This is a genomic window from Hamadaea sp. NPDC051192, from assembly GCF_040682475.1.
GTDB lineage: Bacteria > Actinomycetota > Actinomycetes > Mycobacteriales > Micromonosporaceae > Hamadaea > Hamadaea flava.
Genome location: NZ_JBFBAZ010000020.1, coordinates 1 through 89,731, shown reverse-complemented (window position 1 = coordinate 89,731; position 89,731 = coordinate 1). Strand labels below are relative to the sequence as shown.

The 89,731-nt window shown below is 69.5% G+C and carries 89 protein-coding genes, 4 tRNA genes and 2 pseudogenes; 47 read left to right on the top strand and 48 right to left on the bottom strand.

Annotated features, from left to right (window positions below; translation table 11 throughout):
* Positions 1–397 precede the first annotated feature (397 nt).
* Complete coding sequence (locus AB0M47_RS11780) at positions 398–736, top strand: hypothetical protein (RefSeq protein WP_363411948.1); 339 nt, start codon at positions 398–400, stop codon at positions 734–736.
* A gap of 67 nt (positions 737–803) precedes the next feature.
* Here AB0M47_RS11780 and AB0M47_RS11775 read toward each other — a convergent pair whose 3' ends face one another.
* From AB0M47_RS11775 to AB0M47_RS11765, 3 genes are read right to left on the bottom strand one after another with little or no spacing between them, the layout of a single operon-like run.
* Positions 804–1,118, bottom strand: coding sequence for a hypothetical protein (locus AB0M47_RS11775; RefSeq protein WP_363411946.1), 315 nt, complete (start codon positions 1,116–1,118; stop codon positions 804–806).
* Positions 1,119–1,158: 40 nt separating this feature from the next.
* The gene (locus tag AB0M47_RS11770; protein WP_363411944.1) at positions 1,159–1,566 is read right to left on the bottom strand and encodes a hypothetical protein; all 408 of its coding nucleotides are present in this window, start codon (positions 1,564–1,566) and stop codon (positions 1,159–1,161) included.
* Between the two features lie 31 nt (positions 1,567–1,597).
* A complete protein-coding gene (locus AB0M47_RS11765) occupies positions 1,598–1,792 on the bottom strand; it encodes a hypothetical protein (RefSeq protein WP_363411942.1) in 195 nt (64 codons plus the stop codon).
* Positions 1,793–2,067: 275 nt separating this feature from the next.
* Between AB0M47_RS11765 and AB0M47_RS11760 the strand changes: the two genes are divergently transcribed.
* Positions 2,068–2,328: a hypothetical protein gene (locus AB0M47_RS11760; protein WP_363411940.1), complete on the top strand. Its 261-nt coding sequence runs from the start codon at positions 2,068–2,070 to the stop codon at positions 2,326–2,328.
* 365 nt (positions 2,329–2,693) lie between these two features.
* Positions 2,694–2,822, top strand: a tRNA-OTHER gene (locus AB0M47_RS11755).
* Positions 2,823–2,845: 23 nt separating this feature from the next.
* Here the strand turns inward: AB0M47_RS11755 and AB0M47_RS11750 are convergent.
* Both AB0M47_RS11750 and AB0M47_RS11745 read right to left on the bottom strand, forming a co-directional pair.
* Positions 2,846–3,772, bottom strand: a complete 927-nt coding sequence (locus AB0M47_RS11750) for an aminoglycoside phosphotransferase family protein (protein ID WP_363411938.1) — start codon at positions 3,770–3,772, stop codon at positions 2,846–2,848.
* A 46-nt stretch (positions 3,773–3,818) separates the two neighbouring features.
* Positions 3,819–4,190, bottom strand: coding sequence for a HEAT repeat domain-containing protein (locus AB0M47_RS11745; protein ID WP_363411936.1), 372 nt, complete (start codon positions 4,188–4,190; stop codon positions 3,819–3,821).
* Between the two features lie 137 nt (positions 4,191–4,327).
* Here AB0M47_RS11745 and AB0M47_RS11740 point away from each other — a divergent pair, with 137 nt between their 5' ends.
* A complete protein-coding gene (locus tag AB0M47_RS11740) occupies positions 4,328–6,022 on the top strand; it encodes a DUF222 domain-containing protein (protein WP_363411934.1) in 1,695 nt (564 codons plus the stop codon).
* A gap of 20 nt (positions 6,023–6,042) precedes the next feature.
* On the opposite strand, the gene AB0M47_RS11735 is transcribed toward AB0M47_RS11740, so the two are convergent.
* Complete coding sequence (locus AB0M47_RS11735; protein ID WP_363411932.1) at positions 6,043–6,195, bottom strand: hypothetical protein; 153 nt, start codon at positions 6,193–6,195, stop codon at positions 6,043–6,045.
* A gap of 28 nt (positions 6,196–6,223) precedes the next feature.
* Here AB0M47_RS11735 and AB0M47_RS11730 point away from each other — a divergent pair, with 28 nt between their 5' ends.
* Complete coding sequence (locus AB0M47_RS11730; protein WP_363411930.1) at positions 6,224–6,559, top strand: DUF952 domain-containing protein; 336 nt, start codon at positions 6,224–6,226, stop codon at positions 6,557–6,559.
* Here the strand turns inward: AB0M47_RS11730 and AB0M47_RS11725 are convergent.
* Entirely contained in the window at positions 6,556–7,026 is a 471-nt protein-coding gene (locus AB0M47_RS11725; protein ID WP_363411929.1) for a hypothetical protein, read from the bottom strand. The genes AB0M47_RS11730 and AB0M47_RS11725 overlap by 4 nt on opposite strands.
* 601 nt (positions 7,027–7,627) lie before the next feature.
* Here AB0M47_RS11725 and AB0M47_RS11720 point away from each other — a divergent pair.
* On the top strand, positions 7,628–7,786 hold the full coding sequence (locus AB0M47_RS11720; protein WP_363411952.1) for a pentapeptide repeat-containing protein: 159 nt from the start codon (positions 7,628–7,630) through the stop codon (positions 7,784–7,786).
* A 67-nt stretch (positions 7,787–7,853) separates the two neighbouring features.
* On the opposite strand, the gene AB0M47_RS11715 is transcribed toward AB0M47_RS11720, so the two are convergent.
* Positions 7,854–8,381, bottom strand: a complete 528-nt coding sequence (locus AB0M47_RS11715) for a hypothetical protein (protein ID WP_363411928.1) — start codon at positions 8,379–8,381, stop codon at positions 7,854–7,856.
* Between the two features lie 70 nt (positions 8,382–8,451).
* On the opposite strand from AB0M47_RS11715, the pseudogene AB0M47_RS11710 reads away from it, so the two are divergent.
* Positions 8,452–9,030 (top strand): annotated as a pseudogene (locus AB0M47_RS11710) (MFS transporter); the annotation flags it as partial.
* 519 nt (positions 9,031–9,549) lie between these two features.
* Here AB0M47_RS11710 and AB0M47_RS11705 read toward each other — a convergent pair.
* The gene (locus AB0M47_RS11705) at positions 9,550–10,659 is read right to left on the bottom strand and encodes a hypothetical protein (RefSeq protein ID WP_363411927.1); all 1,110 of its coding nucleotides are present in this window, start codon (positions 10,657–10,659) and stop codon (positions 9,550–9,552) included.
* A gap of 207 nt (positions 10,660–10,866) precedes the next feature.
* Between AB0M47_RS11705 and AB0M47_RS11700 the strand changes: the two genes are divergently transcribed.
* A complete protein-coding gene (locus AB0M47_RS11700) occupies positions 10,867–11,532 on the top strand; it encodes a hypothetical protein (protein WP_253761836.1) in 666 nt (221 codons plus the stop codon).
* Between the two features lie 76 nt (positions 11,533–11,608).
* A complete protein-coding gene (locus tag AB0M47_RS11695; RefSeq protein WP_363411925.1) occupies positions 11,609–12,112 on the top strand; it encodes a universal stress protein in 504 nt (167 codons plus the stop codon).
* Between the two features lie 9 nt (positions 12,113–12,121).
* On the opposite strand, the gene AB0M47_RS11690 is transcribed toward AB0M47_RS11695, so the two are convergent.
* The gene (locus AB0M47_RS11690; RefSeq protein WP_363411923.1) at positions 12,122–14,035 is read right to left on the bottom strand and encodes a M3 family metallopeptidase; all 1,914 of its coding nucleotides are present in this window, start codon (positions 14,033–14,035) and stop codon (positions 12,122–12,124) included.
* A 65-nt stretch (positions 14,036–14,100) separates the two neighbouring features.
* Here AB0M47_RS11690 and AB0M47_RS11685 point away from each other — a divergent pair, with 65 nt between their 5' ends.
* The 8 genes from AB0M47_RS11685 to AB0M47_RS11650 all read left to right on the top strand — a co-directional run bounded on the left by AB0M47_RS11685 (position 14,101) and on the right by AB0M47_RS11650 (position 21,918).
* Positions 14,101–14,700, top strand: coding sequence for a sulfite oxidase-like oxidoreductase (locus AB0M47_RS11685; protein ID WP_363411921.1), 600 nt, complete (start codon positions 14,101–14,103; stop codon positions 14,698–14,700).
* The gene (locus AB0M47_RS11680) at positions 14,670–15,428 is read left to right on the top strand and encodes a ferredoxin reductase (RefSeq protein WP_253761840.1); all 759 of its coding nucleotides are present in this window, start codon (positions 14,670–14,672) and stop codon (positions 15,426–15,428) included. Before AB0M47_RS11685 ends, AB0M47_RS11680 begins: the two co-directional genes overlap by 31 nt.
* Positions 15,421–15,684 (top strand): DUF6510 family protein, encoded by a 264-nt coding sequence (locus AB0M47_RS11675; protein WP_253761841.1) that lies wholly within the window; start codon positions 15,421–15,423, stop codon positions 15,682–15,684. Before AB0M47_RS11680 ends, AB0M47_RS11675 begins: the two co-directional genes overlap by 8 nt.
* 169 nt (positions 15,685–15,853) lie before the next feature.
* A complete protein-coding gene (locus tag AB0M47_RS11670) occupies positions 15,854–16,975 on the top strand; it encodes an acyltransferase (protein ID WP_363411918.1) in 1,122 nt (373 codons plus the stop codon).
* A gap of 134 nt (positions 16,976–17,109) precedes the next feature.
* A complete protein-coding gene (locus tag AB0M47_RS11665) occupies positions 17,110–18,171 on the top strand; it encodes a hypothetical protein (protein ID WP_363411916.1) in 1,062 nt (353 codons plus the stop codon).
* A 46-nt stretch (positions 18,172–18,217) separates the two neighbouring features.
* Positions 18,218–19,636 (top strand): magnesium chelatase, encoded by a 1,419-nt coding sequence (locus AB0M47_RS11660; protein WP_363411914.1) that lies wholly within the window; start codon positions 18,218–18,220, stop codon positions 19,634–19,636.
* 2 nt (positions 19,637–19,638) lie between these two features.
* The gene (locus AB0M47_RS11655) at positions 19,639–21,615 is read left to right on the top strand and encodes a hypothetical protein (RefSeq protein WP_363411912.1); all 1,977 of its coding nucleotides are present in this window, start codon (positions 19,639–19,641) and stop codon (positions 21,613–21,615) included.
* A 156-nt stretch (positions 21,616–21,771) separates the two neighbouring features.
* Complete coding sequence (locus AB0M47_RS11650; protein WP_253761846.1) at positions 21,772–21,918, top strand: hypothetical protein; 147 nt, start codon at positions 21,772–21,774, stop codon at positions 21,916–21,918.
* Here AB0M47_RS11650 and AB0M47_RS11645 read toward each other — a convergent pair.
* Together AB0M47_RS11645 and AB0M47_RS11640 are read right to left on the bottom strand one after the other, a co-directional pair.
* Positions 21,906–22,265 carry a DUF6300 family protein gene (locus AB0M47_RS11645; RefSeq protein ID WP_363411910.1) on the bottom strand — a complete coding sequence of 120 codons (360 nt, stop codon included), beginning with the start codon at positions 22,263–22,265 and terminating at the stop codon, positions 21,906–21,908. The genes AB0M47_RS11650 and AB0M47_RS11645 overlap by 13 nt on opposite strands.
* Before the next feature lie 72 nt (positions 22,266–22,337).
* A pseudogene (locus AB0M47_RS11640) lies at positions 22,338–23,281 on the bottom strand (SDR family NAD(P)-dependent oxidoreductase).
* Between the two features lie 95 nt (positions 23,282–23,376).
* Between AB0M47_RS11640 and AB0M47_RS11635 the strand changes: the two are divergent.
* Positions 23,377–23,925: a TetR/AcrR family transcriptional regulator gene (locus AB0M47_RS11635; RefSeq protein WP_363411908.1), complete on the top strand. Its 549-nt coding sequence runs from the start codon at positions 23,377–23,379 to the stop codon at positions 23,923–23,925.
* 86 nt (positions 23,926–24,011) lie between these two features.
* Here the strand turns inward: AB0M47_RS11635 and add are convergent, their stop codons facing one another.
* Together add and AB0M47_RS11625 are read right to left on the bottom strand one after the other, a co-directional pair.
* Positions 24,012–24,971, bottom strand: a complete 960-nt coding sequence (gene add / locus AB0M47_RS11630) for an adenosine deaminase (protein WP_363411906.1) — start codon at positions 24,969–24,971, stop codon at positions 24,012–24,014.
* A gap of 8 nt (positions 24,972–24,979) precedes the next feature.
* Positions 24,980–25,549, bottom strand: a complete 570-nt coding sequence (locus tag AB0M47_RS11625; RefSeq protein ID WP_363411904.1) for a TetR/AcrR family transcriptional regulator — start codon at positions 25,547–25,549, stop codon at positions 24,980–24,982.
* Between the two features lie 52 nt (positions 25,550–25,601).
* Here AB0M47_RS11625 and AB0M47_RS11620 point away from each other — a divergent pair, with 52 nt between their 5' ends.
* From AB0M47_RS11620 to AB0M47_RS11590, 7 genes are all read left to right on the top strand, one after another.
* Positions 25,602–25,952 (top strand): DoxX family protein, encoded by a 351-nt coding sequence (locus AB0M47_RS11620; RefSeq protein WP_363411902.1) that lies wholly within the window; start codon positions 25,602–25,604, stop codon positions 25,950–25,952.
* Positions 25,953–26,018: 66 nt separating this feature from the next.
* On the top strand, positions 26,019–27,254 hold the full coding sequence (locus AB0M47_RS11615) for a mechanosensitive ion channel domain-containing protein (RefSeq protein WP_363411900.1): 1,236 nt from the start codon (positions 26,019–26,021) through the stop codon (positions 27,252–27,254).
* Positions 27,255–27,365: 111 nt separating this feature from the next.
* Complete coding sequence (locus AB0M47_RS11610; RefSeq protein ID WP_363411898.1) at positions 27,366–27,896, top strand: hypothetical protein; 531 nt, start codon at positions 27,366–27,368, stop codon at positions 27,894–27,896.
* Positions 27,896–29,248, top strand: coding sequence for a hypothetical protein (locus tag AB0M47_RS11605; RefSeq protein WP_363411896.1), 1,353 nt, complete (start codon positions 27,896–27,898; stop codon positions 29,246–29,248). The genes AB0M47_RS11610 and AB0M47_RS11605 overlap by 1 nt, the downstream gene beginning before the upstream one ends.
* Positions 29,245–30,552 carry a VWA domain-containing protein gene (locus AB0M47_RS11600; RefSeq protein ID WP_363411894.1) on the top strand — a complete coding sequence of 436 codons (1,308 nt, stop codon included), beginning with the start codon at positions 29,245–29,247 and terminating at the stop codon, positions 30,550–30,552. The genes AB0M47_RS11605 and AB0M47_RS11600 overlap by 4 nt, the downstream gene beginning before the upstream one ends.
* A 12-nt stretch (positions 30,553–30,564) precedes the next feature.
* Positions 30,565–31,680 carry an AAA family ATPase gene (locus tag AB0M47_RS11595; RefSeq protein ID WP_363411892.1) on the top strand — a complete coding sequence of 372 codons (1,116 nt, stop codon included), beginning with the start codon at positions 30,565–30,567 and terminating at the stop codon, positions 31,678–31,680.
* Complete coding sequence (locus AB0M47_RS11590; protein WP_363411890.1) at positions 31,677–34,460, top strand: DUF5682 family protein; 2,784 nt, start codon at positions 31,677–31,679, stop codon at positions 34,458–34,460. The genes AB0M47_RS11595 and AB0M47_RS11590 overlap by 4 nt, the downstream gene beginning before the upstream one ends.
* 14 nt (positions 34,461–34,474) lie before the next feature.
* On the opposite strand, the gene AB0M47_RS11585 is transcribed toward AB0M47_RS11590, so the two are convergent.
* Positions 34,475–34,972, bottom strand: coding sequence for a universal stress protein (locus AB0M47_RS11585; protein WP_253761859.1), 498 nt, complete (start codon positions 34,970–34,972; stop codon positions 34,475–34,477).
* 188 nt (positions 34,973–35,160) lie between these two features.
* Here AB0M47_RS11585 and AB0M47_RS11580 point away from each other — a divergent pair, with 188 nt between their 5' ends.
* Positions 35,161–36,939: a hypothetical protein gene (locus tag AB0M47_RS11580; protein WP_363411888.1), complete on the top strand. Its 1,779-nt coding sequence runs from the start codon at positions 35,161–35,163 to the stop codon at positions 36,937–36,939.
* A gap of 29 nt (positions 36,940–36,968) precedes the next feature.
* On the top strand, positions 36,969–37,451 hold the full coding sequence (locus AB0M47_RS11575) for a hypothetical protein (protein WP_363411887.1): 483 nt from the start codon (positions 36,969–36,971) through the stop codon (positions 37,449–37,451).
* Between the two features lie 4 nt (positions 37,452–37,455).
* Here the strand turns inward: AB0M47_RS11575 and AB0M47_RS11570 are convergent, their stop codons facing one another.
* Positions 37,456–38,139: a hypothetical protein gene (locus AB0M47_RS11570; RefSeq protein ID WP_363411885.1), complete on the bottom strand. Its 684-nt coding sequence runs from the start codon at positions 38,137–38,139 to the stop codon at positions 37,456–37,458.
* 115 nt (positions 38,140–38,254) lie between these two features.
* On the opposite strand from AB0M47_RS11570, the gene AB0M47_RS11565 reads away from it, so the two are divergent.
* Both AB0M47_RS11565 and AB0M47_RS11560 read left to right on the top strand, forming a co-directional pair.
* Positions 38,255–38,842 (top strand): isochorismatase family protein, encoded by a 588-nt coding sequence (locus tag AB0M47_RS11565; protein ID WP_363411883.1) that lies wholly within the window; start codon positions 38,255–38,257, stop codon positions 38,840–38,842.
* Positions 38,839–39,744 carry a DJ-1/PfpI family protein gene (locus AB0M47_RS11560; RefSeq protein WP_363411881.1) on the top strand — a complete coding sequence of 302 codons (906 nt, stop codon included), beginning with the start codon at positions 38,839–38,841 and terminating at the stop codon, positions 39,742–39,744. Before AB0M47_RS11565 ends, AB0M47_RS11560 begins: the two co-directional genes overlap by 4 nt.
* Before the next feature lie 89 nt (positions 39,745–39,833).
* On the opposite strand, the gene AB0M47_RS11555 is transcribed toward AB0M47_RS11560, so the two are convergent.
* The 4 genes from AB0M47_RS11555 to AB0M47_RS11540 form a co-directional block, all read right to left on the bottom strand.
* Positions 39,834–41,120 carry an MFS transporter gene (locus AB0M47_RS11555; protein WP_363411879.1) on the bottom strand — a complete coding sequence of 429 codons (1,287 nt, stop codon included), beginning with the start codon at positions 41,118–41,120 and terminating at the stop codon, positions 39,834–39,836.
* A 22-nt stretch (positions 41,121–41,142) separates the two neighbouring features.
* Positions 41,143–42,183: a LacI family DNA-binding transcriptional regulator gene (locus tag AB0M47_RS11550; RefSeq protein WP_363411877.1), complete on the bottom strand. Its 1,041-nt coding sequence runs from the start codon at positions 42,181–42,183 to the stop codon at positions 41,143–41,145.
* Positions 42,184–42,267: 84 nt separating this feature from the next.
* On the bottom strand, positions 42,268–42,705 hold the full coding sequence (locus AB0M47_RS11545) for a YdeI/OmpD-associated family protein (RefSeq protein WP_363411875.1): 438 nt from the start codon (positions 42,703–42,705) through the stop codon (positions 42,268–42,270).
* Between the two features lie 115 nt (positions 42,706–42,820).
* Positions 42,821–43,213, bottom strand: coding sequence for a VOC family protein (locus tag AB0M47_RS11540; protein ID WP_363411873.1), 393 nt, complete (start codon positions 43,211–43,213; stop codon positions 42,821–42,823).
* An 87-nt stretch (positions 43,214–43,300) separates the two neighbouring features.
* Between AB0M47_RS11540 and AB0M47_RS11535 the strand changes: the two genes are divergently transcribed.
* Entirely contained in the window at positions 43,301–44,149 is an 849-nt protein-coding gene (locus AB0M47_RS11535) for a sigma-70 family RNA polymerase sigma factor (protein ID WP_363411871.1), read from the top strand.
* A gap of 27 nt (positions 44,150–44,176) precedes the next feature.
* On the opposite strand, the gene AB0M47_RS11530 is transcribed toward AB0M47_RS11535, so the two are convergent.
* Positions 44,177–45,139 (bottom strand): TetR/AcrR family transcriptional regulator C-terminal domain-containing protein, encoded by a 963-nt coding sequence (locus AB0M47_RS11530; RefSeq protein WP_363411869.1) that lies wholly within the window; start codon positions 45,137–45,139, stop codon positions 44,177–44,179.
* Positions 45,140–45,362: 223 nt separating this feature from the next.
* On the opposite strand from AB0M47_RS11530, the gene AB0M47_RS11525 reads away from it, so the two are divergent.
* From AB0M47_RS11525 to AB0M47_RS11510, 4 genes are all read left to right on the top strand, one after another.
* Positions 45,363–46,580: an FAD-dependent monooxygenase gene (locus AB0M47_RS11525; RefSeq protein ID WP_363411867.1), complete on the top strand. Its 1,218-nt coding sequence runs from the start codon at positions 45,363–45,365 to the stop codon at positions 46,578–46,580.
* A 59-nt stretch (positions 46,581–46,639) separates the two neighbouring features.
* On the top strand, positions 46,640–48,007 hold the full coding sequence (locus AB0M47_RS11520; RefSeq protein ID WP_363411865.1) for an exonuclease domain-containing protein: 1,368 nt from the start codon (positions 46,640–46,642) through the stop codon (positions 48,005–48,007).
* Positions 48,008–48,115: 108 nt separating this feature from the next.
* Positions 48,116–50,068 (top strand): EAL domain-containing protein, encoded by a 1,953-nt coding sequence (locus AB0M47_RS11515; RefSeq protein ID WP_363411863.1) that lies wholly within the window; start codon positions 48,116–48,118, stop codon positions 50,066–50,068.
* Between the two features lie 282 nt (positions 50,069–50,350).
* Complete coding sequence (locus AB0M47_RS11510; RefSeq protein ID WP_363411861.1) at positions 50,351–51,277, top strand: substrate-binding domain-containing protein; 927 nt, start codon at positions 50,351–50,353, stop codon at positions 51,275–51,277.
* 22 nt (positions 51,278–51,299) lie between these two features.
* Here the strand turns inward: AB0M47_RS11510 and AB0M47_RS11505 are convergent.
* The 3 genes from AB0M47_RS11505 to AB0M47_RS11495 form a co-directional block, all read right to left on the bottom strand.
* Positions 51,300–51,376: transfer RNA gene (locus AB0M47_RS11505), tRNA-Arg, on the bottom strand.
* Positions 51,377–51,411: 35 nt separating this feature from the next.
* Positions 51,412–51,485, bottom strand: a tRNA-Arg gene (locus tag AB0M47_RS11500).
* A gap of 17 nt (positions 51,486–51,502) precedes the next feature.
* Positions 51,503–51,575, bottom strand: a tRNA-Leu gene (locus AB0M47_RS11495).
* Positions 51,576–52,101: 526 nt separating this feature from the next.
* Between AB0M47_RS11495 and AB0M47_RS11490 the strand changes: the two genes are divergently transcribed.
* Entirely contained in the window at positions 52,102–53,046 is a 945-nt protein-coding gene (locus AB0M47_RS11490) for a threonine/serine dehydratase (protein ID WP_363411859.1), read from the top strand.
* Between the two features lie 18 nt (positions 53,047–53,064).
* Positions 53,065–53,841, top strand: coding sequence for a hypothetical protein (locus AB0M47_RS11485; RefSeq protein ID WP_363411857.1), 777 nt, complete (start codon positions 53,065–53,067; stop codon positions 53,839–53,841).
* On the opposite strand, the gene AB0M47_RS11480 is transcribed toward AB0M47_RS11485, so the two are convergent.
* Positions 53,842–55,938, bottom strand: coding sequence for an MMPL family transporter (locus AB0M47_RS11480; RefSeq protein WP_363411855.1), 2,097 nt, complete (start codon positions 55,936–55,938; stop codon positions 53,842–53,844).
* Between the two features lie 160 nt (positions 55,939–56,098).
* Between AB0M47_RS11480 and AB0M47_RS11475 the strand changes: the two genes are divergently transcribed.
* Both AB0M47_RS11475 and AB0M47_RS11470 read left to right on the top strand, forming a co-directional pair.
* Entirely contained in the window at positions 56,099–56,509 is a 411-nt protein-coding gene (locus tag AB0M47_RS11475) for a hypothetical protein (protein WP_363411853.1), read from the top strand.
* Positions 56,510–56,541: 32 nt separating this feature from the next.
* A complete protein-coding gene (locus tag AB0M47_RS11470; protein WP_363411851.1) occupies positions 56,542–57,204 on the top strand; it encodes a nitroreductase in 663 nt (220 codons plus the stop codon).
* 109 nt (positions 57,205–57,313) lie between these two features.
* On the opposite strand, the gene AB0M47_RS11465 is transcribed toward AB0M47_RS11470, so the two are convergent.
* Genes AB0M47_RS11465 through AB0M47_RS11455 form a run of 3 tightly spaced genes read right to left on the bottom strand, consistent with a single transcriptional unit; the run spans position 57,314 to position 61,060 of the window.
* Complete coding sequence (locus AB0M47_RS11465; RefSeq protein WP_363411849.1) at positions 57,314–58,057, bottom strand: isocitrate lyase/phosphoenolpyruvate mutase family protein; 744 nt, start codon at positions 58,055–58,057, stop codon at positions 57,314–57,316.
* Positions 58,054–58,725 carry a hypothetical protein gene (locus tag AB0M47_RS11460; RefSeq protein WP_363411847.1) on the bottom strand — a complete coding sequence of 224 codons (672 nt, stop codon included), beginning with the start codon at positions 58,723–58,725 and terminating at the stop codon, positions 58,054–58,056. The genes AB0M47_RS11465 and AB0M47_RS11460 overlap by 4 nt, the downstream gene beginning before the upstream one ends.
* Before the next feature lie 46 nt (positions 58,726–58,771).
* A complete protein-coding gene (locus AB0M47_RS11455; RefSeq protein WP_363411845.1) occupies positions 58,772–61,060 on the bottom strand; it encodes a hypothetical protein in 2,289 nt (762 codons plus the stop codon).
* Positions 61,061–61,196: 136 nt separating this feature from the next.
* Between AB0M47_RS11455 and AB0M47_RS11450 the strand changes: the two genes are divergently transcribed.
* Together AB0M47_RS11450 and AB0M47_RS11445 are read left to right on the top strand one after the other, a co-directional pair.
* The gene (locus tag AB0M47_RS11450; RefSeq protein WP_363411843.1) at positions 61,197–62,459 is read left to right on the top strand and encodes a hypothetical protein; all 1,263 of its coding nucleotides are present in this window, start codon (positions 61,197–61,199) and stop codon (positions 62,457–62,459) included.
* Positions 62,456–63,124 (top strand): HEAT repeat domain-containing protein, encoded by a 669-nt coding sequence (locus AB0M47_RS11445; RefSeq protein WP_363411841.1) that lies wholly within the window; start codon positions 62,456–62,458, stop codon positions 63,122–63,124. The genes AB0M47_RS11450 and AB0M47_RS11445 overlap by 4 nt, the downstream gene beginning before the upstream one ends.
* A 151-nt stretch (positions 63,125–63,275) precedes the next feature.
* Here AB0M47_RS11445 and AB0M47_RS11440 read toward each other — a convergent pair whose 3' ends face one another.
* From AB0M47_RS11440 to AB0M47_RS11425, 4 genes are all read right to left on the bottom strand, one after another.
* The gene (locus AB0M47_RS11440; RefSeq protein ID WP_363411839.1) at positions 63,276–64,709 is read right to left on the bottom strand and encodes an MFS transporter; all 1,434 of its coding nucleotides are present in this window, start codon (positions 64,707–64,709) and stop codon (positions 63,276–63,278) included.
* Positions 64,706–64,966: a heavy metal-associated domain-containing protein gene (locus AB0M47_RS11435; RefSeq protein ID WP_253761886.1), complete on the bottom strand. Its 261-nt coding sequence runs from the start codon at positions 64,964–64,966 to the stop codon at positions 64,706–64,708. The genes AB0M47_RS11440 and AB0M47_RS11435 overlap by 4 nt, the downstream gene beginning before the upstream one ends.
* A gap of 178 nt (positions 64,967–65,144) precedes the next feature.
* Positions 65,145–66,320, bottom strand: a complete 1,176-nt coding sequence (locus tag AB0M47_RS11430) for a HAMP domain-containing sensor histidine kinase (RefSeq protein WP_363411836.1) — start codon at positions 66,318–66,320, stop codon at positions 65,145–65,147.
* The gene (locus tag AB0M47_RS11425; RefSeq protein ID WP_363411834.1) at positions 66,311–66,973 is read right to left on the bottom strand and encodes a response regulator transcription factor; all 663 of its coding nucleotides are present in this window, start codon (positions 66,971–66,973) and stop codon (positions 66,311–66,313) included. Before AB0M47_RS11425 ends, AB0M47_RS11430 begins: the two co-directional genes overlap by 10 nt.
* 115 nt (positions 66,974–67,088) lie before the next feature.
* On the opposite strand from AB0M47_RS11425, the gene AB0M47_RS11420 reads away from it, so the two are divergent.
* From AB0M47_RS11420 to AB0M47_RS11410, 3 genes are all read left to right on the top strand, one after another.
* On the top strand, positions 67,089–68,270 hold the full coding sequence (locus tag AB0M47_RS11420; protein WP_363411832.1) for a serine hydrolase domain-containing protein: 1,182 nt from the start codon (positions 67,089–67,091) through the stop codon (positions 68,268–68,270).
* 77 nt (positions 68,271–68,347) lie between these two features.
* Positions 68,348–68,503, top strand: coding sequence for a hypothetical protein (locus AB0M47_RS11415; protein WP_363411830.1), 156 nt, complete (start codon positions 68,348–68,350; stop codon positions 68,501–68,503).
* Positions 68,504–68,652: 149 nt separating this feature from the next.
* Entirely contained in the window at positions 68,653–69,144 is a 492-nt protein-coding gene (locus AB0M47_RS11410; RefSeq protein ID WP_363411828.1) for a hypothetical protein, read from the top strand.
* Here AB0M47_RS11410 and AB0M47_RS11405 read toward each other — a convergent pair.
* A complete protein-coding gene (locus AB0M47_RS11405; protein WP_363411826.1) occupies positions 69,134–71,227 on the bottom strand; it encodes a tetratricopeptide repeat protein in 2,094 nt (697 codons plus the stop codon). The genes AB0M47_RS11410 and AB0M47_RS11405 overlap by 11 nt on opposite strands.
* 58 nt (positions 71,228–71,285) lie before the next feature.
* Between AB0M47_RS11405 and AB0M47_RS11400 the strand changes: the two genes are divergently transcribed.
* Together AB0M47_RS11400 and AB0M47_RS11395 are read left to right on the top strand one after the other, a co-directional pair.
* Positions 71,286–72,893: a recombinase family protein gene (locus AB0M47_RS11400; RefSeq protein WP_363411824.1), complete on the top strand. Its 1,608-nt coding sequence runs from the start codon at positions 71,286–71,288 to the stop codon at positions 72,891–72,893.
* 63 nt (positions 72,894–72,956) lie between these two features.
* Complete coding sequence (locus tag AB0M47_RS11395; RefSeq protein WP_363411822.1) at positions 72,957–76,037, top strand: hypothetical protein; 3,081 nt, start codon at positions 72,957–72,959, stop codon at positions 76,035–76,037.
* A gap of 226 nt (positions 76,038–76,263) precedes the next feature.
* Here AB0M47_RS11395 and AB0M47_RS11390 read toward each other — a convergent pair whose 3' ends face one another.
* From AB0M47_RS11390 to AB0M47_RS11375, 4 genes are all read right to left on the bottom strand, one after another.
* Positions 76,264–76,806, bottom strand: coding sequence for a hypothetical protein (locus AB0M47_RS11390; protein ID WP_363411820.1), 543 nt, complete (start codon positions 76,804–76,806; stop codon positions 76,264–76,266).
* 176 nt (positions 76,807–76,982) lie between these two features.
* Complete coding sequence (locus AB0M47_RS11385) at positions 76,983–77,237, bottom strand: hypothetical protein (protein WP_363411818.1); 255 nt, start codon at positions 77,235–77,237, stop codon at positions 76,983–76,985.
* A 280-nt stretch (positions 77,238–77,517) separates the two neighbouring features.
* On the bottom strand, positions 77,518–78,468 hold the full coding sequence (locus tag AB0M47_RS11380) for a replication-relaxation family protein (protein ID WP_363411817.1): 951 nt from the start codon (positions 78,466–78,468) through the stop codon (positions 77,518–77,520).
* 366 nt (positions 78,469–78,834) lie between these two features.
* Positions 78,835–79,530, bottom strand: coding sequence for a DUF2637 domain-containing protein (locus AB0M47_RS11375; RefSeq protein WP_363411815.1), 696 nt, complete (start codon positions 79,528–79,530; stop codon positions 78,835–78,837).
* Between the two features lie 575 nt (positions 79,531–80,105).
* Between AB0M47_RS11375 and AB0M47_RS11370 the strand changes: the two genes are divergently transcribed.
* A complete protein-coding gene (locus AB0M47_RS11370; protein ID WP_363411814.1) occupies positions 80,106–80,969 on the top strand; it encodes a hypothetical protein in 864 nt (287 codons plus the stop codon).
* On the opposite strand, the gene AB0M47_RS11365 is transcribed toward AB0M47_RS11370, so the two are convergent.
* From AB0M47_RS11365 to AB0M47_RS11315, 11 genes are all read right to left on the bottom strand, one after another.
* On the bottom strand, positions 80,896–81,435 hold the full coding sequence (locus AB0M47_RS11365) for a hypothetical protein (RefSeq protein WP_363411812.1): 540 nt from the start codon (positions 81,433–81,435) through the stop codon (positions 80,896–80,898). The two genes, AB0M47_RS11370 and AB0M47_RS11365, sit on opposite strands and share 74 nt — an antisense overlap.
* A 391-nt stretch (positions 81,436–81,826) precedes the next feature.
* Positions 81,827–83,329 (bottom strand): hypothetical protein, encoded by a 1,503-nt coding sequence (locus AB0M47_RS11360; RefSeq protein ID WP_363411810.1) that lies wholly within the window; start codon positions 83,327–83,329, stop codon positions 81,827–81,829.
* Between the two features lie 28 nt (positions 83,330–83,357).
* Positions 83,358–84,257 (bottom strand): protein kinase, encoded by a 900-nt coding sequence (locus AB0M47_RS11355; protein ID WP_363411808.1) that lies wholly within the window; start codon positions 84,255–84,257, stop codon positions 83,358–83,360.
* 12 nt (positions 84,258–84,269) lie between these two features.
* Positions 84,270–84,884, bottom strand: a complete 615-nt coding sequence (locus AB0M47_RS11350) for a pentapeptide repeat-containing protein (RefSeq protein ID WP_363411806.1) — start codon at positions 84,882–84,884, stop codon at positions 84,270–84,272.
* A 61-nt stretch (positions 84,885–84,945) separates the two neighbouring features.
* Positions 84,946–85,128, bottom strand: a complete 183-nt coding sequence (gene amcA, locus AB0M47_RS11345; RefSeq protein ID WP_363411804.1) for a multiple cyclophane-containing RiPP AmcA — start codon at positions 85,126–85,128, stop codon at positions 84,946–84,948.
* Complete coding sequence (gene amcB / locus AB0M47_RS11340; protein ID WP_363411950.1) at positions 85,125–86,222, bottom strand: cyclophane-forming radical SAM peptide maturase AmcB; 1,098 nt, start codon at positions 86,220–86,222, stop codon at positions 85,125–85,127. Before amcB ends, amcA begins: the two co-directional genes overlap by 4 nt.
* An 80-nt stretch (positions 86,223–86,302) precedes the next feature.
* Positions 86,303–86,614: a hypothetical protein gene (locus AB0M47_RS11335; protein ID WP_363411802.1), complete on the bottom strand. Its 312-nt coding sequence runs from the start codon at positions 86,612–86,614 to the stop codon at positions 86,303–86,305.
* On the bottom strand, positions 86,611–87,075 hold the full coding sequence (locus AB0M47_RS11330) for a helix-turn-helix domain-containing protein (protein WP_363411800.1): 465 nt from the start codon (positions 87,073–87,075) through the stop codon (positions 86,611–86,613). Before AB0M47_RS11330 ends, AB0M47_RS11335 begins: the two co-directional genes overlap by 4 nt.
* 137 nt (positions 87,076–87,212) lie before the next feature.
* A complete protein-coding gene (locus AB0M47_RS11325; protein WP_363411798.1) occupies positions 87,213–87,488 on the bottom strand; it encodes a hypothetical protein in 276 nt (91 codons plus the stop codon).
* Positions 87,485–87,787: a hypothetical protein gene (locus AB0M47_RS11320; protein ID WP_363411796.1), complete on the bottom strand. Its 303-nt coding sequence runs from the start codon at positions 87,785–87,787 to the stop codon at positions 87,485–87,487. Before AB0M47_RS11320 ends, AB0M47_RS11325 begins: the two co-directional genes overlap by 4 nt.
* Positions 87,784–88,017 (bottom strand): hypothetical protein, encoded by a 234-nt coding sequence (locus AB0M47_RS11315; RefSeq protein ID WP_363411794.1) that lies wholly within the window; start codon positions 88,015–88,017, stop codon positions 87,784–87,786. Before AB0M47_RS11315 ends, AB0M47_RS11320 begins: the two co-directional genes overlap by 4 nt.
* A 232-nt stretch (positions 88,018–88,249) precedes the next feature.
* Here AB0M47_RS11315 and AB0M47_RS11310 point away from each other — a divergent pair, with 232 nt between their 5' ends.
* On the top strand, positions 88,250–89,659 hold the full coding sequence (locus tag AB0M47_RS11310; protein ID WP_363411792.1) for a hypothetical protein: 1,410 nt from the start codon (positions 88,250–88,252) through the stop codon (positions 89,657–89,659).
* The last annotated feature ends 72 nt before the right edge of the window (positions 89,660–89,731 follow it).

Here is an 89,731-nt window from a genome sequence, read left to right as displayed (position 1 = left end):
CACGTCATCCAGTGTCGCGGTCATCACGGCCGCCTTCCTCGCCGAGCACCACGCTCAGCGTGTCAGGCCGGAAACACCGTTAGATCCACAGTCCCACCATGCGAGAAGAATGCCATGCGGGATGGCGTGACACGGTCGCTGTTTCGCCGGAGTTGGGCCGTCCGTGAGGCGTCGCAGGTCGACGGACGCAAACCGACAACAACAGATGTCAACCCAGATTCCGGCAGGTCAGGCCAGGTTTAGCGGTCCCCGAGCAGGATGGCCCGAGAGCGTTGATCAGTGCAACGCCACGTGACGGTTTTACCGTCGTGGCCATGATCGAAGGGAGCCGTTCGCTATCGGGCTCGTCGTGCGAGCGGGGCACGGTCAGCATCAGGACGGCATGGACACTGGAGTCGTGGAGCATCTTGCTGCGGTTCGTGCCGTCCTTCAGCGTCTCATCGAGGACCAGATGTTCGACGGGCGCGAGGAGCTCCTTGCTCAGGTGCCGTTCGTGCGGGTCGTGGGTGGACCCGTGACCCATCTGGCACTTGAGGTGGACCCGGCTACCGTTCCGCCGTCAACGTTCCTCGGCGGTCGCGTGCCGGGCTGCGCATGGGTGCGTGATTCCGACGGGGAACCGGTGGGCACTCTGCTGGTCTGGATCGATCGTGGCTACATCGCGGCCTTGGAGTACGGCTGGGTCACCGACCAGCTGCCGACCGAACTACCGAACGTCGAGCAGATCTACAGCTGAGGCAATTGCATCGTGTGGAGGGCTAGTCGGTGAGCGCTGCAGCGGCTCGGTCGGGATCTCGACGTCGCTACGGATAAACGGCAAGGTCGAGCCAGTTGAGCGGAAGGTTGATAAGGTCAGGCTGGTCGATTTCGAAGTTGGTGATGAGCTGGCAGTTCAGGTCGAGGCTGGCTTGGCCGATGGGCTTGCCGCAGACCTCGAGCCAGATCATGGCGGTGCCGGTCCACTCTGGCGGCGCCGTCAGGACGAAGGAGCATCCGGGTCGACATCCGCAACGGCCGTGGAAGAACTGCGTCGGCAGCGAAGCTGCAAGATCGTCGTGACCGAGTTCGCGAAGCAAGCCGACTAAGCAGGCGGTCACCTCCGGCAATGCTGCTGCCATGGTGGGCCGTACATCGGGTGCTGTCATGGCAGGGGCGTTCTCACAGCTGCGGCATCGGTGAGACTTGCGGACCGTGAACCGCGCGACTCGCCTCGTCCCAGGCGTCTGTGGTGATCAGCATGACCATGCGGTGTTCGCCGTCCAGAGCGGAGATCCAACTTTTCGAGTCGTCCAAGGCGGCGGACAACTCGGCGTCGGTCAACGGCGTTGAGTGCTCTTCGACGGCGATCCAGCCAATGTTCACCAGGTCGAGGACAACTGCGGCAAAACGTTCGATCAATCGATCCTTGTCGGCGTCGGTCAGATCCGAGGGAGTTCGTGTGCTTCCGGTCTCTGCCCAGCGTTGCCTAGCTCTCCACTCGTCCATGACGTTGACCAGAGATGCTTCTTCCGCGGCGGTGATCATCACGGCCCGTTGCTCGGCCGTCAGCGTGCCCCACAGGCTCATGCGCTGATCTTTACATCGGGCCGGCGAAGGCTCACAACAATTCATTCAAGTCGGCCAGACCACGGGTTTGCAGGCCGTCGACCAGCCGACTAGCGAGAAGCTCGGCGGCGTCTCGGTTCGGATTGCGGATCTTGATCGGGTCGCGGCCAGGTGCGTCGACTGCACGGCCCAACCGTCCACGGAACATCACCCGGTGCGCAAGCCATCGTCCGAAGGCGCTTGCCACGGTGCAGCACGTGAAGCTGTGGTTGGCCGGCGCTGTCGGTTCGATCGGGACGTCACCCGATTTCAGGTTGCTCCGGTGCGTCGACGGTGATCCGGCGAATCGGTCGACGCACGGGGTTCCGCCGGATCGCTCGATGCGTACGAATAGGTGGTGGTCGACGGATATTGCCGAGGCCGTGAGTCGTCGTGGTAGGCGGCATCAGTCAATGTGGTGGCACGCCCAGGGGGCGCGAACGTCAATCGAATAATGGTGCGCCACGTTTGTACTCTCCGGACATGGATCAGCAGGAGTACAAGCTTGTCGAGGCGCGGGAGCAGGCCAAATGGGTTGCCTTCCTGGCCACCGGTGTCGCGATCGTCGGCTGGATCTTCGTGGGCCGGAGCCTCAACGCTGTGCTGGTTGGCGCTTCGCACGGCGGACTGGGTTACGTGCTTGCCGGTTGGCTGGCGCTGGCTATCTTTGCAACGGTCATGGCAGGAGCCGGTTTCGTTATCGCTTGGGTGTCGTCGGCTCTTGCTCGTTACGAGAGACGATGACCTCTTCGTTATGGAGCCGTATGGCTGATCAGATACCGTGACGGCGAGTAGTCGATCTTCCAGTCGGCGTACACGCCGAGGAAGCCGTCGCTCAGGCACCGTAGCCCGAGGCTGATCCAGCGAACCTCGCCGTCGTCGTGGAGGGCATAGCCGACAGCGACGGCGAAGGACTCGTTACCGCACGGGCAGGCGCATTCGGCTAGTTCTGCTTCGTCGGCCTACTCGGCGCTGTCAGCGATGTCGTGGATCGCTTGGCATTCGCCACGGTGAGATCGGTGAAGTCTTCGCCTCGCCAATGCCGGTCGGTCTTGTCGATCACGCAAATAGCTTGCCTCGGCTGGAAAGCGCGCAGCAAAGTGGTGGGCGGACCGGTGGCAGAGTCTGGACGATTGCGGCGCCTTGTGTCGAGAAGCCTGCGTACAGGTGGCACGAGGCGTGTGGGGCTTCGGGCGTACGCGCCTGCCCTACCAGGGGTTCGAATCCCCTTCGGTCCGCAGGGATGATTCGTGCCGATGGGCTATCGGCGGCTGGTGGCGTACTCGGCGAAGAGGCCGTCGAGGATGCGCTTGGCGGTCACGGCGTCTTCGTCGTCGGGGTCGTCGTAGCACCAGGAGTAGGTGGCGAGCGTCTTCCACAGTGCCCAGCCGCGTCCACGTGCCCAGGTCGCGTCGTCGACGGACAGCCGCTCCCGGAACGCCTCGCTGCCCTCGGTGGTCAGCAGTGTCCAGGCGATCGCGAGGTCGCAGGCGGGATCGCCGACACCGCACGTGCCGAAGTCGATGACGGCGGCGAGCTGCCCGTCGTCGAGCAGGAGGTTGCCGCGGGCCACGTCGCCGTGGAACCACGTCGGCTTGCCGTTCCAGGGTGCGTCCAGCGCGGTCTTCCAGATCTCGCGGGCCAGTTCGACGTCGAGGTGGCTGTCGAGCGCGGTGAGCGATCGGTCGACTTCCGGTTGGTAGGTACGCAGTGTTCCGCCTCGGTACCAGTTGTGCAGTCCGGGGCCGGGGCCGTCGGTCGGATCGACACGCTGGAGGGCTACCAGGAACTCGGCGAGGTCGACGGCGAACCGGATGGGGTCGACGATGTCGTTCGGGTTCGACTGTGAGCCGTCGAGCCAGGGATAGATCGACCAGGAATAGGGATAGCCGGAGCCGGGCCGGCCTATCGCCAGCGGAACTGGGATCGGGAGCGGGAGCTGCGAAGCGAGTTCGGGCAGCCAGCGGTGCTCCTTGTCGACTGCCAGGGCGTACTCGGCTGCGCTGGGCATCCGCACCGACATCTGGGAGCCGAGGTGGAACGTCCAGTTGTCCCAGCCGCCGTTGGCCACCGGTTCGACCGGGAGGTCGGCCCATTCGGGGAACTGGTTCGCTACGAGATGGCGTGCCACATCTGTCTCGATGGTGATGCGTTGCGGGACGGGCCCGAGGTCCGGTGTGTCGCTCACGGGGGAATGCAAGCCGACCAGGGCGACTGTCGGCAAGGTGTTTTCGTCAGGGTGCGCGGCGGCCGGTCGGCGAGCGATCTGGCGAATGGCCGGGGTTGTTCTGGTGCCATTGCCAGACTTGGCGTCGGGCTTCGGGCGTATCGAGGAGGAGGAGTCCGCGGATCGCCCAATCGCGCAGGGACTCGTCGTCGTTGTGTAATTCGGCGGTGAGGAGCGGGAGCGCCAGCTCCGACTTGGCGTCGCCGATCAGTTCGAGCAGCCAGCACCGGGTGCCGTGCTCCGTCTCGGTGTGGAACTCTGTGATCAGGTCCTCGACATGTTCTGAGGCGAGTTCCCGGAGGCGATGGAAGCCATCCTCGGCGGTCTGCGGATCGCGACGGCGCATCTGCTGTAGTGCACGCCGGAACTCGTTGCTCATCGGGCGAGGGTACCGATAAGTCTGCGGTGGCACTTTTTGTGCCAGGGTCTTGGGTGAGACCGCGTTATCCCGGATGTTGCGGTCTCCGTGCTGGTCGGCGCCTGGTTCGGTGCCTTCGCGATCACTAAACTGGACGCATGTTCGAAGACGGCGCTGCGGGGGATCTGGTCGATCCGTTGAGCGATGTGTCGTCTTTGGATGGTGGGGCGCGGGTGGACGCTCTGTGTGAGGTGGCGCGTTCGGTGGCTCGGGAGCAGGCGCGGTTGTTGGAGGCGATGGCGGCTGTTGCGGCCACGTCGACCGGTATCGGGTTCGATGCCGACGAGGTCGCGTTCGCGTTGTGTCTGCCCCGGGTGTCTGCGCAGAACCAGGTGGCTCTCGCATTGGATCTGACGCGGCGGTTGCCGCAGGTGTTGGCGGCGTTGCGGGCGGGGCGGATCTGTCTGGCGCGGGCTCGGGTGTTCTCTGACGTGCTGATGTCGGCCGGTGATGTGCTGGCGGGGGAGTTGGCGGATCGGTTCCTGCCGCCTTCGCAGGTGTGGACGGCGTCGCAGGTGCGGTCGCGGTTGCTCAAGGCGCTGCTGGATGCCGATCCGTCGGCGGCCAAGGTGCGGTATGAGCGGTCGGTGGAAGAGCGGCGGGTGTCGTTGTCGCGCAACGACGACACGACCGCCTGCTTGTCCGGGATCTTCCTGCCGCCAGTGAAGGCGGCTGCGGCGTTCGAGCGGGTGGATGCGATCGCCCGTGGGTTGAAGCGTGATGGCGAGGCTCGGACGTTGGAGCAGTTGCGGGCGGATGTGTTCTGCGATCTGCTGGCTGGGATATCGCCGGCGTCGGGGCCGATCGTGCGCGCGGGGGCGGTCGAGCTGCTGGTGCCCCTCGCAACGTTGGCCGGGTTGTCGGACGCTGCGGGCACGTTGGCTGGGTATGGGCCGGTGGTTGCGGACATCGCGCGGCAGGTCGCCGCCGCCCAAGCCGCTCGGCCGAGCCAGGCGACTCAGCTGAGCCGCGACACCCTGCCGAGCCAGGCGGGTCCAGCGCGCGAACGGGGCGAGGGCACGCAAGCGGAGCAGATGATCGCGGAGGCGGCGGGGGGCGTGGTCGCGCCGCCTCCGACGATCCAGTGGCGTTACCGGGTCCATGACGACGACGGCACTCTGCTGTTTCACGGTGTCACCCGCGCCCGACCAGCCCTGCCCTCTGCTCCGGTGGCTGGCGTGGACGCTGCGCGGGAAGGCGGCTCGCACGCTGGAGCGGAGGCTGTCTCGAACGCTGGATCGGCGGCTGGCCCGTGTGGCGCGACCGTCGCTGGAACGCCATCGACCCGCCCGACTTCCGGATGGGCATTTACCGAACCGGTGCGGGGAAAGGTACCTGGGCTTCCGGAGATCGTTCCAGCGGACGACGCGGCATCGATCCGGCCGGCTCGCCCGACCAACACCGGGCCGACATCGCGGCCCCAGTCCGACCCCAAGCATCAGACCGTGCCACTTCAGCGCAAGCGGGCAGACCGCCCGACCCCGTGCCCGCCGGTGCAGGACGACGACACCGCACGCTTCCCCAACGCGAAGCTGCGCAGCTGGGTCAACGCCAGAGACGTCACCTGCCGAGCACCCGGCTGCACCGCACCGGCAAGATCCTGCGACACCGACCACACCATCGACCACGCCGACGGTGGGCGTACGCGGCACGACAACCTGGGCTTGCTCTGCCGCCATCACCACCGGCTCAAACACGAGGGCGGCTTCCAGCTCACCCAACCCGAACCCGGCCACCTCCACTGGACCAGCCCCAATGGGCGCACCTACGAAGCGTTACCCGAACCGCCGTAGGGTGACCGGGAAGCGAGTGCTTACGGCTGGAAGACGTCCACGTTCAGGCCTTGGTAGATGCCGCAACAGACGCAGATCGCCGTCAGCGGCAGGATGACCAGCAGCAGAAAGATCGTCCATCGGGCGCGACGGCTGCGGGGTTCGCGGTAGCTCCGGCGAGGGTCGGTGCTCACGGCGTAACCCTAGTGGCATGCTGGCGACGTGACGATCTACAAGCTTCTGCGGCCGGCTGAGTGGTCGGAGTTCCAGGCGGCGGGGGAGTTCGACGGTACGCCGTTCGACCACGAGAGCGGCTTCATCCACTGTTCGTCGCGGGAGCAGGCGCAGTCGACGGCGTTGCGGGTCTTCGGCCCCGGTACGCCGCTGGTCGTCCTCGCCGTCGATGAGGAATCGCTGGGCGACGCGGTGAGGTGGGAGCTGGCGCCCAATCGCGGTGAGGAGTTTCCGCACATCTACGGGACGTTGCCGTTGACCGCGGTGACCGGTGTCTACGAAGTGGACGACGCGGGCGTACTGGACGAGGTGCTGCCGAGCTAATCCTTCTCGCAGGCGATCCCGTCGTGGTCGCGGTCGAGGCCGTAGATGTCGCTGCCGACGACCCGAGCGGTGCCGGTGAGGTAGGCGGGGCCGTCGCCACTCCCGCCCGCGCAGTCGACGTCGGAGGCGATCGGCACGCAGGCGCCGGCGTAGTTCGGATCGCACGAGCGCTTCGGAGAAGCTGAGCGCTTGGGTGAAGCCGAGCGCTTGGGCGAAGCCGTGGTCCGCGAGGGACTAGGGGAGGGACGCAGCGTCGGCGGCGCGGCTGCCGAGGGGGCGATGGCGACCGCCGACTGGACCGCAGCAGGGCTCTGGGTATTGGCGGGCTTGGAGTTGGTCGGCGCCGCAACGGGATCGGCGGCCAACGCGGACACGATGAGGCCGATGCCGCAGATCCCGCCGATCACCGCGGCGGTGACGCCGACAATCAAGGCACCGTTCGCCTGTGAGGATTTGCTGGACGACATGGGTGGAACTCTGCTCTCCGGGCAGAGGCTCAGGAAAGCGGGAGTTCGGTCACTGGCCGCGAAGAGATCGGCCCAGGCCACGCCCGCCGAAGATGCCCGGCGACGGGCCGAAGATGCCTGGTCGAACCGCCGAAGATGCCCGGTGGAGCGCTGAAGATGCCTGGCCGAGCGGCTGAAGATGCGTACCCGCGGGAGTGAGGAAAGTCAGAAGGACGTCAGCGCAGGATCTCCTGGACGCGGGCGGTGGCGCGGGACAGCTCCCGGCTGCCCTGGGTCATCTCGTCGTTCGACTTGAGCAGCAGCCCGCTGTCGGCCTTCTCGGCTCCGGCGACGCAGTCGAGCGCTGCCTTCTCGTAGCGGTCCAGGGAGGCTGCCCAGGACTTCTGGGCTTGCGCGTCGGGCAGCGGGGCGTACGCCTGCGCGGCGTCCACGTCAGACTTCAGGGTGCTGCAGCCGGCCTTCACGGCGGGTAGATCCGTTGCGGTGGCGGCTTTCGCGATCGCCTCGAAGTCGTTCTGCAGCGCGGTGAGCCGCTTGTCACCACCGTGGGTGAACCAGTCGGCGATGGCCTGCTGCTTCTGCGGGTCTCCGGAAGGCCCGGCTGCGGAAGGCCCGGCTGCGGAAGGCCCGGCTGCGGAAGGCCCGGCTGCGGAAGGCCCGGCTGCGGAAGGCCCGGCTGAGGACGGACTCGCTAAGGACGCACCAGCCAAGGGGGCCGTGGCGGGGCCCACGAGCAGGGCGGCACCGGCGATCAGCGTAACGAGAAGACTCATGAAAACACCCCCGACACCCGCGCACCCCAAGGGCGAAGAATCCCCAGAATACGCCTATATCGGCGACTCCAACCGCGACTCCTTCAGCGACTCCAACCGTGCGCGAGAAAGTGCCGCCGCCAGTGCGGAGGAGTCGAAGGCGACGTCGTGGAGGTCGCCGAGTGCCTGTTCGACGAGGGCGTACAGGGCGCCGGGGGCGGCGGACAGGGCGTGTTCGAGGGTGGCGGCGGCGAGGTGGGCGCGCGGATCGTCGGGTGGGGCGGCGATCAGTGCCGTGTGCGCGCGGAGGGCCGACGTCCGGAGGACGGCAATCAGATCGGTGTCAACGGGGCGTTGACGATTGAGTAAGCCGCACAGTCTCAGGTACCGCTGTTCGGCCGCCTGACGGGAGCCGACGCCGATCGTCGCGGCGATCCGGGTCCAGGAGATGCCGGCCGAACGCAGGTCGGCGATCAGTCCTCGTTCCAGCGAGTCGAGGTCTTTGCGGGCCGCCGCGAGCCGGCCGAGTGCGGCCAGCCGGTCGGCTGTGGAGGCGTCGTCGCGGGTCACGGCCGCGGTCACGGAGTCGTAGGCGCGCGTCATTGCCGCAGCGTACCGCAGTCAACGGAAAGTTGACCTTGGCAGCCAGGGGAACGACCACTAGCTTGAGCGCATGTCACTCAAGATGCGACGCGATAGGAACGTGCCGCTGTTCATCGGCGTCTCGATCGCCTCCGGCTTCGGTGGGTCGGCGATGTCGTTGACGGCCACGGTGTGGGTGCTCGCGTTGAGCGGCTCCAGCGAGCTGGCGGCGCTGGCCGGGTTGTGCGTCTACCTGCCGACGCTGTTCGGGCCGCTGCTGGGGTCGCTTGTGGACCGGGTGCCGCGACGGCGGTTGCTGATCTGGACCAGTCTGGTGCTGGCGGCCGGGCTGTCCAGTCTGCTGTTGGTGCGCGAGCGTGGTGACCTGTGGCTGCTCTACGCGGTGATGCTCGCGTACGGGGTGAACTATGTGCTCAACGACGCGGCCGAGTCGGCATTGCTGCCGAGCGCGGTGGAGCCGGCGGTGCTGGGCCGGTTGAACGGCTGGCGGATGAGCGCGCAGGAGAGCATGAAGATCGTCGCTCCGCTGGCCGGCGCGGGCCTGTTCGCGTGGCAGGGCGGGGGCGCGGTCGCGATGATCTGCGCGGCGACGCTGGTGCTCTCGTCGGGTCTCTATGCGCTGATCAGGGCCGATGAGCCGCCGCGCCGCCCCCGGACGCGGGTTCGGCTGACCACGTTGGCCGGTCCGGTCAAGCGAACTGTGGGGATCGCGGCGACGGCGGTGGCGATGTCCGGCTTCGTCACCGCCGCCCAGTTGGAAGTGGTGACCGTCCAGCTCGGGCGGCCCGCGAGCTTCGTCGGCGTACTGGCGTCGTTGCAGGGCGCTGGCGCCATCGTCGGCGGGCTGCTCGCGGGCCGCTTCCTGGATCGGCTGTCGGAGATCCGGTTCGGCGCGCTCGGGGCGGCGCTGTTCACCGTCGGGCTCGTCCTGCGCGGCCTGCCGTGGCTGCCGGGCGTGGTCGCCGGGGCGGTGATCGCGGGCGTCGGTCTGCCGTGGACGGTGGTCGCCGCGATGACCGCCGTCCAGCGCCACACCCCCGGCGAGATGCTCGGCCGCGTCTCGGCCACGGCCACGACGCTCACCTTCGCGCCGCTGGCCGCGGCCATCCCGGCCGGTGCGGGCCTGGTCGCCGTCGCCGGCACCCTGCCCGCGCTGGCCATCTCCGCTTTACTCCTCTTGTACGCCGTGAGCAGCGCTCGCCCATTCATGGGCGGAACCGGCGTGCAGCGCGGCGTAGACGCGGTCCCGCAACAGATTCGCGTCGGCGGCGGTGAGGGTGCGGGACGGGTGCCGGAGGATCAGGCGTAGGAGCACGTTCTTCTGCCCGGGGGCCAGGCCCATCCGGTCGCGCGCCGACGGGGGCAGGTCGTCGTAGGGGGTGGCGGAGACGACGGACACCTCCTCGACGGCGTCGGACGCCGGGCCCAGCGTTGTGCGTACGACATCGCCTAGAAGTTCGGCGTCGAGTTCGTCGCCGACGGCGAGTGACAGGTCGCGGCGCGTGGGCGGATGGTTGGAGACGGCGCGGTAGGGCCGCAGGTCGAGCATCTGCCCGGCCACCCGCGGGTCGGGATCGCGCAGCAGCCGGATGTCAGGTACGCCCTTGGCGAGCATGGTGAGCCGGTCGAGACCGAGCCCCATCGCGAGGCCGGACCCGGCGGGCAGCCCGGCCGCCGCGAGCACCTCGGGGTGGGCCAGTCCGCATTCGCCGATCTCGACGTCGCCGTCTTCGGTCCGCACGTAGATCTCGCGGCCCTCCACCGTGTACGGATGGACGCTGGGCGGGGTGTGCCAGGTGCGGCCGGGCAGCACCGCCTCGACGACCGCGCGGATCATGGTGGTCAGATCGTCCGAGGTCAGCGGCGGTCCGGCGGGCCGGATCAGCCACAGGTCGTGCTGGTGCGGCTGGCCGACGTGGTGCCGGTCGATGACGTCGCGGCGGTAGCAGATCCCCGGCACGCTGAGCAGCACGTCGCCGGTGGTCTGCTGGAGCAGGGCCGGGATCCGGGCGGTGGTGTGCGAGCGGAGCATGCGGCCGTCGCCGGCGTAGTGGCTGTACCGGCGGTCGCGGGTGACGTCGTCGGGCCGATAGCGCAGGCGGTCATAGTTGTCGGCGACGGTGACGATCCGGGGGCCGGGATCTCGGCGGACCGGGACCGGCCAGGTCGCGGCCAGAGCGTCTTCGAGCCGGCGGACGACTTCTTGCACGGCGTGCGGACCGGCGGCGGGGTCGGTGAGGTCGCGAACGGCGAGCAGCCGCTCCAGCGGGGTGGTCATGAGTGTCCTCCATCGATGCGCGAACGGGCGCGCCGTCGACGGGGAGGCTGTTACCGAACGCGGCGCGCGAACGTCGGCCCACCGGAGAACCGGGGGCACGTAAATCGCGGCGTGCTCGCACTCATGCACATATTCTCGGCCGTCATCCAGGACTTTCGCAACCGCGTTCCTTTGGCGCGACCGGCGAATCGGGCATACCGTCGAGTGGTGCGGGATCCGATCCATGACGATGCGATCCGCGAGGACCTGGACGACCTGGGCCTGCGGCACTTCCTCGACGTCCGCGCGACGGTCCGGCCGATGCTGGCCGGTCTCGCCGGGCGGCAGCGTACGGCGTTCGCGGCCGCGGTGGCCGACCGGTTACAGCACGAGCACCACCAGCTGCCCGATCAGGAGCGGGCGGCGATCGTGTGCCACTGGCGGCCGGTCCTCGAAGTCGTCTGGGACGGCCTGTGCGGCCGCCGGGACGGCAAGCAGTCGGTCGCCGAGGTGGCCGAGGCGGTCGGCGCGTTCTATCTGAGCCCGGCGTACCAGAAACCGCATGACAATCCGGCCGACGCGGTGGATCACGCGGCGATGGCCGCCTTCTACGCCGCCGAGTGCTACCTGCACGGCTGTGCCGAGTTCGCGATGTGGGCGGGCTGGCGCGGCTTCGACTACGCCTCCGTGCTGGCCGGCGACGACCGGGACTGGCCGCACCGCAAGCCGCCGCGCGTACGCCTGGAGAGCTGGGAACTGGCTCATCCGGCGATCCAGGCCGAGCTGGACCGGCAGCTGACCGACCTCGAACTGCTCGACGAACAGGGCTGGACCCTCGACGACACCGCCGACGGCTGCCGGGATTTGGTCGACAAACTTCGCGGAGAGGCATGAATCTCCGCGGCGCTCTTGCGTACGCTCCCCAGACTTGATGTCATCGATATCAGAGGATGTCGAAGGTGACGGAGCCATGACCGAGCGGCTGAGGGTGATCCTGGGAGTGCACGACTCCCTGTCGGGGTTGCGGGCGCTACGCCGGGCGGTCGGCGAAGCGCGGATCCGCGCCGCCGAACTGCACGCGGTGCGTGCTTGGATGCCGACCGCGGGCGGTTATTACGCCCCCACGGTGCGGATCTGGGAGTCCGAACTGGACGCGGCCGCCAAAGCGGAGATCCGGCACGCGTTCGACACGGCGATGGGCGGTCTGCCCCGGGATGTCGACCTGCGCCTGGTGACCGTCCAGGCCCTGCCCGGCCCGGCGCTGGTCGAGTACGCGTACCGCGACGACGACCTGCTCGTGGTGGGCGTCGGGCGGCCAGGGCGGCTGGCCCGGCTGGCCGGTCGCGGCGGCACCTCGAAATACTGCCTGAACCGGGCGTTGTGCCCGGTCCTGATGGTGCCGCCGGACCGGTTCGCCACCGAGTGCACGCGGGTGACCGCGACCGATCTCACGCGCTCGCTCGGCGCTGCCTGACCGCTGGGATCAGGCGTCCAGCCAGGCCTGGAAGGCGTCGAAGCGGTAGTCGCGGCCGAGGAAGTCCCGGATCAGCTCAGCCGCCGGCGCCGAGCCGCCACGCCCGATGACGGTCTGCCGGTAGCGGCCCGCCGGGCCGGTCGCGAGCAGGTCGTCGGGGTCGAAGGCGGTGAACAGGTCCTTGGCGATCACCAGCGACCACATGTACGTGTAGTACATCGCGGAGTAGCTGTTGAGGTGGCCGAAGGAGAGGTGGAACTTCGACCCCGCCGGGTGTCGGAACGGGGTGTGCAGCTCCATCAGCTCCTTCTCCACCGCCGGAATGTCGAGTGTGGACGGATCGCGGCGGTGCAGTTCCAGGCTGAGCGCGGCGTAGAACATCTGCTGGCGTACGGACATGCCCTTGCCGAACTCCTCGGCCGCCCGCATCGCCGCCACCGTCTCGGCCGGCAGGATCTCGCCGGTGTCGGCGTGCCGGGCGAACCGGGCGAGCACGCCGTGGTCGCGTACCCACTCCTCGAGCAGCTGCGACGGGGCCTCGACGAAGTCCCACTCCACGCTGACCCCGCCGACGCCGCTCCAGCGGCCGGCGCTGGCGAAGATCTGGTGCAGCAGGTGGCCGAACTCGTGGAAGAACGTCCGCACGTCGGTCGGCTGCAACAGGGCGCGGCCGTTGGCCGGGTTGGGCAGGTTGCACAGCAGCGTGCACTCGGGCGTACGCCCCTGCTTGCCGACGACCATGGTGAACATCGCGGCGTGGCTGAACTTGTCGGCCCGCGGGTGCATGTCGAGGTAGATGCGGCCCAGCACCGTCCCGTTCTCGACGACGTCGTACGCCTCGACCTCCGGATGCCACACCGGCTGCTCGACCGGGCGGAACTCGACGCCGAACATCTGCGCCGCGACCGCCATCAGCCCGTCCTTGACGGCGTTGTACTCCAGGTACGGCCGGACCGTCTGGGAGTCGAAGGCGAACTGCTCCGCGCGTACGCGGTCGGTGAGGTAGTTGTTGTCCCACGGTTCGACGGTGTCGGCGGTGGGATCGTCGGCGCGCTTGCGCTCCAGCAGCACCGCGTAGTCGCGGCCGCTGCGGTCGCGGGCGGCGTCGGAGATGCGGGCCACGAAGTCGGCGATCGCCTGCTCCGAGCCGATCATCTTGTTGGCCGTGACGAAGTCGGCCCAGGTCGCGAAGCCGAGCAGGCCGGCCAGCTCGCGCCGCAGCTCCAGCAGGCGCCGCAGGTTGGCCTCGTTGTCGGGGAAGCCGCGCATCGTGTTGAGCCGCCACAGCTGCTCGCGGGCCGCGGCGTCGCGGGAGTACGTCATGAACGGGATGTAGTCCGGATAGTCGGTGGTGATCCGGACCAGGCCGTCGTCGCCGGCCTGGTGGGCGGCCACGTAGTCGTCGGGCAGCCCGGCCAGCGCGCTCGGCGGGACTTCGGCGGTGCGCGTGTCGGAGGCGATCGTCCGTTCGAACGCCTGACCGGTGGCGGTCAGCTCGTCCTGCAGCGCGCGTACGCGAGCCCGGGTCTCGTCGTCACGGTCGACGCCGGCCAGGCGCATGTCGCGCAGCACCCGGCCGACCCAGTGGCGGGTGGCCGCGTCCTCGGCGGTCAGGTCGAGCCCGGCGAGGGTCTGGTACACCGCCGGGTCGAGGGAGATCTCGGTGAGCCGTTTGTCGATGTCCTGCTGGACGGTGGCGGCGGTGGCGCGGACGTCCGCGTCCGGGTGGGCCATCTGGGCCAGCTTGGCCAGGTTGCGGACCCGGCTCAGGGACGACACGGCCTCGTCGTACGCGGTCAGCGTGCCGGTGGCGAGGAACTCGTCGAGGTGGTCGGCGGCGGTGGCCACCGTTTCGTCGGCGGCGGTGGTGAGCGCGTCGGAACCGCCCGCCACGAGGGCGGCGGCGGAGGAGGTGTCCTGCATATCCGCAACCGTAGCGTTCCGCCAGACCGCACCGCCGCCCCGCGCGCCGGTGGTAGAACTAGCACGTGGGCATCGTGTCGCCGGGATTCTCCGGCCGCCGCCAGACGTCCGGGCCGAAGCTGCCGCCCGGCCAGTACCTCACCCAGGACTTTCCCGTGCTCTCGGCCGGGCCGACGCCCCGCGTCGCGCTCGACTCGTGGGAGTTCGCGGTGATCACCGAGACGGGTGAACGGCACACCTGGTCGTGGGCGCAGTTGCAGCAGCTGCCCGCCGAGGACTTCACCGTCGACATCCACTGCGTCACGAAGTGGTCGAAGCTGGGCACGCAGTGGCGCGGGGTGGCGATCGAGACGCTGCTGGAGGACGTCGAGACGGCGGCCGACTTCACGCTCGCGCACAGCTACGGCGGCTACACCACCAACGTGCCGCTGGACGACCTGCTCGACGGGCAGGCGTGGATCGCGTACGAGTTCGAGGGCGAGCCGCTGGCTCCCGAGCACGGCGGCCCGGCCCGGCTGGTGGTGCCGCATCTGTACTTCTGGAAGTCGGCCAAGTGGGTGCGCGGTCTGCAACTGCTGCTGGAGGACGAACCCGGATTCTGGGAGACGGCCGGGTATCACGACTACGGAGACCCATGGCGCGAACAGCGGTATCAAGGCGACTGACCTGGCGCGCGGCCGAGCTGCGGGAGGTGCGCGGCGAGACGTCCAGCGCGCACTCGCTGATCTTCGAGGTGCCCGGCTGGCCCGGTCATCTGCCCGGTCAGCACGTCGACGTGCGGCTGACCGCCGAGGACGGCTACTCGACCGAACGCAGCTACTCGATCGCGTCGGCGTTCACCGATCACCACGATCTCGTCGAGCTGACGGTGCAGCGCATACCCGACGGCGAGGTGTCGCCGTACCTGGTCGACGTGCTCCAGCCCGGGATGCGGGTCGAGCTGCGCGGCCCGGTCGGCGGCTGGTTCGTGTGGCGCCCCGCCGACACCGCGCCGGTGCTGCTGGTCGCCGGCGGCTCCGGGGTGGTCCCGCTCATGGCCATGATCAGAGCCCGCGCCCAGGCCTCGGTCCGCGTTCCGTTCCGGCTCGTCTACTCCACGCGTACGCCGGAAGACGTGCTCTATGCCGACGAGTTGCGCCGCCGTGCCCTGGAGGACCGCGGGCTCGACGTGACGATCGTCTACACGCGGCGCGTACCGGACGGCCACGGCCGCCCGCCGGGCCGGTTGACCGCCGCCGACCTGGCCGAATGGGGCTGGCCGCCGGACTTCGAACCGGCCGTGTTCGTCTGCGGGCCGACCGGGTTCGTCGAAGCGGCGGCCGACCTGCTGATCGACGCCGGGCACGAGCCGGCACGGATCAAGACCGAACGCTTCGGAGGAACCGATGCTTGACTACGTTGACGGCAGCTCACTGGCCGGGCCGATGCGGGAGCTGTTCGCGGTCGACGTCACCGCGGTCGAGGGCCGCTGCGCCGCGTGCGGGCTGACCGGGCCGATCGCCGCCCTGCACGTCTACGGCCATGATCACGGCCCGGGCCTGGTCGGCCGCTGCCCCGGATGTGACGAGATCGTCCTGCGGCTGGTGCGTACGCCGACGGACGCTTGGCTCGACGTGCGAGGGGCGGTGAGCCTGCGCTTCTCGCTGTGAAAACACGGGGGAACCTGGAAAACCTGGTTCGCGGCACAGACACGCGATAGGCGGCTTTGAGTCCGCTTCAAGGTTTGAGTAGGTTACTGGTACGGGTAGACCGGAAATCAGGCCGGCCATGACGGGCCGGCTGGGGTCTACGCGGATCAGCAAAGCGAGGCAACGCACTGTGAATCGCAGCGGTGACGAGCAGGCCGTGGACCCCCAGACCAAGACCACCCGCCCCCGCAGCCGATATGTCGACACGCTGCGTGCAGTCGCGATCACTCGGGTGTTTCTTCATCACACGCTGTGGATCAGCTGGCTGGCGGTGTTGTTCCCGTCGATGTTCGTGATGTTCGGGCTGGCCGGGGCGATGACCGCGGCGTCGCTCGAACGCAAGGGACCCGCCCCGACCGTACGCTCCCGGCTGCGCCGGACCCTGCCCCCGCTGTGGGCGCTCGCGGCGGTGGCGATCCCGTTGATGCTGATCAACGGCTGGCAGCACGACACGACCAACCCGCTGCGCTGGCAGGACCTGCTGTACTGGGTGCTGCCGCTGGCCAACCCGCCCGCCAGTTCCTGGGGCGGGGCGTTCACGCTGGCCCTGTGGTACATCCGGGCGTACATCTGGTTCGTCCTGCTGTCGCCGATCTTCTGGTGGTTCTTCCAGCGCTGGCCGGTCAAGACCCTGGTCGCGCCGCTGACCGGTGCGGTCCTGCTCTACTCGCCGCTGGTCCCGCTGCCGGTCAACCGGGTCGGCGACGTCATGTGGTCGACGGCCTCCTACGGCACGGCCTGGATGCTCGGCTTCGCGCGGCACACCAGGCTGCTCGACCGGATCCCGGTCTGGATATGCGCGGCGGCGGCCGGCGTACTCGGTGTCGCGGGCTACTTCTGGGGCGCGGGGCAGGGCGGCTTCCCGTTCGCCGACCCGATCGCGGAAACCTTGTGGGGCACCGGCTTCGTGCTGCTGGCGTTGCGTGCCCGGCCGACGCTGGCCTGGCTGGACAAGTTCCCGAGACTGGCGCGCCTGGTCAGCGCGTTCAACGCGCGCGCGATCACGATCTACGTCTGGCAGCTGCCAATGCTGTTCTTGACCGGCGCGCTGCTCCAGTACGCCGGGATCACCCCGCTGACGACCGAGATGAAGATCGCGTCCTTGCTGGTCGGGGCGCCGCTGACGGCGTTGGCCGTGCTGGCCGTCGGCTGGATCGAGGACATCGCCGCCCGGCGACGCCCTGCCCTGGTGCCCGCCGTCCCCGCTCCTCGTGCCGCGCCCACGCCGCAACCGGTTGCCGCCTCGGCCTGACCCGTTCAGCTGCAGATCACGGATACGCAGGCTTCCGTCGGTCAAGGAAGCATGCGTACCCGTGATCTGCATCGAACCGGCGGGCGTCGGGAAGGCGACTGACCGCCGACGCCGAATGGCCGAGCATGATCGGCATGCGACGCTTCCTCGCCTCCGCGCTCGCCGTCGGTTCGACGGCCGCCGTCCTGCTCGTGAGCCCGGCCGCACAGGCGGCGGTCCAGGTAGACGGGTACGTGTGGGCGTACCAGCCGTCGTCGGCGAGCTACACCGCGGCCAGCGGGTACGAACGCAACTCCACCGGCGGCACGGTCGCGATCACCCGTAGTTCCGCCGGGGTCTACTCGGTGCGGTTCGCCGGGATGGCCGTCGGCGGGGGAGTCGCCCAGGTCCGCCCGTACGGCTCGGGCAACACCGCGATCTGCACGCTCGCGAGCTGGCTGGCGATCGGCGCCGACGAGGTCCTCAGCGTCCGCTGCTTCACCGCCGCCGGGGTGCCGGCCGACTCGTACTTCGTCGCGCATTTCACCAACCGCACCGCGGCGTATGGGACCTTCGCGTACTTCTGGGCGCACGACGCGTACTCCGCGACGCCGTACACGCCGAGCACCGCGTACTCCTACGACTCCACCGGCGGTTCGCCGCTGGCATGGCGGCAGTCGCAAGGCGTGTACATGGTGCAGATCCCGACCGTCGACGCGCACTACCCGGCCGACAACGACGACGGGCACTACCAGATCACCGCGTACGGGACGACGGCGGTGCGCTGCGAGGTCCACGGCGAGAACGACGAGACGCCCACCCCGATCGGCGTCTTCTGCGTCGACGCCAACGGCAACCCCGCCGACACGCGCTTCTCGATCAGCTACTCGCGTGGAGTCAACGTCCTGGGGACGATGACCACGCGCGGCAACGCGTACTTCCGGCACTCCTGGGGCGATCCCGCCTCGTACTACGCGACGGGCTTCTGGAACACCGGCGGCACACCCACGATCACCTACCTCGCCGTCGGCCGCTACCGGGTCACCTTCCCCGGCCTTTCCATTCCCTACGGGTACGCCCAGAGCGGCTCGCGGGGCGACCCGTCGACGTACTGCGCGACCGCGTACTGGGGGTCGAACGCGGTGACGGTGAACTGCTACAACAACGTCACCGACGCGTACGCCGACTCGGATTTCACCGTGGCGTTCACCAGTTAAGCGCTCAGCGAACGCCGCCGGCTGAAGATCGCGCTAGCGTCGAACGGTGACGAACACACCGGAAGGTCTCCCGCGGACGCTGGGCGAGCTGCGCGCCGCCGGCCACCACTACCGCACCGTCAAGGAGGAGCTCCGGGAGAACCTGCTGGCCCGGATGCGCTCGGGTGAGCAGCGGTTCCCGGGGATCGTCGGCTACGACGACACCGTGCTGCCCGAGGTCGAGCGGGCGCTGCTGGCCGGGCACGACATGGTGCTGCTCGGCGAGCGCGGCCAGGGCAAGACCCGGCTCATCCGTACGCTGATCGAACTGCTCGACGAGTGGACGCCGGTGATCGCCGGCTCCGAGCTGAACGAGCACCCGATGCATCCGATCAGTCCCGGGTCGGTGCGGCTGGCCGAAGAGTTCGGCGACGCGCTGCGCGTGACCTGGCTGCACCGGTCGCAGCGCTACGGCGAGAAGCTGGCCACCCCGGACACCAGCGTCGGCGACCTGATCGGCGACGTCGACCCGATCCGCATCGCGCAGGGGCGTACGCTCGGCGACCCCGAGACCATCCATTTCGGACTCGTGCCGCGTACCAATCGGGGCATCTTCGCCGTGAACGAGCTGCCCGACCTGGCCGAGCGGATCCAGGTGTCGCTGCTGAACGTGCTCGAAGAGCGGGACGTGCAGATCCGCGGCTACCAGCTGCGGCTGCCGCTGGACCTGTTCCTGGTGGCCAGCGCGAACCCCGAGGACTACACCAACCGGGGCCGGATCATCACCCCGCTGAAGGACCGCTTCGGCGCCGAGATCCGAACGCACTACCCGATCGACCTGGAGCTGGAGCTGGACCTGATCCGGCAGGAGGCCGCCCTGGTCGCGCCGGTGCCCGAGCACGTGCTGGAGGTGCTGGCACGGTTCGCCCGCAACGTCCGCGAGTCGCCGTCGGTCGACCAGCGCTCCGGGGTCTCCGCCCGGTTCGCGATCGCCGCGGCCGAGACGGTCGCCGCGTCGGCGCTGCGCCGGGCCGGGCTGCTGGGCGAGGCCGAGCCGGTGGCGCGCATCGGCGACACCGTGTCGGTGACCAGCACGCTGCGCGGCAAGGTCGAGTTCGAGAGCGGTGAGGAGGGACGCGAGTCCGAGATCCTCGCCCACCTGCTGCGGGCGGCGACCGCCGAGACGTTCCGGGCGCACCTGGCCGGGCTCGACCTGTCCGGGTTCACCGCGCTGGTCGCCGAGGGCGGCGTGATCGAGACCGGCGACCTGGTCGCGGCCGACGATCTGCTGCGGCAGGTCGGCACGGTGCCGGGGCTGGCCAAGGCGCTGGAACGGCTGGGGCTGGGCGACGGCCCGTCGCGTAGCGAGGCGGCCGCCGGGGTCGAGTTCGTCCTCGAAGGTCTGCACCTGACGCGGCGGCTGGCCAAGGATCTGACCGACGACGGGCGCGCCCGCTACCGGGGCGCCGAGCGCGGGCGCGGCTGACCATGGCCGACGGCAACAAGGCGGGCGGCAACCGGTTCCGCTACGGCCTGTGGCGCGGCGGCCCCGATCCGCTGGCCCCGCCGTACGACGTGCGGGCGGCGGTCGACGAGGTCGGCGCGGACGTGCTGAGCGGCGGCAGCCTGCGCGAGGCGCTGCGCGACCTGCTGCGGCGCGGCCCCTCTGGGCGTGGCGGGCTCGACGACCTGTCGGCGCGTGCCCGGCGGATGCGGCTGGAGGCGATGCGGCGCGGTTCGCTCGACGGGGCGGTGACCCGGTCGCAGGCGCTGCTGGATCAGGCGCTGGCGGCCGAACGGGACGAGCTGGCCGGGCGCGACGACGACGCGGCCCGGTTCGCTGAGGCCATTTTGGACAGTCTGCCGCGCTCCACCGCGCGGGCCGTCGAGGAGCTGTCCAGGTACGAGTGGGCCAGCGAACAGGCCCGGCAGACCTATCAGCAGATCCTCGACGGGCTGCGGCAGGAGGTGCTGGAGCAGCGCTTCAGCGGCCTGCGCGACGCGCTGGGCGCCACCGCGAACGATCCGGCGGCGCAGCAGCGGCTGGCCCGGATGATGAGCGACCTCAACGACCTGCTCGGACGGCACGCCCGGGGCGAGGACACGCAGGACGCGTTCGCCGCGTTCATGCGCGAGCACGGGGAGTTCTTCCCGGAGCAGCCCGGTTCGGTCGAGGAGCTGATCGACGCGCTGGCCCGCCGGGCCGCCGCGGGGGAGCAGCTGATGCGGTCGCTGTCGGCGAGCCAACGCGCCGAGCTGGCAGGGCTCATGGATCAGGCACTGGCCGGTTCCGGGCTGTCCGGGCAGATGGCGGAGCTGACGGCCAACCTGCGGGCGCTGCGACCCGACCTGCCGTGGGACCGCCAGTCTCGCGTACGCGGGCAGGAGCCGCTCGGCTACGGCGAGGCGGCCGGCGCCCTCGGCGAGATCGCCGACCTCGACGAGCTGATCGAACAGCTGGCCCAGGAGCATCCGGGGGCGACCCTGGACGACGTGGACGTCGAGGCGGTCGAGCGGAACCTGGGCCGCGCCGCCGCCGACGACGTACGCCGCCTGCGGGAGCTGGAGCGGGAACTGCGCCGGCAGGGCTGGGTCACCCGGGGCGCCGACGGGCTCACGTTGAGCCCCAAGGCTTTGCGGCGACTCGGGGGCACCGCGTTGCGCCGCGTGTTCGCCGATCTGGCCGAAGGCCGGCGGGGCCAGCACGACCTGCGCGACGCGGGCGCTGCGGGCGAGGTGACCGGGGCGTCGCGGCTGTGGGCGTACGGGGATGAACAGCCCTTGGACGTGGTGCGGACGGTGACCCGGGCGGTGACCCGTCGGGGCGCGGGCGTCCCCGTGACCTTGCAGGTGGACGACTTCGAGGTGGCCGAGACCGAGCGGCGGGCGTCGGCGGCGGTGGCGCTGTGCGTCGACCTGTCGTTCTCGATGATGGCCGACGGCCGGTGGGGGCCGATGAAGCAGACCGCGCTGGCGCTGTCGCATCTGGTGGCCACGCGGTTCCCGCAGGACGCGCTGCAGATCGTCGGGTTCAGCCGGGTGGCCGGGGTGCTGTCGCAGCAGGAGCTGGCGGCGGTCGAGCCGGACTTCGTGCAGGGCACCAACCTGCAGCACGCGCTGCGGCTGGCGGCGCGGCATCTGCACCGCCATCCGGGGTTCGAGCCGGTGGTCCTGATCATCACCGACGGCGAGCCGACGGCGCACCTGGACACCGACGGCGAGGCGGTGTTCTCGTGGCCGCCGATGCACGAGACGGTGCAGGCGACGGTGGCCGAAGTGGACGGTCTGACCCGCTCGGGCGCCACGCTGAACTTCTTCATGCTGGGCGAGGATCCCGGGCTGCGGCGGTTCGTCGACGCGGTGGCGCGGCGCAACGGCGGGCGGGTCTTCACCCCGGAGGCGGAGGAGCTGGGCCGATACGTAGTCTCGGACTACCTGCGGGCGCGGCGTGGCCGGCGCGGCTGACGGCGGTAGGTATACCTAGATCGCGGTGAGCCGATCTAGGTAGGCCGGGCCAGCCAAGATAGGTAATCGCTCCTGATGGCCTATGCCCCTTACTCAGGCAACATATTCCTTGTCGAACGAAGAAGCAAGACCTGGCACCACGACAAGGAGTCCACAATGTTCACCTCGCCGCAGACCGTCCTCGAACTCGCGAAGCTCCACCACCAGGAACTCGTGGCCGAGGCGCAGCGCAACCGCCTGTCCGCCCGCGTACGCAGAGCCGCTCGCCAGCGCTCCGCTCGCGCGCATAGTCAGACGGTCTGACCCTGCACAGCTGAGCGGGCCGCTCCGGATTCGTCCGGGGCGGCCCGCTTCTGGTATCCCGACCACCACGCCTCGGCGGCTTCGGCCAGCGACGGCGTCGGCGCGGTGACCCGCTGCTGATCGAGCGAGCCGAGCCAGCGGCCGAGCAGGTCGGCGATGGTGCCCCGGTCCTGCGCGGCGACCGCCGGCCGCGTGGCGAAGTAGGCGATCAGCTCCGCGCCGTGCGGGTTGTCCGCGTCGCAGCGGGGGCACAGGCCGACGCTACGGCCCGCCGACGTGATCCGGGCGGTGAGGCAGAGCCGCTCCCCGCAGAGGTCGCATCGCCCACCCGCTACGCTCACCTGCACCGAAGTCATCTCACTCCCGCCCGCGTCATCCGCAAATGCTGCGGAATGACCTTATCCTTCGGCGGGGCCAGGTCAGCTCAGGGTGTCGACCGACACCTGCCAGAGCCGCTGCGCGGCCTCCGGGTCGAGGGCGTACGCGGCCACGCCGACGCGCGTGCCCGGCTGGTTGGGCTCGGCCTCGGTGCAGTTCTCGAAGTAACGCCCGCCGATCCCGTCGAGCAGTGGCGAGGCCGCGAGCAGCACGGACGTGGCCGCACCCTGCTCGGTGGTCTTCCACTGCATCGCTCCGGTCCCGCCGCTGCGGGCCCGCATCGCCATGAGGTCCTCCTCGGTGACGTGGCGCTGCAGGTTGGTCCGGATCGCTCCGGGCATCAGCGAGTTGGCGTAGATCCCGTCGTCGGCCCAGCGGCCGGTCAGCTCCAGCGCGAACAGGATGTTATGTTGGCCGTCTTGGACTGCCCGTACGCCTGCCACGGGTCGTAGGGGCGCCGCTCGAAGTGGATGTCGTCGAACACGACCGGCGAGTTGAGGTGACCGGCCGAGCTGACCGAGACGACCCGGGCGCCACCGGCGGCGGCCAGTGCCCGGTGCAGTCCGGTGGTCAGCGCGAAGTGGCCGAGGTGGTTCGTGGCGAACTGCAGTTCCCAGCCGTGCGGCGTACGCGTCAGCGGCGAAGCCATCACGCCGGCGTTGTTCACCAGCAGGTGCAGCGGCCCTTCCCAGGCGGCGGCGAACGCGGTGGCCGACGCGGGATCGGCCAGGTCGAGGTGGGCCACGTGGATGTGCTTGTTGCCGGTCGACGCGACGATGTCCTCAGCCGTACGCGTTCCGGCCGCCAGGTCGCGGACGGCCAGGGTGACCTCGGCGCCCGCACCGGCCAGCGCTCGCGCGGTCTCGACGCCGATGCCCGAGGCGCCACCGGTGACGATCGCGCGGCGGCCGCCGAGGTCGACGCCCGCGACGACCTCGGCGGCGGTCGACGTCGCACCGAACGGTGTGGTGATCCTGGTGCTCATGTTCTGCTCCATCCCGCTACACTCGCACTAAGCGGAGGTTCCTCCGTTACGTTGCCGACTCTAACCGGAGGACCCTCCGGTTGCCAGGGGATCCGATGCGCGCAGACGCCCAGCGCAACCGCGACCGGCTGCTGACCGTGGCCGTCGACGCGTTCACCGGCCCCGACGGCGGCGATGTGACGCTCGACTCCATCGCCAAGCAGGCCGGCGTCGGCATCGGCACGCTCTACCGGCACTTTCCCACGCGAGAGGCGCTCGTCGAGGCGGCGTACCGCAATGAGCTGGAGAAACTCTGCGAATCCGCGCCCGAGCTGCTGACTGAGCGGACGCCCGCGGACGCCTTGCGGGACTGGATGGATCACTTCGTCGACTACATGACCACCAAACGGGGCATGGCCGACGCGCTCAAGGCGGTCATCGCGTCCGGTGGCAACCCGTACGAGCACAGCCGGGCGAAGTTGCTGGCGGCGCTGTCCACGCTGCTGACCGCCGGGGTGGCCGACGGCACGCTGCGATCCGACGTCGCCGTCGAAGACGTCTTCGCCGGACTCGGCGGGGTCACCATGATCGCCGGGGAGCCGGCCCAGCGGGAGCAGGCCGGACGCCTGCTCGACCTACTCCTGGACGGCCTCCACCCCCGCTGAGCCGTCCATGGTTTCCGTGCAGATCACGGTTACCCAGGCTTCCCCCGCCCAAGATCACATGCGTAACCGTGATCTGCAGCGAACTGCTATGACGACAGCCAGCTGTCGACGTCGGTGAGCAGCTGGGTGCGTACCGGGGTGGGGGCGGCGGAGGCGGCGATCGACTGCCGGGCGAGCAGCGCGAGCGTGGCGTCGTCGAGGCCGAGCCGGCGGGCGATGGCGTACTGGGTGCTCAGGTCCGCGCCGAACAGCAGCGGATCGTCGGTGCCCAGCGCCACCGGCACGCCCGCCTCGATCAGCCGGGCGATCGGCAGCGTCGCCAGGTCGCCCACCCCGAGCGGCGGGTACGACGTCGGGCACACCTCCAGCGTCACGCTCCGCTCGGCCAGCAGGGCCAGCGTGGCCGGGTCGGCGGCCGCCGTCAGCCCGTGGCCGATCCGGCTCGCGCCCAGCCGCTCGACGCACTCGCGTACGTGCCAGGCCGCCTCGTAGAACCCCGCGTGCGGCACCGCGAGGAGCCCGGCGTCGGCGGCGACCCGGAACGCCTCGGCGAAGTCCGCGACCCGCCCTCGGCGTTCGTCATTGGACAGTCCGAAGCCTACGACACCGTGCGACTGGTACCGCGCGGCCAGCCGGGCGATCCGGGCGGCGGTCTGCGGCGTCCCGGCCCAGCTCGACGCCAGCACGATCCCGGCCCGCCCGGCCGCGGCGGCCAGCGCGGTCTCCACGACCACCGCCTCGCCGCCCAGGCGCCGCGCGTACGAGCTGGGATCGATCTGGATCTCCACCCACCCCGCGCCGTCGCGCTCGCTGTCGGTGATCGTCTCGTGGATCACGCGCGAGACGTCCTCAGCGGTACGCACAGCGGAGCGGGCGATGTCGTACCGCTCCTGGAAGGCCTCCCACCCATGGGTCACGCCGTCCGGAAGCGGGGGCGGCAGGCGCAGCCCGGCCCGCGCGGCCAGCTCGGCGAGGGTGGCCGGGCGCATGGCGCCGGTCAGGTGCAGATGCAGATTCGCCTTGGGCAGTCGCCGCAGGTCGCGCATGACCGACCCTAAACCGGCAGGCGGTCGCGCAGCCGGGCCTCCGCCGCGACGAGCCGATCGCCGTCGATGGCCAGCCCGGGGTCCAGCAGCGCCTGGAGGAGCAGCCCGTCGAACAAGGCCAGCGCCACTCCGCCGGCGTCCTCGCCGAGTGCGTCCGTGCCCAGGCCGAGCACCCGCGCCACGTCGGCCCGGGAGCGGCGGAACCCCTCGGTCAGCAGCCCGCGGACGCGGTCGTCGTGCTGGGACCGGGCCAGCGCACCGACGAACATCCTGGCCAGCCCCTCGTGTCGCCGTCGGGTCGTCGCGATCGCCTCGGCCGTGCGCCGGAACCGGATCGCCGGATCGTGCCCGGCCAGGTCGCCCAGTGCCGCCGCGATCTCGGCCAGCCAGCGGTCGAGCCCTTCGACGACGGCTGCGGTCATCAGGGCGTCCTTGGACCCGAAGTGATAGGTGATCGAGGCCAGGTTGGCCCCGGACTCGGCGGCGATCTCCCGCGCGGTGACCTTGTCCCAGGGCAGCCGTTCCAGGCAGCGCAGGACGCCGTCGATCAGCTCGCCTCGATTGCTGTGCTGTGGCACGGGCACACTCTATCCGTTGCGTGAATTTGTACAAGCGTATAGATTGGAGGGCGTGTTCGCAGCAACCATCGCCGTCACCGCAGCTCTCGCGGCTCTGCTGGCGTACGCGGCGATCCGAAAACTCAGTCACGAGCCGTCCGTCGTCGCGAGCTACGCCCGGGTGGGCGTACCGGAGCGACGGCTCAACCTGCTCGCGGCGATCCTGATCGCCGGGGCCGCCGGTGCGCTGGCCGGACTGATCTGGGCGCCGCTCGGGATCGCCGCCGGAGTCGGCCTGATCCTCTACTTCGGGCTGGCGGTCGGGGCGCACGTGCGCTTCCATGATCTCGCCCACATCGGCCCGCCGATCGTCCTGCTCCTGCTGGCCGTGGCCGCCTTGGTGCTACGACTTCTGACCGCCTGAGGGTTTAAGGACGGCCGCGCCGGAATATATGGGATCTTCAAAGGTGCCGGTGAAGGGAGTGACGCGGTGCCGTTGTCGATCGCGGCCCTCAGCGCGGCCGTGGCCGCGCTCGTCGTCGTGGAGATCATCCATCGGGCGATCCGCCGGGCCGGGCGCCGCTCGCCGATCATGGCCGAACTGGCCGACCACGCTCATCGGGCGTTCCAGGTCTTCGCGGTGATCTTCGCCGTCCGAGCCGTCGTCCTCGTCTCCCGCCAGAGTTTCGAGCTCAAACACGGGGTGCTGCACGCGATGGGCATCGCCCTGATCGTCTCCGCCGCCTGGCTGGTCGCGATGGTCCTGCTGGCGCTGGAGGACGCCGCCGAGGCGCGATACCGCATCGACGTGCCCGACAACCGGGCGGCCCGCCGCATCCGCACGCAGATCGTGGTGGTCCGCCGGGTCACCATCGCCGCGATCGTGCTGCTGGCCGTCGGCGTGGTGCTGATGACCTTCCCCGCGGTACGCACCATCGGGGCCAGCCTGCTCGCCTCGGCCGGCATCATCGGCATCATCGCCGCCCTGGCGGCGCAGAGCGTACTGGGCAACGTGATCGCCGGGCTGCAACTGGCCTTCAGCGAGGCCATCCGGATCGACGACGTGATCGTGGTCGAGAACGAGTGGGCGCGCGTCGAGGAGATCACGCTGAGCCATGTCGTGCTGCAGATCTGGGACGACCGCCGGCTCGTGATGCCCACGTCGTACTTCACCACCAAGCCGTTCCAGAACTGGACGCGTACGCGGTCGGAGATCCTCGGCTCGGTCGAGTTCGACGTCGACTGGGCCGTGCACGTGCAGCCGATCCGCGACGAGTTGCGGCGGCTGCTGGAGACCAGCGACCTGTGGGACGGGCGGGTGTGCGTCCTGCAGGTCACCGACGCCATCGAGGGCCGGGTGCGGCTGCGGGCCCTGTGCAGCGCCCGCGACGCCCCGTCGTTGTGGGACCTGCGCTGCCTCGTCCGGGAGCACCTGGTCTCCTGGGTACGCGACCAGCAGCCGTCGGCCTTCGCGCGTACCAGGACGGAGGCGGCCTGGATCGACGCGCGGCGGGAGTGGGCCTGGGTGGCCGCCACCCCGGCGATCGTGCCGACCGTGCCGCCGGAGCCCGCGCCGGAGGAGGACGCGCGGGTCTTCAGCGGCAGCCCGGACGGGGAGGCGCGCGGGCAGGCGTTCGGCGGCCCGGAGGCGCCGCTGCACGACATCGTGTTGCGCGAGCAGGCGGCGCTGGACGAGGTGGACGACGATCCGCCAGAGAGCCACTAAACCCGGGGGAGGGATTGTCGGTGGCGTGCTGTAGAACTGTCGCGTTCACGGATCATCCGTTCCGCGGGCGTCCACAGTGGCGCGCGCGTTTCGCCTGGGGAGGTCGATGGCGTGCAGCCACCTGTGTCGCCGATACCGGACTGGGAAGCCCGTAGCACCGCAGTGGTGGTGCCGCCGGCCCGGCCGCGAAAACTCGCGAAGGTGCCCTTCGTGGAGCTGGCCGAGGGTCGATTGCAAGGGGTCGTCTCGTCGGGATCGGACATCGAGCGGGTCTACGTCTCGCAATACACCGCGGGCGACCACACGTTCAGTTGCTCGACCAACAACAACCGGCCGTGCGGCGGCCTCTACGGTGATTACACCTGCAAGCACCTCGACTCGCTGATGGACGAGGCCGTCGTGCAGTTCGGTTCCGAGCAGGTCGCCCGCTACCTGCGCCTCGACGCCGACGGCGCGGACCTGCGCGGTCGTGACCTGATCGGGCTGACCCATTGGAAGCTGGAGCGCTCGCCGGCCGCCGGGGTGTTCGCCCGGTTCCTGCGGCACCTGTCCTATCTGGAGCTTCCGGGGGCGGTCGAGCCGCTGCCGGAGCTGCACTGGTTCCCGGCGACCCGGTTGCCGTCGGCGAAGGCGGGGCGCTGATGTTGGTGGAATGGCTGGCGCAGACGCCTGCGGGCGTCGCGGAGACCATGGAGACGGTGACCGCCTTCGACGAGGCGCTCACGCACGGCTTCGGCCGGTTGACCGAGTCGCGGCAGGCGGCGCTGACCGGGTTGGCCGGCGCGTTCGGCGCGACCCCGCTCGGTGAGCGGCTGGCCGACGCGGCGGCGAAGGTCGTGGCCGGTTCGCCCGGCGACGAGTATCTCGCGGCGTTGGCGGGTGGCCGGCTGGCGCTGCTCGGAGCGGTGCACGACGCGCTGCATACCGGGCTCGACAGCGCCATCGGCCGGCAGCGGGAGCCGTGGCAGGCGCCGCCGGCGGCGGACTCGGTCGCGGAGAACCTGCTCAGCGGCGTACGCACCTGGCTGGTCGAGCTGGCGGTGGCGGGCTGGCGAGGAGTCACCGAAGACCTCGTCGGCACGGCCGACCCGCTGATCGAAGCACTGCTGGCCGAACCGCGTACGCGTCGCCTCGCCGTGCTGCTCGACGGTTTCGCCGCCGAACTGCGCGCGTCGAGCCCGATCCTGACGCTGCCGCAGTTGCCGGTGCGTCGCTGGGCCGACCTCTGGTCCCGGGCGATGCTGCTGGCTCAGCCGGGATTCCCGGCGTCGACGGCCGGGCAGCCGGTGACCGGGCGGTTCCTGCCGCTGGGCGTCGACCTGCACGAGCACCCGACCGCGGTGCAGGCGCAGGTGCACGGTCTGCTGGAGGCCGGTGGCGCGCTGAAGCTGGTGCGGATCTCGGTCAGCGCCGCGAAGGTCGACACGATCAGCGGCGCGGCCGTGTGGCGGCTGCTGCGTGGTTATCCGCAGTTGCTGGCCGCGCTCGCCGAGCGGCGCAGTCTCGACCTGACCGGCATGACGCTGCTCGGTTCGGGCGACCTGCTGTGGGACGAGGCGTGCGCGGCGGCGGGTGCGCCGGCCGATCCGCTCGCGACCGCGCGGGTGCAGCTCGTGCAGGCGGTGGCCGCCGCGGTGCCGCCGCTGGACCGGCATCCCGTCCGCCCGGCCGAGCCGGTGTTCCTCGAGGCGCACCAGCTGGCCGCGGACGGTCCGCTGACCGTCGACATCGATCGGATCAGCTCGGCCGGTCCGATCACGGCCGAGATGGCGGCCGGGGCGTCGGCGATGATCGGCCTGCTGCGCTGGGACGCCGGGCGGTGGCTGGTGCAGCCGCTGGCGGTAGAGGCGACGGTGAAGAAGAAGCCCGTCACGGCGTACAGCGGCGACTGGGCGATGGGACCGTCCGACCCCAAGGAGGCCAAGGCGGAGGCCGCGGCTGGGGACGCGGTGGGCGTACTGCGCGAGCGCGCGGGAAGGCTGCTGCGTAAATGACCGAATTGGATGCTCGCCGCCAAGTGCTCTACTGGCGGCTGCTCGCCCGCATCTTCGACGGCGGCGAGGAACAGCCCGCGCTGGAGTCGGCGAGCATGGCGACGGTGCAGGCGGCGGGGTTGCCCGCGGCCCTGCTCGACCCGTCGGTCGCCGTCGACACCGTGGTGCAGCGGTTCCCGGAGCTGGCCGCCGAGTTCGAGGGCCTCATGGTGCCCCCGGAGGACGAGGCGCCCACCGGCGAAGCCCAGGTACGCCGGGCCGCGCTGGTGTCGAAGGTGCTGCTCAACGTCTTCGCCACCGGGTCGGGCAACGTCTCCGCGACGCAGTTGGCCCAGTGGCAGTCCGACGCGGGCTGGTTCGAGAAGGCGATGGGCTGCGAGCCGGGGCAGCTGCGGTCGCGGCCGGGCGCCGCCGGCGAGCTGGCCGGGGTGCTCGCCGGGGTCGAAGGCGACCTGGTCAAGCGGATGCAGCTGCGGGAGGTGCTGGCCGATCCGAAGCTGGCCAAGCAGCTCACCCCGAGCATGTCGCTGATCGAGCAACTGCTGCGGGACAAGGACAACCTGTCCGGGGTGGCGCTGGCCAACGCCAAGGCGCTCATCCGGCGGTTCGTGGACGAGGTCGCCGAGGTTCTGCGTACGCAGGTGCAGCAGACCAGCACCGGGACGCTGGACCGGTCGGTGCCGCCGAAGCGGGTGTACCGCAACCTCGACCTCGAACGCACCATCTGGAAGAACCTGACCAACTGGAACCCGGAGGACGAGCGGCTCTACGTCGACAAGCTGTTCTACCGGCAGACCGCCAAGCGCACCACCCCGGCACGGCTGATCGTGGTGGTCGACCAGTCCGGGTCCATGGTCGACGCCATGGTCAACTGCACGATCCTGGCGTCGATCTTCGCCGGGCTGCCCAAGGTCGACGTGCACCTGATCGCGTACGACACGCGGGCGCTGGACCTGACCCCGTGGGTGCAGGACCCGTTCGAGGTGTTGCTGCGTACCAATCTCGGCGGTGGCACCGACGGCACGGTCGCTTTGGACCTGGCCCGGCCGAAGGTCGCCGACCCGCGTAACACCGTGCTCGTCTGGATCTCCGACTTCTACGAGTCGCAGGACCAGGCCGTCTTCAACGGTCTGCAGGCCGTGCACCGCTCGGGGGCCAAGCTGATTCCGGTCGGCTCGGTCAACAGCGGCGGCCAGGCCAGCGTCAACCCCTGGTTCCGGCAGAAGCTCAAGGATCAGGGCACCCCGGTGATCTCCGGGCACATCCGCAAACTCGTCACCGAGCTCAAGAACTTCCTCGCTTAGGAGAAAACGCTGATGACCGAAAACCTGCTGCGCGCTCCCGCCGAGGTGAAGTACGCCGAGGAACTGGACTACCTGGAGTCGATCGACACCGGTGCCAAGCCCTTCACCTGGCGGCTGAGCCCGCGGATGGTCCGGATGTTCGTGCTGGGCTCGGAACGGGCCGACGGCATCGACCGGGAGATCCCGCAGAAGTGGTTCGGCGACCGCAGTTTCGTCGAGCGCGCCATCGTGACGCTCGCGTCGGACCGGGGCCTGCTGCTGATCGGCGACCCGGGCACCGGCAAGAGCTGGCTGGCCGAGCTGCTGTCCGCGGCGATCTGCCGCAACTCGACGCTGGTCGTGCAGGGCACCGCCGGCACCACCGAGGACCACATCAAGTACTCGTGGAACGTCGCGATGGTGATCGCGCGGGGCCAGTCGCGGGACTCGCTGATCCCGTCGCCCATCATGACCGCCATGGAGCAGGGCGTGGTCGGCCGGTTCGAGGAGCTGACCCGGTCGACCAGCGACGTGCAGGACGCGCTGATCTCGATCCTGTCGGAGAAGTACGTGTCGATCCCCGAGCTGGACGACGACAACATCGTCTTCGCCAAGCCCGGCTTCTCGATCATCGCCACCGCCAACAGCCGGGACCGGGGCGTCAACGACTTGTCGTCGGCCCTCAAGCGGCGCTTCAACTTCGTGCGCATCCCGGTCGTGACGAACAAGAAGAGCGAGGCGGAGATCGTCCGCTTCCGCACCGTCGAGCTGCTCAAGCGGCACCAGATCGAGCTGGACGTGCCGCCGACGCTGCTGGACATCCTGCTGCAGAGCTTCGCCGACCTGCGTACCGCGGCGGCCTCGGCGACCAGCGACGACGAGAAGCTGGAGTCGGCGTTGTCGACCGCCGAGCAGATCGGTGTGCTGGAGGACGCCATCCTGCACAGCCAGTTCTTCGGCGACGCCCAGCTGAAGGCGCACACGCTGGCCGGTTCGCTGGTCGGGTCGCTGGCCCGGCGCAGCCCGGAGGATCTGGCCATCCTCAACAAGTACTGGCACGGCGTGGTGGAGCCGCGCAGCAAGGCCGACGGCGGCGAGTGGCCGGAGTTCCTCGCCGGCGGCCGTGAGGCGATCGCCACCCTGTCATGACCGCCTTCGATCCCCTGAGGGACCAGCTGCTGGAGGCGGCGGCGGAGTTCGCGGGCGGCCCGGGCGACCTCGACGGCATCCTGGCCGGCATCGTCACCGACGTCGACCGGGCGTTGCGGGAGCCGCTGGAGATCTTCCCGGTCTGCCATCACTCGCCGGCCTCGGCGCTGGCGATGGCCCGCCGGCTGCGGGAGAAGCGACCGCAGGTCGTCTACCTCGAACTCTGCGAGGATCTGCGGCCGCTGCTGGACGAGCTGCGCAACTGCAAGCTGCCGGTCGCGGTGCAGGCGTTCGCCTCCGAGGTGGACGGCTTCCCGCCGGACTGGTCGCCGCTGAGCGTGGTCGCGCCGATCACCGAGGCCTCGGCCGAATACCAGGCGATCGCGTACGCCCTGGACACGCCAGGGGTCGAACTGGTCTGTGTGGACCGGTCGACCGACCACGTGTTCCAGTGGTCGCCGCGGGCGGAGGAGACGGCGGCGCAGGACGGCGACGCCGACTCCGAGGACGACGCCGAGGGCAAGGATCTGCACGGCGACGCGGTCGGCGTGGAGATCGGCGACCTGCGGCCCCGGTTCGGCCAGCTGGAGGCGTACCTGCTGCACCACGGCAAGGTGCGGCACTGGTCGGAGTGGTGGGACCAGTACGTCGAGCAGCCGCTCGGTTCGACCGGCGCGGACTACGCCACGTACCGCCAGGTCATGGTCCTCATCGGCAGCCTGTTCCGGCGGCTGGCTCCGGGCGACCCGAGCCGGGTCACCGTGGACGAGGACCGCGAACGCTACATGTGGACGCGGATGCGCGAGCACCTCGCTTCGTCCGGAGTGGACCCGTCGCAGGCGATGTATGTGTGCGGCGCGTTCCACGCGGCCAGTCACGTGCCCGAGTTCGGGCTGACCGGTTCGGATTGGGAGATCAGCCCGCGGTCGGCCACCAAGTGGCTCTACGGGCTCATCCCGTCCAGTCACTCGGCGATCGAGGCCCAGTTCGGGCTCGCCTCGGGCTCGGTCTCGATCGCGGCCGCCACCTGGGCCAAGTCCCTCACGCGGACCGGCGTCAAGCCGTTCCAGCTCCAAGGCCAGACGGGTACGCGCAAACGGGCCGCCGCCAAGACGACGGCGGCACCGCCGGCGGCCGTCGCCGAGCCGGTGACGGACAAGCTCACGAAGTTCCTGGCCAGCCCGCCGCGGCTGGACGGCCTGGACGAGGCGGAGCTGCTGGGCTGGTCGGTGGAGATCGTGCGGCTGGCCCGCCGGCACGGCTACCTGGCCAGCACGGCCGACGCGATCGCGGTGTTCGAGACGTCGATCCTGCTGGCCGGGATGCGCAACCGGGCCCGGCCGACGCCCTACGACTTCGCCGACGCCGCGGTGACCTGCATCGAAAAGGAGGCCGTGCCGGGTCGCCGGGACGTCCGCCGGCTGTGCGAGATCATGCTCGGCGGCGACCGGATCGGGCAGGTCGGCTACGACGCGTTGCCGCCGTTGGCCCGCGACGTCTACGACCGGCTCGAACCGCTCAAGGTGAACGTGGAGGCGCGCACCATCCAGCGGGCGTTGCTGGACCTGAAGGCTCAGCCCGAACTGGTGCCGTGTTCGGATCTGCTGTGGGTGCTGCGGCGGCTGATGCCGCCCGACGTCGTCCGCCCGATCATGGGCGAGCGGACGCTGGGCCGTAAGTCCATTCAGGAGAGCTGGGACCTCGCGATCGGGCGCAGCCAGCGATATCTCATCGAGCTGGGCTACGAGGGGATCACCGTCGAGCAGGTGCTCGAGCAGCGGCTGCGGCGGGAGGTCTGGGCGCCGTCGGCGACGGCGGCCGGCGCCTTGACCGCGGTCGAGGACTCGCTGCTCTATCTGCGCAGCCGCCGGTTCACCGACGAACTCGGCGCGCGGGCGGTCGAACTGCTGGCCGCCGAGCGTACGGTCGACGAGGCTCCGGAGGTGTTGCAGCGCATCCGCCGGCTGCTCGCGTACTACCGGTCGGGGGATCGCGGCGGGCTGCCCGGCTGGTGCGAGGACTTCGTCAAGACCGGGTACGCCCACTACTGCACGCTGTTGCCGACGGCGTTCGTGGAGGACGAGACCGGCGTACGCCAGGTGGCGGCGATGCTGGGCTTCCTGTTCGGGATGGAGAACCTGGCCCTGTCGCTGGGGTGTGACCGGGCGCAGCTGGAGATCTCGGTCCAGCAGTCGCACCCGGAGGCCCCGGCGAAGGTGGCGCTGCTGTGGGCGGCGCACCATCAGCTGGGTCTGCTGCCGCTGGCGCGGTTGCGGGAGCGGGTCGACGAGCTGCTCGGCAACCCGATGGTGCTGCCCGCGATGCCGCAGTACGTCAGCGGGTTCCTCCAGGCGCTGGTGCCGGTGCCGGGGCTCACCTCGTTCGTCGTCGAGATCCTGTCGAAGGCCTTCGCGCAGCTGCCCGACCCGGTGCTGCTGCCGTGGCTGCCGCAGCTGATCAAGACGCTGAAGGAGCAGGCCCCGGAGCTGGTCCCGGTCCTCGTCCGGGAGGCGGGCCGGACCTTCCCGGGCAGTCTGCCGGAGTTGGACAGCTGGACGCCGCCGTGGTCGCCCGACGCGGTCGCCCCGGCGGGCGTGGTGGTCTCCGGCGGACCGGTCGCGCGGCTGCTGGCCGAGCATCCCGAGCCGACGGACGCGGTCGCCGCACTGCTGGGCGTCACCGGTTCGTGGGGTGTCCTGGACGCCGGTTCGCCGGTCGCCGACCTGCTCGGCGCGTACGGCGAGACGACGGAGGCGGTGGCCGAACTGCTCAGCGTCTGATCGAGCGGGCCGGACTACGGAACGACGGTCACCGGCCAGCGCCCAGCTCGGACGAGCCGGGCGGCGACCGACCCGATGAACCGATGTCCGGCCTGCTCGGACGCGCCGACCACGACCATGTCGGCGCGCAGCTCGACGGCGGCGTCCCGCAACTCGGCGAAGGCGTCGCCCCGGCGGACCATGAACGTCGTGGAGATGCCGAACTCGGCGGCCCGGTCCCGGATCTGCGTACGCAGTTCCTGGATCTGGTCGTCGAACAACTGCTCCTGCGCCGCGGCGGCGCTGGCGGCCATCGCCGTCCACACCGACGGGGTGGCGACGTAGACCACTACCAGGCGGGATCGCTGCCGACGGGCCAGGCCACCGGCGTACGCCCCGGCGCGCAGGCCGGTCGACGATCCGTCGACGCCGGCGACGATGACGCGGGGGCCGTCGGTGCCTCGTTCGAAGGGTCCTGGATGCCACGCCGGCCCGTACTCCTCGATCAGCCGCTCGGGCCACCCGTCGCTCACGCCCTCATTATGGTGAGACGATGCGCGCACCGCATCACCTCGGACGCCGCTGATGCTGGGCTGATGCCGCTCTGCTCGCCGACGCTCGGCGGTGAGATCGACCCGACAACGGAATAAGGACGGGCCGGTAAGAATCGGCGGCGCCCGCACATCTCTGGATGACCTACCGAGAAAGAAACGGAGTCATCATGAGACGAGTGCTGAGCGTCCTCGGCACGATCGCGCTGCTGATCGCCGGGCCGCTGCCGAGCCGGGCGACCGGCGAACCGGTGCAGGCCGCAGCCGACGCGACGGCTACGCGGCTGCCGACCGGGGACCGCGTGACGATGGTCGGCGGCGCGCCGGTCGTCGACCCGGGACCTGGGCGCGACAAGGTCCCGTTCGTGACGCGGGTCGCGGGCGGGCGCGTACGCGTGGCGGCGGCCGACGCGCTGGACTCCCCGGCGACGTTCACGCTGCCCGGTGCGAAAGCCGCTGCGTCGAAGCTGACGGCGACGGCGACGGCGACCTATCAGGTCACGTTCGTCCACATCGGATTCGATGGGCAGCCGGCGACGGACTACCAGACCGCGTTGCTGTCCGAGGACTTCTCCACCTACTACGACGTGACCTCCCGAGGGCCGGCGACGATCGAGGTCCCGGCCGGTGCGTACCTGCTCGACGGGATCGTCACCAACGGTGATCGGACCGCGTTGAAGGCGGCCGAGCTGGTGCAGCCGCGCTTGGAGGTCACCGGGGACACCACGGTGGTGCTCGACGCGCGTACGGCCAAGCCCAGTTCGCTGACCGTGCCCGACGCCACCGCCGGGCTGGTGATGGCCTCCGCGCACTACACCTTCACCAACGCCGCCGGGCTCATGACCGAGGGCGGATTGTTCACCGGCAGCTGGGACTCGCTGTACACCGCGCAGCTGGGCGACGACGTCGCCGGCTTCGCCTCGTCGATCAGCGGACAGTGGCGAACCAGCTCAGGCCACGACGTGTACGCGGTGCGCTACAACCAGGACGGCCACCTGATCTCCGGCTATCAGCGGGCGGTGCAGCCCGCCGAGCTGGCGACGGTCACCACCACCTTCGCCGGCGGCAACGACCCGGCGATGACGGCCGATTGGTACGCCGTCAGCCGGCTGCCCGGCCAGGAGACGCACGCGGCGGCGGTCGCGTACGCCGCACCCGTGCCGGGCACGATCGTGCGGCACTTCAACGGCGACGGACCGACGCAGTGGCGTACGCGGGTCTATGAGAGCTGGGGCGAATGCTTCGGCTGCACCGTCACGACGGGCGCGTGGACGGCGTACCGGGGCGGGTCGGCGAGCACGGAGACGTTCAACGGCGCGGTCGCCTCGCCGTCGCTGCCCGGCCCGGAGGTCACCTTGCATTCGGGAGTGATCCGGTCCGGCGACACGATCACGGTCGACCTGCCGATGTACGCCGACGGCGCGGGACATCCCGGCGACAGTGGGGAAAACGGCTCAACGGTGCTGTATCGCGACGGCGTCGAGGCCGGGCGGGAGGAGTGGGGCGGATACGGCTCGTTCACCGTCCCGGCGGTCGACTCGCGCTACCGCCTGGTCGCCCAAAGCACCCGGGGCATCCCGTACGCGTTGTCGTCGGACATCACGGCGACGTGGGAGTTCCGTTCGGCGTACGCCCCCAGCCGGGTCCTGCCCCTGTGGGCGATCCGGTTCGCCCCGCGCCTGGACGAGCAGAACACCGCCACGAGCCGGGATCTGCTGATGCCGGTGCAGGTGACGCCCGCGCCCGGCGCCCGGGTCGGCGCACTGCGTGAGGCGACCGTCGAAGTCTCCGTCGACGACGGGCTCAGCTGGATCCGCGTCCCGTACGCGGCCGGCCTGGCCCTGGTCCGGCACCCCGCCGGGCACGGCTACGTGTCCCTGCGCGGCTCGGTACGCGACAGCGACGGCAACACCGCCGCGCTGACGGTGATCCGGGCCTACCGGTACTGAGTGTCGGCGGGCGGGAGCAGAATGAGGCGGTGAGCCTCCGTGATCTTCCGCCCGCCGCCCGGTCGATGGCGGCCGCGGCGAACGCCGCGGTCGAGGCGGCCCGGGCCGCCGACGCCGACGAACTGCGGGCCGCGGCCGCCGACCTCGCCGCGTTCGACCCGTCGACTGCCGGTCCGCTGCTCGGCGACGTGCTGCGGATGCTGCTGGAGGAGTCGCATCCCGACGGGCTCGACGCGGACGACCTGCGCTCGGTGCTGGAGACCACGACGAAGTCCGCGCTCGCCTGGCTGCCCGAGGCCGACCCCGAAGTGCTTCTCGTGATCCTGGCCGGTGCGCTGGGCGTACATCCTGAGGAGGCGGATGGGATCGCGCGGCCGGGAGCGCGCGCCGTGGCCCTGCACGCCCCGGTGATGATCGCGGACCTGCTGGCCGGGACCCGACGCGGCCTGGACTTCTACCTGGAAGCCGCGTTCCGCGAGATGGCCCGGTCCCAGACGATGGAGGCGCCGTAGCGCGTCAGCCGGGCAACCGCCAGTACTGGTGCTTCTTCTCGTCGCGCACGATCACGCCGAGCCGCAGCAGTTCCTTGCGATAGGTGGCCTTGTCGTCGTCCGAACCCTTGCCGACCGCCTCGGCCCGCGCGGCGAGCAGCGCGTCCGCGCCGTCCGGCAGGCCGGTCATGCCCGGGGCCCACAGCCGGAACGCGTCCCGGAACGGATCGCCACCGTCGAGCCAGGGATAGCCGTGCCCGGTGAAGGCGGCCTTCAGCGGTTCGGGTTTGATGTCGGACGTTTCCCGGGCCAGCTCCTGCCCCTGCCCGCCGAGCAACACGAGGTCCTTGCCGTCGGTGAAGACGCTTTCGACCTCACCACGGGCGATCTCCACAGCGGATTCCCCGACCCGGGCCAGCGAGGCCGACGTGGGCGTGACCGTCACGGTGAGCCACTCGCCGACGGCCATGAACGCGAGCAGGATCCCGCCGGCGAGCCCGATCGCGATCGTGATCAGCGTCGCGGCGGGATCGCTGAAGCCGGCGATCGTCTTGAACACGCCCTGGAACGGGGCCCAGGGCAGCTCGGCGATCCAGCCCGCGGCCAGCCGGGCGAGCCAGCCGACGAGCGCGCCGGCCAGCGGGAGGCCGACGGCCCCCACGAGGCGGTCGGCCATCGGCGTGGCCACGACAGTGCGGGTCTCGACCATGCGGACCATGGTCTCATCACCGGGCAAATGCCGTCCCGGCCGGTGACCGGATCGGTCCGGTGCGCGGCATGATGGTGCCTGACGGCGCACGGCGTACGCGGGCAGGATCAGGAGCATGAAGAAGCGAGCACTCATCGTCATCGACGTTCAGGAGTCGTTCCGGCAGCGGCCGATCTGGGCGGCCTCCTCCAACCCGGAGATCGCCAAGCAGGTCTCCCGGTTGGCCGAAACGTTCCGGGCGAACGGCGAGCAGATCGTCTGGGTCCTGCACGAGGAGCCGGGCACCGGCACGGTCTTCGATCCCGCGCTCGGGTTCGTGCGGCTGCTCGACGGCCTCACCCCGGCCGACGGCGAGCCGATTCTGCGCAAGACCTCGCACAACGCGTTCACCACGACGAACCTGCAGCAGCGGCTGGTCGAGGCCGGGATCGGCGAGGTCGTGGTCTGCGGCATCCGCACCGAGCAGTGCGTCGAGACCACCGCGCGCGTCGCCTCCGACCTCGGGTACGCGGTGACCTTCGTGACCGACGCGACCGCCACCAACCCGATCGAGCACCGTGACGCCCCGGAGGGCCGGTCGATCGAGGAGATCCTGGCCGACCCTCGCACGCTCGGCGTCGAGGAGATCCTCACCCGCACCGAGTACGCGCTGAGCGGCCGGTTCGCCACGATCGCCACCGTCGAGGAGCTGACCGGACCATGAGCACCGTCGTCTTCCTGCTCGCCCCCGGAGTGCACCTGCTGGACCTGGCCGGACCGGCGCAGACGTTCTCGTCCGCGGCCGACTTCGGCGCGGGCTACCGGCTGGCGTACGTGGGCGAGCGGGAAGACGTCCTCGCCAATCAGGGTCTGCCCCTGCGTGGCGAGACGGAGTGGCCGGAGCTGACCGCCGACGACCTCGTGGTGGTGCCCGGCTGGAAGTCGGCATCGGCGCACAACCGGACCAAGTTCACCCCTTCGACCTTGGAGCGGCTGCGCGAACACCACCGTCGAGGTGGGACGGTCGCGTCGGTCTGCGCGGGCGCTTTCGCCCTCGGCGAGGCGGGCCTGCTCGACGGCCGCCGCTGCACGACCCACCACGACCTGCAGGACGAACTCGCCCACGTCTACCGCCGGGCCAGCGTCGTCCGCGACGTCCTCTACGTCGTGGACGGCCGAGTCGTCACCTCGGCCGGCATCGCCAGCGGCATCGACCTGGCGCTGCACCTGCTCGCCCAACGGCACGGCCCGGCCCTGGCCGCGCGGGTCGCCCGCGAGATGGTCGTGTACGCCCGCCGCAACGGCGACGAACGCCAGGAAAGCGCGATGCTGCGCCACCGAGCCCACGTCAACGACGCGGTGCACCGCGTTCAAGACGTCATCGACACCCGGTACGCCGACCGCCTGCCACTGGCTCACCTGGCCGCCTCCGGCGGAGTCAGCGAGCGTACGCTCACCCGCCTGTTCGATCGGGTGCTGGGCCTGACCCCGTTGCGCTATCAGCAACTGCTGCGGGTCGAACGTGCGGAGCACCTGATCGGGCACGGTGCGACGGTGGAGGCGGCGGCGCGGGCCGTCGGCTTCGAGGACGCTCGGATGCTGCGTCGGTTACGCTCCCGCGCTTGACGCAGCGCTGGCGCTGGCGCTGGCGCTGGCGCTGGGCGCTTTTGGCGCTGGATCAGGGTTCTGGGTCGAATCTTGGGCCATGATTCGGCTTAGATCCCTGATCTGGTTGCTTCCTGCGGGTGCGCCGGGTGCGCCGGTTGCGCCGAGTGCGCCGGGCGCGACGGGCGGTCCGGAGTGGGTTCGGCGCGGGCGAACAGGGCTAGGCCGACGACGGCCACCAGTCCGAGCACGGCCGGGACGAGGAACACCAGCGGCAGCCCGACCGCGTCCGCCCCGATTCCGCCGGCCACCCCGCCGAGGGCCATGGCGAGCGAGGTCGAGGTCAGGAAGATCGCCGAGGCGGTGGCGACCGCCGTCGGCAGCAGTCGCTGGGCCACGATGATGCCGAGGGCGGCGAAGACGCCCCATACCGCGCCCATGAGGATCTGCCCGGCGAACAGCCCGGCGGCGCTGCCGGTCAACGCGAAGCAGAGGTTGGCGGCCACCCCGAACGCCGCGCCCGCGACCATTAGCCACACCATGCCGGTCCGCCGGGCCACCAGCACCGCAAGTGGCATCAGGACGATCTCGACCAGCGGCTGGATGCCGATGATCGATCCACTCAGCGTGGCGGAGAAGTGCAGCTGGCCGGTCATGTAGATCGGCAGGTACGCGTACTTGATGGGTTCGCCGACGTAGACCAGCACGTAGAGCGCCGTGAACGCCAGCAGCGGCAGCATGGTGCGTACGCCGGGGGCGGGTTGCGTCGCGGGCCGGGCCGCGACGCCGGTGGTCCGGATTCGGCCCAGCGGCAGGATCTGGGCCAGTGTCGCGACCGCCGAGGCGGCGAGCATCGTGCGTACGGAGGTGTGGGCGGCCAGGAAGTATCCGGCGACCGGGCCGATCACCCAGCCGGCGGTCAGTGCCATCCGGACGATGGCGATCACCCCGTCGTTGGCGGGATTCGGATGAGCCACCTGTTCGTCGTGGACGGCGGCGAATACCTGCGACGTCGCCGCCCAGCCGAAGCCGAGCACCACCGCGCTGATGGCGTACGGCATCCAGAGCTGGGTGGAACAGGCGATGCCGAGCCAGCCCAGGAACCCGAGTACGGCGCAGACACGGAACAGCCCCAGTCGCCGACCGGTGCGGTCGGAGCGTACGCCGACGAGATAGCCGGCGATCGGAGCCGTCAGACTGGTCAGGTAGAACAGTCCGGCCGCGGCGAGCGAGCCGCCGAGGTCGTTGACGAGGAAGGACGCGATCTGCGGCGCGGCCGCCGACAGCCCGAGCGCGGACACGAAGAGAGCGACGGCGGCGCCGCGGTAGAGCGGGGAGGCGAGCGTCAGACGCAGCGCCGACGGGCGGGCCTCGACCCGCTCCTCCGAAAGCACCACAGGGGGCCTGCCTTTCGACAGCTCAGCAGTTCATCGGGCCGTTCGACGGTTCAGCCGGCGCGGAGCCGGCCGCGCGTCGGGTGCTGTCGCGGCGGACGAGCTTGACGGGGAAGCGCATCCGGAGGCCGCTCGGCGGCACGCCGTCGAGCAACAGGCGGGTGGCGGCCGCGGCCATCTCCTCGACGGGCAGCCCCATCGTGGTCAGCGGCGGGTTGGTGCAGCTGGCGACGATGCTGTCGTCGAACCCGATGACGCTCACGTCGTCGGGTACGCGTCGCCCGCTCGCGGTGATCGCCTGGATCGCCCCGGCGGCCATGAGGTCGCAGGCGACGAAGATGCCGTCGATGTCGGGGTGCCGATCGAGTAGCCGCTGGGTCGCCCGGTAGCCGCCGTGGCGGTTGAAGTCCTCGTCGGCGCTCAGCTCGGCGAGGCCGAACCGCTCGATCGCCTGCCGATGACCGGTACGCCGTTCAGTGGCGCAGGGATTGAGGATCGGGCCGTGCACGGCGGCGATCCTCCGGCAGCCCAGCCGGTGCAGCTCCTCGATCGCGGCGTACGCCCCGCCGACGTTGTCGGCCGCCATTCCCGGGACGACGGGGGAGGTGGGCACCATCGACACGACACGGCGGCACCGGCGATGGAACCGGGCCGCCAGGTCGGGCGGAACGTCGGCGAGCACCGCACCGAGCGTGGCGTTCGCGGCGATCTCGTCGATGGCGTCAGCGGCCTGCCCGCGGCCGATGGCGTGCAGCCGCAGCTGGGTGTTGACGCCGTCGAGCACGGGCACCATGCCGGCCAGGACCCGGCCGAAGTAGGGGTGATTGCCCAGCCAGCCGGCGTCGGGACAGCTGATCGCGACGACGTCGACGGCCCGCGTACGCCCGGAGGCCAGTGCCCGTGCGTGCTCGTCGGGCCGGTATCCCAGAGATGCGATCGCAGCCTCGACGCGCGCCCGCAACGGGGCCGCCACACCGGGCGCGTTGTTGATCACGCGGGATGCGGTCGCCCGGGACACTCCGGCCGCACGCCCCACGTCCTCGATCGTGGGCTTGAACTTGCTCATCGGGTCTGGCCTCTCTGCCATGCGGCTCGGGACGCCGCAGCCAGAACGCTAGACCCGAGAGCGCTCTCAGGAGAAGAGCCGGGTCTAGTCGCCGCGCAGCATCGCGATCGCCTTCTCGATCCGCCGCGCCCGGGTCTCCGGCTTCTTCGCGCTCTCGATCGCCAACACATGCTCCCGCTTATGGCTGTGCGCCAACCCCTCGTACGCCGCCCGAGCAGTCGGTTCGGCGTCGAGCGCACGGGCGAAGTCGTCGGGTTCGACGACGACCCGTGGTTCGGCGTCGAGTTCGAGCGTGACCTCGACCTCCTCGCCCACGGTGACGCCGGCGGCCTGCCGGTTGGCGTTGCTCAGGCCGAGCAGGTTGCGCCCGCGCATGATGGCGACCCGGCTCTTCCAGGTATGCCCGTTGACCGTGATGATCACCGGCGGGCGTTTGCCGCCGCCGAGGGCTTCCACCACCTCGGGCGGCACCTCCAGGCCATGCATGGGCTCTGGCGGCTCGACGTACGTCCGAAACTTCATGGCTCAATCCTTCCGGGTTCTCCCGCTGGATCAGGGTTCCCGGTCGAATCTTGACCCAAGATCCGCCCCAGATCCCTGATCCAGCGGGAAAAACGCAGCTAGCAGGCGGGGAGTGTCACTCGCCGTAGGTGGTGACCTTCCAGAGGTAGCCGTCCGGGTCGCTGAAGTAGCCGAAGTATCCGCCCCACTGGGCGGCGGCCGCCTCCTTCACCACGCTGCCGCCGGCGGCGACCGCGTTGGCGATCGTCTCGTCGACCTCGGCCCGGGTGGCCGGGTTGTAGTGGAACGAAGCGCCCCGGAAGCCGGTTCCCTCTGCGGAGACGCCGGCGTCCTGGGCCGCCGCGTCCCATTCGTAGAGCGCCAGCTGCGGCGAACCCTCGCCGAGGTTGAGCAGCGCGAAGTGCCGGGTGTCCTTCTCGATCTCGCAGCCGAGCCCCTCGGCGTAGAACTTCTTGGCCCGGTCCAGGTCGCGTACGCCGAGCATCAGGGCGCTCAGGTGCAGGTTCATGGGTTTCTCCTTGTAGTTTTCGGGATGTCACATCGGCTGGTTCTCGCCGGTCATTCGGTATGACAGGGGAGAGCGGAGGAACGTGACATGGCCGAGCAGGAGTGGCTCAACGAGCAGTTCGCCGAGCATCAGGACCGGCTGCGGGCGGTGGCGTACCGGATGCTGCGCTCGTCGAGCGACGCCGAGGACGCGGTGCAGGAAGCGTGGCTGCGGGTGAGCCGGGCCGACACCGATCAGGTGGAGAACCCGGCGGGCTGGCTGACCACCGTCGTCGCCCGGGTCTGCCTCAACATGCTGGAATCCCGCCGTACGCGACGTGAGGACCCGGCAGGAGCGCTGCCGCCGGAGCAGGAGGAGGCGGCGATCCCGACCGGGTCGGCAGGTCCCGAGGACGAGGCGCTGCTGGCGGACTCGGTCGGCGTAGCGCTACTGGTGGTGCTGGACACGCTGACGCCCGCCGAGCGGCTGGCGTTCGTCATGCATGACGTCTTCGACGTCTCGTTCGCCGAGATCGGCACCATCCTCGACCGGTCGCCAGTCGCGGCACGCCAGCTCGCCAGCCGGGCCCGGCGCCGAGTCCAGGGCGCGGCGGCCGCGTCCGACGCCGCCCGATCGCGTAAGCGTGAAGTCATCGCGGCGTTCCTGGCGGCCTCCCGCGCTGGGGACTTCGCCGCGCTCGTCGAGCTGCTCGATCCCGACGCGGTGGCCGGTGACGCTCAAGGGGCTCAAGCGGTGGCGGCGATGTTCTCCGGGCGGGCGCAAGCCGCCGTGCTCGCGCTGGTCGACGGCGTACCGGCGGCGGTGTGGGCGCATCGTGGCCGGGCCAAGGCGGTCCTGGCGTTCACCTTCGACGACGGCAAGATCACCGGCATCGACTTCGAGACCGATGAGGACCGGCTGCGCGACCTCGACATCGTCCTGCTCGGCGTCAGCTGACCGCTCGCCCTAGTAAACCAAGCCAGGTCAGGGCTTGCCGTGTTCGAGGAAGGCCGCCAGGCCGTCGAGCATCCGGCCGAGCCCGAACTCGAACAGCTTGTCCAAGTCGAAGTCGAACTCGACGGTCTTGGAGAACTCGAAGAACCGCTTCAGGTGCCCGGCGCTCACGAAGTCGTAGAAGGCCTGTTCCTGGGTCTGCATCCATTCGTCCTCGGTCAGCCCGGTCTCGCGCTGGGCCTCCTGCTCCGGTTCGAAGGCGGTGGCGATGCCGCGGACGAAGCTGAACATCGTGATGTGGACGAGCATCCGGGTCAGCATGTCGAGGTTCTCGTCGTCGAACGCGCCGAGGATCCACTCGGTGTGCTGGAGCGCGTTCGGGGCCAGTTGGGGCCGGGTCAGGGACAGGACCGGTGCCAGCCACGGGTGCCGGTGGAACAGCCGCCATTGGAGCCGCGCGGCGAACTCGAGCTGTGCGCGCCAGCCCGCCGGGCGTTCAGGGGGGAAGTTCTCCTCGCCCATGGCGAGGTCGATCATGTGGATGATCAGGTCGTCCTTGCTCGGCACGTACCGATAGAGCGACATCGTGGCCGCGCCGAGTTCGGCCGCGATGCGGCGCATCGAGACCTCGTTCATGCCCTCGGCGTCGGCGATCTCGACCGCCTTACGGATGATCTTGTCGCGGGTCAATTCGCCTTCGGCCCGCCGAGCCGGCGCCCGTGCAGCAGTGCCGTTCGAAGGCCCCTCGGTCGGGCGCGCATTGTTCGCCGCGGGCGCGTCTGGTTCGGCGACGATGGTGCCGATCCCGGGCACGACGGTGACGACGCCGTCCTGCTGGAGCACGGCGAGCACCTTGGTCGCGGTCGCCAGCGCCACACCCCATTCGCGGGTGATCGTGCGCGCGGACGGCACCCGGTGCCCCGGTTGCAGCTCACCGGTGCTGATGCGATGCCGGATCTGGTCGGCGATGCGCTGATAGGGCGGGACGCTCACGGCTCCTCCGTCACATGGTCGGACTGTACTAGTACACCACTGTCCGCGACCGGACTTTGCGCGGCCGCTTGTCGGGTCCCGGCAGCTCCGCGCGTACCAAGGTGTTCTAGTACAGCGGCGAACTGAAACAGCTGGTGTTCTAGGCACTTGCGCTGTTCTAGGGGGCGAACGTATGGTGTACGCATCACGATGTACAGCGTACACGAGACACCCTGGGGGAGTCATGAGTAAGACGGTCCTGATCTCCGGCGCCAGCATCGCCGGACCCGCCCTGGCCTTCTGGCTGAAGCGGTACGGCTTCACGCCGACGGTGGTCGAGATCGCGCCGGCGCTCCGGCCCGGCGGCCAGGCCGTCGACCTGCGCGGCGCCGGCAAAGAGGTCACCGAGCGGATGGGCATCATGCCCCGCGTCAAGGAACTGTGCGTCGACGAGCGCGGCGTCGCGGGCGTCAACGCCAAGGGACAGCGCACGTACGCGATGCCGGCCGACATGTTCGGCGGCGAGGGGATCGTGGCCGAGATCGAGATCATGCGCGGCGACCTGACGCAGGTGTTGGCCGAGGCGACGACCGACGTCGAGTACCTGTTCGGCGACCGCATCGCCGAGATGACCGAGCTGGCCGACGGCGTACAGGTCACCTTCGCCAGCGGAGCCGTCCGCCGGTTCGACATGGTCGTCGGCGCGGACGGCGTGCACTCGGGCGTACGCCGGCTGGTGTTCGGGCCGGAGGAGAAGTTCGTGACGCAGCTGGGCGCGTACACGGCGTATTTCACCGTGCCGGACCCGGGCGATCTGGACCACTGGTTCCTGATGTACAACGAGCCCGGCGGCCTGTGCGTGGGGATCCGGCCGGAGCGTGGCGGCACCGCGAAGGCGATGCTGACGTTCCTGTCGCCGCCGTTGCAGTTCGACCGGCGCGACATCCGGGCGCAGCAGGAGATCCTGCGGCGCAAGTTCGGCCGGGCCGCCTGGAAGGTCCCCGCGATCCTGGCCGCGATGCCCGCCGCCGACGACTTCTACTTCGACAACATGTGCCAGGTGCACGTGGACCAGTGGTGGCAGGGCCGCACGGCGCTGCTCGGCGACGCGGCGTACTGCGCCTCGCCGCTGGCCGGGCTGGGCACCAGTCTGTCGCTGGTCGGGGCGTACGTGCTGGCCGGTGAGCTGGCGGCGACGCCGGACGACCACGAGGCGGCGTTCGCCCGCTATCAGCAGGAGATGGCCGCCTACGTCAAGCAGGGCCAGGAACTGCCGCCGGGTGGGGCCAAGGGCATGGCGCCGGCGAACAACTTCATGATCTCCATGCGCGACCTGTCCATGCGCATGGCGCACCACTGGCCGATGAAGAACGTGATGGCCAAGATGATGTCCAAGGCGGACGCCATCACGCTCAAGGACTACAGCCGGTCCATGGCGGTACCGCCGTCCATGTCCAAGTAGCACCAGCCGCCGTCAAGAGGATACGACTCTGTCGTATCCTCTTGCGACAATCGAACGCGATGGACCTTTTCGCGTATGCCGAGCTGGGCGCCGACGGCCATGAGCTGCCTCGCGGCCCGTATGTCGTGATCGACCTGGAGACCACCGGGCTCTTCCCGGCGGAGGACCGGATCGTCGAGATCGCGATGGCCCGGGTGGAGGACGACCGGATCGTCGAGGAATGGGCGACCCTGATCGACCCGGGCCGCGATCCCGGACCGACCTTCCTGCACCACATCAGCCAGGACATGGTCACCGGCGCGCCCACCTTCCGCGACATCGCCGGGGAGATCCTCGCCCGGCTCGACGGCACGATCGTGGTGGCCCACAACGCCGCGTTCGAGGAGGGTTTCCTCGCCGCCGAGCTGGCCCGGCTGCCGATCGAGGTGCCGCCGATCCCGGCGTTCTGCACCCTGCGTATCGCCCGGGAAGTCCTGGCCTCGCCCAACTATCGGCTGGCCACCTGCTGCGAGGTGTGCGGCATCGACCTGCGCGACGCGCACACCGCGCTCGGCGACGTCCGGGCCACCGCCGAACTCCTGCCGCGGCTGGTGGCTGCGGCGCCCACGCTGCGTTACCCGGTGACGCCGACGGCGCTGCCCCGGCTGCGGCGACTGGCCGGTCCGCGTACGCGGGTCACCCGGCTGCGCAAGGGTCAGGACGGCTGGATCCGGTCCATCGTCACCAAGCTGCCGGTCTCGATGTCCGATCACGACCCGATCGGGGCGCAGCCGTACCTCGACTACCTCACCGAGGCGCTGGCCGACGGCCGGCTCACCGGCGACAAGGCCCGACGCCTCGGCCGCCTCGCCGGCCGGGCTGGGCTGGGCGCTGAACAGGTGCGGGAACTGCACCTTCGCTTCCTGGACGGACTCCGCGACGCGGCGCTCGGCAGCGGCGTACTGACCCAGCCGGAACAACTGCGGCTGACCACGATCGCGCGGCTGCTCGACGTGCCCGATTACTTCGCCGACCTCACTCCGGACCTCCCGGCGCAGCCGACCGGCACCGGACCCCGCGTGTGGTGCAGCCCGCACGTCCCCCGGCAGACGCGGGTACGCCTGGAGGACGCGGGCTACCAGCTCGCCACGAACCTCACCCGTTCGGTCGCCGCGGCCGTGCTCGCCGACACCGACGTACGCCTCCCGCAAGCCCGGCGCGCGGGGCAACTCGGCGCCCGGCTGGTCCCGCTGAACGATGTCGACACGTTCCTCGACGGCGGCGTGGAGGTCATCCACGAACGGGACCGACTGCCCGCCCCGACCGCGCCGCCCGGCTGGTATCCCGACCCCACCGGCCGGCACGTCTACCGGTTCTGGGACGGTTCGGCCTGGACCGATCGGGTCAGCCCCGGCGGCACGGCGATCTTCACCGACCCCCTCCGCTGACCCGCCCCCGCTCCCCGCCGCGACCACGCGGGCGGAGGTAGGCTGGTGGTGACGGGACGGGGGTTTCCGTTGGCCAAAAGATCCACGGCACCGACAGAGTCAGGCGGCTTGGCGTCGTGGCGGGTGTTGGTTGCGGTGGTAGCCGTTGTGATCTTGACAGTTGTCACCGGCGTTCTGGCCTTCCGCGAGCAGATCCGGTCGCGGACCCTGGGGAGTGCTGTCCAGGAGGCTGAACTCCTCAGCTCGGTCGTGATCGACCGCAGCCTGACCCTGACCGACATCACCCACGGAATGCATCCGGTGAACCGCTCGGATTTGAAGGCGGACGTCATCCTCCTGAAGCGTCGCGGTGAGGTGGTGGACCTCAGCATCTGGTCGATGGCGACCAGAAAGCTCGTCTACGCCGACGAAGGCCAGGATGGCATCGTCGCACCGAGTCCCGATGTCTTCGAGCGGGCGCAGGCCGGCAAGCCGTTCATCGGCGAGGCGCCCGACGATCCCGGCCACGGCGAAAACCTGGTCGTCTACCACCCGTACGACGCCAACGGCGACGGCGTCGTGGACGCGGTGGCCGAGGTCGTGCTGCCGAGCGCGTCGGTCGAGGAATCGTTGAACCGATCGACGTGGCTGCTCTATGGCGGCGGGCTACTCGTCCTCGTTCTCGCGATCGCCGGCATTCTGCAGGTACGCCGCAACCAACTCAGACAGGACCGTGCCGCGGTTCAGGACCCCCTGACCGGTCTGGGCAATCGGATGCTGGTGCGCCGGGTGGCGCCGCAGATCCTGGCCGACGCGACCGAGGCGGCTCCGGCGGCGCTGCTGCTGATCGACCTCGACAGGTTCAAGGCTGTCAACGACACCTTGGGCCACCATGCCGGCGATGAACTACTCGCCGCGGTGGCCGACGTGATTCAACGGGAGAGCGGGCCGTCCAGCGTCGCGGCCAGGCTCGGTGGGGACGAGTTCGCGGTGCTGTTGCCGCGTGTGGCCGACCGTGCCGCAGCCCGCGCGGTGCCTGACAGGATCCGCGACGCCATTCGCCGCCCGATGACGATCGCCGGCAGCCGGGTGCAAGTCGACGCCAGCATCGGGATGGCGTGGGCGCCCGCCGACGGCACCGCGGCGGAGGACCTCCTGCGCAGCGCCGACATGGCCATGTATCGAGCGAAGCACTCCGGAGCGGGCGTCGCCGAATACGCCGAGGTCGCGGTCGGCAAGCCGCCGGAACCCGCGGCCACGACCGTGCGGGAGCTGAGCCGGGCGCTGGCCGACCACCAGCTCGAGCTCTACTACCAGCCGGTCCGAGCCGCCGACTCGACGATCTCCTCGGCGGAAGTCCTGGCGCGATGGCGCCATCCCGAATACGGACTGCTCGAGGCGAGCATGTTCATCCCCGAAGTGGCTCACACGTCGTTGATGTCGACCTTGACCGAGTGGGTGCTGCGAGAGGCCGCTGACAGACAGTCCCAGTGGCTGGCCCGCGGACTTGACGTCAGGGTTTCGGTGAACCTCGCGGCACGCAGCCTCTACGGCGAGTCCGTCGCTGATCTCGTGCGGCGCCTCATCGAAGATCGCCGTCTGCCACCGGCCTCGCTCGAACTTGAGGTGAGCGAGGCGATCATGATGATCGAGCCAGACCGCGCGATCCCGGCGATGCTGCGTCTGCGCGATGCGGGTGCCGGCCTGTGTCTCGACAATTTCGGCGCGGCCTACGGCGCGGTGTCGATCCTGGCCGACGCTCCGGTCCAGACCGTGAAGATCGATCAGCGATTCGGCGGCCAGGTCGTGGAGAGCTCGCTGGCCAGAACCCTGGTGAGCGGGTGGGTGAGGGCCGCTCATGAGCGGGGCCTGTGCGTGATCGCCCAGGGTGTCGAGACGCCGGCGACCGGGCGGTGCCTGATCGATCTCGGTTGTGACGGGGTGCAGGGGTACGGCGTGTGCCGGCCGATGCCCGCGCAGGACTTCACCCAGTGGCTGACTTCAGCCAGCCAGAATGTCGGCGGAGAGGAGCAAGCGTACGAGGCCGGGCACCCGCCGGAAACGTCGATGACAGACGCGTGACGACACACTTCACGAGACCCACGTCCTCCACCCGGAGGAGGCGACATGTACGCAGTCGGACGGCCACGGCCACTTGCCCGTGCTGTCGTCGCGTCCGCCTTCGTCGCGATCATCGCCCTCACCGGATGCACGTCGGGTCCCGGCGACTCAGCTCGGCATCGGCCACCGCCCGGCGACGGGTCCAGCTGTCCGGGCGCGTACGCCTCGGCCAGGGCAGCGGTGGATCGCGCGAAGGTCCCTTCACAGTCGTGGGCCGGTCCGACCACCGGCCCCCGTGCTGCGGTGGGCAAGACCGTCGTGTTCGTCGCGGCGACCATGACAAACCCCGGGATAGCCGGTGTCGCCAAGGGCACCTCGGAAGCTGCGAGCGCCATCGGCTGGAACATGCAGGTCATCGACGGCGACGGCACGTCAGCCGGCATCAACCTCGCATTCAGTCAAGCCATCGGCCTGGATCCCGACGGCATCATCGTCGCCGGGTTCGATACCAAGCTGACGGCTCGCCAAGTGCGACAGGCAAAGGCCGCCGGCATCCCACTGGTCGGCTGGCACGTCGCCGACACGCCTCGTCCCGGCGCGGGATCAGAGCTGTTCGCGAACGTCACCACCGACGTCCGGGACGTCGCCAGAATCAGTGCGCAGTGGATCATCGCGGAATCGGGAGGCAGCGCCGGCGTGGTGATCTTCACCGATCTGTCCATCCCGTTCGCCCGGAACAAGTCCCAGCTGATCAAGCGGGCGCTGGAGGACTGCTCTGGAGTCAAGGTCCTGTCGACCGAGGACATACCGATCGCCGATTCCAGCAATCAGACGCCGCAGCGAACCGCATCGTTGATCGGTCGCCTGGGCGACGCGTGGACATACTCCGTCGCGATCAACGATCTCTACTTCGCCGACGCCGCGGCGGCGCTGCATGATGCCGGGAAGCCGGGTGACGGCGCGCCCCTCAACATCGGAGCCGGTGACGGCGACCCGATGGCCTTCAACAGCATCCGAACCGGCCACTACCAGGCTGCGACTGTGCCCGAGCCGCTGCTCGAACAGGGGTGGCAGACGATCGACGAACTCAATCGAGCCCTCAGCGGCGAGCCCCGCAGCGGGTACGTCGCGCCAGTGCACCTCACGACCATCGACAACATCGACGGCGCTACCTACTGGGAACCCGCCGACAACTATCGTGAGCACTACATGCAGGTCTGGCGCAGGTAGCACAGCTCAGATGAAACCCGTGTGGTGCCTTCGGCTGGACTCGAACCAGCGACCTCCGGGTTCGGAACCCGGTGCTCTTCTCCACTGAGCCACGAAGGCTGAACTGCCACGAAGGCAAGAGGGGCGAACCCCCGTACGCCTGGCAGGACTCGAACCTGCCACCTCCCGCTTCGTAGGCGGGCGCTCTGTCCCGATGAGCTACAGGCGTGTGTTCAGTTGTGCCAGTACCCGGCGAGGGATTCGAACCCCCAACCTGCGCGTTCTAAGCGCGCCGCCTCTCCCGTTGGGCCAGCCGGGCATCGTGGACAACCGGGGTATCGAACCCCACCCGCGATGTTTGCAAGACATCGCTGCGCACCTGCGCGTCGCCCGAGTACGCGCCCGCCCCCGCGGGCACGCCGTCGCGTACCCACCCCCGTCGGGCGCGTCAGTCCGGAACCTCCGAGTCGAACGGAGTTTCTTGCGTGCGGAGAAACCGTCTCCGTCGTCCCGGTTGAATTGCACAATCCATTATGGATTCAAAGGCAATGAATAAGCATCCCGTCAGAGGTGAAGGCCAACTGAGTAAACCTCGGGGAGATGCGAAAAAGCCGTCCACCGGAGCCCGGGGACGGCGAAAGCCGAATGTGGCGCGCCTAGCGGCGTCGACCATCCCGGGTGAGCGAGCCCCGTTCGGGGCATGACAGTGCGGCGGCGAGTGAGGCTCGGCGCCGTAGTTGGCTTCGCATGTCGTTCCCCTTTCCGATCGGTCTCGCGTTGACTGAGGACAACAATAAGGCGTCCACACGAATTGCGCAATGAATTAAAGCGGTATTCTGGGTGCCGTGACGACCCTGGTGACTCTGGCCGACATTCGCGCTGCCGCCGACCGCATCGAGGGGGTCGTCGTGCGTACGCCCCTGCTGCCGGTGCCGGGCGTCGGCCCGGATCTGTGGCTCAAACCCGAGAGCCTGCAACCTACCGGCGCGTTCAAGCTGCGGGGTGCGACCAATGCCGTGCGCTCGCTGGGCGCCGAGGCGCTGCGGGCGGGAGTGGTGACCCACTCGTCGGGCAACCACGGCCAGGCTTTGGCGTACGCCGCCCGGGCGGCCGGGATCCCCTGCTGGGTGGTGGTTCCCGAGGGTGCGCCGAAGGTGAAGGTGGCGGCGATCCGGGCGCAGGGCGCCGAGATCGTGCTCGTCCCGCCCGCGCAACGGCTGGCGGCGGCGGAGAAGATCGCTGCCGAGCGCGGTGCCACTCTGGTGCCGCCGTTCGACGACCCGGCGGTCATCGCCGGTCAGGGCACGGTCGGGTTGGAGATCGTCGAGGATCTGCCCGACGTGGATGTGATTCTGGTGCAGGTCGGCGGCGGGGGACTGGTCTCCGGTGTGGCGGCGGCGGTCAAGGCGGTCAGCCCGTCGGCCCGTGTCATCGGGGTCGAGCCGGAGCTGGCGGCGGAGACCGCCGAGGGGCTGCGCGCCGGGACGCTGGTGCCGTGGCCGGTGGAACGGACCTATCGGACCATCGCCGACGGCGTACGCACCAGCCCGTCCGAGCTGACCTTCGCCCACATCCAGACCTATGTGGACGACATCGTCACCGTCACGGAGGAGCAGATCCGGGCGGCGGTCGGCGTGCTGGCGTACCAGGCCCGTGTCGTCGCCGAGCCCAGCGGTGCGCTCACCACGGCGGCGTACCTGGCGGGGAAGGCACCCTCCGGGCGTACCGTCGCGATCGTCTCCGGCGGAAACGCGGACCCGACGCTGTTGCACGACCTTCTACGGCCGTAAGCAGGATAATCAGACCCCGTGAGGTGGACGGCGGGGGCTGTGCGGATCGCGCGCGACGTGCTGCGGCGGATGGCGCAGGTCGAGTTGCTCGACCGGGTCTACGTGATCGCGGCCGGCACGTTCGTCTCGGCGTTGCCGGTGTTGTTGCTGCTCACCGGGGTGCTGGGGTCGTCGCGGCGCAGCGAGTCGGTGTTCGCGGCCCAGCTGATCGGCCGGCTCGGGCTCGGTGGGCCCGCGGCCGACGCGGTGCGGACCTTGCTCCCCGCGAGCCGGTTGCGCCTCTACGTGGTCGGCCTGGGGATCAGCCTCTTCGGCCTCTACTCGCTGACCCGCCGCGTCGCGCGGGCGTACTCGGCGATCTGGCAGATTCCGGATCTCCCGCGGAGCCGCTGGTGGCGCGCGGGGGTCTGGCTGCTCGTGGAACTCGCCGCGATCGTGTCGGTCGCGGTCGCGCGCGACCTCGCGCGGGAGTCGACGCCCGTCGCGCGAGTCGCGCTGTTCGTGCTCGCGCTCATCATCTGGTACGCAGCGGAGCTGGCCGGCCAGCGCTTGATCACCGACGGCCGGGTGCCGTGGCGAGCGTTGCACCTGGCCGCTGGATTGACCGCGGCCGGTCGCCTCGGCGTGGCGATCTGGGCCGCGGTCTATCTCGGCACCTCGATGACCCGGCAGGCCGAGCTGTACGGGCCGATCGGTGTGGTGTTCGCGCTGTTCACCAGCCTGTTCGCGTCGATCGCGGCGACGTTGGTGGCGACGTTGATCGCCGCCACCGTCACCGCGAAATCCGCTGACTGATCAGGCTCCCTCGAGGACCGGTTCTGGCGTCCCGGCGACCGGCGTCGCGGCCGGATCCAGCTTGCGGAACAGCTTGCCCGGCCACCACATCCACCGGCCGACGTCGACGGTCAAGGCGGTGACCAGCACCGAGCGCACGATCGTCGTGTCGAGCAGCACACCGAAGGCCACCGCGAACCCGAGTTCGGCGGCGAACACCAGCGGCAGTGAGGCCATCGCCGCGAAGGTGCCGGCCAGCACCAGCCCGGCGGAGGTGATGACGCCGCCGGTCGCCGTGAGGCCGGTGAGCGCGCCGCGCCGGGTGCCCAGCTGCGCCGATTCCTCGCGTACGCGGGTGACCAGGAAGATGTTGTAGTCGATCCCGAGGGCCACCAGGAAGACGAAGCTGAGCAGCGGGAAGGACGCCTCGGCTCCGGCGAAGTGGAAGACGTGGTCGAACACCAGGCTGCTCACGCCGAGCGTGGCGGCGTACGACAGCACGACGGTGGCGATGAGCAGCAGCGGCGCCACGATCGCCCGCAGCAGCGCGGCCAGGATGACGAACACCACGAGCAGCACGATCGGAATGATGACCTTGGAGTCCCGGGCGGCGGCGGTCTGCGTGTCGAGCAGGACCGCCGCGTTCCCGCCGACTTGAGCGTCCGCACCGGCGATGGCGTGGAGGCGGGTTCGGGCCGTGTCGACGGTGTGCAGGGCGGCCTGGCTGCTGGGCTCGTCGGCGAGCTGCCCGAGGACGATGGCCTGGTCGTCCTTGACCATCGGGCCGGTGACTCCGGCAACTCCTGGAACGGCGGCCAGCGTGGTGCGAACCTGATCGGCGTACGCGGCCTGGGCGACGACGTAGATCGGGTCGCCGGATCCGGCGGGGAAGTGCTCGGCCAGGATCTGTTCGCCGACCACCGTCTGCGGGTCGTTGGTGAACTGGTCCTTGCTGGCCAGGCCGTCCGCCTTGAGCCCGGACAGGCCGATCGCGAGCGCGCCGAGGACGACGGCCGTGCCGATCCACACCAGCCGGGGCCGGGCCGACACCGCGCTGCCGAGCCGCGACCACATGTTCGACCCGGTCGCCGCGACCGAACCGTGTGCGGGCTTGGCCGGCCAGAAGATCCAGCGGCCGACGATGACCAGCAACGCGGGCATCAGGGTCACCATGGCGAGCAGCCCGACCAGTACGCCGATCGCGCAGGCCGGTCCCATTCCCTTGGTGGAGTTGAGGGTGGCCAGGGTCAGCACCATGAGGCTCACCGCGACCGTCGCGGCGCTGGCCACGATGGCCGGACCCGAGCGGCGCAACGCGTACGCCATGGCCTCATGCCGATCGGCACGGTTGCGCAGCTCTTCCCGGTATCGCGAGATGAGCAGCAACGCGTAGTCGGTGGCGGCGCCGAACACCAGGACGGTCAGGATGAAGCTGGTCTGCTTGTTGACGGTCAGCCCGGCGTTCTTGGCGAGCAGGTAGATCACCGCCTCGGAGGTGAGCAGGGCGCCTCCGGCGGTCAGCAGCGGCAACAGCGGCAGCAGCGGGCTGCGGTAGGTCAACAGCAGGATCACGACGACGACCAGCGCCGTGATCGTCGTCAAGCCGCCGCCCGCGCCGAACGCCTTGATCGAGTCGGACGCCTGACCGGCCGGACCGGTCACGTGGAACCCGAGCCCGTCCGCGTCGCGTACGCCGATCGCGGTCATCGCGTCGACGACCGCACCGATGCCTTCCCAGCCCTGCTTGTCCTTGCGTACCTGGACGACGGTCTGGATGGCCTTGCCGTCGTCGGAGGCCACCGGGTCCGCCGGCGGCCCGACCACATTGGCGATCTGCTGGAACGCCGCGGCGTCGGCTTGCGCCTTGGCCAGATCCTCCGGCGTGACGCCGCCCGCCCGGTCGTAGACCACGATCGCCGGCAGGGTGTCGGCCAACTGGAAGCGCTCGGCGCGCTCCACCACAGCCGTCGACTCGGCGTTGCCGGGCAGCCAGGCCGCGTTGTCGTTCTCCTCCACGTCGCCGAGCCGGCCGGCCAGCATCACCGCTGGAATCAGCAGGGCGATCCACACGACGACGGTGACCCATTTCCCCACCCGGCCGCTGACCGAGGTGATCATCTTCCACACCATCTGAAGAACTCTTTCTGCGCTGGTCTCATCTGCGATGTCTCAGCAGACCGACGACGCAGCCGGGGCGGATGTGAGGCCGCGGCGGCTCCGGGTGGCGGCTCTCACACTCGTCGGTGACCGTGCCGCCGTCATCGCCTAATGTGGACGGATGAGTCGCCGTCAGCTTTGGTCCTCGGTCGCGGCTCTGGTCGGTGCGGTCCTGTCGGCCGTCCTGGTCGTCGCGCACGTCGGGTTCGAGGCGCTCTCCTGGTGGGCGGTAGTGCTCAGCTGGTGCCTGCTCACGACGCTCACCGTCGTCGTGGCGGCCGTGGCGCTGGCCGGGGCCTGGCTGCTCCGGCCGGGCGGCGACGGATTGCTCCTCGTCGCGATCGCGGGCGGGGCGAGCTGTCTGGCCGGCTTCTCCCAGCTCGGCCAGGGTGCGGAGGCGTTCGTCGCCACGTTGTTGTTCTGGTGGCCGGCGGGACCGGTCGCGATCACGGCGCTGGTGCGGTGGCGGCGCTCCGGTGGTCGGCTCGGCGACGGCGGGTTCGGCAGCGGCCCCGATCCAGGCGGCCTCTGAAAGATCAAGATCAACACTTGTATGCTGGCCACATGGACGTCTACGGAGCGGTCCTGACACGTCAGTCGATTCGCAAGTTCACCGATCAACCCGTACCGCGCGAAACGCTGGAGCGGGTGCTGGCGGTGGCCGCCCACGCGCCGTCCGGCAGCAACCTGCAACCGTGGCACATCTACGCGGTGTCCGGCGAACCGTTGGCAGACCTGAAGAAGCGGGTCGCCGAGCGGGTGGCGGCGGGGGACACCGGCGACGAACGCGAGTTCGCGATCTATCCGCCGCAGCTGCGGCCGGCATACCTGGAACGCATGGGGGCGCTCGGCGAGGGCCGCTACGGCTCGCTCGGCATCGCCCGCGACGATGTGGCCGCCCGCGCCCGCGTACGCGCAGAGAATTGGAACTGCTTCGGCGCGGGCACCGCGCTGTTCTGCTATCTGGACCGGGACATGCCGCTGCCGCGCTGGTCCGACGCCGGGATCTACCTGCAGACGGTGATGCTGCTGTTGCGGGGCGAAGGGCTGCACAGCTGTACGCAGGAGGCATGGGCGGAATACCACCGCAGCGTCGCGGAGGTCCTCGCGCCGCCGCCGGAGCGGATGCTGTTCTGCGGCATGTCGATCGGGTACGCCGACCCGACGGTCCCGCATCCGCGCATCCGCCGGGCGGAGTTGTCGGAGACCGTGACCTTCCTCGACTGATGCCCCCGGGTCGCACAGTGCGGGCTGCCTTCGCCGGTCAGCTCGACGGTTCCAACGCCGCCCGGCGACGAGCCGCGTTGGAGGCGCGATTCGCCGAACTGGCCCAGCGTCAGCGCACCGACTGATCGGCCCAGGCGTTCACGTCGGCGTACGCCGGAAGCCCCGCGTCGACGTCTGCGCCGTCGCGTACGGCGAGTGCGGTGCGCAGCGTGGCCGCGAGCGCGGCGCGGAACAGCAGCGAACCCATGCTGATCCGGCGTACGCCCAGCTCCGCCAGCCCGGCGACGGTCGTGCGGCCGGGCAGGAACAGGATGTTCACCGGGACGTCGACCGCCGCCACGACCGCTTCGACGTCCGCCGGGTCGGCCAGCCCGGGAACGAAGACGCCGTCCGCGCCCGCGTCGGCGTACAGCCGCACTCGCCGCAGGGTCTCGGTGAGGTCGCCGGTCCGCAGCCAGTGGGTGTCGGTCCGGGCGTTGACGAACAGGCCGGGAGCTTCCAGTTTCACCGAGCGGATCAGCGCGGCGTGCGGCTCGGCCGGGCCGAACGCGTCCTCGACGTTGATCCCGGCCGCACCGGCTTCGGCGGCGGCGACCGCAGCGGCGACGGAGCCGCCCTCGATATCGGCGGTGACGTACGCCGCCAGCCCAGCCAGGTCTCGGACCAGCTCCAGCGTGGCCGCCTCGGCGGCGCCGACGCCGTCGGGCAGCCCGGCCGCGGCCGCGACGCCGAGACTGGTCGTGCCGACGGCCGGGAACCCGGCTTCGACCAGGCAGCGAGCCGACGCGACGTCCCAAGCGTTCGGCAGGACGAGTGGGTCGCCCGCGCGATGAAGTTCGGCGAACGTGGTCACGACGATGCTCCTTCCACCAGGGCTAGCGCGTGGGCGCGGCCGGGGCACACCCGTGGGCCGGCTCCGAAGGCCAGCTCCCCGGCGAGCTCGACCTGCACGGTCTCACCGGCTTCCACGATGACGTCGCCGACCGTGGTGCCCGCGAGAGCCTGCCGTTTCGTGAACGGCACCGGCGGCCGGTCGCGTAGGACCTCGTCGAGCGGCGCGTGGCGCGTACGGTCGATCAGGGTCGCCGTCGCCTCGCATGCTTGCACGAGGACGCCGATCCTCGCCGCGGTCGCCTCGTCGGGCACGCCGCCGAAGACGGCGACGAGCTGATCCACTGCGGCATCGGCACGCGCCTCGTCACCGGTCCCCGGCTGGTACGCCTGCGCGACGTCGCGTACCAGCTGAACGATGTCCTCGGTGACGCCCATGGCCGTTGCCAGCGTCGCCGCTGGATGGCGCGTTCCGGTGTGCCGCAACGCTTCCAGCGGGATCGCGTCGATGACGGCGACCGAGAGTGCCCGTCGCCGGGCGTGGTCGTCGCCCGAGCTGAACCGCCCGACGGCCGACCGCAGCCAGGCGATGCCGCCGACGCCGGACGGCGAGGGCGGCACTGGCGGCACGATGAACCCGGGGTCGGTCAGGACGGCGAGCGCGGCATCATGCCCGTGTATCTGCTGCATACCCCGACGCTACGGGCTCCACAGTTCGGCCTGGGCCGAAACGTCCTCAGTCGGTTCGCTCGGCGCACTGCATGACCATGCCGTGGGCGAGGATGCTCGGCGCGCTCGGGTCGGGATGGTCGTCGATCCGCAGCTCGGTCACGTCGTTCGGGCCCATCCGCGGCTCCCGCAGTTCGGGGACCGCCGCGACGACGGCGTCCCAGTCGACGGTGATCGCCACGGCGTCGCCCTCGCGTGCCCAGATCGCCTCGAGCTGGTCGGCGGTGGGGGCCAGCTCGCTGCCGTCGGCGAACTGCACCCGGAAGTACGCCGCCAGGTCGAGCCCGTCGCTCAGCGTGCCGTGCTGCACCGTCCACAGTCGCCAGATGAAGTCCGTGGTGACCACTTCGAGCGCCGACCCGATCGCGGCATAGTCCGCCCCTGGTGCGACACAGCCGATCGACTCGACGGCGATGCGAGCCTGATCGAGGTCGGGGAACGAGAACGCGAGCGAGAGGGTGCGCCAGACCGACGAGCCGGAGCATTCCACGACGTAGAAGCTGGGGTCCTGGGCGGTCTGCGCCGGCGGCGTGGCCGGCGTGTGCTCGTCGGCGGCCAGTCCGGGCAGCTCCAGCGCCTCGCCCGGGAGCAGGTCCCGGCGAAGGTCCGGGACCAGGTCGGCCAGAGCGAGCCGCCAGGCGCCGCTGCCGCCGTCCGCCAGCAACAGGTCGCTCACCGGGTCGTACGCCACGCGGCTGCTGGTGTCGAACAGGACGATGCTGTCCCGGTCGCGCTTGGTCAACGCGCAGCCGGGCGGCAGATCCGTCACGTGCTGGAATCGTCCGTCACGCCAGATGCCGACGCCTTCGTTGGACACCGACCACAGGCCGCCGTGGCGCGGTGACCAGAACAGTTCGTGGGGCTCCCAGTCGGCGTCCGCGCCGACCTGCGTCCACTCGTCGCCGCGCAGCAGCCACAGTTCGCCGTCGGCGAAGCAGTACAGCCCGCGCGGGTTGGCGCACAACAGCGACTCGCCCTCGGGCGGGGTGTCCTCGGTGTCCAACGCGTGCCATCGACCCCGCTGATGCACCAGGGTCTCCAGGTCACCTCCGCTCCACAGGACGAGCCGATCGCCGGCCTCGTCCCAGCCGAGCCGGTCATCGTTGAACTCGTAGGTCCGGCTGGCGACGTTGTCTTCGGGTGGGCTCAGCTGGAGCGCCCGCCCAGCGGCGTCGGCCCGGAAGATCGCTCCGTCGCTGTCGAGGAGAAGCAGGCCGTGCGGGGCTGCGGTGGCCAGCTCCACGTCGTCGGCGGGGTGCGACGCCGACGACCAATGGCTGTCGGTCAACCGAGCCACCTCGGCCGAATCGCGTTTGAACGCCCATAGTGGACCATCGGACAGCGCGGTGAACTGCCAATCCTTGTCGCCGGTGTCGAACGGGAACTCCGTCGTCGGCGTACCGGCCGGGGTGAACTCCGCCGCGCCCGAGGGGGCGATGTGAGCGGTGTTGTTCCGGTCCAGCAGGAGCCACGTTCCGGTGCCCGCGTCGCGGGCTACCGGCGCAGCCCGGGTGAAGAACGGCAGGCTCGGCCCTTCGGCGTCGGGCTGGTCGAACGGGCGCAGGGATTGCGGCGCTGCACCGCACAACACGTCTACGCGGCGGTCGACCGGATTCCAGACGATGCTGTTGCCCTCGTGACCCGTGGCGGGTCCATCGGTCCAGCCCGTGTCGGCGCTCCAGCGGAACATCCGGCCGTCGAAGTCGTCGCTGCCGGCCACGACGACGCCGTGGTCCGGGTCGGCGGCGGCCGTGCGCAGGGCGTGCTTCTCCAGGTCCAGGCCGGGGATCGGCCCGGCCACGAATTCCAGGGTGTCGCCCTCGTCCGGCACCGCGAGCAGGGTTCCGTCGTGGGCGAGGAGCAGCATGCGATCGCCCAGCCGGAACGCGGCGAACACCCGCCGGTCGTCGGCCAGCTGCGGCGGGTACGCCAGCGTCCGCTCCCACTGCGGAAAGCGCACCGAGGTGATCACCACACCGGTGAGCGCGGCGCGCGCGTCGGGTTCGGGCCGGGAGCCGGTGAGCCCGAACAGGAACGTGTCGGCGTGCACCGGGTCGTAGCAGGCGAAGAGGCCGTGTACGCCGTCGCCGTAGGAACGATCCGGGAAGAGGCCGTCGGCGAGATGCGTGAACCGGTCGCCGGACCAGCGCCACAGATCACGCTGGTGTACGCCGGCGCCCTGGGTGAACAGCAGGATCCCGCGCAGACCCGGATCCTGGACGAGCGCACGGGTGTGCTGGAAACCGGCGAGGCCCGCCGGACTGACCGCTGTCCACCGTGTCGCGTCAATTGTCATCCGGGGCCTCCATTGTGTTGCCTCAACCGCGATCGTGCCCATTACACTGCTTCGCGGCCGTTTGGCCGAAAGCGCAACGGCACCATACCTGGGGAGGAGACGCAATGAGAAAACGTCGGGTTAGGACGGTCGGCCGGTGAGCCGCGCCCAGGTCCTCGGCCGTAAAGCCGCCGGCCGGTTGGTGGCGGACCCGCCCGCCTGGCTCACTGCGCTGCGACTCGATCCGGCCGTCGGAGCACTCGGTGTGACGTGGCACGACGACGAGACGATCACCCGGGAGTCGGCCGAAGCCGACGAACGGCCGTCCGACTGGGGCCTGCACACCCAGGCGACCATGCAGCACATCCGGCTGAACCGGCCGCACCTGGTGCCGGTCGCGCGCGGGCCGCAGTACACCGGGCGCGGCCTGGGGATCGAGAGCGACGCCGTCTGGTACGTCGACGGCCGCGATCCGAGTCAGCTGCTGTTCGCGCCGAGTTCGGCATACCCGACGTTCCTGCAGGTGCCCGGCGGCACGACCGCGGACCAGATGGCCGAGGTGCTGCGCGGGTTCTTCCCGGTCGAGCGGCCGACCCGCGTGACCCTGCCGAAGGTCGCGCGCGGCTTCCTCGGCTACGTCGAGCGGCTGGGCGTCCCGAGCCCGTACACGGGCCAGGTGGAGGGCATCGACGGCCTGACCCTCGACCGATACTTCACGATGAACCTGTACGCCGAGGCCGGCTCCTGGGGCAGCGCCTACTACGACGACCCGTACCCGGAGGAGTTCGGCCGGCCGATCGAGATGATCGGGATCGGCCGGGAGGCGCAGAAGCAGGCGGACGGGGTGCCGTCGATGACCTGGCGTACGGCGCACAGCGGCTCCTACGTGACGTTCGAGGCGCACTACGGCGAGATGCTCGTGGGCGAGGTCCGCTATCGGCCCAGCACGTACCCGGAAGTGGTGGAGGCGCTCAACGCCTACTTCGGCTCGTACTTCCCCACGGACCTGCCGGTCGACGTGATCGGCGCGCTGCTGGGGTTCGACTTCCAGACGATCGACATGCTGGAACGCGAACTCGACGTGGAGACCGACCTCGGCGACAAGCTCGGCCAGCTCCACATCGCCGTCGCCCTGGCCTACGGCGATGTCGACGCGCTCGCCCGGCTGCGGCCCTACTTCCACGACGACAACGGGTCGTACCGGTCGCAGGCCATGAACTTCCTGCTGCCGTACAACTACGAGTGGATGCTGGAGGAGCTGGTCCTCACCGAACCGGAGGAACAGCTGACCGGGCAGCTGAACCAGATCCTCGACCGCGGCATCAGCGGCCGGCATCCCGACATCTTCGACGGCGACGGCTACGCCGGCTATGACGACGAAGAAGACGACGAAGAAGACGAAGGCGAGGACGACGAGTGACGACCGACCGCAGTGACTCGCACTGCTACGTACTGCGGGCCGGCACGCCGGCCTCGGTCGTGACGGACCTCGCGGCCGAGCGCGGCTGGGTCCTCGTCAGTGACGAACCGCCCAGCTTCAACCGAGCCGCGATCAAACGGTGGCGTCCGTCCGAGGAGGCCGACGCCGACCAGGTGGAACTGATCTCCGACCACATGTCGGGCTGCCACACCCTCACCGCGCCCGAACCGGTCCGGTGGATCGCCGAGGCCCTTCCCGTCTGGACGGCCGGCGAGCTGTTGGACCAGGCGCGATCGGACGAGGACCCGCTGGTACGCATGCGTGCTCTCCGGGCGCTCCAGTACTTCCAGATCGCCGCCGCCCTCCGCAGCGCCCCGGATTCGCCGCTCGATCCGGACGAGCCGCACCTGCGGCTGATCGCCGACGACGAGCGCTACCTCGACGTGTTCCGCCAGGGACTCGACGACCCGGTTCCCGGCGTACGCCGAGCGGCGGTCGACGGGCTGTGCCGGACGTTCTATCCCGGCGCTCAGCCGATCCTGCGGGCGTACCGCGACCGCCTGGCCGAGCAGGGCGAGCCCAGCGACCAGCTGGAGACGATCGACTGGTACCTGGAGAAGGGACTGCACCGCATCCGCGCCAAATCCGGCGACGACGACGCGTGACGAGCTCCCCGCCCGGTTGCGGCGTCAGCGCAGCCAGGGGCGTACGCGCCGGGCGGTGAGCAGGACGAGGGCGGAGAGGGCCGTGATGACGGCTTGCGAGATAGCCCGACGGCCCGGAGCGGCGGATGCTCCGGGCCGTCGAGCGGCGGAATCAGACGGCGGCGTGCTCCTCCGCCGGCACTACCTCAACCGATCCACTGTGGTGGGCGGGTCGCCGGAAGGTGAGCGCCGCCAGCAGCGCTCCGGCCAGGGCCACCGCCGCCGTCACGGTGAACGCGGTGGTGTAGCCGCTGGTCAGCTCGACCGGGTCGGTGCTCTGCCCGGCTCCGTTGGCCACGGCGACGGCCGTCATCGCGGCCAGGCCCAGCGCCGAGCCGACCTGGTACGTCGTGTTGACGATGCCGGAGGCGAGACCGCCCTCGGTCGGGGCGACGCCGCTGATCGCGGTCATCGTGGCCGGGATGAAGGCCAGCGCCATGCCGGCTGCGGCGACGAGCGAGCCTGGCAGCACGTCGGCGACGAAGCTGCCGTGCGGATCGGCCAGGGCCAGCAGACCCAGTCCGGCGGCGAGGACCGCCAGCCCGGTGACGACGAGCGGACGGGCGCCGAACCGGGCGAGCAGGCGACCGGTGACCCCGATCATGCCGACCATGATGAGCGCGGTCATCGGCAGCAGCGCCGCGCCGCTGGCGAACGAACCGAAGCCGAGCACCTGCTGGATGTAGAGGTTCAGGAAGTACCACATCGGAATCCAGGCCGCGCCGAGCAGCGCCATCGACAGGTTGGCCGCCGCCAGACCCGGCGTACGCCAGATGCGCAGCGGCATCAGCGGTGCGCGTACCAGTCGCTGAAGCAGTAGGAACCCGGCGATCAGCGCGACCGACGCGATCAGCTGGCCCAAGGTCGCGGCCGAGGTCCAGCCGTTGGCCGGCGCGGTGACCAGCGCCGCGACGGCGAGCGCGAGACCCGCGGTGACCGCGAGCGCGCCGGCGAGGTCGGTGCTGCTGCGGCGGCCGGGCACCGCGGGCAGGGTCGCCGGGGTCAGCGCCAGGGTGACCAGGCCGATCGGGACGTAGATGACGAACACCCACGGCCAGGTGAGCCACTCGGTGATGACGCCGCCGAGGAAGACCCCGGCGGTGCCGCCGGCGGGGGCGGCCGCGCCGTAGAAGGACAGCGCCTTCGGCAGCTCCGTCGGCTGACCGGCGAACAGGACCATCAACAGCGTCATCGCGGCCGGGGCGAGCAGCGCCGCGCCGACGCCCTGGACCGCACGACCGGCGACCTCGACACCGGGAGTTCCGGCCGCCGCGGCCAGGACGGACCCGGCGATCAGGACCAGCCAGCCGGTGGCGAAGACGCGGCGGGCACCGAACAGGTCCGACAGCCGGCCGCCGAGCAGGAGCAGACCGCCGAAGGCGACGGCGTAACCGTTGAACACCCACTGCAGGCCGCTGGGGCTGAAGCCCAGATCCTCCTGCATCCGGGGCAGCGCTACGGCGATGATCGAGGTGTCCATGATGACCATGAACTGGGCGGTGGCGAGGACCGCGAGGGCCCACCAGCGCCGGGGATCGGGATTCATGACAAGCCTTCCGAAGGTTCGAGGTGGTAGCCGGCCGCGCCGACGGCGGCGGCGATCGCTGAGGTGGTGGCGGGGCCGGCGACGGTGACGCGTCCGGCGCGCAGGTCGACGCTGACGCCGGTGACTCCCGGTACGCCCTGGAGGGCGTCGGTCACCTTCGTCGCGCAGGACTGGCAGGTCATGCCGGAGACGGCGAAGTCGCGGCCGTCGACGACGGCGGGAGTGGCGGAATCGCTTGTCTGGCAACAGGTGCACATGGCATGTCCCCTCGGAAAGATACCCCCCATGGGTATCTGGCTTGGAGACAGTAGCATACCCCCGGGGGGTAACAGAAGGGGATCTTGGTTCAGCCGAGTTCGACGGCGGCGAGCAGCTCACGAACCCTTGGCGGCCGGCTCGGCGAGCCCGGCTTCGGTCGCCAGCGTGCCCGGCGACTCACCCCAGACGATCCGCCGTTGCCACAAGGTGTGCCGGGAGTTCGACGGTGACATCGAGACCGCCGCCGGGCCGCGCGGTGACCGCTAGACGTCCCCGGTGCGCGAGCGCGACCGCGCGCACGATGGACAGTCCCAGCCCGAGACCATCGGTTCTCACGCGGGCACCCTGCCCGTGCACGAACGGTTCCAGCAGCGCCTGCGCCTCGTCGGGGGAGATTTCCCGGCCGCTGTTGGAGATCTGCAGCACGGCCTCCCCGTCGGCCATACCGGTGGAGATCGTGAGGTGCCCGTCCGGCTGGTTGTAGCGGACCGCGTTGTCGATCAGGTTGTCGACCATCCGTTCCAGCAAAACCGGTTCGCCACTGACCGAGGCCGGTCGCAGATCCGCGTGTACGGCGAGATCGCGCACCCGGTGCCTGGCGGCGTCGAGGGCGGCGGCCGCGATCCCGGCCAGATCCGCAGGCTCGCGCGCACCGACGCCGGCCTGGCTGCGGGCCAACAGCAGCAGTCCGTCCAGGACGCGCTGCACGTGCTCGACGGCGTCGCGTATGTCGCCGGCCATCGCGAGCAGCTCGGCTCGGCTGGGGTGGCCGTCCAGGGTGACGTCGATAGCGGTACGCACAGTGGTCAGCGGCGTACGCAGCTCGTGCGCGGCGTTCGCGGTGAACAGCCGCTGGCTGTCGAGGATCCGGTCCCGCTCGGCGACGCCGCGCTGAATGCGGTCGAGCATCCCGTTGACCGTGCCCGCCAGCGCGGTCAGTTCGTCGGCAGGGGAGGTGACCGGCACCCGCTCGGTGAGGTTCTCGGCGGACAACCGCCGTGCGGTAGACGAGATCGCGCGGATCGGCCGCAGCACCCTTCCGGCCACCAGCCATCCCAGTACGACGGCCAGCCCGGTCACCACGACGAGCGCCAGACCGGCCTGGGTCAGCAACGCGGACAGGGTGTCGGCCTCCACCCGGTCGGCGAGGTCGCGTAGCCCCTGTCCCGATGGCGGCGTCGGCTGAGGCGTGCCCGAGGGCAGGCTGCCGGACGGGTCCAGATCGATGAAGAAGGAGCGGTGCCGCAGGTTCTGCTGCATCAGCAGGTAGGTCAGTGCGGTCAGCGTCCCTCCGGCGGCCAGGACCAGGGCGGTCAGCAGCAGGGTCAGCCGCGCTCGGGCGGTCAGCCGCATTCGGCGATCCGGTAGCCGGCTCCGGTCACGGTCTCGATCAGCGGCGGGCCGCCGAGCTTGCGGCGCAGCGTGCCGACGGTGATCCGGATCGCGTTGGTGAACGGGTCGGCGTGCTCGTCCCACACCTTGTCCAGCAGCGTTTCCGCGCTGACCACGTCACCTCCGGCGGCGAGCAGCTGTTCGAGTACGCCGAACTCCTTGGGGGTCAGGTGCAGCAGCCGCCCGTCCCGTTCCGCGGTACGGCGCGCCGGATCCAGCGCCACACCGGCGACACGCAGCACCGGCGGGCGGGCCGGAGCGCTGCGTCGTACCAGGGCGTGGACCCGCGCGACCAGCTCGGAGAACGCGAACGGCTTGCCCAGGTAGTCGTCCGCGCCCAGCATCAGGCCGTCCACCCGGTCCTCGACAGCGTCGGACGCGGTCAGCATCAGAACCCGTGACGCACCACGATGGACGAGCCGGCGGCACACGGTGTCGCCGTGCACGACCGGCAGGTCCCGGTCCAGCACGACCACGTCGTACGGGGTGCTCGCGGACTTGTCCAGGGCGGTCTGGCCGTCGAGGGCGAGGTCGACCGTGAAGCCGTGCTTGCGTAGCCCGGCCGCGATGTACCCGGCGAGGGGTTGCTCGTCTTCGACCAGGAGCACACGCATCCGTGGAGTATCGCAACACCGGCATATGGAACGCGTATGGATCGTCGATCGGCCACCGATAGGCGCCGGTCGGTAGATGTGGTCACCGTCGAATCCAGTCAGAAAGGCGTTGACCATGATCACAACTCGCCGAGCGGCGCTGAAAATGCTGGGCGCCACCTCGATCGCCACGACCGCGGGGCTGGCCGTCCAGGCGGCCGGCTCGTCACCCGTAGCCGCGGACACCGGCTTCCCGTCCGGGCGAGTGCCCAAGGGCCTGCGGCCCGGCGGTGAACTGGACCGGCTGATCGCGGACATGGCGGCCAGGGACGTGTTCTCCGGTAGCGTGCTCATCACCTACCGGGGCCGGACCGTCCTGTCCCGCACGTACGGGATGGCCGACAAGGCGCGTGCGGTGCCCAACGGACCCGACACGTTGTTCGGCCTGGCCTCGATCGCCAAGCTGTTCACCGCCGTCTCGGTGGCGCAGCTCGCCCAGCGCGGCAAGCTGGCCTACTACGACACGATCGGCCAGCACGTAGACGGGTTTGCGGCCGAGATCGCCGACCAGGTGACGATCCACCACCTGCTGACCCATACCTCGGGCCTGGGCGACCCGTTCGGCGACCCCGGATTCTGGGACGCGGCCCGCACCTGGACCAGCGTCCAGCAGGTGATGGACGGTACCGGCGAGTTCGTCCGGAAGGAGACGCTGGCGTTCCCGCCGGGCGCGGGCAGCCAGTACAGCAACTCCGCGTACCACGTGCTCGCGGAAATCGTCGCGCGTGCCTCCGGGCAGGAGTACCACGACTACGTCCGCGAGCACGTCTTCCGTGCCGCGGGGATGGGCAGCGCCGACTTCTACACCCTGCCGCAGTTGCGCGAGGACCGCCGCATCGCCCATGGCTACTACCGCCCGGAGGGGGCCGCCGACCGGATCGACAACCTCGACGAACAGATCTTCCTGCCCGGTGCGTTCGCGTCCTGCGCCCAGCTGGAGCGCTTCGCCCACGCGCTGTGGGAGGAGAAGCTGCTCAACCCCGCGTACACCCAGCTGACGCTCAGCCCGAAGCTGCCCGGCCTGCCGCCGCCCGGCCCCACGCAACTGACCGTGTTCACCGGCTATGGCCCAGGCGCCACGCTCGCCGGCGACCATTGGTCGTATGGACACAACGGCGGCAGCAGCATCGGCGGCGTGGCCGAGCTGATGTTCTACCCGGACCACGGGTACGTGACAGTGATCGTGTCCAACTACGAGATGGAGAGCATCCGGGGGATCCCGGGCCTGGCCCGGAAGCTGATCGTCGAGCAGCAGTAGCGAGCGGTAGCCGCAGAGGAGTCGCGGCCGTCGCGCCGGCCGTACGCCGTCGCCTCGCCCCGTCGCGGTGGACCCGGTTGGCGACGCTGTGCGCCTGGCTCAGCGGCCTGACCACCACGGCATTCCTGACCGGGTTCGTGCTCGTCATGTCGGATCCGAACGCGATGGGGGCGTCGCTCGCGGTGGCGGCGGTGGGCTTCTTCGCGGTGGCGCTCCGCTACCACTTGCTCTGACCCATTTCCGTGACGGAACTTCCGCCCGCGCTGTGTCGGATTCGGCTCCGGAGAACATCACGAGGGCGAAAGTTCCGCCACCCCCTTGCCCTCGCGGCTGGGGCGGACAGCGGCCCAGCCGGGTACGCAGCCGCGACTAGAGTGGTGCGGTGACGGCGTCTGAGCTTGCGCGGCGGCTGCGGGCCATCAGCTGGGACGGCGGCTTCCGGCATACCCGGTCCCGCGTCGCGCTGATGTCGGAGTACCTGCGCCGGGCCGCGTGGTGGGCCGGCCACGTCGGCCACACCGGCGAGTGGCCCTTCTTCGACATCGCCGGCGCCGTGGATCCCACCGTCCGCGCCGACGTCTCGCTGCTCGGGCCCGGCATTCCCGGCTGGTACGCCAGACGCATCTGCACGTGGGCGCTGCACTTCGCCGAACTGAGCACTGTGGCCGGTGATCGGCTGCCCGGCCTCGACGACCCTTTCGAGCCCCTGATCGTGCTGTTCGAACGCGGCGGCGACTTCACCACCGCCCACGGCCGGATCGAGGTCGACCTCGTCCAGTTCCCGCAGCGGCCGTGGACGGCGTACCGGACGGCGGATCCCGTGGTCGACCTCGACCCGGCCGCCCTGGACCGAATCGACGGGACTACGCCTTAGCCGTCGATTCCGCGAGTGCCGTACGCGCGTCGTCGGCCTCCGGCAAGCCCAGTCCGGTGTAGAGCTCGAGCGCCGTCTCGAAATGGGCCCGCGCGCGGTCTTCGTCGTCCAGCGCGCGGAGGACGTGGCCCATCCCGAGATGGGCCTGTGCCTCCTGGTGGAACCCTCTGATCTGCTCCGCCATGGCCAACGCCCGCCGATAGAGCGCCAGGGCCTCCTCGGGCCGGCCTTGGCGGAGAGCCGCCTCACCCATGCCGTTGAGCGAGCCCGCCTCGGCGGCCGGTACGCCGACCTGATGGAAGAGCTGGACCGCCTGACGAAACCGTTCGGACGCCGCCGGGGCGTCCCCGAGGCGCAGCAGCAACATCCCCAGTTTGTCCAGCGTGTGCGCTTCCACGATCGGCGTGCTCAGCTCGTGGAGGATGACCAGCGAGGCATCGAAGTGGTCCGCGGCCGCCGCGAGATCTCCGAGTCTGGTCTCGATGACCCCGAGATTGGTCAGCGCGTTCGCCTGGAACCGCCGCGCGTCGAGGTCCCGGAACCGGCTCAGCGCCTCGCGCTGGTGCTCGCCCGCCTCGGCGTAACGGCCGTGCTGTTGCAGGAGGACGGCCAGGTTGTTGAACGCGATCGCCTCGCCGAGCGCGTCGTCGGCCTTGGTCGCGACGGCGATCGCCTCGCGTGTCTGTGCCATCGACTCCGCACCGCGGCCGAGGTGACTCAGCGCCACGCCGAGGCCGAGGTACGCCAAAGTCTCGGCGAGCGGGTCGCCGGCTCGGCGAGCCTGGGCGAGCGAACCCTGCTGGCACTCGAGGGCCAGGTCGACCTGACTCATCCGGCTGTAGGCCGCCCCGAGCAGCCGCAATGCGTGCGCCAGCGCGCTCGGGTCGTCGGTGCCTTCCGCCGAGCGCCGGGCCTGGTCGCTGAGCGCGATCGCCTCGGTGAGATGAGTGTCGATCAGATAGCGGTGCACGATCCGGGCGAGGTCGACCACGTACGCGTACTTGCCACAAGCGGCGACGTGGGCGGCGACGGCGATCAGGCAGAAGCGTTCGGCGTCGAGCCAGGCACCGGCCGCATCCGGTGTCGTCAGGTCCGGAATCGTGGCACTGGAAGGGATTCGGGGCGGTCGGTGGGGAGCTTCGGCCGGGTGCAGGCAGTCCATCGCGGCCGTCGCAGCCGTCCGGTAGAAGTCGAGCAACCGTCCCGTGGCGTTCTCCCGCTCGTCCCGGGTGAGGTGGAGGTTCGCCAGGCTTCCGGCGTACGCCCGCAGCAGATCGTGCAAGCCGTAGCGGTTGGGCGCCGATCGGTGCACCAGGTGTGCCCGGGCGAGGACGGCGAGGTTCTGGCGCGCCTGGTCGATGGGCACACCGGTCAGCGCGGCGACGGCGTACGGGTCGATGTCGGACCCGGGATGCAGCCCGAGCAGTCGAAACGTTTCGAGCGCAGCCGTGGGCAGGTGATGGATCGACCACGAGAACACCTCGCGCACTGCGGCGTACGGATCGCCCCCGGGATCGAGCAGGTCGAGCCGGGACTGCCGATCGGTCAGCTCCGCGGTGAGTTCGGCGAGCGTGCTGTCGGGCCGGGAGACGGCCAGCTCCGCCGCGACCCGCAGGGCCAGCGACAACCGCGCGCACTGCTCGGCGAGCAGAGCGGTGGCGACCGGTTCCTCCTCCGCTCGGCGGCCGATGAGGCGGTTCAGCAGGTCGACCGCTTCGGTGATCGTCAGCAGTCCCAGATCCAGCCGGTACGCCCCATCCACCGCGACCAGTCCGGCCAGGCTGTCCCGGCTGGTGACCACGACCAGACACGAGCCCGAACCGGGCAGCAGCGACCGGACCTGCCGTACGCCCGCGGCGTTGTCCAGCACGATCAGCATCCGCTTGCCAGCGACCTCGCTGCGGAATCGCGCAGCCCGATCGTCCTCCGCGAGCGGGACGTTGTGGCTGGTCAGGCCGAGTGCGGTGAGGAAGCGGGCGAGGGCGTCGCCGGTGGCCATCGGCTGCTCGGGGTCATAGCCGCGCAGATTCACGTAGAGCTGGCCATCCGGGAACCTGGCGCGTACGCGGTGCGCCCAGTGCACGGCCAGCGTGGTCTTACCGACGCCCGATTTCTAGCACACATGAGGCATCATGGTTTACATGCGCAGACGCCAGACTACCCCCGACCGCCTGCCCCGAAACGGTCTGGGTTTCGCCCGGTTGTCGGATCTTCGGCTGCTCGACTTGGACGAGGACGGGCAGGCGAAGGGCAATATCGACCAGGAGCAGCGTATCCGCGACTACGGCCGGGCGATCGGCTGGAACATCACGCGCGTGATCGTGGAGAACGATCTCGTACGCCGTGCTGACGGGTCGATCAAAGGTGTGTCAGCGTTCAAGCGACGCAAGGTGCTGCTTCCCAACGGCCGTCACGAGTGGCGCACCTACCGCCCCGGCCTTCGCCTGTCCCTGGATCTGCTGACGCGCGGTGAGCACGACGGGTTTATCCCGCTCGACTTGGACCGCGCGTTCCGCGACCCCCGCGACCTCGAAGATTTGATCGACATCGCCGAGGAGTACGGGGTACCCGTCGAGTCGGTGACCGGCTCGCTGCGGCTGAGCAACGACGCCGACATCACCATGGCACGAGTGCTGGTGGCGATGGCCAACAAGTCCTCCCGCGACACCGCCCGGCGCGTCTCAGCCGCGCGGGAACGCCAAGCACGCGACGGCGAGTACGGTGGCGGGCGGCGGCCGTTCGGCTTCGACGAGGACGGCATCACCATCCGCGACGCCGAAGCCGCGATCATCCTGGACTGCTCCATACGGATCGTGCAGGCCGCCGAAGCCGACGAGGAGTCCGAACGATCCGTGACGCTGCGGTCGTTGGCGGGCGAGCTACGCGGCAAGAAGGTCCCCACGGTGACCGGCGCGAAGTGGTCGGCAGAGACGTTACGCGACATCCTGCTTCGGCCGCGTAACGCCGGGCTGATGGTGTTCCAGGGTGAGGAGATCGGCGACGCCCCATGGAAGCCGATCGTGCCGCTGGAGACGTTCCGGGCTGTGCAGCGGATTTTGACCGACCCGAACCGGCGCACCGGCCCTGGCTCGGCACCGAAATACCTGGGCACGACGCTGTTCAAGTGCGGCATCTGCACCGATGAGCACTTCACCGATCCGGTTGGGGTGGAGGTGACCCTGGGCGGGCGGGCGCCGCGTTACAAGTGCAAGCAGGGCAACCACTTGACCCGCAACGTCGCCCACACCGGCAAGCTCGTGATCTCCACCATCCTGAACCGGCTGTCCCGCGAGGACGCGGCCGAGCTTCTCACGCCGGCCCGCCCCGAGATCGACACGGAGGCGCTGCGCGCGGAGGCGGCGGCGATCCGCAAGAACCTCAACGACATGGCCGCCGACCAGATCCTCAGCAAGGTGACCCGCGAGCAGTTGTACGCGGCGACCGCGATCGGCAAGACGCGGCTGGACGAGATCGCCACCATCCTGAACACCGCCGTTGTCGACTCGCCGCTCAAGGACCTGATCGGCGTTGACGACATCGAGGCAGCGTGGGAGTCGCTGACTTTGGCGCATCAACGGCTGATCGTCGACACGCTTGTGACCGTGCGGATTCTGCCGGTCGGCCAGCGCGGACGCGGCTTCGACCCGGACTCGGTAGAGATCCGGTTCAAGAAGCAGCTCCAGGCCGAGCAACTACCGGCCGCCCAGCGAGCCCGGCGACGTAAGACGAAGACCACGGCAGCGGCGTAAGGCTGGAACTGGCAAGAGGGAGCCGCCAGCAGTTTGCCTGGCTGCAGAGAGGAGAATGAGGCCATGGCCTTGCCGTCCGAAGTCGAGCGCTACATCCGTTTCCAGCTTGAACAGCTGAGCTCACATAACGAGCACCACACGTTCGAGACGATCAGCTTCCGCATCGCTGAGCGGCGGATCAGCGCCAATCTTCTGCCCGCAACCGGGCCAGTGAGCGCAGGGGGAGATCAGGGGCGTGATGCGGAGACCTACTACACCCGGCTCCCCGATGAGCTGCCGGGAGCGGGCGGCTTCGTCGGCCGCGCCTCAACCGAGCCCGTGGTGATCGCATGTTCAGTGCAGAAAGACGGCCTCGACAGCAAGATCCAAGCTGATCTGGAGTCGATCTGTAGCCGTGGGGAGCCGGTCTCCCGTGTCGCATTCTTTGCCGTTCAGGACATCCCCGTGGCTCGTCGCCACAAGTTGCAGGCCCACGCACGCGAACGCTTCGACGTTGGCCTCGACATCTTCGATGGACAGGCCGTAGCACATGAGCTCGGCTGCGGTGACCTAATTTGGGTCGCACAGCGTTACCTCGAACTGCCATCACACATGGTCCCCGATCAGGCGGAGGCACCACAGCCTGAGTGGTACTCACAAACCCTGACAGCACTGCGCTCCCGGGATCAGAAGAGACTTACCGCTGGTGCGATGTCCGAGGTCCGCGACGGTCTTCGCCACGCCACCTTCGAGGCGGAAGCCCGTGTCGATCTTCCGGAGTGGCTGGGCTACATCCGGGAGTTCATCGACGATGGCCTCCCATCTGACCTTGTATTTCGAGCACGATATGAGTCAGTCGTCGCCACCCTGAGAGGGATGAACACCCTCGACGGCGTGGAGGGTGACATGCGAGCTGCGATCACATTCGCACTCGGCACGGACTCCATATCGGCGCTGGACGACGCGGCGATCCTTCTTCAATACTGGGGCGGCGCATGGGCACGCCACATCGCCGAGGCTACCGCTGACGAGCTGCGTGACCTCAACCTACGTTTACGAGCACATGTTGCTGCGCTTCTTGACCACACGGACCCCGCGACCCATCCGATGCGCAAGGCGCGGCTTCATGACGTTCTTGCGAACCTGTGCCTCCAGCCACGGTGGCCGGAGATCGTAAGGCCACCAGTCGGCTCTCTGCCGTCGCCGCAGGAGACGACGGCCCTGCGCCGCGAGACAGAGGCGACCGGCGAGGATCTCCCGGTGATCAGCAACGATGATGTCCCGCTCGATTTCGCGGAGGCGATGGATCACCTCGATGCGTTCGTCGACCTGCTGCCAAGGGCGCGGGCGGTACCAGTCGGGAACACCAGCCAGGTCTTCCAAATGCTAGCGCCCGTACTCACGTCCGACCCGCGCTACGCAAAGGTACGCGACGCCCTCGACGCCGCCTCCGCATCGATCAGTGGTGACTCTGTGACCGCCGACCGATGCCGTAAACGCGCGATCGCGTTCCTTCGAGCAGGTAGGCCCCTCGAAGCTCTCGCCGAACTACACACCGCAAAGATCAACTGGTGGCACGGTGACACCATGCGCGGCTCTCTCCTTGCCATGCGAATGATCGGGAGGACATATTCCGAACTCGGTTTTCTCTATGCGGCGAAGCAATACGCGCTCGCCGCAGGCGCCGCAGCTGTGATCTCGAACGCCCAGGAGCTGCAAGACCTTGTACCTGAGTGCCTCATCGACGCTTTGGGCTACTGTTACAGCACGGGGAACTGGGCTGATTCGCTTGGCTTCTGCCGACTGGCAGTCCATGCCCACAGCTCGCTAGCCGAGAACGCCTTCGATCATCAGGCGCACCCGAGTCTGCAGAGCATTGACTTTCATGCGCCGTTCGCGTTGCTCGCAGCGGAGCGGTTCAGGCCCAGTCTCTTGCCGATCCTTCAGGGGGCACTTGGCGAGCAGGTGTATGGGGATCTTGCAGATATTGTCGATCTCGTCCGCCCGTCGTTTAAGTTTACCGAGGACGAGCTGGCCGCCAAGGCTAGCGACGACCTGCACGGTCTCCCGTTCTCTGATGTCGGCGGTCGGCGCACGCTCGCGTTCGCGGCGCTTGGTACGACGTGGTTCATCTCCTGTATCAACGATCGCCCGAACGTACTGGCCGCAGAGCGGTTCGCCGCTGCCGCGCAGATCCTGCTCGCGGAACTGGCGATCGGTGACCCAGTGTTTCTGTCCCAGGAGATACACATCGATCTCATGGTCGGCACTCCGTTCGGGACCGGGGACCGCGTCCGGTTCAAGCCCAACAACGAGCGGATCGAATGCACGGTGATTCTCTCCGCCTTCACCGCATCGATCGACACTGATGCCCTTGAACTTGAATTGTCAGCGACCCTGGTACAGCTTATGGCGCACCTCAGCGGCAGGCCGCAACCGGAGTTCATGAGCTCCGTTGAGCAAGCCATAGCGAGGGGCCTTATGCACAAGTTGCACGCGGCTCGTCCGTATGACGATGTCGCCGGCCTCCTCGACGACTCTCACTACGAAGCCCTCGCATCGGTTTCCGTGGAGCTGGTGGGCGGCCAGCGGTTCGCACCTCGCGAGGTTGACGCGCTCGCCGCTCCGACGACGCCCGGCCCAGGCTACGACCAGGCGGCGAGCCTCGATGCCATCCGCGAGAACTACAGTTACCTTCCGACGCTGGTTCCTCAGACTCTGCCTCGGATACTTTCTGATTCGGGCACAGTTTCCGCCTGTCACCAGCTGCGCGACGAGGGCTGGCTTGACTGGCACATCCTTATCGCGATCGTCAACGCCGTGATCAACTTTCGCGCTCGTGCGGCAGGACTACTGGATCGCCCCGGTCCGCCGACGAAAGAGCAGCGGCAGCTTGCCCGTGCGCCAGAAACGGAACAATCTACTCCAATCCCGCTATCGGAGTTCACGAGTGATCGGCTGCAGGACGCGTTGAATTTTGCCCTCTTCGCGATTGGCCAACGGCGGTGGAAGTTGGAATCCCCGACGGCGACGCCGAACGTGGCTGCATTCCGAAGTCTGCTCGCGACGCGATACGGGCTTGATGACGATGTCCCTCATCGTGATCTATTGGTTGATGCCCTGACGGACGATGGCAAGCTGATGCCCTTGGCCCCAGACCAGTAGGGCGACCAACGGAAGCTCGTGTCAACGGCGGACGCCTTGCCACGAGAAGAGCGCGCGTCGCCGAACCAGTGACGGTTCGGCGACGCCGCCTTCGGGTGTCCGAGGCGGGGCCGGTCAGCGCGGCATGTCGGCGGTCAAGCACGGCCCGGCTCGGCACCGAAGTGCGTGGGCACGATGCCTTCCAGTGCGGCTGGCGTCCAGTGCCGTCCCTCGGGCGCGCTGGTGGTCACTCGATGACGACGGAAACGCTGTTGGTGGCGAGGCTGAGCTCGACGTCGGGCAGCGGGTGGGACCAGAAGCGTCCATCGGCATCGTGCCAGGAGACCACACAGTTCACGATCTTGACGTAGCTAGTCTCGCGGCAGATCGCCCGTACGCGGATGTCGTCATTGGAGCGCAGAACGTGGGGCCATTCTTCCAGAATGCCGGCGTCGCCTCGCTGACGGCCGTCCCACGCGGCGACCCGGCCCCGGACAGCCAGGTCGAGGATCGGCCGGTCGCCGAGGTTCTCCACGTGTGCCTCCACGACCGCGTCACCGTGGTTGGCGCCACCGTGTGTAGAGGGGCGCAGGGTGGTGTCCATCAGCTTGACCACGACCAGCCGGGCTTGCGCCTGCGCACGTTGTTCGTCATCGCGTCTGCGCTGCCGGGCATCGCGGCGGGCGATCCCGAGCGCGACCAGGACGGCCAGCAAGGTGAAGAAGGCCCCAGCGACCTGTCCGTAGGCGGCGAGCCAGGACGGGTCGCGTATCGCGTCACCGAAAGTCACTCCCGCATCATCGCCGACCGCGTCGACACCCACCTTCGCCCGAAGGCCGTTGACCGACTCGGTTGAGCGCGTCGCCGGTCGGGCGTGGGGCCGCCAATCCGGCCGATGCTGTCGCCGCGACGGGGAGGACACGACGAAAGGGCGCACCGGGTGTCGGTGCGCCCCTTCGACCCGTCTCAGCGCTTGACGGCGTTGACGGCGGGTGCGAACAGTTCGGCGATGCGCCGCTTCTGGCCTTCGCTCAAAGGTGGCGCTTCGGCGGCGAGCCGAGCGGCTGCCTGTTCGATGGCGATGTCGGTCTTGCTCTTCTTCACGGGTGCCGGGCGGGCCGGCCGGGTGGAGGGGTTCTCCTTATGGGATAGAGCTTTGCGATGTCGAGGGTGGTGAAGGGCTGGGGTTCCGGCGTCGGTGGCCGGTACGTCTTCGGCCATATGGCTCCATGCGTGCGCGTGTCTGGCTGGGGCTCGATCGTGCGTTCATTGGGATCTCCTCTTCTGCACCCGAGGTGGGCGCGTCTGCCGGGCCGCCTGGTGCGGCACGGCTTTCACGTCGTTGGTGTGGATGAATTTCCCGTACTTTCGCTCTGCGAGTCCCCTTTCCAGTGGTGGCCGATGCAGGCCGCCTGTGCTGCGCTGTCAGGATCTGCAGGCCGGAGGCTCAGCCTGCGACTCCTAACCGGCAGAGGGTCGCAGGGAGGGTCCGGCAGAGGCGCTACCCGTGGCTGGCCAGCGGATCGCGCTCGGCGGTGCCCTGCCACGTCGTGTCGTGTTCGGGGTCGAGGTAGGGCAGGTCGATGAGCTTGCGCCGGGGGCCGCCTTCGCCGACCAGGTGCCACACGTCGGCGGCTGGGCTTTTGCCGGTGTGGGTGAGGTAGTCGGCGGCGGTGGTGGCGATGATGGCCGGTGGCTGTTTGTAGGCGGTGTGGAGCCGGTCGTGCCAGTGCTGCTCGCGCAGGACGCTCGGCAGCACGAACAGGACGGGCCAGCTCCACGTGTGGGCGTAGGCGAAAAGTAGGCCGTACTTGGCGGCCTTGTCGGTGAGCAGGTCGAGGCGTTCGGTGCCGGTGTCGTACTCGATGAAGAACGGCACCGCCCGTCCGCCTTCGGCCCACACCCCGGCTCCGTCCGGCCGCGGTAGGCCGGAGGGGGCCATGAGGCGGTGGTCGGAGCCGTGGCGGAAGAAGGCTCCGGGCTCGTGGTAGGCCGACGCCGGCCGCCACGAGACCAGCCTCGTGCCGGGGTGGGTGCGCTGGTGCGCGGCCAGGTCGATGAACACGCCGTTGCCGCCGAGCAGGTGCGGCAGGTCTGGGCGGGAGATCAGTGACTGGTAGCGGCGCTTGGCTTGATCGCGCCGTGGTAGGCCGAGGCCGCGCTGGCCCATGACGTGCTCGTAGCCGACCTGTGCCAGGACGTAGTGGTACGGGTAGGAGCCTCCATCGGGCTTGTTGGGCCGGAACCGGCCGACCGCGCCCATGCTGGTCAGCTTGAGCAGGCGGCGTTGGGCGAAGTCGAGTGAGGGGAACAGGGCTTTGGCGATCTGGTCGGTGGTCAGGGCTCCGTGGTCGTAGAGCCAGCCCAGGAGCCGGTCGTCTCGGCCAGTGATGCGGACTTGCAGCCGCAGCAGCGGCGGCACGGTGCTTGTTCGTTTAGCGGATATGTTCACGCACACCCCTACGGGGGAGACCCCAGACAGGGTCTGTCTGGATACTTCGCGAAGCGCTGTTGGGCGCGCTGACCTGCGCTGTCAGGTCGTGGAGGGGGTCGGTTTGGGGGTCGGTGTCAAGACGGACACCAAGACGGAGACCAGCACCGACCCCGCCACGGTCACCGAGACCGTTAGCGCGGAGAGTCATGCAGGACAAGGCATCGGCTCCTGTTGGTCCGACTCGGACGGACTGTTGGGTGAGGTGGGTGAGAGTGATCATGGTTGGACCCTTCCGGGGCGAGGCAAGTCGAATGTGGATCGTCGCGCGACTGAACGCGCAGAAGCGTCTCGTGCCGGCGGCGTGCTGACAGGTGGGCGTGGGCGTCATGCGGCCTCGTCTGCGGTGGCTAACAGGTCGGGCGTGGGCTCGGCCCGCAGCAGTCTGACGAGCGCGGTAGCGGTGGCTGTCGACAGTTGATGCCCGTCCGCGCGTAGTTGCGCGGCCAGGCTGGTGCGGTTGAGGACGGCTCCTTGTCCGGCAAGGGCTTTGGCCGCCGCACGGGCGGCCGGGACGAGCCCCGTCACGTCCGGGGACGGACCGCGACGGTCCCGGACGGTCCGGGTCTCGTCCGCGCCGTCCGGGACCAGAGCCCCGATGTCCGGGACGAGCGGTTGCTCGTCCCGGACCGGCCAGGAGCCGTGGACGAGCGTCGCGGTCGTGTCCGGGACGGGACTGGCATCCGCGCGGGCCATGGCCATCTTCACCATGGCCAGGAACCCCAGCGCGGGCAGCGCGGCTGCGATCCAGCCGATGACCGACGCCTCCGCCTCGACCACCTGCGCGGCAAGGGAAAGCGCCACCGCCACGGTGAGCACCGTGGCCGGGAAGGCCACGGACGTTCCTCGGCGTTTGCGTCTGCGAATTTCCAGGCCGGCCGCCACGGAGGCCGCCTCCAGGATCAGAGCGTCCGCCCACGCCAGCCACCCAGGCTGACCATGCGCCGCCGCCACATCGTGAACGTGCCTGAAGCTGGCCGCCCCGGCGGCGGCGCCGATCGCGAGCATGATGACCGTCTGCACGATGCCCTCGACGCGCTCCCCGCGCGGCCGAACCCCTTGCGCGGCAAAGCTGTTGGGTTGCAGGGCATGACTGTTGGGTGGCCCGGACGCTGGCTGTTGGGCGTGCGTTGGGTGAGTGTCGGGTAAGGTCAGCGGCTGTTGGGTGCTAACCATCGTCCTCCTCGGGGCTTGAACAAGATCGGATGCGGTCGAGCGGTGTACGCACGGGCGGACTCCTGTTCGTCATGGCCACGCGGGCGCGGGCCGCGGGTGGTGGTGATCATCGGTAGAGCTGTCGCTGCACTCAGTACCGGCCAGTCAGGTCAAACGAACGCGGCCCGAACCTGACGAAACCTGATGGTTTCTAACAGCGCAGGTAGTGGGCACTCTGTGGCCGGAAGCCGGAGGCTGCCTGTCAGGTTCTGCTTCCTGACAGATCGTGCGGCGGGGGTCCGGACGGAGAGGTCCGTCCACCCTCCAAGGGGTAGGCGGATCGCGGGATTCTGGACTTGACGTGATCCAGTTCACATCTGTTGAGGTCTGTCAGCGGGCCGAGCGGCCTCTGTCGCGAGCGTGTCGCCGGGACAATCGTGGACGTGGAGCCTGCCGCCCTCGCCCCGGAGTTCGCCGCCGAGGGGCCGATCCTGCGCTGGCTCGACCGGGTCTTCCTCACCCTCGCCGAGCGCGTACACATCCCCGCGACGGCGCTGACCGGCCAGTGGCCTCCATTCGACTGCACGCCCGAGCTTCTGCGCGCCGAACTCGAACGCCGTACCGTCGAGAAGCTGCCCACCGACGACCTGTGGGCCGCCATCGTCGCCCACGCGCGCCAGCCAGGCGAGAACGGGCGGGTGTGGCGGCTGCTCGCCCTGGGATTCGCCTTGAAGCCGTTGCGCCGCATCGACTACCGCCTGCGCGCCGAGACCTTGCACGAGCGCTGCGACATCAACGCCGACCTGATCGAAGGCTTCCTCAAACGGCTCGCCAACATCGACGCCAGCAGGCCCAACATCGCCAACCGGCTCGCCGACGCCGCGAAGTACAACGCGCGCAAGCAGCGCAAGGCCCGCCGGACCCACCTCCCGGCCGAAGCCGCCCTCCTGCTGCCAGACCCGACCGCCACCCCCGGTAGCGGCTCGCACAACTGGACCGAGGCCCTGGAGGACATCGCCGACGACTTGACCGCCGCCGGCCGCCGCCTCGACCCGCTCGGCCTGGAACTGATGGCCCGCACCCTGCTCGACCGCGAAGACCTTGCCGAGGCCGCCACGGACGTCGGCCTGAGCGTGGAGGCGGCCTACAAGCGCCGTAGCCGCACCGAGGACGCCATCGCCGCCCTCTACCGCATCAGCGTGCGACGCTCCGCCAGCGGACGCCCGAAGGCGGTCAGTCGCGGTGCCACGGCAGACGCGGCATACGCGGAATCTGCGACTCGTCGACCGCCGGGCGGCCGTGGGTGACCTCCCATAGCTCCCGGAAGATCTCTGCCAGATCCTGCACCCACACCTCGTCGCCCTCGACCCGCCACACGGTCTTACCCAACGCATCGGTCATGACCAGCACAGGGCCGCCGGAACGGGCCACCAGCGTCGCCGACTCCGCGTGCCCCACCACAATCGGAGCCTCGTCCCCGTGCGCGGCGTACACGCGATCCCGGCCCGGAGGCGGCTCCTCCCGCGCCAGATCCCACACCGCGAACACGGCCTCCTCGATCGCCGGGACCGCGCTGACCCGCGTCATCAATGCGAGGGTGGCACCCTTCGACGACTCCCACCGACGCCCCGGCAAGATCGCCAATTCTAGGGCGAACTCCGCGCTGCGCGCGATCCGCCACGCCCGCCGATCCGCCAGCCGTCGTGCCAGCTCGCGCTCGGATGCAGCCGCGGCCACATCGGCGGGCAGGTCAACGGCGTCACGTTCGCTCACGGGCTCCAGCCTGCCACCCCGGCCGCGCCGCCGAATAGCACCCCGCCCCGATCGAGCATCCCGGCCTGGTCCGCGAGGTGAAGGTGACCGACAAGCAGGCCATCGAGGCGTTCGGGGGCCGCGTGCGCGAGGACAAGACGCGGCTGACACTCGCGGTGCTGGTTGAGTTCCGCGCGGCACGCAGGGCGGCGTAACTGGACGAGGGGGCAGGGCTCGAGACCCATGGGCGCTGCCCCTCTTCAACCTCGATCTACGGCCTGAGAACCCCTTCCGAGCCGCCACCAGGTCGAGACCCATGCTCCGTCCTGCAGACGGTTCACTCGTCCGTGCCGAGGGTGGCAGGAGGGCTGAGCCTCATGAGCTCTGATCGCCAGTGCGGGCGCGCAGATCTTTACGCGGAACCACCAAGCCGCTCGCCAATTTGCTCGGGCGAGAACCCCATGAGCCGCAACATCTGCGCTCTTGCAAGAACATCCACTCGTTGCACCCAGCCTTGAAGATCTAGATTCTCTGGCATGTGGTTGCCGTGGCTCAGATCGTTACGGAGACGGCGAACCACCTCCGCGAACCTGATGGTCTTGCCCTCCTCCCTATAAAAGTTGACCACAGGATCCGACGAATCATGCCGCAGCGCATGGACAACTGGTTCTGGAGTTGCGGCAAGTAGGCCGTCAATCCTTCGGTCAAGGCTGTCCATCGGCTTCTTTGAAATCAGGTCTTTCTTCGCCGATGACAGTGGGCGGCCGAGTGCTTCTTCGATCTCCGCGAGGAGTCGAGCTCGTGCGGCATCGTGCTTTTCTTGACGCTGCAAATCGTGTGTCTCATTTTCCACGGTGTGCAGTGCCTCTAGGGCTTGCACCAGATAGAGGAACCGAGCACGAGTAGGAAGATCTTGAAAGGTGGCTAGTCGAACCAGCTCTGGAAACGGATTCTCGGATTTCTGCAGTTCCACCCAACGCTTGATCATTGCAGGAAGGTCGGTAGGCAGAGTCTTTCTGGTGAAAAGTGGCTTGTCCCCTTCCTCGTAATAGATCGGCTTGGTCGCGTCGTACGGAAGCTGTGTGATGCCCGAGCCGAACAGTTGCACGCTGATGGCGCGCATCCCCCTGTCGTCGGCTGGACCGGTAAATCGAACCCAGGTCGGTCGACAGACTTTGCCGGCAGCGAAAGAGAGCAGGCTCGCAAACGGTCTGAGCCACTGATCGAGCCATTCATCAGCCGTCATCGGGTCGCCGTCGAAAGACATGACAGGCGCGAAGGAAACGTGAAAGTTGTAGAAATCCAACTTAACAAGCTTGCAGGCATATTTGGATTCGATCGTAACTCCCGATCCAGCCCATGCCATCTCGGACTCGGTAGACAATTCGGCGGAGTAGATACGCCCATCACCCTGCGGAATGTGAACTTCAATCAGTGGTGCGAAGTCGAAGAATTCGTCAAGACCTTCGATCTGAACTTCCATGCGCGTCAGATGGTCAAGCGCTGAATTCGTCTGGAGACCGGCTAGAGCAAACGCGGCAAAGCCCACATAGCGGCCAGGGAACACCTTGTCCATCGAGACACCGAACAGAGCCAGATCTTGGTTGCTCCAAAGCCTCCCCTCAAGGCGGTGGATCACAGGCATATCTTGAGGAAAGCTGCCAGGTTCCCACCTGCGCTCATCATCGATAATCTGGACTTTTACGGCTCGGCCGGCACCTAGTTCGATCTCGCCGGGTAGCCACCTTCCGTCCACATGAAAGTGCCCGTTATAGGAACCAGGCTTCAGCGCGAGTGAAGGATACAAAGGTTCACAACCTCCCGTCGGCGGCACAGTGTCCTTCGGCGCGATCTTTCGGCGAACGGGTATTAGCGCTCCGAGAATCCGCCGGACCGCACGAAGGACTTTTGACACTCCAGCACCCTAGCGCCACGAACCCCGGCTACCACACCCGCGGATGGCGGCTGGATGGTGATGGCCGTTGATGATCGGCGAGTGCGATCAGCTCGTCACGGGTCTCGGACATGGTGGGTCGGTTCGCCGGGTTGGGGTCGAGGGTCGCAGTCAGCAGCGTCGCCACGGATGGCCAGCCTTCGGGCATGGGCCGGAGGCTGGCCGGGTCGGTGATCGCGGTGTAAATCTCGGGTGCGTTCAGGCTGGCCGGATTGGCCTTGTAGTCGCGCGGCCAGAGTTTGGCCCACGAGGCGAACACGGTCGCGCCGAAGGTGTAGACCTCGGCTGCGGTGGTGAGCGTGACGTGGTGGCTGGCGGGGGTGTCGAGCAGTTGCGCGGCGATCTCCGGGGCCGTGAGGTGCGCGTACCCGCCCCGGTAGGCGATGGCGGGAAGGTCGTCGGCTGGCCCTTGCCCGATTGCCCAGTCGATGATCCGGGCCGGGCCGTGCTCGGGGACGAGGATGTGGCCGGGTTGGAGATCAGCGTGCCGCCAGCCGGCCTCATGCAGGGCGGCGAGGGTGGTGGCGGCCTGCGCGGCGGCATGTAGGGCGGCGGATCGGTGGGTATCGGCGTGCTGCCAGCGGTGGGCGAGGCTGGGTGAGCTGTCCCACTCGACGGCCAGCCACGTCCCATGGGCGGTGTGGCTGAACGCGAAGAGCCGGTCGGGGTCGACGTGGGTGAGCACGGCCGCTTCCCGGTGGGCGAACGATCGGCTCTGGCCCGCCTCGCCGGTCGTGTACTTGACCGCGACGACATCGCCCCCGGCCATGGCCACCTTCCAGACGCGGCTGCCGGGCCGCTCGGCGATCAGCGTGAGCTGAGTGATCTCGTCGGGCAGGCGGATGCCGTCGGGCAGGCTGCGCCGCGCTTGCGGCTGGTGGGGGGTCACGTGGCTCCCGGGTTAGCGTGGGTCGGCGGCGACGTTGATCGACAGTTCGTGTAGCAGTAGCTCGGCCAGCGCCGCCACCTGGGATTGGCCTATTGTCGCTCCGCGCAGGGCGGTCGCGCCGGTCAGGCCGGTCAGGTCGTTGCCGCGCAGGTCGGCTCCGCGCAGGTCGCAGCCGTCGAGCGTGAGCCCGGACAGTTTGCAGCCAACGAACGCGGCGGCGGTCAGGCTGCTGGCGGTGAATGTCGCCTCGGCCAGCGAGCAGCCGACGAATGCGACCGGACCGGCCGTCTTGACCTGGTGGAAGGTGGTGTAGTCGAGGCGGCAGTTCTCGAACACGACGTTCTTGAAGGTGACGGTGTCGAACCGGGCTCCGATCAGGGTGCAGCCGGTCAGCACGCACCGATCCAGGCTGACGCCGGTGAAGGTGGCCGAGCTCAGATCGGCGCTGGTCAGCCACGAGCGCGCGATGGTGGTGCCGGTCAGGCTGGCCCGCGCCAGCACGTCACCGGTGATCACCTGCTCGGTGATCGATCCGCCGTCGCGCGGGAGCCGGTCCAGCACCTCGAGGTCGTCGGGCTCATCGCCGGGCAGCATGACCTTGAGGTCGTGCACAGTGCGGATCTGCATGATTCACCTTAAGTCCGGGCGGGGCGGCGGCCGGGCGATGCCAGGCCGCCGCCACCGAGGCTTACTTCTTGTTCCAGTTGTCCCAGCTGGGCCGGTTGTCGAACTTGGGACCGACGTTGTCCCAGGTCGGCCGGTTGTCGAACTTCGCGCCTTGCGGCAGCGCCACGGTGGCGGCGGCCTCGGTGACGCCGAGGCTGGCCAGCGCGTCGGCGTCGGCGCGGGCGAGCAGTTGCAGGATGGTCATGTGGATCCCTTCCTGGTGTGGTCGAGCGCGGAGCGCACGACGGATTGATAGGTGGTACGGCAGTAGTTGGTCTCGGTGGTGTCGAACCGGCCGTGCTCGAAGAACCGGTTGCCGGCCTGGGCGCCTCCGCAGAAGGCCCAGAAGTCGCACTCAGCCGCGCAGCGGCGCAGCCCGTCGTCGAACTCGGCGACGTAGCCGACCTGGTGCAGGCGGGCCATCATCTGCGGCAGTGTCTCGGTCAGCACGTTGCCGATGACGAAGTCCGCATACTGCGGGGCGGTCACGCCGAGCAGTTCCGGTGACAGCACGACCACCTGCCCGGTCGCCGCGACGGTGGGGATCGGGTCGTACACACCCGGCGGCTGCGCACCAGCCGAGCGCGTGTGCCCGAGCCAGCCGCGCAGCCGGTCCAGGTCCCGGATGCGCAGGTGCGGGAACTGTCCGCGCCGCGCCCACAGCGCCGCCCAGAACTCTTGCGCCTGCTTGGGTGTGACCTGCTGCCGGTGGGCGTTGAGCCCTTCCTGTTCTTCGATGTTGAACCCGACCGACGCGCAGCCCAGGTCGGCGAAGAAGTCCAGCAGTTCGTCGGCCCGGCCGATCGTGGCGGCGGTGACTACGCAGATCACGCTGAACTCGATCCCCGCCGACCGTAGCCGCTCGATGCCGGTCATCGTATTGGCGAAGCTGGATTGCCCGGCCCAGTCGACGCGGGTAGCGTTCATCGGTTGCGGCCCGTCGATCGATACCCCGACCCGGAACCTGTACTCGGTGAACAGCTCGATCCACGGCTGGCTGATCAAGGTGGCGTTGGTCTGCACCCCGTGCGCCAGCCGCCCGTCGCAGCGCAGCGGCTCCAGCTCGGTCAGTAGCGCCCGCATGTGGGCGACCGGCGTGGTCAGCGGCTCACCGCCGTGCCACACCAACTCCACCGCAGACTCGCTGCCCTGCTCGGCGATCGAGACCGCCAGCCGCTGCGCGACCTTCACCGGCATCAAGGTCTGCCGCTTGCGGTCGGGCAGGTAGCAGTAACCGCAGTCGAGGTTGCACAAGGTCGCCGGTTGTGCGATCACCGTGCGAAACCGGTCACCGACCATCGATATCGGCCGCGGTGGCTCCGGGGGTATCGGCACTCGCGGCTGGAGCGGTGGCGGGTGCGTCTCGGTAGTTGCCAGGCTCATTTGTCCTCCCCAGGGTCGGCGAGGGCCGCGACCGCCGAGCGTCGCCTGCCCGTCGCTGCTGCGACAGCCACGGTGACCGCCTCGTCGAGGTCACCACAGCGCTTGATCTCGTACGGGTTGCGGCCGTTGGGACGCCACATCTCGACCTGGAAGCCACTACGCGGAACAGCGACCACGTATGCCTCCACCACCGGCCCGGCCACCGACGCGCCGTCAAGGTCGGCGTGCGTGCGCACCTCCAGGCCGATGCCGGAGGCGGCCTCGGCGAGCCGGGCGTAGATCCGCGCCTGCGCGCTCTCGCTGCTCATCGCCGCCTCCGCTTCAGCGGCGAGGGTGACGAGTCGGGGCCGGCGGTGGCCAAAAGAAGGTCGATGCGCTCCATCAGCCCGTCGGAAGGTTCCCGTTGGACCGGCGTGGCGAAGTCGGCCAGCGCCGCTTGCAGGACTTCTACAAACCTGGCGACCTCGGAATGGGCCGAGCCTGCACGCCGGGCGTGGGGGCGGGTGGCTTCGCGCTGGGCCACGACCAGGCCATGCAGCCGGGTCAGCGCCCCGTCCGCGTGGAGTTCGGCATCGCAGCGAGCAGCCAGGTCGACGGAGGGGAATCGTTGCGCCCGCTCGACCTTGTCCAGCAGGCCGGGGCTGGCCAGCACTCTGGGCGCGAGGTGGCGGGTCGACAGCCCTGCGGCAAGGCGGCGATGGCGAAGCTCCGCGCCGAAGAAGTGGGCCACGGAGGCGTGCGGCGTCAACGGACTCAGGGCACGGCCCACGGTGCGAACTCCTTCACAACATCCAGCAGGCAACCTGCACGAACGTGAATCCGGGCTTCCTGGCGGCCGTGGAGTAGTCCGCGCGGCATGCAGTGCCGCGCGGACCACTCCAGGCACGCACCAGCGAAGTCGCGCGGTCATGCTGACCTGCCGAAGGCGTCAAACGGATGCCCATCGCCGCTGGCGAAGTCGCCACGTGCGCCGATCAGCTCCATCGGGCGGCGGCGGGGAAGCTGTCTGGCATGGCCGAACAGCACCGCGTGCGCGGTGTCGCGCTGGCGGCACGGCTCTAACTCCCCACAGGCGAGACACCGGCCACCGACATCCGATCGAAGGTGCGCCTCGATCACTCGCCGCGCCTCCTCCGGCCCGGCCAGCGCCTGCGCCGCGACCCTCGCCCGCACAACGCTCACGACGCACCCCCACCGCAGTCACGCGAGCGCCGCCACCCAGCCGTGATCTGCGTCAGCATGGCCCGCCCCTTGTCGTTGAGGCGCAAGGTCAGGCTCCGCTGATGCGGTACCACCTCGACCAGTCGGTCACCTAGCAGCAGGTAGAGCGTGGTGCGGACCGCCTCCACCGACACCTGTGGCACCCGCTCGGCCAACTGGCTCACCCGCCAGTCCCGCCCCGGCTCGGCCAGCAACGCCCGGTAGATCCGCTCGCGAGGCTCGCTGAATACCGCCAGGATCGGCGTACCAAGCGCGTTCACGACCGGCCGCCCTCAGCAGCACAAGGCGCGGCAGCCTTCAGCGCCCACCGCGCCTGCGAGCACGGAAATGTCGCGATCATGCAGGCGAACTCGTAGCAGCCGACGCACAAGCCGCCCGCGTTGGGCGCGTGTGCCGTCAGGATCGCCTGCGCCTCCTGCGCGAGTCCCGCCTTCGGCTTGTCAACAGCGACGAGCATGATCTGCCGCTCGTGAGTCACTTCCCGGTCCATGCCGCCGTGCCCTCCTTCCGGTCATCGACGCCTGGCTGTTGACACCCGGCCGGACGGAGGCTCGTGTCACGCCCGGCCGGGGCGCATGATCATCCGCTAGCGGATCGGACCCCGTAGCGAAATGGATTCACCTACCAACATCCATCGACGTCACGATGCGATGTTGCATCCGTGACCGCCAGACAGCGAAACGTGACAGCGCCAAACTTTCAGTTCTGTTAAATTCCTAGCCGTGGGACCGGCGTTCCTGGCATTTCTGGAAGCCGTCCGTCGTGGTTGGGGTCCTGTCGATGCCGACTACGCCGGATGGCTGGTGCCGCGTGATCAACGTGAACTGACCATCCTCGACGCTTCCGGGGCACAACGCGTCCGGCTGCCTGGCTGGGTGCGTGACGAGATCAGCGACCGGATCGCGGAGGTCATCAGCAAGACCACCTCAGCCAAGAGCCGGGACAGACTGGCCGAACTCGCCCGCTACTACCTGCGGCCCATAGGCTCCAAGGATCTGGCCGCCAGCCGGGCCACCCTCAGCAACTGGCGACATGACGCTTCAGAACTGGTAGCCGAGGAACTGACCGCACGCCACACCACCAGCCTCGCCTTTCAGCTGACCGGGCTGCCGCGAAAGGGCGAGCGCCTTGGCCTGGAGTCGCTGGCCCGCGATCCCGCACTCGGCTGGATACTGCGTCTTCACCCACAGGAACGCGACATCGCAATACATCGGGGCTTGGCTGACGCGGCCAGCGAGGCACGAGACAAGGCGGACGCGCGGACGCTGGTCGGGGTCGCCCTCATCGCCTCGCGGTTGGCCCCAGAGACGAACCCTGAACCCACGCATGACTTCGACGGGACACCGCTGCGCGGTCTGGACGGGCGCAAGTTCACCCGGTCGCGGCTTGCCTTGCCCTTGGTCTTGCTGTGCCTTCAACGGGCTGCCCTGGCCGCCCGTCAGCCTGGACAGCAACCCGATCGGCACACTGTGCTCATCACCGGCCACCGGCTCGTGGAATCGGCCAGTGTGCTACCTACGCAGCCTGGACCGATGTCCAGTCTGGACGCGGAGAACAAGTTCGATCCCGATCTCCTGGCCGAGGGAATCACCTACGCATGGCAGATGATCTCGACCGGCGACGCCAAAACAATCCTTGCCGCCATCACGCGGTATGCGGCTCTCGCGTCAGGCATGGTGAGCGAACGCCAGCACCAGGACCTCGCGCTGCTCAGCGTGGCGGTCGCACGTCGGCATTCCGACCGCCGCGCACTCGACATCGACCTGCACCACCCTGCCTTCCGCAGCGACTCCACCGACTCGATCTTGTTCCAGTTGCGGTTCCGGCGGGAACGGCTTCTGCTGGCCAGCCACCACGATCCCGGATCGGACTGGCGGCCGGAACTGAGGAGAATGGATGACCTCCTCGTGGTCAGAAGGCGTCTCCTGCCCGCCACAGAGTCGCGACGCATCGAGAAAGTTCAGCTTCACCTCCAGCAAGGCATCCTGCTGCGACAGGCGCGAGAGCTGACCGCAGCCGGGCTGCCGATGGACACCGTTCCACCGACTCTTACCGAGGACCAGATCATCGCTGCCATTCGCGCGATCGACGACATGATCGCCTCCATGCTGTCCGCGTACGGCCTGACGTGACGGTGTGTGTACGGGCTCACGTGTAGGTCGGTCTCCGGTGGTGTGGCCGGGAGAGTGGGTCACCCTTCGGAT

What these genes read in the sequence shown, in the direction of transcription:
- AB0M47_RS11655 (WP_363411912.1), top strand. Translation starts at nt 19,639, where the DNA reads ATGGCCGACGGCAACAAGGCGGGCGGCAACCGGTTCCGCTACGGCCTG.
- AB0M47_RS11385 (WP_363411818.1), bottom strand. Translation starts at nt 77,237, where the DNA reads ATGGCCGAAGACGTACCGGCCACCGACGCCGGAACCCCAGCCCTTCAC.
- AB0M47_RS11595 (WP_363411892.1), top strand. Translation starts at nt 30,565, where the DNA reads ATGACCGAAAACCTGCTGCGCGCTCCCGCCGAGGTGAAGTACGCCGAG.
- AB0M47_RS11605 (WP_363411896.1), top strand. Translation starts at nt 27,896, where the DNA reads ATGTTGGTGGAATGGCTGGCGCAGACGCCTGCGGGCGTCGCGGAGACC.
- AB0M47_RS11775 (WP_363411946.1), bottom strand. Translation starts at nt 1,118, where the DNA reads ATGGCAGCAGCATTGCCGGAGGTGACCGCCTGCTTAGTCGGCTTGCTT.
- AB0M47_RS11600 (WP_363411894.1), top strand. Translation starts at nt 29,245, where the DNA reads ATGACCGAATTGGATGCTCGCCGCCAAGTGCTCTACTGGCGGCTGCTC.
- AB0M47_RS11635 (WP_363411908.1), top strand. Translation starts at nt 23,377, where the DNA reads ATGCGCGCAGACGCCCAGCGCAACCGCGACCGGCTGCTGACCGTGGCC.
- AB0M47_RS11715 (WP_363411928.1), bottom strand. Translation starts at nt 8,381, where the DNA reads ATGACGCGCGCCTACGACTCCGTGACCGCGGCCGTGACCCGCGACGAC.
- AB0M47_RS11745 (WP_363411936.1), bottom strand. Translation starts at nt 4,190, where the DNA reads ATGAGCAACGAGTTCCGGCGTGCACTACAGCAGATGCGCCGTCGCGAT.
- AB0M47_RS11400 (WP_363411824.1), top strand. Translation starts at nt 71,286, where the DNA reads ATGCGCAGACGCCAGACTACCCCCGACCGCCTGCCCCGAAACGGTCTG.
- AB0M47_RS11395 (WP_363411822.1), top strand. Translation starts at nt 72,957, where the DNA reads ATGGCCTTGCCGTCCGAAGTCGAGCGCTACATCCGTTTCCAGCTTGAA.
- AB0M47_RS11675 (WP_253761841.1), top strand. Translation starts at nt 15,421, where the DNA reads ATGCTTGACTACGTTGACGGCAGCTCACTGGCCGGGCCGATGCGGGAG.
- AB0M47_RS11520 (WP_363411865.1), top strand. Translation starts at nt 46,640, where the DNA reads ATGGACCTTTTCGCGTATGCCGAGCTGGGCGCCGACGGCCATGAGCTG.
- AB0M47_RS11550 (WP_363411877.1), bottom strand. Translation starts at nt 42,183, where the DNA reads ATGAGCAAGTTCAAGCCCACGATCGAGGACGTGGGGCGTGCGGCCGGA.
- AB0M47_RS11680 (WP_253761840.1), top strand. Translation starts at nt 14,670, where the DNA reads ATGGCGCGAACAGCGGTATCAAGGCGACTGACCTGGCGCGCGGCCGAG.
- AB0M47_RS11740 (WP_363411934.1), top strand. Translation starts at nt 4,328, where the DNA reads ATGTTCGAAGACGGCGCTGCGGGGGATCTGGTCGATCCGTTGAGCGAT.
- AB0M47_RS11570 (WP_363411885.1), bottom strand. Translation starts at nt 38,139, where the DNA reads ATGGTCGAGACCCGCACTGTCGTGGCCACGCCGATGGCCGACCGCCTC.
- AB0M47_RS11460 (WP_363411847.1), bottom strand. Translation starts at nt 58,725, where the DNA reads ATGCAGCAGATACACGGGCATGATGCCGCGCTCGCCGTCCTGACCGAC.
- AB0M47_RS11695 (WP_363411925.1), top strand. Translation starts at nt 11,609, where the DNA reads ATGACCGAGCGGCTGAGGGTGATCCTGGGAGTGCACGACTCCCTGTCG.
- AB0M47_RS11440 (WP_363411839.1), bottom strand. Translation starts at nt 64,709, where the DNA reads ATGAATCCCGATCCCCGGCGCTGGTGGGCCCTCGCGGTCCTCGCCACC.
- AB0M47_RS11590 (WP_363411890.1), top strand. Translation starts at nt 31,677, where the DNA reads ATGACCGCCTTCGATCCCCTGAGGGACCAGCTGCTGGAGGCGGCGGCG.
- AB0M47_RS11650 (WP_253761846.1), top strand. Translation starts at nt 21,772, where the DNA reads ATGTTCACCTCGCCGCAGACCGTCCTCGAACTCGCGAAGCTCCACCAC.
- AB0M47_RS11690 (WP_363411923.1), bottom strand. Translation starts at nt 14,035, where the DNA reads ATGCAGGACACCTCCTCCGCCGCCGCCCTCGTGGCGGGCGGTTCCGAC.
- AB0M47_RS11470 (WP_363411851.1), top strand. Translation starts at nt 56,542, where the DNA reads ATGGACGTCTACGGAGCGGTCCTGACACGTCAGTCGATTCGCAAGTTC.
- AB0M47_RS11725 (WP_363411929.1), bottom strand. Translation starts at nt 7,026, where the DNA reads ATGTCGTCCAGCAAATCCTCACAGGCGAACGGTGCCTTGATTGTCGGC.
- amcB (WP_363411950.1), bottom strand. Translation starts at nt 86,222, where the DNA reads ATGGTCGGTGACCGGTTTCGCACGGTGATCGCACAACCGGCGACCTTG.
- AB0M47_RS11335 (WP_363411802.1), bottom strand. Translation starts at nt 86,614, where the DNA reads ATGAGCAGCGAGAGCGCGCAGGCGCGGATCTACGCCCGGCTCGCCGAG.
- AB0M47_RS11475 (WP_363411853.1), top strand. Translation starts at nt 56,099, where the DNA reads ATGAGTCGCCGTCAGCTTTGGTCCTCGGTCGCGGCTCTGGTCGGTGCG.
- AB0M47_RS11455 (WP_363411845.1), bottom strand. Translation starts at nt 61,060, where the DNA reads ATGACAATTGACGCGACACGGTGGACAGCGGTCAGTCCGGCGGGCCTC.
- AB0M47_RS11705 (WP_363411927.1), bottom strand. Translation starts at nt 10,659, where the DNA reads ATGACCACCCCGCTGGAGCGGCTGCTCGCCGTTCGCGACCTCACCGAC.
- AB0M47_RS11480 (WP_363411855.1), bottom strand. Translation starts at nt 55,938, where the DNA reads ATGATCACCTCGGTCAGCGGCCGGGTGGGGAAATGGGTCACCGTCGTC.
- AB0M47_RS11545 (WP_363411875.1), bottom strand. Translation starts at nt 42,705, where the DNA reads ATGAAGTTTCGGACGTACGTCGAGCCGCCAGAGCCCATGCATGGCCTG.
- AB0M47_RS11525 (WP_363411867.1), top strand. Translation starts at nt 45,363, where the DNA reads ATGAGTAAGACGGTCCTGATCTCCGGCGCCAGCATCGCCGGACCCGCC.
- add (WP_363411906.1), bottom strand. Translation starts at nt 24,971, where the DNA reads ATGCGCGACCTGCGGCGACTGCCCAAGGCGAATCTGCATCTGCACCTG.
- amcA (WP_363411804.1), bottom strand. Translation starts at nt 85,128, where the DNA reads ATGACCATCCTGCAACTGCTCGCCCGCGCCGACGCCGACGCGCTGGCC.
- AB0M47_RS11435 (WP_253761886.1), bottom strand. Translation starts at nt 64,966, where the DNA reads ATGTGCACCTGTTGCCAGACAAGCGATTCCGCCACTCCCGCCGTCGTC.
- AB0M47_RS11580 (WP_363411888.1), top strand. Translation starts at nt 35,161, where the DNA reads ATGAGACGAGTGCTGAGCGTCCTCGGCACGATCGCGCTGCTGATCGCC.
- AB0M47_RS11540 (WP_363411873.1), bottom strand. Translation starts at nt 43,213, where the DNA reads ATGAACCTGCACCTGAGCGCCCTGATGCTCGGCGTACGCGACCTGGAC.
- AB0M47_RS11350 (WP_363411806.1), bottom strand. Translation starts at nt 84,884, where the DNA reads ATGCAGATCCGCACTGTGCACGACCTCAAGGTCATGCTGCCCGGCGAT.
- AB0M47_RS11420 (WP_363411832.1), top strand. Translation starts at nt 67,089, where the DNA reads ATGATCACAACTCGCCGAGCGGCGCTGAAAATGCTGGGCGCCACCTCG.
- AB0M47_RS11665 (WP_363411916.1), top strand. Translation starts at nt 17,110, where the DNA reads ATGCGACGCTTCCTCGCCTCCGCGCTCGCCGTCGGTTCGACGGCCGCC.
- AB0M47_RS11535 (WP_363411871.1), top strand. Translation starts at nt 43,301, where the DNA reads ATGGCCGAGCAGGAGTGGCTCAACGAGCAGTTCGCCGAGCATCAGGAC.
- AB0M47_RS11425 (WP_363411834.1), bottom strand. Translation starts at nt 66,973, where the DNA reads ATGCGTGTGCTCCTGGTCGAAGACGAGCAACCCCTCGCCGGGTACATC.
- AB0M47_RS11565 (WP_363411883.1), top strand. Translation starts at nt 38,255, where the DNA reads ATGAAGAAGCGAGCACTCATCGTCATCGACGTTCAGGAGTCGTTCCGG.
- AB0M47_RS11560 (WP_363411881.1), top strand. Translation starts at nt 38,839, where the DNA reads ATGAGCACCGTCGTCTTCCTGCTCGCCCCCGGAGTGCACCTGCTGGAC.
- AB0M47_RS11315 (WP_363411794.1), bottom strand. Translation starts at nt 88,017, where the DNA reads ATGGACCGGGAAGTGACTCACGAGCGGCAGATCATGCTCGTCGCTGTT.
- AB0M47_RS11760 (WP_363411940.1), top strand. Translation starts at nt 2,068, where the DNA reads ATGGATCAGCAGGAGTACAAGCTTGTCGAGGCGCGGGAGCAGGCCAAA.
- AB0M47_RS11430 (WP_363411836.1), bottom strand. Translation starts at nt 66,320, where the DNA reads ATGCGGCTGACCGCCCGAGCGCGGCTGACCCTGCTGCTGACCGCCCTG.
- AB0M47_RS11770 (WP_363411944.1), bottom strand. Translation starts at nt 1,566, where the DNA reads ATGAGCCTGTGGGGCACGCTGACGGCCGAGCAACGGGCCGTGATGATC.